The sequence below is a fragment of the Campylobacter sp. TTU_617 genome (genome assembly GCF_016599045.1).
Classification (GTDB): Bacteria; Campylobacterota; Campylobacteria; order Campylobacterales; family Campylobacteraceae; genus Campylobacter_D.
The window spans coordinates 57672-171011 of sequence record NZ_JAENKV010000002.1; the positions used below are offsets into that span (position 1 = coordinate 57672).

Annotated in this window: 123 protein-coding genes, 9 tRNA genes and 1 other RNA gene (1 of these 133 cut by a window edge); 39 read left to right on the top strand and 94 right to left on the bottom strand. The window is 27.0% G+C overall.

Annotated features, from left to right (window positions below; all coding sequences use genetic code 11):
• Both GQV94_RS01360 and GQV94_RS01365 read left to right on the top strand, forming a co-directional pair.
• Positions 1 to 819, top strand: partial view of an HD domain-containing protein gene (locus GQV94_RS01360; protein ID WP_200169188.1) — the 3' portion only. The gene continues 414 nt to the left of window position 1, outside the view; the window shows 819 of its 1233 coding nt (coding positions 415-1233); its start codon lies off the left edge, out of view; the stop codon is at positions 817 to 819.
• Positions 820 to 904: 85 nt separating this feature from the next.
• The gene (locus GQV94_RS01365; protein WP_200169189.1) at positions 905 to 1429 is read left to right on the top strand and encodes a YagU family protein; all 525 of its coding nucleotides are present in this window, start codon (positions 905 to 907) and stop codon (positions 1427 to 1429) included.
• Between the two features lie 4 nt (positions 1430 to 1433).
• Here the strand turns inward: GQV94_RS01365 and ffs are convergent.
• An RNA gene (gene ffs / locus GQV94_RS01370) (signal recognition particle sRNA small type) lies at positions 1434 to 1531 on the bottom strand.
• 134 nt (positions 1532 to 1665) lie between these two features.
• On the opposite strand from ffs, the gene GQV94_RS01375 reads away from it, so the two are divergent.
• On the top strand, positions 1666 to 2400 hold the full coding sequence (locus GQV94_RS01375; protein ID WP_200169190.1) for a hemerythrin family protein: 735 nt from the start codon (positions 1666 to 1668) through the stop codon (positions 2398 to 2400).
• Positions 2401 to 4272 carry a flagellar assembly protein A gene (locus GQV94_RS01380; protein ID WP_200169191.1) on the top strand — a complete coding sequence of 624 codons (1872 nt, stop codon included), beginning with the start codon at positions 2401 to 2403 and terminating at the stop codon, positions 4270 to 4272.
• Here GQV94_RS01380 and GQV94_RS01385 read toward each other — a convergent pair whose 3' ends face one another.
• Genes GQV94_RS01385 through GQV94_RS01400 form a run of 4 tightly spaced genes read right to left on the bottom strand, consistent with a single transcriptional unit; the run spans position 4273 to position 9037 of the window.
• Entirely contained in the window at positions 4273 to 5910 is a 1638-nt protein-coding gene (locus GQV94_RS01385) for a flagellar hook-basal body complex protein (RefSeq protein WP_200169192.1), read from the bottom strand.
• A gap of 3 nt (positions 5911 to 5913) precedes the next feature.
• Entirely contained in the window at positions 5914 to 6798 is an 885-nt protein-coding gene (locus GQV94_RS01390; RefSeq protein ID WP_200169313.1) for a flagellar basal body rod modification protein, read from the bottom strand.
• A gap of 53 nt (positions 6799 to 6851) precedes the next feature.
• Positions 6852 to 8705: a flagellar hook-length control protein FliK gene (locus GQV94_RS01395; protein WP_200169193.1), complete on the bottom strand. Its 1854-nt coding sequence runs from the start codon at positions 8703 to 8705 to the stop codon at positions 6852 to 6854.
• Positions 8706 to 8713: 8 nt separating this feature from the next.
• Positions 8714 to 9037 carry a hypothetical protein gene (locus GQV94_RS01400; RefSeq protein WP_200169194.1) on the bottom strand — a complete coding sequence of 108 codons (324 nt, stop codon included), beginning with the start codon at positions 9035 to 9037 and terminating at the stop codon, positions 8714 to 8716.
• Positions 9038 to 9166: 129 nt separating this feature from the next.
• On the opposite strand from GQV94_RS01400, the gene typA reads away from it, so the two are divergent.
• The 3 genes from typA (at position 9167) to GQV94_RS01415 (ending at position 12841) form a co-directional block, all read left to right on the top strand.
• The gene (gene typA / locus GQV94_RS01405) at positions 9167 to 10975 is read left to right on the top strand and encodes a translational GTPase TypA (RefSeq protein ID WP_200169195.1); all 1809 of its coding nucleotides are present in this window, start codon (positions 9167 to 9169) and stop codon (positions 10973 to 10975) included.
• A 123-nt stretch (positions 10976 to 11098) separates the two neighbouring features.
• Positions 11099 to 11740: a poly(A) polymerase gene (locus GQV94_RS01410; RefSeq protein ID WP_200169196.1), complete on the top strand. Its 642-nt coding sequence runs from the start codon at positions 11099 to 11101 to the stop codon at positions 11738 to 11740.
• A gap of 66 nt (positions 11741 to 11806) precedes the next feature.
• A complete protein-coding gene (locus GQV94_RS01415) occupies positions 11807 to 12841 on the top strand; it encodes a c-type cytochrome (RefSeq protein WP_200169197.1) in 1035 nt (344 codons plus the stop codon).
• Between the two features lie 38 nt (positions 12842 to 12879).
• On the opposite strand, the gene GQV94_RS01420 is transcribed toward GQV94_RS01415, so the two are convergent.
• Positions 12880 to 13296 carry a PepSY-like domain-containing protein gene (locus tag GQV94_RS01420; protein ID WP_200169198.1) on the bottom strand — a complete coding sequence of 139 codons (417 nt, stop codon included), beginning with the start codon at positions 13294 to 13296 and terminating at the stop codon, positions 12880 to 12882.
• Positions 13297 to 13559: 263 nt separating this feature from the next.
• Between GQV94_RS01420 and exbB the strand changes: the two genes are divergently transcribed.
• Genes exbB through GQV94_RS01435 form a run of 3 tightly spaced genes read left to right on the top strand, consistent with a single transcriptional unit; the run spans position 13560 to position 15055 of the window.
• Positions 13560 to 13994, top strand: coding sequence for a TonB-system energizer ExbB (gene exbB / locus GQV94_RS01425; protein WP_200169199.1), 435 nt, complete (start codon positions 13560 to 13562; stop codon positions 13992 to 13994).
• Complete coding sequence (exbD, locus tag GQV94_RS01430; RefSeq protein WP_200169200.1) at positions 13987 to 14379, top strand: TonB system transport protein ExbD; 393 nt, start codon at positions 13987 to 13989, stop codon at positions 14377 to 14379. The genes exbB and exbD overlap by 8 nt, the downstream gene beginning before the upstream one ends.
• Before the next feature lie 52 nt (positions 14380 to 14431).
• The gene (locus GQV94_RS01435) at positions 14432 to 15055 is read left to right on the top strand and encodes an energy transducer TonB (protein ID WP_200169201.1); all 624 of its coding nucleotides are present in this window, start codon (positions 14432 to 14434) and stop codon (positions 15053 to 15055) included.
• Between the two features lie 103 nt (positions 15056 to 15158).
• Here GQV94_RS01435 and mnmA read toward each other — a convergent pair whose 3' ends face one another.
• Genes mnmA through aroQ form a run of 10 tightly spaced genes read right to left on the bottom strand, consistent with a single transcriptional unit; the run spans position 15159 to position 22918 of the window.
• Positions 15159 to 16175, bottom strand: coding sequence for a tRNA 2-thiouridine(34) synthase MnmA (mnmA, locus tag GQV94_RS01440; RefSeq protein WP_200169202.1), 1017 nt, complete (start codon positions 16173 to 16175; stop codon positions 15159 to 15161).
• Positions 16172 to 16777, bottom strand: coding sequence for a TIGR00730 family Rossman fold protein (locus GQV94_RS01445; RefSeq protein WP_200169203.1), 606 nt, complete (start codon positions 16775 to 16777; stop codon positions 16172 to 16174). The genes mnmA and GQV94_RS01445 overlap by 4 nt, the downstream gene beginning before the upstream one ends.
• Positions 16774 to 17610 (bottom strand): flagellar motor switch protein FliY, encoded by an 837-nt coding sequence (fliY, locus tag GQV94_RS01450; protein ID WP_200169204.1) that lies wholly within the window; start codon positions 17608 to 17610, stop codon positions 16774 to 16776. Before fliY ends, GQV94_RS01445 begins: the two co-directional genes overlap by 4 nt.
• Positions 17607 to 18692 (bottom strand): flagellar motor switch protein FliM, encoded by a 1086-nt coding sequence (gene fliM, locus GQV94_RS01455; RefSeq protein WP_200169205.1) that lies wholly within the window; start codon positions 18690 to 18692, stop codon positions 17607 to 17609. The genes fliY and fliM overlap by 4 nt, the downstream gene beginning before the upstream one ends.
• Positions 18692 to 19384 carry an RNA polymerase sigma factor FliA gene (locus GQV94_RS01460; protein ID WP_200169206.1) on the bottom strand — a complete coding sequence of 231 codons (693 nt, stop codon included), beginning with the start codon at positions 19382 to 19384 and terminating at the stop codon, positions 18692 to 18694. Before GQV94_RS01460 ends, fliM begins: the two co-directional genes overlap by 1 nt.
• Complete coding sequence (locus tag GQV94_RS01465) at positions 19365 to 19721, bottom strand: hypothetical protein (RefSeq protein WP_200169207.1); 357 nt, start codon at positions 19719 to 19721, stop codon at positions 19365 to 19367. Before GQV94_RS01465 ends, GQV94_RS01460 begins: the two co-directional genes overlap by 20 nt.
• Before the next feature lie 13 nt (positions 19722 to 19734).
• Positions 19735 to 20601 carry a flagella biosynthesis ATPase FlhG gene (flhG, locus tag GQV94_RS01470; protein ID WP_200169208.1) on the bottom strand — a complete coding sequence of 289 codons (867 nt, stop codon included), beginning with the start codon at positions 20599 to 20601 and terminating at the stop codon, positions 19735 to 19737.
• A complete protein-coding gene (gene flhF, locus GQV94_RS01475; RefSeq protein ID WP_200169209.1) occupies positions 20594 to 21967 on the bottom strand; it encodes a flagellar biosynthesis protein FlhF in 1374 nt (457 codons plus the stop codon). The genes flhG and flhF overlap by 8 nt, the downstream gene beginning before the upstream one ends.
• 11 nt (positions 21968 to 21978) lie before the next feature.
• A complete protein-coding gene (folK, locus tag GQV94_RS01480) occupies positions 21979 to 22452 on the bottom strand; it encodes a 2-amino-4-hydroxy-6-hydroxymethyldihydropteridine diphosphokinase (protein ID WP_200169210.1) in 474 nt (157 codons plus the stop codon).
• The gene (aroQ, locus tag GQV94_RS01485) at positions 22439 to 22918 is read right to left on the bottom strand and encodes a type II 3-dehydroquinate dehydratase (protein ID WP_200169211.1); all 480 of its coding nucleotides are present in this window, start codon (positions 22916 to 22918) and stop codon (positions 22439 to 22441) included. Before aroQ ends, folK begins: the two co-directional genes overlap by 14 nt.
• A gap of 90 nt (positions 22919 to 23008) precedes the next feature.
• On the opposite strand from aroQ, the gene mqnF reads away from it, so the two are divergent.
• Complete coding sequence (gene mqnF / locus GQV94_RS01490; protein WP_200169212.1) at positions 23009 to 24238, top strand: aminofutalosine deaminase family hydrolase; 1230 nt, start codon at positions 23009 to 23011, stop codon at positions 24236 to 24238.
• Positions 24226 to 25113, top strand: coding sequence for a signal peptide peptidase SppA (sppA, locus tag GQV94_RS01495; RefSeq protein ID WP_200169213.1), 888 nt, complete (start codon positions 24226 to 24228; stop codon positions 25111 to 25113). Before mqnF ends, sppA begins: the two co-directional genes overlap by 13 nt.
• On the opposite strand, the gene GQV94_RS01500 is transcribed toward sppA, so the two are convergent.
• The 13 genes from GQV94_RS01500 to mutY all read right to left on the bottom strand — a co-directional run bounded on the left by GQV94_RS01500 (position 25110) and on the right by mutY (position 36284).
• The gene (locus GQV94_RS01500; RefSeq protein ID WP_200169214.1) at positions 25110 to 25958 is read right to left on the bottom strand and encodes a hypothetical protein; all 849 of its coding nucleotides are present in this window, start codon (positions 25956 to 25958) and stop codon (positions 25110 to 25112) included. The genes sppA and GQV94_RS01500 overlap by 4 nt on opposite strands.
• A 15-nt stretch (positions 25959 to 25973) precedes the next feature.
• The gene (locus GQV94_RS01505; protein WP_200169321.1) at positions 25974 to 26159 is read right to left on the bottom strand and encodes a hypothetical protein; all 186 of its coding nucleotides are present in this window, start codon (positions 26157 to 26159) and stop codon (positions 25974 to 25976) included.
• A 45-nt stretch (positions 26160 to 26204) separates the two neighbouring features.
• Positions 26205 to 26714 carry a hypothetical protein gene (locus tag GQV94_RS01510; protein ID WP_200169215.1) on the bottom strand — a complete coding sequence of 170 codons (510 nt, stop codon included), beginning with the start codon at positions 26712 to 26714 and terminating at the stop codon, positions 26205 to 26207.
• The gene (ribD, locus tag GQV94_RS01515; RefSeq protein WP_200169216.1) at positions 26695 to 27675 is read right to left on the bottom strand and encodes a bifunctional diaminohydroxyphosphoribosylaminopyrimidine deaminase/5-amino-6-(5-phosphoribosylamino)uracil reductase RibD; all 981 of its coding nucleotides are present in this window, start codon (positions 27673 to 27675) and stop codon (positions 26695 to 26697) included. Before ribD ends, GQV94_RS01510 begins: the two co-directional genes overlap by 20 nt.
• Positions 27672 to 28409, bottom strand: a complete 738-nt coding sequence (locus tag GQV94_RS01520; RefSeq protein WP_200169217.1) for a hypothetical protein — start codon at positions 28407 to 28409, stop codon at positions 27672 to 27674. The genes ribD and GQV94_RS01520 overlap by 4 nt, the downstream gene beginning before the upstream one ends.
• A gap of 8 nt (positions 28410 to 28417) precedes the next feature.
• A complete protein-coding gene (locus GQV94_RS01525) occupies positions 28418 to 29179 on the bottom strand; it encodes a 3'(2'),5'-bisphosphate nucleotidase CysQ family protein (RefSeq protein ID WP_200169218.1) in 762 nt (253 codons plus the stop codon).
• Positions 29179 to 30360 carry a cation:proton antiporter gene (locus GQV94_RS01530; RefSeq protein ID WP_200169314.1) on the bottom strand — a complete coding sequence of 394 codons (1182 nt, stop codon included), beginning with the start codon at positions 30358 to 30360 and terminating at the stop codon, positions 29179 to 29181. The genes GQV94_RS01525 and GQV94_RS01530 overlap by 1 nt, the downstream gene beginning before the upstream one ends.
• Positions 30341 to 31177: a biotin synthase gene (locus GQV94_RS01535; protein WP_200169219.1), complete on the bottom strand. Its 837-nt coding sequence runs from the start codon at positions 31175 to 31177 to the stop codon at positions 30341 to 30343. Before GQV94_RS01535 ends, GQV94_RS01530 begins: the two co-directional genes overlap by 20 nt.
• 128 nt (positions 31178 to 31305) lie before the next feature.
• Positions 31306 to 31503: a hypothetical protein gene (locus GQV94_RS01540; protein ID WP_200169220.1), complete on the bottom strand. Its 198-nt coding sequence runs from the start codon at positions 31501 to 31503 to the stop codon at positions 31306 to 31308.
• An 86-nt stretch (positions 31504 to 31589) separates the two neighbouring features.
• Positions 31590 to 32099: a DUF1796 family putative cysteine peptidase gene (locus tag GQV94_RS01545; RefSeq protein WP_200169221.1), complete on the bottom strand. Its 510-nt coding sequence runs from the start codon at positions 32097 to 32099 to the stop codon at positions 31590 to 31592.
• A gap of 99 nt (positions 32100 to 32198) precedes the next feature.
• Entirely contained in the window at positions 32199 to 34298 is a 2100-nt protein-coding gene (topA, locus tag GQV94_RS01550) for a type I DNA topoisomerase (RefSeq protein WP_200169222.1), read from the bottom strand.
• A 51-nt stretch (positions 34299 to 34349) separates the two neighbouring features.
• Complete coding sequence (locus tag GQV94_RS01555) at positions 34350 to 35195, bottom strand: radical SAM/SPASM domain-containing protein (RefSeq protein ID WP_200169223.1); 846 nt, start codon at positions 35193 to 35195, stop codon at positions 34350 to 34352.
• 63 nt (positions 35196 to 35258) lie between these two features.
• Positions 35259 to 36284, bottom strand: coding sequence for an A/G-specific adenine glycosylase (mutY, locus tag GQV94_RS01560; RefSeq protein WP_200169224.1), 1026 nt, complete (start codon positions 36282 to 36284; stop codon positions 35259 to 35261).
• A gap of 304 nt (positions 36285 to 36588) precedes the next feature.
• Between mutY and GQV94_RS01565 the strand changes: the two genes are divergently transcribed.
• The 8 genes from GQV94_RS01565 to GQV94_RS01600 all read left to right on the top strand — a co-directional run bounded on the left by GQV94_RS01565 (position 36589) and on the right by GQV94_RS01600 (position 40045).
• Complete coding sequence (locus GQV94_RS01565) at positions 36589 to 37209, top strand: bacteriohemerythrin (RefSeq protein WP_200169225.1); 621 nt, start codon at positions 36589 to 36591, stop codon at positions 37207 to 37209.
• Between the two features lie 3 nt (positions 37210 to 37212).
• A complete protein-coding gene (locus GQV94_RS01570; protein WP_200169226.1) occupies positions 37213 to 37806 on the top strand; it encodes a bacteriohemerythrin in 594 nt (197 codons plus the stop codon).
• A gap of 64 nt (positions 37807 to 37870) precedes the next feature.
• Positions 37871 to 38656: a hypothetical protein gene (locus GQV94_RS01575; protein ID WP_200169227.1), complete on the top strand. Its 786-nt coding sequence runs from the start codon at positions 37871 to 37873 to the stop codon at positions 38654 to 38656.
• Between the two features lie 83 nt (positions 38657 to 38739).
• Positions 38740 to 38814 (top strand) — tRNA-Gly (locus tag GQV94_RS01580).
• A gap of 9 nt (positions 38815 to 38823) precedes the next feature.
• Positions 38824 to 38912: transfer RNA gene (locus tag GQV94_RS01585), tRNA-Leu, on the top strand.
• A gap of 7 nt (positions 38913 to 38919) precedes the next feature.
• Positions 38920 to 38993: transfer RNA gene (locus tag GQV94_RS01590), tRNA-Cys, on the top strand.
• A gap of 25 nt (positions 38994 to 39018) precedes the next feature.
• Positions 39019 to 39106: transfer RNA gene (locus GQV94_RS01595), tRNA-Ser, on the top strand.
• Between the two features lie 237 nt (positions 39107 to 39343).
• Positions 39344 to 40045: an SIMPL domain-containing protein gene (locus GQV94_RS01600; RefSeq protein WP_200169228.1), complete on the top strand. Its 702-nt coding sequence runs from the start codon at positions 39344 to 39346 to the stop codon at positions 40043 to 40045.
• Between the two features lie 29 nt (positions 40046 to 40074).
• On the opposite strand, the gene GQV94_RS01605 is transcribed toward GQV94_RS01600, so the two are convergent.
• The 5 genes from GQV94_RS01605 to GQV94_RS01625 are packed head-to-tail and all read right to left on the bottom strand — an operon-like array spanning position 40075 to position 47391.
• Positions 40075 to 41721, bottom strand: coding sequence for a pentapeptide repeat-containing protein (locus tag GQV94_RS01605; protein ID WP_234126289.1), 1647 nt, complete (start codon positions 41719 to 41721; stop codon positions 40075 to 40077).
• Entirely contained in the window at positions 41721 to 45452 is a 3732-nt protein-coding gene (locus tag GQV94_RS01610) for a class I SAM-dependent DNA methyltransferase (protein ID WP_200169229.1), read from the bottom strand. The genes GQV94_RS01605 and GQV94_RS01610 overlap by 1 nt, the downstream gene beginning before the upstream one ends.
• 23 nt (positions 45453 to 45475) lie before the next feature.
• Entirely contained in the window at positions 45476 to 46252 is a 777-nt protein-coding gene (locus tag GQV94_RS01615) for a UDP-N-acetylmuramate dehydrogenase (RefSeq protein ID WP_200169230.1), read from the bottom strand.
• Complete coding sequence (gene fliQ, locus GQV94_RS01620; RefSeq protein ID WP_131164006.1) at positions 46249 to 46518, bottom strand: flagellar biosynthesis protein FliQ; 270 nt, start codon at positions 46516 to 46518, stop codon at positions 46249 to 46251. The genes GQV94_RS01615 and fliQ overlap by 4 nt, the downstream gene beginning before the upstream one ends.
• 9 nt (positions 46519 to 46527) lie before the next feature.
• On the bottom strand, positions 46528 to 47391 hold the full coding sequence (locus tag GQV94_RS01625) for a menaquinone biosynthesis family protein (RefSeq protein ID WP_200169231.1): 864 nt from the start codon (positions 47389 to 47391) through the stop codon (positions 46528 to 46530).
• A 170-nt stretch (positions 47392 to 47561) separates the two neighbouring features.
• Here GQV94_RS01625 and recA point away from each other — a divergent pair, with 170 nt between their 5' ends.
• The 10 genes from recA to GQV94_RS01675 all read left to right on the top strand — a co-directional run bounded on the left by recA (position 47562) and on the right by GQV94_RS01675 (position 52092).
• Positions 47562 to 48590, top strand: coding sequence for a recombinase RecA (recA, locus tag GQV94_RS01630; RefSeq protein WP_200169232.1), 1029 nt, complete (start codon positions 47562 to 47564; stop codon positions 48588 to 48590).
• The gene (eno, locus tag GQV94_RS01635; protein WP_200169233.1) at positions 48590 to 49834 is read left to right on the top strand and encodes a phosphopyruvate hydratase; all 1245 of its coding nucleotides are present in this window, start codon (positions 48590 to 48592) and stop codon (positions 49832 to 49834) included. The genes recA and eno overlap by 1 nt, the downstream gene beginning before the upstream one ends.
• 65 nt (positions 49835 to 49899) lie before the next feature.
• The gene (locus tag GQV94_RS01640; RefSeq protein WP_200169234.1) at positions 49900 to 50103 is read left to right on the top strand and encodes a hypothetical protein; all 204 of its coding nucleotides are present in this window, start codon (positions 49900 to 49902) and stop codon (positions 50101 to 50103) included.
• Positions 50093 to 50761: an AMIN domain-containing protein gene (locus GQV94_RS01645; RefSeq protein ID WP_200169235.1), complete on the top strand. Its 669-nt coding sequence runs from the start codon at positions 50093 to 50095 to the stop codon at positions 50759 to 50761. Before GQV94_RS01640 ends, GQV94_RS01645 begins: the two co-directional genes overlap by 11 nt.
• Positions 50762 to 51598: a DNA ligase gene (locus GQV94_RS01650; protein ID WP_200169236.1), complete on the top strand. Its 837-nt coding sequence runs from the start codon at positions 50762 to 50764 to the stop codon at positions 51596 to 51598.
• A gap of 51 nt (positions 51599 to 51649) precedes the next feature.
• Positions 51650 to 51727, top strand: a tRNA-Pro gene (locus GQV94_RS01655).
• Between the two features lie 25 nt (positions 51728 to 51752).
• A tRNA-His gene (locus tag GQV94_RS01660) sits at positions 51753 to 51829 on the top strand.
• 4 nt (positions 51830 to 51833) lie between these two features.
• Positions 51834 to 51910, top strand: a tRNA-Arg gene (locus GQV94_RS01665).
• A 15-nt stretch (positions 51911 to 51925) separates the two neighbouring features.
• Positions 51926 to 52002: transfer RNA gene (locus tag GQV94_RS01670), tRNA-Arg, on the top strand.
• Positions 52003 to 52007: 5 nt separating this feature from the next.
• Positions 52008 to 52092, top strand: a tRNA-Leu gene (locus GQV94_RS01675).
• On the opposite strand, the gene GQV94_RS07900 is transcribed toward GQV94_RS01675, so the two are convergent.
• The 29 genes from GQV94_RS07900 to GQV94_RS01820 form a co-directional block, all read right to left on the bottom strand.
• Positions 52071 to 53621, bottom strand: coding sequence for an ATP-dependent DNA helicase (locus GQV94_RS07900; protein ID WP_325099638.1), 1551 nt, complete (start codon positions 53619 to 53621; stop codon positions 52071 to 52073). The two genes, GQV94_RS01675 and GQV94_RS07900, sit on opposite strands and share 22 nt — an antisense overlap.
• A complete protein-coding gene (locus GQV94_RS01685) occupies positions 53611 to 53982 on the bottom strand; it encodes a hypothetical protein (protein WP_200169238.1) in 372 nt (123 codons plus the stop codon). Before GQV94_RS01685 ends, GQV94_RS07900 begins: the two co-directional genes overlap by 11 nt.
• Positions 53970 to 54788, bottom strand: a complete 819-nt coding sequence (locus GQV94_RS01690) for a hypothetical protein (RefSeq protein ID WP_200169239.1) — start codon at positions 54786 to 54788, stop codon at positions 53970 to 53972. The genes GQV94_RS01685 and GQV94_RS01690 overlap by 13 nt, the downstream gene beginning before the upstream one ends.
• 29 nt (positions 54789 to 54817) lie before the next feature.
• Positions 54818 to 55222: an rRNA maturation RNase YbeY gene (gene ybeY / locus GQV94_RS01695; protein ID WP_200169240.1), complete on the bottom strand. Its 405-nt coding sequence runs from the start codon at positions 55220 to 55222 to the stop codon at positions 54818 to 54820.
• Position 55223: 1 nt separating this feature from the next.
• Positions 55224 to 55838 (bottom strand): recombination protein RecO, encoded by a 615-nt coding sequence (recO, locus tag GQV94_RS01700; protein WP_200169241.1) that lies wholly within the window; start codon positions 55836 to 55838, stop codon positions 55224 to 55226.
• Between the two features lie 3 nt (positions 55839 to 55841).
• Positions 55842 to 56459, bottom strand: coding sequence for a DUF2726 domain-containing protein (locus tag GQV94_RS01705; RefSeq protein ID WP_200169242.1), 618 nt, complete (start codon positions 56457 to 56459; stop codon positions 55842 to 55844).
• Positions 56460 to 56468: 9 nt separating this feature from the next.
• Positions 56469 to 56990, bottom strand: coding sequence for an isochorismatase family protein (locus GQV94_RS01710; protein WP_200169243.1), 522 nt, complete (start codon positions 56988 to 56990; stop codon positions 56469 to 56471).
• Positions 56987 to 57742 (bottom strand): tRNA 2-thiocytidine biosynthesis TtcA family protein, encoded by a 756-nt coding sequence (locus tag GQV94_RS01715; protein ID WP_200169244.1) that lies wholly within the window; start codon positions 57740 to 57742, stop codon positions 56987 to 56989. The genes GQV94_RS01710 and GQV94_RS01715 overlap by 4 nt, the downstream gene beginning before the upstream one ends.
• Positions 57739 to 58425 carry a 5'-methylthioadenosine/adenosylhomocysteine nucleosidase gene (locus tag GQV94_RS01720; RefSeq protein WP_200169245.1) on the bottom strand — a complete coding sequence of 229 codons (687 nt, stop codon included), beginning with the start codon at positions 58423 to 58425 and terminating at the stop codon, positions 57739 to 57741. The genes GQV94_RS01715 and GQV94_RS01720 overlap by 4 nt, the downstream gene beginning before the upstream one ends.
• Positions 58422 to 59348, bottom strand: coding sequence for an ACP S-malonyltransferase (fabD, locus tag GQV94_RS01725; RefSeq protein ID WP_200169316.1), 927 nt, complete (start codon positions 59346 to 59348; stop codon positions 58422 to 58424). The genes GQV94_RS01720 and fabD overlap by 4 nt, the downstream gene beginning before the upstream one ends.
• A 1-nt stretch (position 59349) precedes the next feature.
• Positions 59350 to 59922: an FKBP-type peptidyl-prolyl cis-trans isomerase gene (locus GQV94_RS01730; protein ID WP_200169246.1), complete on the bottom strand. Its 573-nt coding sequence runs from the start codon at positions 59920 to 59922 to the stop codon at positions 59350 to 59352.
• Between the two features lie 10 nt (positions 59923 to 59932).
• Complete coding sequence (locus GQV94_RS01735; RefSeq protein WP_200169247.1) at positions 59933 to 60874, bottom strand: tetratricopeptide repeat protein; 942 nt, start codon at positions 60872 to 60874, stop codon at positions 59933 to 59935.
• Positions 60875 to 60879: 5 nt separating this feature from the next.
• Complete coding sequence (gene pal / locus GQV94_RS01740; protein WP_200169248.1) at positions 60880 to 61380, bottom strand: peptidoglycan-associated lipoprotein Pal; 501 nt, start codon at positions 61378 to 61380, stop codon at positions 60880 to 60882.
• 71 nt (positions 61381 to 61451) lie between these two features.
• Complete coding sequence (gene tolB, locus GQV94_RS01745) at positions 61452 to 62657, bottom strand: Tol-Pal system protein TolB (protein ID WP_200169249.1); 1206 nt, start codon at positions 62655 to 62657, stop codon at positions 61452 to 61454.
• Between the two features lie 14 nt (positions 62658 to 62671).
• Positions 62672 to 63427: a TonB C-terminal domain-containing protein gene (locus tag GQV94_RS01750; protein ID WP_200169250.1), complete on the bottom strand. Its 756-nt coding sequence runs from the start codon at positions 63425 to 63427 to the stop codon at positions 62672 to 62674.
• 3 nt (positions 63428 to 63430) lie between these two features.
• Entirely contained in the window at positions 63431 to 63820 is a 390-nt protein-coding gene (locus GQV94_RS01755) for an ExbD/TolR family protein (RefSeq protein ID WP_200169251.1), read from the bottom strand.
• Position 63821: 1 nt separating this feature from the next.
• Entirely contained in the window at positions 63822 to 64379 is a 558-nt protein-coding gene (locus tag GQV94_RS01760) for a MotA/TolQ/ExbB proton channel family protein (RefSeq protein ID WP_200169252.1), read from the bottom strand.
• A 2-nt stretch (positions 64380 to 64381) separates the two neighbouring features.
• Complete coding sequence (gene atpC, locus GQV94_RS01765; protein WP_200169253.1) at positions 64382 to 64768, bottom strand: ATP synthase F1 subunit epsilon; 387 nt, start codon at positions 64766 to 64768, stop codon at positions 64382 to 64384.
• 2 nt (positions 64769 to 64770) lie between these two features.
• A complete protein-coding gene (atpD, locus tag GQV94_RS01770; protein WP_200169254.1) occupies positions 64771 to 66168 on the bottom strand; it encodes a F0F1 ATP synthase subunit beta in 1398 nt (465 codons plus the stop codon).
• Positions 66169 to 66189: 21 nt separating this feature from the next.
• Positions 66190 to 67077 carry an ATP synthase F1 subunit gamma gene (gene atpG, locus GQV94_RS01775; protein WP_200169255.1) on the bottom strand — a complete coding sequence of 296 codons (888 nt, stop codon included), beginning with the start codon at positions 67075 to 67077 and terminating at the stop codon, positions 66190 to 66192.
• An 8-nt stretch (positions 67078 to 67085) separates the two neighbouring features.
• On the bottom strand, positions 67086 to 68591 hold the full coding sequence (gene atpA, locus GQV94_RS01780; RefSeq protein ID WP_200169256.1) for a F0F1 ATP synthase subunit alpha: 1506 nt from the start codon (positions 68589 to 68591) through the stop codon (positions 67086 to 67088).
• A 9-nt stretch (positions 68592 to 68600) separates the two neighbouring features.
• The gene (locus GQV94_RS01785; protein ID WP_200169257.1) at positions 68601 to 69125 is read right to left on the bottom strand and encodes a F0F1 ATP synthase subunit delta; all 525 of its coding nucleotides are present in this window, start codon (positions 69123 to 69125) and stop codon (positions 68601 to 68603) included.
• Positions 69125 to 69634 carry a F0F1 ATP synthase subunit B gene (locus GQV94_RS01790; protein ID WP_200169258.1) on the bottom strand — a complete coding sequence of 170 codons (510 nt, stop codon included), beginning with the start codon at positions 69632 to 69634 and terminating at the stop codon, positions 69125 to 69127. Before GQV94_RS01790 ends, GQV94_RS01785 begins: the two co-directional genes overlap by 1 nt.
• 8 nt (positions 69635 to 69642) lie before the next feature.
• The gene (locus GQV94_RS01795; protein ID WP_200169259.1) at positions 69643 to 70068 is read right to left on the bottom strand and encodes a FoF1 ATP synthase subunit B'; all 426 of its coding nucleotides are present in this window, start codon (positions 70066 to 70068) and stop codon (positions 69643 to 69645) included.
• Between the two features lie 60 nt (positions 70069 to 70128).
• Positions 70129 to 70977 carry a ParB/RepB/Spo0J family partition protein gene (locus tag GQV94_RS01800; RefSeq protein ID WP_200169260.1) on the bottom strand — a complete coding sequence of 283 codons (849 nt, stop codon included), beginning with the start codon at positions 70975 to 70977 and terminating at the stop codon, positions 70129 to 70131.
• Between the two features lie 4 nt (positions 70978 to 70981).
• Positions 70982 to 71767: a ParA family protein gene (locus tag GQV94_RS01805; RefSeq protein ID WP_200169261.1), complete on the bottom strand. Its 786-nt coding sequence runs from the start codon at positions 71765 to 71767 to the stop codon at positions 70982 to 70984.
• Positions 71764 to 72399: a biotin--[acetyl-CoA-carboxylase] ligase gene (locus tag GQV94_RS01810; protein ID WP_200169262.1), complete on the bottom strand. Its 636-nt coding sequence runs from the start codon at positions 72397 to 72399 to the stop codon at positions 71764 to 71766. The genes GQV94_RS01805 and GQV94_RS01810 overlap by 4 nt, the downstream gene beginning before the upstream one ends.
• The gene (gene fmt / locus GQV94_RS01815) at positions 72380 to 73294 is read right to left on the bottom strand and encodes a methionyl-tRNA formyltransferase (RefSeq protein WP_200169263.1); all 915 of its coding nucleotides are present in this window, start codon (positions 73292 to 73294) and stop codon (positions 72380 to 72382) included. The genes GQV94_RS01810 and fmt overlap by 20 nt, the downstream gene beginning before the upstream one ends.
• Before the next feature lie 143 nt (positions 73295 to 73437).
• Positions 73438 to 73707: a hypothetical protein gene (locus GQV94_RS01820; protein ID WP_200169264.1), complete on the bottom strand. Its 270-nt coding sequence runs from the start codon at positions 73705 to 73707 to the stop codon at positions 73438 to 73440.
• A 91-nt stretch (positions 73708 to 73798) separates the two neighbouring features.
• Here GQV94_RS01820 and GQV94_RS01825 point away from each other — a divergent pair, with 91 nt between their 5' ends.
• On the top strand, positions 73799 to 74047 hold the full coding sequence (locus GQV94_RS01825; protein WP_200169265.1) for a helix-turn-helix domain-containing protein: 249 nt from the start codon (positions 73799 to 73801) through the stop codon (positions 74045 to 74047).
• Positions 74048 to 74146: 99 nt separating this feature from the next.
• Here GQV94_RS01825 and proB read toward each other — a convergent pair whose 3' ends face one another.
• From proB to GQV94_RS01885, 12 genes are all read right to left on the bottom strand, one after another.
• Positions 74147 to 74905, bottom strand: a complete 759-nt coding sequence (gene proB, locus GQV94_RS01830; RefSeq protein ID WP_200169266.1) for a glutamate 5-kinase — start codon at positions 74903 to 74905, stop codon at positions 74147 to 74149.
• Entirely contained in the window at positions 74893 to 75213 is a 321-nt protein-coding gene (locus GQV94_RS01835) for a hypothetical protein (protein ID WP_200169267.1), read from the bottom strand. The genes proB and GQV94_RS01835 overlap by 13 nt, the downstream gene beginning before the upstream one ends.
• Before the next feature lie 64 nt (positions 75214 to 75277).
• Positions 75278 to 76327 carry a GTPase ObgE gene (obgE, locus tag GQV94_RS01840; RefSeq protein ID WP_200169268.1) on the bottom strand — a complete coding sequence of 350 codons (1050 nt, stop codon included), beginning with the start codon at positions 76325 to 76327 and terminating at the stop codon, positions 75278 to 75280.
• A 565-nt stretch (positions 76328 to 76892) separates the two neighbouring features.
• Complete coding sequence (gene rpmA / locus GQV94_RS01845; RefSeq protein ID WP_066778460.1) at positions 76893 to 77147, bottom strand: 50S ribosomal protein L27; 255 nt, start codon at positions 77145 to 77147, stop codon at positions 76893 to 76895.
• Between the two features lie 11 nt (positions 77148 to 77158).
• The gene (rplU, locus tag GQV94_RS01850; RefSeq protein WP_200169269.1) at positions 77159 to 77467 is read right to left on the bottom strand and encodes a 50S ribosomal protein L21; all 309 of its coding nucleotides are present in this window, start codon (positions 77465 to 77467) and stop codon (positions 77159 to 77161) included.
• A 116-nt stretch (positions 77468 to 77583) separates the two neighbouring features.
• Positions 77584 to 78786: a CsgG/HfaB family protein gene (locus tag GQV94_RS01855; RefSeq protein WP_200169270.1), complete on the bottom strand. Its 1203-nt coding sequence runs from the start codon at positions 78784 to 78786 to the stop codon at positions 77584 to 77586.
• Between the two features lie 9 nt (positions 78787 to 78795).
• Positions 78796 to 80133, bottom strand: a complete 1338-nt coding sequence (locus GQV94_RS01860; RefSeq protein WP_200169271.1) for a DUF6844 domain-containing protein — start codon at positions 80131 to 80133, stop codon at positions 78796 to 78798.
• Positions 80134 to 80215: 82 nt separating this feature from the next.
• Complete coding sequence (gene lpoB / locus GQV94_RS01865; protein WP_200169272.1) at positions 80216 to 80839, bottom strand: penicillin-binding protein activator LpoB; 624 nt, start codon at positions 80837 to 80839, stop codon at positions 80216 to 80218.
• Positions 80840 to 80849: 10 nt separating this feature from the next.
• Entirely contained in the window at positions 80850 to 81218 is a 369-nt protein-coding gene (locus tag GQV94_RS01870) for a DUF1425 domain-containing protein (protein ID WP_200169273.1), read from the bottom strand.
• Positions 81219 to 81227: 9 nt separating this feature from the next.
• The gene (locus GQV94_RS01875) at positions 81228 to 82595 is read right to left on the bottom strand and encodes a hypothetical protein (protein WP_200169274.1); all 1368 of its coding nucleotides are present in this window, start codon (positions 82593 to 82595) and stop codon (positions 81228 to 81230) included.
• A 136-nt stretch (positions 82596 to 82731) separates the two neighbouring features.
• Complete coding sequence (locus GQV94_RS01880) at positions 82732 to 84069, bottom strand: anaerobic C4-dicarboxylate transporter (protein ID WP_200169275.1); 1338 nt, start codon at positions 84067 to 84069, stop codon at positions 82732 to 82734.
• A gap of 9 nt (positions 84070 to 84078) precedes the next feature.
• Entirely contained in the window at positions 84079 to 85479 is a 1401-nt protein-coding gene (locus tag GQV94_RS01885) for an aspartate ammonia-lyase (RefSeq protein WP_200169276.1), read from the bottom strand.
• A gap of 224 nt (positions 85480 to 85703) precedes the next feature.
• Here GQV94_RS01885 and ung point away from each other — a divergent pair, with 224 nt between their 5' ends.
• A complete protein-coding gene (gene ung / locus GQV94_RS01890) occupies positions 85704 to 86402 on the top strand; it encodes a uracil-DNA glycosylase (RefSeq protein ID WP_200169277.1) in 699 nt (232 codons plus the stop codon).
• Between the two features lie 42 nt (positions 86403 to 86444).
• On the opposite strand, the gene GQV94_RS01895 is transcribed toward ung, so the two are convergent.
• The 13 genes from GQV94_RS01895 to GQV94_RS01955 all read right to left on the bottom strand — a co-directional run bounded on the left by GQV94_RS01895 (position 86445) and on the right by GQV94_RS01955 (position 97954).
• Positions 86445 to 86945: a flagellar FLiS export co-chaperone gene (locus GQV94_RS01895; RefSeq protein WP_200169278.1), complete on the bottom strand. Its 501-nt coding sequence runs from the start codon at positions 86943 to 86945 to the stop codon at positions 86445 to 86447.
• 42 nt (positions 86946 to 86987) lie between these two features.
• Entirely contained in the window at positions 86988 to 87581 is a 594-nt protein-coding gene (locus tag GQV94_RS01900; protein WP_200169279.1) for an ABC-type transport auxiliary lipoprotein family protein, read from the bottom strand.
• Positions 87582 to 88469, bottom strand: a complete 888-nt coding sequence (locus GQV94_RS01905) for an MlaD family protein (protein ID WP_200169280.1) — start codon at positions 88467 to 88469, stop codon at positions 87582 to 87584.
• A gap of 2 nt (positions 88470 to 88471) precedes the next feature.
• A complete protein-coding gene (locus GQV94_RS01910; protein ID WP_200169281.1) occupies positions 88472 to 89194 on the bottom strand; it encodes an ABC transporter ATP-binding protein in 723 nt (240 codons plus the stop codon).
• Positions 89194 to 90306 (bottom strand): ABC transporter permease, encoded by a 1113-nt coding sequence (locus tag GQV94_RS01915; protein ID WP_234126292.1) that lies wholly within the window; start codon positions 90304 to 90306, stop codon positions 89194 to 89196. The genes GQV94_RS01910 and GQV94_RS01915 overlap by 1 nt, the downstream gene beginning before the upstream one ends.
• A gap of 1 nt (position 90307) precedes the next feature.
• Complete coding sequence (gene tkt / locus GQV94_RS01920; RefSeq protein ID WP_200169282.1) at positions 90308 to 92206, bottom strand: transketolase; 1899 nt, start codon at positions 92204 to 92206, stop codon at positions 90308 to 90310.
• Positions 92207 to 92215: 9 nt separating this feature from the next.
• Positions 92216 to 93058: a polyprenyl synthetase family protein gene (locus tag GQV94_RS01925; RefSeq protein WP_200169283.1), complete on the bottom strand. Its 843-nt coding sequence runs from the start codon at positions 93056 to 93058 to the stop codon at positions 92216 to 92218.
• Complete coding sequence (locus tag GQV94_RS01930) at positions 93055 to 94152, bottom strand: PDZ domain-containing protein (RefSeq protein ID WP_210328592.1); 1098 nt, start codon at positions 94150 to 94152, stop codon at positions 93055 to 93057. Before GQV94_RS01930 ends, GQV94_RS01925 begins: the two co-directional genes overlap by 4 nt.
• Complete coding sequence (locus GQV94_RS01935; RefSeq protein ID WP_200169284.1) at positions 94149 to 94451, bottom strand: YbaB/EbfC family nucleoid-associated protein; 303 nt, start codon at positions 94449 to 94451, stop codon at positions 94149 to 94151. The genes GQV94_RS01930 and GQV94_RS01935 overlap by 4 nt, the downstream gene beginning before the upstream one ends.
• A complete protein-coding gene (locus GQV94_RS01940) occupies positions 94452 to 95741 on the bottom strand; it encodes a UDP-N-acetylmuramoyl-L-alanyl-D-glutamate--2,6-diaminopimelate ligase (protein WP_200169285.1) in 1290 nt (429 codons plus the stop codon).
• Positions 95725 to 96273: a histidine kinase gene (locus tag GQV94_RS01945; protein WP_200169286.1), complete on the bottom strand. Its 549-nt coding sequence runs from the start codon at positions 96271 to 96273 to the stop codon at positions 95725 to 95727. The genes GQV94_RS01940 and GQV94_RS01945 overlap by 17 nt, the downstream gene beginning before the upstream one ends.
• Positions 96260 to 96532: a NifU family protein gene (locus tag GQV94_RS01950; protein WP_200169287.1), complete on the bottom strand. Its 273-nt coding sequence runs from the start codon at positions 96530 to 96532 to the stop codon at positions 96260 to 96262. The genes GQV94_RS01945 and GQV94_RS01950 overlap by 14 nt, the downstream gene beginning before the upstream one ends.
• Positions 96533 to 96610: 78 nt before the next feature.
• On the bottom strand, positions 96611 to 97954 hold the full coding sequence (locus tag GQV94_RS01955; RefSeq protein WP_200169288.1) for a DUF2130 domain-containing protein: 1344 nt from the start codon (positions 97952 to 97954) through the stop codon (positions 96611 to 96613).
• Between the two features lie 112 nt (positions 97955 to 98066).
• Here GQV94_RS01955 and GQV94_RS01960 point away from each other — a divergent pair, with 112 nt between their 5' ends.
• From GQV94_RS01960 to GQV94_RS01980, 5 genes are all read left to right on the top strand, one after another.
• Complete coding sequence (locus GQV94_RS01960) at positions 98067 to 99287, top strand: multidrug effflux MFS transporter (protein ID WP_200169289.1); 1221 nt, start codon at positions 98067 to 98069, stop codon at positions 99285 to 99287.
• An 81-nt stretch (positions 99288 to 99368) separates the two neighbouring features.
• Positions 99369 to 101036, top strand: coding sequence for an L-lactate permease (locus GQV94_RS01965; protein ID WP_200169290.1), 1668 nt, complete (start codon positions 99369 to 99371; stop codon positions 101034 to 101036).
• A gap of 12 nt (positions 101037 to 101048) precedes the next feature.
• Complete coding sequence (locus GQV94_RS01970) at positions 101049 to 101786, top strand: (Fe-S)-binding protein (protein ID WP_200169291.1); 738 nt, start codon at positions 101049 to 101051, stop codon at positions 101784 to 101786.
• Positions 101783 to 103216, top strand: coding sequence for a LutB/LldF family L-lactate oxidation iron-sulfur protein (locus tag GQV94_RS01975; protein WP_200169292.1), 1434 nt, complete (start codon positions 101783 to 101785; stop codon positions 103214 to 103216). Before GQV94_RS01970 ends, GQV94_RS01975 begins: the two co-directional genes overlap by 4 nt.
• Positions 103209 to 103868: a LutC/YkgG family protein gene (locus GQV94_RS01980; RefSeq protein WP_200169293.1), complete on the top strand. Its 660-nt coding sequence runs from the start codon at positions 103209 to 103211 to the stop codon at positions 103866 to 103868. The genes GQV94_RS01975 and GQV94_RS01980 overlap by 8 nt, the downstream gene beginning before the upstream one ends.
• Here GQV94_RS01980 and GQV94_RS01985 read toward each other — a convergent pair.
• Genes GQV94_RS01985 through GQV94_RS07750 form a run of 3 tightly spaced genes read right to left on the bottom strand, consistent with a single transcriptional unit; the run spans position 103855 to position 105984 of the window.
• Positions 103855 to 105099 carry a glycosyltransferase family 2 protein gene (locus GQV94_RS01985; protein WP_200169294.1) on the bottom strand — a complete coding sequence of 415 codons (1245 nt, stop codon included), beginning with the start codon at positions 105097 to 105099 and terminating at the stop codon, positions 103855 to 103857. The genes GQV94_RS01980 and GQV94_RS01985 overlap by 14 nt on opposite strands.
• Entirely contained in the window at positions 105087 to 105623 is a 537-nt protein-coding gene (locus tag GQV94_RS07745) for a hypothetical protein (protein WP_234126294.1), read from the bottom strand. Before GQV94_RS07745 ends, GQV94_RS01985 begins: the two co-directional genes overlap by 13 nt.
• Entirely contained in the window at positions 105580 to 105984 is a 405-nt protein-coding gene (locus GQV94_RS07750; protein ID WP_234126296.1) for a glycosyltransferase family 2 protein, read from the bottom strand. Before GQV94_RS07750 ends, GQV94_RS07745 begins: the two co-directional genes overlap by 44 nt.
• A gap of 168 nt (positions 105985 to 106152) precedes the next feature.
• Here GQV94_RS07750 and GQV94_RS01995 point away from each other — a divergent pair, with 168 nt between their 5' ends.
• Complete coding sequence (locus GQV94_RS01995) at positions 106153 to 107700, top strand: glycosyltransferase family 2 protein (protein WP_200169295.1); 1548 nt, start codon at positions 106153 to 106155, stop codon at positions 107698 to 107700.
• Complete coding sequence (locus tag GQV94_RS02000; RefSeq protein ID WP_200169296.1) at positions 107701 to 108741, top strand: glycosyltransferase family 4 protein; 1041 nt, start codon at positions 107701 to 107703, stop codon at positions 108739 to 108741.
• Here GQV94_RS02000 and GQV94_RS02005 read toward each other — a convergent pair.
• From GQV94_RS02005 to bamA, 3 genes are all read right to left on the bottom strand, one after another.
• The gene (locus GQV94_RS02005) at positions 108733 to 109608 is read right to left on the bottom strand and encodes a glycosyltransferase family 2 protein (protein WP_200169297.1); all 876 of its coding nucleotides are present in this window, start codon (positions 109606 to 109608) and stop codon (positions 108733 to 108735) included. The genes GQV94_RS02000 and GQV94_RS02005 overlap by 9 nt on opposite strands.
• A 93-nt stretch (positions 109609 to 109701) precedes the next feature.
• Positions 109702 to 111000, bottom strand: a complete 1299-nt coding sequence (locus tag GQV94_RS02010; RefSeq protein ID WP_200169298.1) for a glycosyltransferase family 8 protein — start codon at positions 110998 to 111000, stop codon at positions 109702 to 109704.
• 8 nt (positions 111001 to 111008) lie between these two features.
• Positions 111009 to 113225: an outer membrane protein assembly factor BamA gene (bamA, locus tag GQV94_RS02015; RefSeq protein ID WP_200169299.1), complete on the bottom strand. Its 2217-nt coding sequence runs from the start codon at positions 113223 to 113225 to the stop codon at positions 111009 to 111011.
• Between the last annotated feature and the right edge of the window lie 115 nt (positions 113226 to 113340).

Consider the following 113340-nt stretch of genomic DNA (forward strand, 5'->3'; position numbering starts at 1 on the left):
TGGGAATTTAATATAGTTTATCAAACATCATCTTTTTTAAATGATATAGAAGAAATTAAAAGTAAAGTTGAAGAAGAATTAGAAGATTATTATGAGCTTATAGGTGTTAGAAAAATTGCCTTAAATCAAAAAATTGCCAAAATCATTGAGTTAAGTGGAAGACTTCGTTTCCAAAAACGCTGGGCTCAAACACCTAGAATTCCAGAAACTGCTGTTTTAGGACATATGCTAGTAGTAGCTATTTTGGGATATTTTTATTCTTTAGAAATAAAAGCTTGTGATAAAAGACTTGAAAATAATTTTTATTGTGCTTTATTTCACGATTTGCCCGAAAGTTTAACTAGAGATATTATAAGTCCTGTTAAATACGGCGTAGATGGGCTTCATACTATTATTAATGATTATGAAATGAAACTTATAAATGAAAGAATTTTACCTTTAATTCCTGAAAATTTAAGAGCTGAATTTGCGTATATTTTAGGCATAAGAGAAGGAAGAGAAAATGAGGGAGTTTTTGTAAAAAATGAATTTGAAAACCGCACCTATAAAAATAAAGTAGTAGAGCTTTGTAGTGGAAGTTTAGCTTCTTTTAATCAAAATGAATTTGGGGCTATTGATGGTAAAGCTTTAAAACATTGTGACAAATTAGCAGCTTTCATTGAAGCTGGGCTTTCTATTAGTTATGGAGTGCGATCAAAAGAATTAGAAGATGGATTTAAAGATATGTTTAATTTTTTTGAACAAAATAAAACTATAGATGGGGTAAATTTTTTAACAATTTGTGAAGAATTTAAAAAATATTTCAGCTTAAATATTTAAACCATTAAAATTTTTTAAATTAAAATTTAATATATTTTAAATAAAAATATATTAAATTATTAGAAATTTATTGAGGAGGTAAAAAATGAAAACCAATGATTGTCAAAAACATATTGTTTTGTCTTTTTTTATAGGAATTTTAGCTGGAGTATTTGGTGCTATTGTTAAGTGGGGTTGGGAAGTTCCTTTTCCTCCTAGAAATCCAAATTTTCCTTGGCCATTGGATTCTTTAGAGAGAACTACTCCTCCTAAAATTTTTTTAGAACAGCTTGGTTTGCCAACAGATTTAACTTATATTTTTTCTGGAATAGAATTGCCTCTTTCAATTTTTATTGTTCATGTGGGATTTTCTATTGTATTTGCTGTAGCTTATTGTATGATAGCAGAGTATTATCCTCGCATTAAAATGTGGCAAGGTGCTGTTTTTGGATTTTTTGTTTATCTTTTTGCTCATGTTATGGTTATGCCTTTAATAGCAGAAGTTCCGCCACTTTCGCAAATTCCTTTAGATGAGCATATTTCTGAATTATTTGGTCATATAGTTTGGCTTTGGGGTATAGAAATAGTTCGTAGGGATATTAGAAATCGTATTACCAAGGAAATAGAATAAAAACCTTTTCCCAGGTGACTGCGGCACATATTAAATTTAAGTGCTCTGCTGTATTCCTACCCTGAAGCGATGTTTAAAAAAAATATTGCACAGGTCTGAAAAAAGGCTCGTACATTATATCATAATATGCTTAAAAAGTCTTGAGCTTAATAAATAAATTATAATATTTTTTGTATAATATATCCTAATTTTTTAAAAATATGATTATAAAGAATAATTATTATATAAGGAAAATAATGGAAGTTAGATGGAGTAAAGATTTTAGCATTAAAAATATGCAATTAGATAAACAACATGAGCTTATTTTTGAAATTGCTAGAGTTTCAAATGATTTGGTCCAAAAAATTAAAGATAATAAAATGCAATATAAAGATGATTTAAAACAAGTTCTTGTAAAATTATTTCAATATATAAAAACTCATTTTAAAGATGAAGAAAAATTTATGGAAAGTATTAATTTTCCATTAATTGAAGAGCATAAAAAATCTCATAAAATTTTAATAGAAAAAACCAAAGATCTTTTAGAGCATTCAGATGATATTATAAAAATGTCTCGTGAGCTTTCTACATTGACTGAAGAATGGATTTTAGATCATATTGCTAATGAAGATTTATGGATTGCTAATTTTACAAGTAAAGCTTTGCATCTTAAAGAAATTCATTATACATTAGATCAGTATATAAAATTAAAATCAATTAGACAAGATTTAACAACTGAAAAAACTCATGATTATATTTGCAATTGTCCTTTATATGTCCATACAGTTCCACAAACAATACACGAAGAGCTTGTTAGTAGAGAGAATGATTTAAAGTGTAGCAAATGTGGTCAAATCTTGGTACATTTAGATAATTTTGACTTAAATCAAAATTCTGAAGAATTAAATTATATTTTTGAAAACATATTAAAAGAACAAGATTTTATAAATGTTAAAAATGATGATATTGGTAACATCATGGGGGGGGGATAGATGAATTTTCAAACAAAAACTTTGGAAACATTCAATCCTTTTGAAAGCTTAAAATATGAACAAGAATCGACAAAGGAAATTCTTGATTTTAAAATTCTTGATTTGAAACTTTTATGTTCAAGTATAAAACCAGCAAGAACAAAAATTTATGAAAAAAAAGATTTTGATTTATTTTATGCCGATGATTTTTTTGTAAAAAATTATAACACTATGGTGCAAAAATTTCTAATAGAAATTTATCCCAAAAAACGAAAAGATACTTTTACAATTAAGCTTAAAACTAATACTGATTTTACCTATTTAAAAGCTTGTGTTAGTTTTGCAGATAATTTTAAATATTATTCACATTTAAAATTTGATATTTTGCAAAGTATTTACAAGGCAATGATTAAACAGAAATTTTTAATCTTAAGGCTTGATAAAAATTTGTTTGAAAAGATTGATAATTTTAATTTATTAATGCAAGAAAATCCATCCATTAAAGAAATGGAATTTGAGATTGCTAAAGGAGTTGATAAAATTGAGCATAAAAGTGATGAGGTTATTTATCATAGAGATGTCAATGAGGCGTGTTTTAGCGAAAATGTTAGTTATGATGAAGGAAGATATTGCAAACCTATTAAAGAAAATGAATTACTTTTTGAGTATGTTTATAGAATTCAAGGAAAAGAAGGGCGCAATTTAAAAGGAGAAATTTTAAATATAAATCCTGTTGTCTTTTTAGATAATCCCTTTGTTATAAAAGATGAAAGTATTTATGTAGAGGAGCTAGAAGATAGGATTAAATATTTTAGCGCAAATTATGGATTTTTAAATAAAGATCGTATAGGATATAGTGTTACAAATAATTTAAAAGTATCACAAATAGGATTAAAAACAACAGGATCTATTAAAACAAATGTTGATGAAAATATAAATTTAGAAATTACTAATTTTGATATAAGTGATGATGCAATTAAGTCAGGCATTGTAAATGTACAAGCTTCTGATATAAAAGTAAATGGTAGTATTGGGGCAACAAAACTTCAAGGAAGAAATATCTACATAAAAGGCTTAACTCATGCAAAAAGTGAAATTTTTGCACAAGATGCTTTTATTCTAACGCATAAGGGAAGATTAGAAGCAAATACTGTATATATAAAAAATTTAGAAAATGGAACTGTTATAGCTAAGAATGTTTTTGTTGAAAATTGCATAGGCGCGAAAATAGAGGCTGAAAATATCTATATTTGTAATTTATTAACAGATAATGTTTTATATCCTAAGAAAAATCTAATTGTTACAAATGTTTTAAAATTTAAAAATAATATCCATATTTCGCCTATATTATCTATAGAGAATAATATGGCCATAGAATATGAAAATATTAAAAAATTAAGTCTTAAAATTAAAAATAAACTTAATGAAACGATAGGTAAAATGCAAAATTATTATGATTATTTAATCAAAAATCAAGCTAAAATTATCAAACTTCAAAAAAAAGAAAATTCCAATACTATAGAAGCGAAATTTTTAGATCTTTATCATGATATTATAGAAAAATATAATCAATTTAGTGTTATATATAAAAAATTAATAAAATTAAAGCATCAGATTGATGTTAAGTTAAATTTTTTTGATGAAATGGTTTATAATGTAAAAATTTATATAAGAACTGAAAATATAGGTGAAGATAATTTTTTAAAATTTTATCCAAAGATTAATACTAATTTTGAATTAAAACATAGTATCAATATAAAAGATTGTGGAAAAGTTTTTTACCTTGAAAAGGGGAAACAAATAGATTATATTAAATCAAGTTATTCTTATAATGAAAGTGAAATTGAAGAGATTAAAGAGCTTTTCGAACAAATAGAAAAAGATAATCTTTAATTATCTTTTCATATTAATAGCCTTTTGAATCATTTGATCACTTGTTGTAATACTTTTTGAACTTGCATCAAAAGCTTTTTGCATTACAATAAGATTTGAAAGTTCTACACTTAAATCTACGTTAGATTGCTCTAGATATCCTCCTTTGAATTTAGCCGTATTAACTATTTCTCCATTTTTCATTATAAAAGTAGGATCTCCGCTATTTGCAGTAGCTGCAAAAATATTGTCTCCTATTGCTGCTAAACCTTGTTCATTTATGAAATTATAAAGAGCAAGTTTTCCAACTATACCATTTTTGCCATTGCTAAATTGTGCAATTATGCTTCCATCATCAGATATACTGTATTGTTCAAAGAATCCTTCTGCTACACCATCTTGTTGTGTAACTATATTTTTTTCAACCCCTTCTTTTATATAAATTCCACTATAACCAGAGCCAGGTTTATTGGCATCGTAAGGAGTTCCTAAATCTATATTGATTATTCCACCATTTGGATTTGTAATGCTTGTGATATTATTTTGAAGTAAAGCCCCATTTTTATCAAAAATCATGTTTCCTTCAGTTGGATTACCTATGGCTTTGCCATTAGAGTCATAAATTTGTGCAATAGCTTTATATTGTATATTATCACCTTCTTGTGGTAAAATTCTTTCAAGTGTAACTCTTAAAGTACTTTTGCTCCCATCTGCGTTGTAAATAGGAGACTCCAAAATATCTTTATTAGCTTTTTGTTGTTCTGTAGAAATTTGAGCTGTATCAAGTTTTATGCTATTTTCATCTAGACCTTTTAGATCAAGCTCATTGCTTGTAAAATTTAAATTTTCATCTAAAGTTGCTTCAAAACTTGTTTTTACTCCATTATTATCGGTAAAATTTAAAATAATTCTATCGCCCGCTTTTGCACTAAATACATCTTCTTTGCTAACACTGCCACTAACTATATACTTTCCATCTTCAGTTTTTGTAATATTAAATTTACTAGGATCAAGATCTACTTTAACTATTTCTGTCGTTGTGTTGGTATTTAAGCTTCCGCTCCATTTTACGTTTTGAGTTACTTGAGGAGGTAAATACATATTTACAGGAACTTTAATAGCTCCTTGCGATGCAGTTGTTCCTATACCAAAAGAATTGTTTGAGTTAATTGTAAAACCACTATTTACAGGAGAGCCTGTATCAAGATAATCTCCCATAAGTCCAGCAACTCTATCACTATAATTAATACTTGTAAAAGCTGGATTCATTGTGCCTAAAACATAATTTCCATAAGAATCTACAAGATAACCATTTGCATCTCTTTTAAAAGATCCATTTCTTGTATAATAAGCTCCTCCATCTGATCCTAAAACGCCAAAAAAACCTTTTCCCTGTAAAGCTACATCAAATTCTCCATCACTTGCAACAGGCGATCCTTGAGAAAAATCTAATTTTGATGAAGCTGAAGTTGATCCATATCCACTTTGACCAGGATTTGTAGATTGAGATACAACGGTTTGATAAAAGACATCTTTAAATTCTGCATTTGAATTTTTAAAACCTATGGTATTAACATTAGCTATATTATTAGCTGAAATGTCTATACCAAAGCTATTTGACTTTACTCCAGAAATTCCATTGTAAAATGCATTCATCATAGTTTATGCCTTTTCTTCTTTATCACTATCTCCTGTATTCCCAGTATCTCCTGTATCAGAAGAATCTCCATTTGAGCTCGAGCTATCTCCCACTGTAGATGAGGATGAGCCAAGTTTATAGTCGCTAATTTCACCAATATCATCAAAGCTTACATATTGACCACCCATTTTTGCATAAGCAACCCCGTCGACAAATTTAATACCCTCTATAGGATAGGTTCCATAGTTTGCAGTAATTTTTTCACCATTTTTATTATTATAAACTACTTTTACACTATACTCTCCATCTCCAGCATAAACGCCATCATTGTCTCTACCAGGCCATTCTAAAGTAAATAAACCTTTTGAAACTTCTTTTCCTTCGTTACTTTTTTCTGAGAATATTAATTTATTATTTTTATCATAAACTTCTAAAGTAATTCCTTTATCATCAGAATCTTCAGGCAAATACATTTTAAGTGCAATAACTTCATCAGCACCAGTTAATTTAATTGTATTTTCATTAACTGTAGCCATTTTTCCTATAGCCCCAACTGCTGCAGTGCTCATACTTGTGCTAAAAGAATTAGAAAGTTTTTCCATAGTTTCAACCATTTTTTGCATAGTGGTATTAGTATTTTGTTGCATTTCAAGTGCACTAAGCTGTGAAGTTTGCGTAAGCATTTTGTCACTATCCATAGGATCTGTTGGATCTTGATGTTGAAGTTCTATTAAAAGAAGTTTTAAAAATGCATCTTTATCTAAAGTAGCATTTGGATTACTTACCACACCAGAACTACTACTGCTCGTGCTAGATGAACTATCTGCTCTAGTTGTTTTATTAATTTCGCTGGTGCTGGCAGTATTTGTCCAGTTAAGGTTGCTATTCCAAGTTGTTGTGGCCATTATCAAATCCTTTTTTTGTTAAGTTTTTTTTAATTAAAAGCAAAAAGTATTCCAACTTAGAAATATTTTGCTAAAACAAGCTCTAAATTAACTTTTTCACTTTCATTTTGCCCATCTAAAGTATCTTTAAAGCCATATCCGCTACGATTTTTTCCTTGATCTTGATTTTGCTCTCTTTTTCCTTGATCACTAAAATTCATTTCAAGTCCAGTAAATCCCATATTTACAAGGGAATTTTTAAATTCAGCTTGATTTTGTATAAAAAGATTCATAGTATTAGTATTGGAATTAAAATTAATATGTAAATTATTTCCTCTTTGAACTAATGTAACTTCAACCTCTCCTAAATTAGATGGATTAAGAGTGATGTTAATTTTTGTAATAGGTGCTTTATATTGTTCTATGGCTTCTTTTAGATCATTTGAAAAATATTGTAAAGTTTCTTTTACGCTTATAGAATTTCTAGTTTGATTATGATTTATTCTGCTTAACTCTTTGATTAAAGAATTTAAATCTTCAGAATTTTTTTCTATAGTCTTTTCTTCTTTATTTTGATTGTTTGAATTTTGATTGAAATCTTTATTTTGATTATTATCAAAAGTAGAGTTATTGTTTTTGTTTGATTCTTTTAAAATTTTATCTATATTTTCTAAATTAATTTTTTGTTCAAAATTAGTTTGTTTCAAGTCTTTATGATTTTCTTGTTTATAATCTTTTTGAATACTATTAAATTCTTTCTGATTTAAATTAACAATTTGAGAGCTTTTTATTGTCTCATTTTTGTTAAAGTTGCTATTTTTTATTGTTTCTTCTTGTTTAATAATTTGTTCTTTTTTTTGCGTATCATTGATTTTGCTATCTAAATTTTTATCAATATTTTTTTCAACTTCATTTTTAATATCTTTGGAAGTAAGTTGAGTTTTTTCTTGTTTGATTTCATTTTTAATATTTTTTAGTTCTTGATCATTTTCTTTTAATTTATTTTCAACTTCATTTTTAATATCTTTGGAAGTAAGTTGAGTTTTTTCTTGTTTGATTTCATTTTTAATATTTTTTAGTTCTTGATTTTGCAAAAGACTATCTTTAAAATCTTTGATTTTTATATTTGTGTTTTCATTTAGATCTAGACTATTGGTTTTTGTGTTTTCTTTTTTATCTTTAGTTAAAAGATCGAGATTTTTTAGAGTTTCAGAAAGTAAAGAATTCGCATTGTTTTCTTTGGTTTTGTTTTGAGTTAAAGATAGTTTTGTGTTGGTATTGATCTCTTTATTTTTAATAAGATGAGTGATTTTATTGTTGATAATTTCTTTAAAAACATTATCAATAGAATTTTTAAAAAAATTTGCTTTATCTAAGTTTGGAAAAGTAGCTTTTAAATCGAGCAAGCGATCTACTTTTATATTTTTAACATTCAAGCCTAGATCTTTTGCTATATTTAAAAGTTCGCTTAAATTATTTGCTTGTTTTAAGGCATTAAAATTAGCTTCTGTTTTAACAATTTGTGTTAATTGAGAGCTTAAATTTCCAAGTTTAATATCAGTTGTATTTGCTTTTAGTTTATCAAGCATAGAAAGAATTTGCATAAAAGAAGCTGATTCAAAAATACTTATTTTATCATTTTCATCAAAAGTTCCTTGCTGAAGCTTATTTAAAGCTTCATTAACAACTTCTTTTTTACTAATTTTCATATGATCTGGTAAAAATTCATTAGTCTCTTCGATAGATTGTAATAAAGAATTTAAAAAATCTTCTCGTTGATCTTCTTTGTCGTTTTCATTTTGATTTTTTGTATCCTTAACCTCAGTATTTTTGCTTTCTTTGCTCTTATCTGTTTTATTAAAATTTGTTTTGGAATTACTTGGAGTTGGATTTAAATTTAATATATCATTTTGTGAGGTTAGGCTTGACATAATAATCCTTAATAATTTAAAAATTTATTTTTTTTAAGTACAGGAAATCTTTCCTCTAAAAAATCATTATTATGAACTTTAATCATTTTATTGCTTATTTCTGCAAGAATTTGTAATAGTTCATTTAAATTATTAGCATTTTGAATTTTTATAAAATTTTCATTATTGGATAATAGTTCTGTTAATTCACCTGAAATTCTTGCCATTTTTTTATTTTTATTTGATTTTAAAATTTCTAAAAGATTTAAAATTTCTAAAAGAGTATTATTTTTTTTATTAACAACTTTAAGATTTAATTCTTCTAAAATTTCTTGTTCTAGTGGTTTTGACATTTTAATTCCTTCAATTTTGATTTTACACTAAGATTAAAAGCAATAAGCGTTCCAAGTTTTAATTTTTAATTTTTAAGTATTTTTTATATATAATTTTCATCTTTTAATTTTGAAGCTTTGGAGAAAATTTTGGAAAATATTAGAAATATTGCGGTAATTGCTCACGTTGATCATGGCAAAACTACAATGGTTGATGAATTGCTTAAACAATCAGGAACTTTTAGTGATAGAGAACAAATTTCAGAACGCGTAATGGATAGCAATGATATTGAAAAAGAAAGAGGTATTACTATACTTTCTAAGAATACTGCTATTAATTATAAAGGCACTAAGATTAATATTATTGATACCCCAGGTCACGCTGATTTTGGCGGCGAGGTAGAGCGTGTTTTAAAGATGATTGATGGAGTTTTACTTTTAGTTGATGCACAAGAAGGAGTAATGCCTCAAACCAAATTTGTAGTTAAAAAAGCCCTATCTTTAGGACTTAAACCTATAGTAGTGATTAATAAAATTGATAAACCAGCTGCAGATCCTGAACGCGTGATTAATGAAATTTTTGATCTTTTTGTAGCTTTAGATGCAAATGATGAGCAGCTTGATTTTGCCATAGTTTATGCAGCAGCAAAAAATGGTTATGCAAAGCTTGATTTAAATGATACAAATGATAACATGGAGCCTCTTTTTAAAACAATTTTAGAACGCGTACCTGCTCCAAGTGGAAATAATGAAAATCCTTTGCAATTGCAAGTTTTTACTTTGGGATATGATAATTTTGTAGGTAAAATAGGTATTGCAAGAATTTTTAATGGAAGCATAAAGAAAAATCAGAATGTAATGCTTGCTAAAGCTGATGGAAGCAAAGTAAATGGTAGAATTTCAAAGCTCATTGGTTTTATGGGCTTAGAAAAAATGGATATTGACGAAGCGAATAGTGGAGATATAGTAGCTATTGCTGGTTTTGAAACTTTAGAAGTAGGGGATAGCATTGTAGATCCAAACAATCCTATGCCTCTTGATCCTTTGCATATAGAAGAGCCAACTTTAAGTATAGTATTTTCGGTAAATGATGGACCGCTAGCTGGAACTGAGGGAAAACATGTAACTTCAAATAAAATTGCAGAGCGCCTAGAAGCTGAAATGAAAACAAATATCGCTATGAAATATGAAAATAGTGGTGAGGGTAAATTTAAAGTAAGTGGTAGAGGAGAGCTTCAAATTACTATTTTAGCTGAAAATATGCGCCGCGAAGGTTTTGAGTTTTGCATGGGAAGGCCCGAAGTTATAGTAAAAGTTGAAAATGGAGTTAAAACAGAGCCTTTTGAACATTTAGTTATAGATGTACCAGATGAATTTAGTGGTGCTGTGATAGAAAAGCTTGGCAAAAGAAAAGCTGAAATGAAAACTATGGTTCCAACAGGAGATGGGCAAACAAGATTAGAGTTTGAAATTCCAGCACGTGGTCTTATAGGTTTTAGAAGCCAATTTTTAACAGATACTAAAGGCGAAGGGATAATGAATCATAGTTTTTTAGAATTTCGTCCTTTTAGTGGTGCAGTTGAAAAACGCAATAATGGAGCATTGATTTCTATGGAGAATGGTGTAGCTTTAGGATATTCTCTTTTTAATTTGCAAGATAGAGGAGTGCTTTTTATAGATCCTCAAACTAAAGTTTATACAGGTATGATTATAGGAGAGCATTCACGTCCAAATGATTTAGATGTAAATCCAATTAAAGGAAAAAATCTTACAAATGTTAGGGCAAGTGGAAGTGATGATGCTATTAAACTTGTACCACCTAGAAAATTAAGCCTTGAAAGAGCTTTAGAATGGATAGAAGAAGATGAGCTTGTTGAGGTTACTCCGCAAAATATTCGTGTGCGCAAGCGTTATCTTGATCCAACTCAAAGAAAAAGAATGGAAAAAGCAAAATCTTAATTGTATTTTGCTTTTAACAAGATTCTAGCTTAGATTTATATTTTTTATTTTAAAATCTTAAAGTCACAATAAAGAATTTATTATAGATTTTTATAGTTATAAATTTTAAATTTCAAGGTAATAATGCAAAATTTAGAAAAGCAAAGAGTATTTCTTGTAAAGCGGTTAGGTATTTTAAAATTTTTAAGCATTTTAGAAGCTTTTCTTATAGGCTTTTTGGCTTTTATTTTTATTAAGGATCTGCTTATAGCTTTGATTTTAGCTATTTTTACAGGAATTTTTTTCTTTCGTTTTATAAGTAAAAAGTTAAAAAAGAACCAAAAAGATTTAGAATTAAATATTTTAAAGCTATTTTTATATCATTTTGGAGCAAAACTAAAACAAATCGGAATAAATCAAAAAGAGTTTGAAGCTTTAGCTTTAAGTGAAAAATTAGAAGAAATCAAGAGTTTTAATACTTTTGAATTTAATGATTTTGCTATTTATGATTTACAATTTATAGATGAAAGAAAGCGTTATTTTTGTGGGATTTTAATTAAATTTTCAAAAATAAATGAAGAAATTTGTTTTGATAATGAAGAAATAATTTATAATAGATTAAAAGATAAATTTTTTAGTATTAATTTTTGTTTTGGTAAGGAAAAAAACTATTTAATTTCTACTTTAACGCATCCATTTTTTATTGATTTTAATCATAGTGTAGAAGATAATTTAAAAAATTTAGAAAAAAATCTACAAATGATTAAAAATAAATTTTTAAATTAATTTTTTATTTTTAAATAAGTCTTTATTTTGCTAAAATGATTTTAATACAAAAAAGGAGTTTTAGCAATGAAGAAATTATTTTTAATTTTTATGCTAATTTGTTTAGCTAATGCCAAAAATTTTAAAGATTACAAAATCGGTGAAGAGCTTAATGATAAGCAAGGTGTTGAGTATTTTGAAGAATTTTCTAAAAGACCTATACAACAATGGCCAAGTAAAAATTTAAGTATTGATGATGTGCCAAAAGGAGAGGAGGGAAAATTAATTCGTTATGGCATACAACTTTTAAGTAAAACAGAGAGTATATTAGGACCCAAGGGTAAGCTTAAAATGACTAATAATGAAGTTAATTGTATAGCTTGCCATATGGATGATAATAATGGTTTGCCCGGTACTAAAAAATATGTTATCCCTTTTTTAAATGTTATAAATAATTATCCAAAACTTGATATAGAAACAATGAAAATTATTTCTTTAGAAGATAGAATTCGTGGCATGGGAGGAACAGATTCTCATAAATTTCCTGATAATTCTAAAGAAATGAAAGCAATTTTAGCTTATTTTAAATGGCTTAAAAAAGCTTATGATATAAAAGATGGAGTAAGACTTGAGGGAGATTTTTTTGCTAAAATGGATTTTCCTAATCGTCCAGCCGATCCTGTGCGTGGAAAAAAACTTTTTGAAGAAAATTGTGTAGCTTGTCATGGTGAGAAAGGATTAGGGGTTAAAAATGAAAATTATATGCAAGGTGGGGGTCATCTTTATCCATCGTTACTTATTTATCCTGATGGAGGACATATGTCAATGATACCTTTTTTAGCAAGATTTTTAAAATCAGCTATGCCTTATGGTGCAAGTTATGATAATCCTATTTTAAGTAATGAAGATGCACTTGATATTGCAGCTTATGTTAATACAGGTTTTGTAAGAATGCCAATTACGACAACAGAAAATCGTGCAGGACTTGACACTGCCTATAGTAAGTCTCCTTCTTTAAAACCAGAATATTTTGCATCCCCACAGCAAAATTTAGATCCAAAAGAATATATAAAAGTTAAATATGGACCTTGGAAAAATCCAAATTATTTTCCAGGAGAATGATTAAGATTTAAAAGCTTGTTTTTTAAACAAGCTTTATTTTAATCATCAAATTTTTGTCCTAAAATATTTCCATTTATATCTGTATAAACTTTCATATTATTATTAAATTTAAATTTATAACCATTAATTTCTTTGCTTACTTCTATGATTTGTGCATTTGCTTGAGAAGCTTGAACTTTAGAAATTAAATTAGTAGGTAAAAAACCAGTTGGAATAGCTTTATAATTTCCATCAATTTCTTTCCATTCTCCATTTATAATAAAATCAATTTCTGTGCCATCATTTAAAGTAACATCAAAAGAATCAATATCTTTTTTTACAAGAGCTATTTGAGTTCCTTTAAAATAAGTTTGGATAAATTTTTGAGCATTTTGTGGTAAAGAATCAACTGAAACAACCATATCAGCATAAAGTATTGCCGCTGTAGCTAAAATTGCAAAAAATATTTTTTTCATAAAAAACTCCTTAAAAATTTTTGATTGGATGAATTATAATGATAATTTGTGAAGTGAATATAAAAAGAATGAGCAACAGTTAAAGTAAAAAAATATCAATAAATTTTTGTTATTCTTATTAAAAATATAAATGAAATGTTTTTTATTATTTTTAATTTTAAAAATTTTTAAATAAAAATTATAATAAATTTTGATAATAGATATTAATTTTAAATTTAGAGTTATTTTAATATAATCATAAACTACAAAATTTGGAGTTTTTTATGGAATTTTTAAAAAATTATATAGATTTAATTATTTTTGTAGTTTTGGGCTTTATGGCTTTTATAGCACTTTGGTGTGTTATAGAAAGAATATTATTTTTCAAAAAGCTTGAATTTGGTGATTATAAAAATCAAGAAAAATTTGATGATGCAATAAGTGAAAATTTAACAACACTTTATATTATTTATTCTAATGCACCTTATATAGGGCTTTTAGGAACTGTTATAGGTATAATGATAACTTTTTATGAAATGGGTTTAGCTGGCAGTATAGATGTAAAATCTATAGTTATAGGACTTTCTTTGGCGCTTAAAGCAACAGCTTTAGGGCTTTTGGTAGCCATTCCTGTTTTGATTGCTTATAATGCTTTATTGCGTAAAGTATCACTTCTTAGCAATTCTTTTAGAATTTATAATGAGAATAAAAATGATTAAACTTCCAAAAAATGAAGGGTTAAACATAGTTCCTTTTATCGATATTATGCTTGTTTTGCTTGCTATAATTTTAAGTATTTCTACTTTTATAGCACAAGGAACTATAAAAATTAATCTTCCATCAAGTCAAAATAGCATAAATATAAACGATAAAGAAGAAAAAATTTCTATTGCAATTAATGCGCAAAATATTTTTTATATTGATGATAGAAAAATAAGTTTAGACGAGCTTAAAAATACTATTGATAATTTAAATCCTAAAGTTATAGTAGAATTAAAAAGTGATAAAGATGCTAAATTTGAAAGTTTTGTAAAAATTATTGATTTATTAAAAGCTAAAAATCACGAAAATTTTCAAATTTTAACTGAGAAAAAGAATGATTAATATATTGAAAAATCATAAGTTTCAAGCTTTCTATCTTTCTTTTTTGTTTTTTTTGCCTTTATTATTTTTATTATTTTCTAGTATTACTTTATTTAAAATAGAATTTAAGAATCAAGAAGTATTTTCTCTTTCAATGAGACAATTTACTATAAATTCTTCTCAAGATAATATTATCCAACAAGAAAAAGAGAATATCCCAATTCCACCTATCCCACCTATAAAAGAAAAAATTATTGAAAATCACAAACCAAAAAAACGTAAAGAATTTAAAAAAAAGCCTCTAATTAAAGAAAATCTAAATAAATTTAATGAAGCCATTGTTTCAAAAGAAATTCAAAATTTAAATTCTAATTCAATTTCAAAACAAAATATAGAAACAGAAAGTGTAAATTTTAATGACAACCATCCTTTTTTACAAGAGATTAAAAAAGCTATACAAGATTCTTTAATTTATCCAAGACAAGCTATTAAAATGCGCATGATGGGTGTAGTTTTAATTGAATTTTTATGGAAACAAGAAGGAAAATTAGAGTATTTAAAAATTATAAAAAGTTCAGGACATAAATTATTAGATGAAAGCGCTCTAAAAACAATACAATTAGCATCCAAACACTTTCCAAAATATGATAAAAATATTAAAATTTTAATTCCTATTAATTATAAGCTTAAAAATTAATTTTTATTTTAAAAATAGTTTTTTAAAAAGTCTAATAAATATAAATTTATTATTAGATTTTTGATAAAGTTATTGTAATTATCTTTTTAAGATAATTACAAAATTATTCTATAAAGCCACTAGCTATGACTTTATCATTGTCATAAAATACAGCCATTTGTCCACTTGCTAAACCATAAACTGGTTCGTGTAAAATTATATTAGCACTTTTATCATCATTGATAATTACTTTACAAGGTGTTGATTTAGAACGATAACGAATTTTTACTGCACAATCAAGCTCTTTAGCTTCTATAAAAAGATTAATATTTTTTAGATTAAAATTACTAACTTTAAGCTCTTCTTTTGTGCCTACTATTATCTGATTTTCTTTTGGTTTTATTTTTAAAACAAAATGAGGTTCATGTGCTCCGCGTACTTCAAATCCTCTTCTTTTTCCTATGGTATAGTGCATATAGCCTTCGTGTTTTCCTATAACTTTCCCGCTACTATTTAAAACTTCTCCTGGTATTTTTGTATCCATAAATTGATCTAAAACTTTAATATAAGTATCTTCAACAAAACAAATTTCAGAACTTTCTTTTTGGGTTGCAAATGATTTTAATTCTTCTATGGTAGAAGCAAAAGCTTTAACATCTTCTTTTTTCATTTCTCCAAGAGGAAATATAAGATATTTTAGAGCCTCTTTATCAGCATTAGCTAAAAAATAACTTTGATCTTTACTTTCATCAAAAGCTACTTTAATATACCCATTTTCAATTCTTGCATAATGTCCCGTAGCAAGTTTTTCACAACCTAAGCTTTTGGCAAATTCTAAAAGTTTTCCAAGTTTAATAAAACGATTACATAAAGCACAAGGATTAGGTGTTTTTCCTTCTTTATAAGTATTAACAAATGGCATATAGACTTTATTTTTAAAATCCTCTTGTAAATCTAAAATATGATAAGGAATATTTAAAAAATTTGCTACTTTTTGAACTTTTTTGATATTGTCTTCGTGATAATTTGGTTTTCCATGAAGCTTCATATAGCATCCTATTACTTCATGACCTAAATTTTTAAGTTTATAAGCAGTTACTGAGCTATCTACTCCTCCACTCATTGCGACTAGAATTTTCATAATTGTTCCTTTAAAGTTTGAATGATAAAATCTAAGTCGTCAGTGATTTTATACTTTAACTCATCTCCTTTTGTAATAAGATTACATTCAAGCAAAGAATTTCTGACGAATTCATCAAAGCTTTGCCAAAAATCTTTCCCAAATAAAATAATAGGAACATCTTTTTTAAAACCGAGTTGTTTTAATGTAATTATTTCACATAATTCATCTAAGGTTCCAAAGCCGCCTGGGAAGATCACAAAAGCTAGACTCTTTTGAATAAGAGCCATTTTGCGTATGGCTAAGCTCTTAAAAGTGATATTATACTCTATAAAATCATTAAGTTTTTGTTCAAAAGGTAAGAAAATATTAAAACCTACAGATTGTATAGGAATTTTATTATTTTTATTTTTAAAAGCGCCCTCGTTGGCTGCTTTCATAATTCCTCCACCTCCACCACTAATAACACAAAAATCATTTTCAACACACTTTTGTGCTAATTCTTTGGCTTTTTTATAATAAATATTATCCTCTTTCAATCTTGCTGAACCAAAAAAAGTTACAGCTTTTTGAAAATTAGGGATATTTTCAAATTTTTCAATATCAAGTTTTACATTTTTCATTTAAGTTGTTCTAATCTTTCTTTTTTGCTTCCTATTTCAGTTACTTGAACTCCAAAATTTCCATCAACTATAACAACTTCTCCATAGGCAATTCTTTTTTCTCCAATTAAAATTTCTAAAGGATCATTAGCCAATTGATTAAGCTCTACAACAGAACCTATATCCATAGTTAAAACATCTTTTAAAAGCATTTTTTTATTACCTATACGCACACGTACTGGAAGTCTTACATCCATAATAAGATTAATATTTCTAAGTTCTTCGCTTAGTGCGATTTTTTTATCGTTGTCTTTAGAATTTTCTACACTATCGGTACTATCATCTTCTTTTTTCGTGAGTAAATTATAAAAGCTTTTATCCATTACTAAAGAGATTTGTTCGTTTAAATCTTCTATTTTTACATCATAAAGATAAACTTTAATAAAATCTTTAAGTTCTGGCTGATCAGAATTAAATTTACAAGAATTAAAATTAAATTCTAATTTCGGAATTTCTTTTTGTGCTCCTAAGCTTGTAGAGAAAGCCGAAATAATATTTTGTATAGCTTCTTTAGCTGCATCCATTTCATCATCACCGAGTTGATCATTTTTGGTGATTTCTTCTTCCCCCATCATCCATTCACCAATTGCACTCATTAAAACAGCACTAGCTAGAATTCCTATTTTACCTGTTGGGTTCATATTAAAATCTACATATACTAAAGGAGGTTTTAGAGTATCTTGAGTTGAAATATCAAATTCTTTATATTCGCTAAATTCTGCGCTTTTTCCTGTTAAACCTTCTATTGTGCTTATACATTCATTTGTAAATAGTTTTAAAAATTCATCAATCATATTTCTTCTTCCTCTTCCTGAGTTTCTTCTTGATCATAAACATTAGCTTTTGCTTTTCTTTCTTCTTCATATTTTTCGAGAATCTCTTTAATTTCATCTTTGTCGGTTCTGATAAGTTCTAAAATTTTAATTGATTTTCTAAAACGATGCAAACCAATTTGTGCTAAAAAAACTTCTTTTTTATCAATGCAAACTATTGCTTTATCATCTGCCTCTCTATCAAGGCGTAAAATATCTCCTTGATTAAGCTCTAAAAATTCATGCACACTAATTAATGTTTTTCCTAAAATAGCTTCATAAACAACTTCAGCACGACCAATAAGAGTTTTTAATTCTTTATTGCGAGATTTTTTAGCTGAGGTTTCTCCCATCATAATATCACGATTTGCCAAACGAGAAAGAATAGATTCTAAATGCACAACTGGATAGCAAATATTTACCATACCACTTGAGTTTCCTATAATAATCTCCATTACAACCATAATAACAATTTCATTTTGAGAAACTATTTGAACTACATTCGGGCTAGATTCTTTTGCTTCGATACTAGGATAAATTTCAGTAACACTTGCCCAACTTTCTTTGAGTCTTTGCATAATAATACGCAAAATAGAATCCAATAAATTAAGCTCTATATCTGTAAGCTCACGTGAAGCTTCGTAGCTATCTCCTTGACCCCCCAAGAGTCTATCGATCATTGGAAAAGCAATACTTGGATTAATTTCTAAAACGCAATTACCATCTAAAGGTTTAATAGAAAAAACATTAAAGCTTGTTGGACTCGGTAAAGACATTAAAAATTCACCATAAGTCATTTGATCAACGGAGTGAAGTTTAGTTTCTACTATACTTCTCATCATAGATGAAATTTGAGAAGCAAGATTTCTTGCTAATTTATCATGAATACCTTTAATTGTTCTTAATTGTTCCTTAGAAACTCTATTAGGCCTTTTAAAGTCATAAACGACTATATTTCTTTCTTCTTTATCTTCTTTATTATTAGAAGATACTGGAGTATCCGTATTATCATCTACAACTTCAAGTAGAGCATCAATTTCTTCTTGAGAAAGTATTTCAGCCATTAGGCAAGCCTTTCTCTTATTTTTTTAAGAAGTTTTTTGTGAATTTGAGAAATTCTACTTTCGCTAATTTGTAAAATTTCACTTATTTCTTTAAGATTGAGCTCTTCATAATAGTAAAGTTGAATTATTAACTGATCGCGTTCTTTTAAACCTTCTAAAATTTCATTAATTTTTTCTAAAAGTTCATCTTTTTCAATTTTTTCTAAAGTATTATCTTCATTATAAAGTTCAATTTGTTCATCTAAAGGAAGGGTATAGCTTATTGCATGAGCAGTTCTTACTTCTCTAACTTTTTCTATATCAAGATCTAATTTTTTAGCCAAGTATTCATCATCAGGCTCACTTTCGTATTCTTGATAGTATTCATCTATGAGATTATCAATACTCTTAATAATCTTTCTATTATTACGACTCATTACATCTAAGCTTCTTAAATAATCAAGCATAGATCCATTTACTCTTTTTCTTGCAAAACCCCAAAAATTATCATTTTGTTCTTTATTATATCTGCGTGAAAGTTTAATCATTTCTTCAACACCGGTGCTAATTAAATCATTAACATCTATGCTTGAAGGGAGTTTTTCTTTGAGTTTAAAAGCCATAGCACGTAAAGCAGGCATATAAGCTACAACAAGATCATCTTGTTCTTTTTTAATTATTTGCTCATAAGCTTTAGGCGGCTTTTTTAGCATTTTTACGTCTTTCCTTTGGATCATTCTTTTTAAGACTTTCTCTTTCCTGATTAAGTTTTTCTAAAATTATATCCATTTTTTTCTCGCGAATAATTAAATCATTGATAATATTATTGCTGGTTTTTTCATAATCATTTTTATTAAAAATACGACCGCTAATTTTTTTAATATCAATAAAATTCATTATAGCAATATGTGCAAAAATATAAAAAGCAAAAGTAATAAAGCATGTAAATAAAATAATATCAAAAGCTTCATCTACACTAATAACGCTAAATGAAAGTCCTATAAAAAAACCACAAACAGTAAAAAATGCTACGTAATTTTCAGTTCTCATATTTTCTCTTTTGTTAAAATCTTTCTATAATTTTTCTAAAGAAATTTGAAAAACTTCTATTTGAGACATTGTTAAGCACTTTTTGTTCCAATCTATATAAAAGCTTTGAAGCAAGAGCTTTAAGCTCATCACTTGAGTTTGTATTATCATCAGTAAATAAAGTTCTTTTTTTGATACTTGAACTTACATCCTTACTATTTGATAAAAATCCTAAAAATTCTAATTTTAAAGGATTTTTTATATTTGCATCAGCAACTTTTTTAATATTTTCAAAGACTTTTAATCCCTCATTTTCATTTTTAACCATATTAAAAATCATTAATAAGTTTTCTTTAGTTTTAGAGGTGGTTTTAATAGTTGCATAAGCATCAGTAATTGCTGCTGGATCGGGAACAGTTACAATTATAACTTCATCTGACATTTCTAAAAAATTTAAAATATTACCTCCAATTCCTGCTCCTGTATCAATAATCAAAAAATCAAGCTCATCTAAAATACTTGTTTGATTTAAAAATCTTTCATAAATATTTTTATCATTATATTTTAATATTTCATCCCCGCTTTCTCCAGGTATAAGCCATAAATTTGGTTTTACTTCTATTAAAATATCTTCTAAGGAACATTCGCCTTTTAAAACATGCAAAAGATTTTTTTGAATACGTATATTTAAAATTACATCTAAATTTGCTAAGCCTATATCTGCATCAAAAAGACCTACTTTATAGTTATTAGAAGCTAAAACATTTGCTAAATTAGCACTTATTGTACTTTTACCTACTCCGCCTTTTCCGCTTGTAATTGAAATAAAATGTGTATTTTTGGATTTTCTTTTTCCATTTTCATTCATTAAATTTTTTAATTTATTAGCTTGATTATTCACTTGCTTTTCCTTTAAATCCTTCTAAAATACAACGCACTAAAAAGTCGCTATTTGCAACTTCTAAATCATCAGGAACTTCTTGACCTATAGAAAAAAAACTAAGAGGAATATTTGTTTCATAAATTAAAGAAAAAATATTACCAAAAACCTTTGTTTCATCAAATTTTGTAATAATAAGTGTATCGATATTTAAAAAAGAAAAATTTTTATAAATTTCGATCAAATCTTCATGTTTTGTATTAGCTGAAATTACTAAATTCACATCAATTTGTGCATTAGAATGAGATAAAAATTCTTTGGTTTTTGCTAACTTATTTTGATCATATTGAGAATTTCCTATAGTATCAACTAAAATCACTTCGCAATTATTTAGGCTTTTAATAGCTTCATCCAAATCTTTTGGTTCTATGCTATCAATAATAGGCAATTTCATCATTTTTGCATATTGAAATAATTGTTCCACGGCTCCAATTCTATAAGTATCTAAAGTAATAATTCCGGTTTTATAGCGTTTATCTCCATAAGCATAGCGAAAAGCAAGCTTCGCTAAAGTTGTGGTTTTTCCAACTCCTGTTGGGCCTACTAACATCATAATTTTTTGTTTTTTAATTTCACTTTCTACACGACAAGGCAAAATACTGCGTAAAAGTGAATAAAAATATTTTTGCACAGCTTCTTTATTGGTTTTCATAGCTGTTGGCATATTTTCAATAGTTGCTTTCATAATAGCTTCTAAATGTTCTTCTTTCATACCGCTTTCTTTAGCTTGTTTATAAATACTGGCAAATTCTGGCGGTATAACAAGATTTTTTCTTGCTTCAGCTTTATCATCCCACATCATATCAACAAGCAAATTCATTTTATCATTAAGTTTATTGATTTGCTTTTCAAATGATTCTATTTTTTTATTGTAATTTGGAGTCACCTCATAGTTTGGTAAAGGTGTATTAGTTACTTTTGAAATTTCACTGCTAACTTCTGATAATTTTTCTTTAATATTTTCAAGATTATTTTTTGGAAATTTTTCTTTTATAGGTTGAGTTTTTAGATTGGATGAAAAATCCAAAACTACATCTTCATCTTCTAACTTCTTTGAAATTTTTGATTGTTCTATTTTTTGATTTTGATAAGAATTAGCTTGTTTAGTTTGTTTATTTGGTAAAGTTTTACCCATTTTTTTAAGATGTTCTTCATAGTCTGATTCTTCTATGGCTACCATTACCTCATAAATCCCTTTGCGATTAATGGTTTTTGGCCTTATTTGTTTATTGGTTATAATTAAAGCTTTATCTCCATAGTCTTGCTTGACTTTAGGTATAATTTCTTCAGTATCTTCAACGGTAAAGGTATGGATAAGTTGTCCCATTAATTTTTCCTTTATAATAAGCCCATAGGCAAAATCACACTTATTCTATCTTTTACTCCAATATGAGGAACCTCACACCAAGAATCTTTTCTTACTTTTTGTGAAAAATATAAAAGATCAAGGTCTAAAGTTCTTGGAGCATTTTTAAAAGTTCTTTTTCGTTTAAATTTTAACTCATAATAAAGTAAAATTTTTAAAAGAGCTCTCGCGTGCAAATTAGTTGCAATAATCATTATAGCATTTGTAAAATCTTTTTGCTCTGTAAATCCAAATGCTTTATTAATTAAAAAAGGAGAGGTAGCTAAAATCTTAATTCTTTTATCATCTAGAAGTTTTCTAAAAAAAATATCAAAACGTTTTTTTTCAGGTTCTATATTACTTCCAAGACCTATAAAAGCATAATATTTTTGTTTAATTACCCCTTTATTACAATAAGGAAAAAAGCGACTTTTTTCAAAGCGCATTGCTCCATTAATTTTTAACATTTTGTTGGTTTTGTTGCTCTTTAATTTTTTGAATTTGATCACAAATTTGTAAAACACCCATTAAGGCAAGATGATATCCAAAAGGTCCAAAACCTACTATACTTCCTGAACAAACAGGACTTAAAAGGCTTTTTTGTCTAAATTCTTCTCTGCGATAAATATTAGAAATATGAACTTCTATAGTTGGTAAGCCAACTCCAGCAATTGCATCTCGAATCGCAATAGAAGTATGAGAGTATGCTGCAGCATTTATAATAATGCCATCAAATACACCTAAACACTCTTGAATTTTATCTACAATTTCACCTTCAAAATTGCTTTGAAAAAAATCAAGCTCAACATTATTTTGAGAAGCAGCAATTTTCATTTGCTCATGAATTTCATCCATTTTCATTAAGCCATAAACTCCAACTTCTCTAAGACCTAACATATTGATATTTGGTCCTTGAATTACCATTATTTTCATAGTTTAAACCTTAAAAGTTAAATTCTTTAATTTAATATTATAACATTTTAAAATAAATTTTTGTTACAATTATAATTTTGAAAGGAAGGTATGAAAATAATTTATAGTGATAAAATATTTTTATGCAATGAAAAATTCAGTATTTTAGAAAAAAAAGCTTTGGCTTTTAATGAACAAATTATTGCTATAGATTCTTTAGAAACCTTGCAAAAAAAATATCCTAAAGCAGAACTCATAAAGTCTCACAAACATACTCTTTTGCTTCCTTCTTTTATCAATCCTCATACTCATTTAGAATTTAGTGCAAATTCTTATACTTTACATTTTGGAGAATTTTTAATTTGGTTAAAAAGTGTTATTAATTCAAGAGACGAACTTAGCAAAGAAGCTAAAAATAATTTGATTCTAGAAAAGCTAAACTGGATGCGTAAAACAGGGACAGCGACTATAGGCGAAATTTCAAGTTTTGGAAGCGATTTAAAACCTTGCGTTAAAGCAAGTGAAGAAGGAATGCGTATAATATTTTTTAATGAGATTTTAGGTGTTAGCGAAAGTCAAATTCCTAATAAAAAAGAAGATTTTTTAAAAAGATTTCAAGATGCATTAAAATATAAAAGCGAGTTATTTATTCCAGCAATTTCAATCCATTCTGCTTATTCTACCCACCCAAAGCTTGCTAAATTTGCTCTTGATTTGGCAAAGAAGCAAAATTTACTTGTTAGCACTCATTTATTAGAAAGCAAGGTTGAAAATTTTTGGTTAAGATTTGCAAAAGGGAAATTTAAAAACTATTTAAAAAATTTTACTTCCAATCCAGCACCATTTTATAATGTGGATAATTTTTTAAAACTTTTTAAAGATGTAAGAACGCTTTTTACTCATTGTGTTTATTTAAAAGAATGGAAAAATTTGGATATAAATTTGCATTCTATAACACATTGTGCTTTTTCAAATCGTCTTTTAAGCACAAGGAGTTTAAATTTAAAACAAGCTTTAAAAAGTGGTTTAAATATTCATCTTGGTACAGATGGATTAAGTTCAAATATCTCTTTATCTATGCTAGATGAAATGCGTGCTAATTTACTTATACATAAAGATTTTAATCTTTTAGAATTGGCAAAAAAACTTATTTTAATGGCAACGCTTTATCCAGCCAAAGCTTTAAATTTAGATCTAGGCGAAATTAAGGTCGGAAAAAGTGCCGATTTTAGTCTTTTTGAAATTAGAGAATGTGAAAATTCACAATTACCTTTGCAATTTATTCTTAATGCAAAATATGTTGAAAAATTATTTATCAAAGGAAGAGAATGCAAATTTTAAAATGTTTTTTTAATTTTTTTGGAAATGTTATTAAATTTATCAATACCTATTTTAAAACTTTTGTTTTTTTGTTTATTATTCTTTTAATTCTTATGCCAAATTCTACTTCAAAATCAAGTTTTGCAAATTTAGAACGTATTGATTTAAAAGGAGAAATTTTTGATAGTTCAAAGGTTTTAGAAAGGATTATCAATGCAAAAAATAATGACAATATAAAAGGAGTACTTTTTGTTATAGATTCTCCAGGTGGATCTTTTGCGCCAAGTATGGAGCTTGCTTTAGCTATTAAAAATTTAAAAGAGAAAAAACCTGTAATTGTTTATACAAGCGGAACTATGGCAAGTGGAAGTTATTTAGCAGGAGCAAGTGCAAATAAAATTTTAGCTAATCCTGCAAGTTTTATAGGTTCAATTGGTGTTATCATGCAAGGAATAGATATAAGTGAGTTAGCAAATACGCTTGGCATTAAAGAGCAAAGTTTGCAAGCTGGAGAATTTAAAAGTGCTGGAACTTTTACTAGGGCTTGGACTGTTGAAGAAAAAAAATATTTACAAAATTTAATCAATCAAAGTTATGATCTTTTTACAGGTTTTGTGGCAAAAGAGCGTGATTTAAATCTTGATAAAAAAGATGCTTGGGCTAATGCAAGGGTATTTTTAGCTAAAGAAGCAAAAGATTTAAAGCTTATTGATGAACTTAGTGATTATGAGAGTGCTAAAAAAGAGCTAGAACATTTAGCAGGGATTAAAAATCCTATTTGGAAAGAAGAGGATAAATTAGATAAATTTTTAGAAAAATTAAGTGTTGAAAGTTCAAGTTTTATAAGTAAGACTTTAAATAATACTCTAAAAGGTATAAATTTAAATACCTTTTAGACCAGTTTATCTATAAGTTTTATTTGATTAAAATCTTTGTTTAAATTTAAGCTTAAATTTTGCAAAGATTTTTCTTGTAATTTTTTAAATTCTTTAGGGTTTTGCATTTTTAATTTTTCTTGCTCAGCTGCATTTAATGCATTTAAACCTTTTTCTTGTGCTTTTTTGAGTAAATCTTCTTTATTGTCATTTGTTTTGATTTTATCCTTTTGTTCTTCTTTATTTATTTTTTGAGGGTCTATTCTATCGGTAACTTTTTGAGTTCCATTTAAACTTTCTCTAAGTTCGCTTAATAATTCTCTATTGCTTTTAGATTTTTCCTCTCCAAGTTCTATTTTTCCATCTTTATCAACATCTTTATCAATTAAAAAATTAAGCTTTTGTGTGATTGAAGCATTATCATTTATAACATCTCCTTTATTTTTACCAAGACTTTGTAAGCTTTGGTTTATGGTAGGAGTATCTTTTTTAAAAAACATTGTAGTATTATTTTGATAAAAGCTAGAATTTATTTTTTCATTACTAAGATTAAGAGCAGAGTCAAACCAAGAAGCAACGAAATTTTGAGCTTCGGCATTTAATCTTATACTACCATCTTCTTTTGTTATATAATTTGTATAAGATCTGAAATTTTCTTGCAAACTTTTAAAATTTTCTTGACTTAAATTAATAGCTATTAAATTTTTATTTTTGTCTTCAAAAATCACTTTTATCCCATCCATTTTTTCGCTTGAAATTTGCAAAGGAGTGGTATTTTCATTTTTTAATTTAACAAGCTCTTTTTTTTCTATATGCAGGTCTTGATAACTTAATAAAGTGTTTTGAGAATCAATCCTAGTAAACATAAATCTTCCTAAAATTTATTTGCATTTAGCAAATAAATTAAGACGACACATTCGCCTTTGATGATTGTTTAATAAAGAATTACATTTTTCAAGTTTTGTTTCAAAATCGGAGCATTTTTTAGATATATTTGTTTTGATATTTTTAAATTCTGCATTTAAAAAAACTACGCTTAAAACGGCTAAAACTAATAATTTTTTCATTTTTGCTCCTTTTAAGTTTATAGCTTTATTCTATATCGATTAAACTTAACTATTTTTTAACTTTTCTTCTAAAAAATATTTTATTTTTTCTTGAGAATAATTTTGCAAAATATAAATTTGTTTATTAAGAAGTAAAAGATTAATAAGATTCATAGTTAAGAGTAAAAAACCTAAAAGTATTAAAAAACAATTAAGCATATTAAAATGATTTAAAATTGCAAGTGTGATAAAAAATACATTTAAAAAACATAAAAAGGCAAAATTTAATAAATGATTTTTTTTTGCTTTTTTAAAATTGTTATGATTATTTGAGTAATTATTAAAAAGTATGATTTTTTTCCCAAGATTTGAGATTATAATTTCATCATTTTCTTTAAAAATATCAGGGTTTTTATCACTATAAATAAAACTTTCATCATAAGAATTTAATTTATCTTTTCTAGCTTTAATTTTATAAAAAAAGTTTTCTTTTTTTTCTAAAATAATTTCTTTTATTGTTAAAACCCTTAAATCTGTTTTTGCATATAAAAAAGTATCAAAGCTCATAAATGCCATAGCTATCTTCTCCTAAATTAGCTTTAAAAAGTGGGTTTAAATTTAAAGATATTTTGATGTTTTCTTTATCATTTAGTGTTGAGCTTTGGAAGATTAAAAACATATCTATTTCATCTTTAAAGGTCTTTAAAAAACTTTCTCCGCCCTCATACATTATAAATTTTGTTTCTTTTGGAATATGTGTATAAATTTTGCGATTTAAAACTTTAAATAAAGGGATATTTTTATCAAATTCTTCTAAATTTTTATGAGTTTTTATGCAAATATTAGGAGCTTTACCTTTGCAAAGTCTTGCATCAAGTATGGGCTTATCCACTCTTATGGTATTGCCACCAACTACAAGAAGATCAATTACGGATCTTATTTTATGAGCATAAGTGCGACTTAATTCATTGCTTACTATTTTACCATAGGGCGAGCCATTCATAGAAAGAGCAAGTTTAAAAAGTTTAAATTGTTCTTTTTGCCATTTTAAAAAAGGTTTTAAAAGTTTTTTACCTTCTTCTTCTAAAATTCCAAACTCAACCTCAACACCTTGTTTTTTTAAATACAAAGCCCCATTACTTGCTATTTTATTTTCATCTTTAACACTTATAAAAACTTTTTTAAATTTAAGTTCGCTAAAAAGTTTAGCACAAGGAGGTGTTTTTCCTTGATGAGAACAAGGTTCAAGTGTTACAAAAGCTATACTATCTTTAAAAATTCCTTGATGATTTTTACAAATAAATTCGTGTAAAGCATTAGGCTCTTTTGGTAAAGAAATTTCAGGTTTTAATCTTTTAAATGCTTCGCTGATAGCATTTAACTCTGCGTGATTACATCCTGCTTTTTCGTGAGCTTTAATGCTTAAAATTTTTTCATTTTTATCTAAAATAACACAACCTACAGCTGGATTTGGGTAAGTTAAAAATTGATATTTCCAAGCTTCATTTAGAGCCAATTGCATATAAAAATTTTTCATTTTTTTAAAGCTTCTTTATCAATAACTTCAGCAAGCATTTTTGGCATTTGTTCTAATATAAAATTATAACTTTGTTCTTCATTATAAGAATCTAGTGAAAGCTTTAGTTTGATTTTTTTGCTACTTACTATTTTTCCTGTAATGGCATTAATAATTTTAAAATTAATAAGGGCATTAGCACTTCTTGTTTTTGTTATAAAAAAATTTGTTGTATTGATATAAAATTCATTCAAATTAATTACGATTAAAAAATCTGTAATTTGTGAGTAGATTTTGTTTTTATCTTTTTCATATTTTAAAAAATCAGAAATATTTAAAATATGGAATTTATTATCTATACTAAACAAATCAAGATATTTTTTATTTTGATATATTCCATTGGCTTTAGAATTTATAAAGCAAAGTTTTGAATTTAAGAAAAAATTTTTCATAAATAAAGAAGAAAATTTATCAGCTTTAATATAAATTTGATTTAAGGCTAGGCCAAAATGAGGTTTAAAACCTACAAGTATAGCAAAATCAGTTTTTAAATCTTTAAGATTATTTTCTTCTTTGTTTATTTTTGAACTATTAAAAAGAGCTTCTTGTTTATCAATATCTATTAAATTGTTTTGTTTTAAATCAATGATTTCAAATGAATCTTCATTTGATTTCATATTTAAAATTTTTTTCTGTGAAAAATCATTGGATAGTAAAATATTAAATAAAAAGAGAATTAAAAATAAAATTTTCATTTTTATCCTTATAAAAAATCTTTTAAGAATTTTTTATCTGAAAGTGCTATAAAAGGCAAAGCTTTATAACTTTCTTGATTGTAATTTAATAATTTTAAATTCAAATCCCCCATAAAGCCACCCATTTGATTGATTAAAAAATCTCCTGCTGCTATATCCCATATACTTAAACTTTCATTTCTTTTATATACACCAGCTCTTCCTTCTAAAATAGCACAAAATTTAAGTCCAGAGCCTATGTTTAAAGCTTTTAAATTATATTTTTTTGCAAAATCCTCATCTTCTTTACTGAGATGATTTACGCTTAAAAGAGCGGTATTTTTGTTTTGGTTTATTAAATCTTCATCTTTTTTTAAAATTGTATTATTCTTATAAACAGGAGTGTGTAAATGAGCATAAAAAACAGTATTAGTACTAGGACTTTGAATAAGAGCTAAAATAGGTCTTTGTTCTTTTATAAGAGAGATCATAACGCAAAATTCATCTGAATTTTTTAAAAATCCACTTGTGCCATCTAAGGGATCAATAAGCCAAAAATATTCTAAATTTTTTCTTTCTTCATATTTTAAAATTTTTTCTTCTGAAAAAATTTTAAAATTGGTTTGCGAGAGTTTTTGTGTAATGATATCATTAGAAACCATATCTGCTGTTGAAACTAGGCTTTTATCTTCTTTTTTCCAAATTTCTACAGAATCTCTAGTTTGCATTATAGCTTTAGATGCTAAAGTGGCAGCTTCAAGTGCTAAATTTAAATATTGATCTAAATTCATTAACCCTCCTTTTTTATGTTTGATACAATTTTTATTAAACTTAAAACTATAATAACCTCAAATAAAGCTGTTAAAATTAAAGCCACATATAAATTCGAAGAAATAATTTTAGCATTAAAAGATAAAGTTGCTGCAGCAATGAGCAAGGTTAAGGGCATAGAGTGACTTAGGCCAAATAAAATTGAGTTTTTAAAGCCAATATCTTTTAAAAAAATCATAGAACAAAGTATTCTTAAACACATCATTAGAAGCATTAGTGAGAAAGAATAGAGTATAATTTTATATTCTAAAAGTATTTTGATATCAAAAGTTGATCCTATATAGATAAAAAATACAGGAATTAAAAATCCATAGCCAAAACTTGAAAGTTTGTGTTCTAAATCTTTTTTATGATTAAAGAAAGTTGCCATAAAAGAACCAGCTATAAAAGCTCCAAGTGCAACTTCTAATTTTGTAATAATCATTGCTATAATGATTAAAATGAAAATAGCAATACAAAATCTTATATCTTTTTCGTTTTTATCTTCTTCGGGCATTAAAATAGTTTTTAATCCTGGATACCACCAAAATAAAATACCAAGAATTTTAAAACTTAATAAACAAAGACCTAAAAAGATATTAAGGTATAAAATGCTTTGTCCTACACTAATAATGCTTGTATCTTCTCTTAAAAAAGCTCCTGCAATAGTAATTAAAACTATACTAATTACTTCAGCTAAAGTGGCTACGATCATAGCTGTATTAAGCCAATAGCAATTTTTGCCAAAATCTTTAAAAAGTATAGATAAAAGACCAACACTCATTATAGGTATGATTAAAATAAATACAAAATGAAGCTTAAAAATCCATACAATTAAAGAAGCTAGAGAATAAAGTAAAAATATATAATAAAGACTTTGTTTAACAAGTTTTTTTTCCATATTGAAAAAATCTCTTAAATTTACCTCCATGCCTGCAATAAACATTAAATAAAAAAAACCAATATTAGCCAAAAGTTTAAAATTTTCACTTTCTTCTATAAAATTAAAATAAGCTACAATAGAGCCTAAAATAATTTCAGTTGCAGAAATAGGCAAACGTAAAGATTTAGCAATATAAGGAGAAAGGAACAAACAACAAGCTATTGTTGTAAGAATTTTTAAATCAATTAAATCTTGATGCTCAATGACATTCTGAAGCAAAACTAAATCCCATTTGTTTAAGTTTTTCAATATCTTTAGAGGCTACTTCTCCTTTTGTAGTAAGATAATCCCCTATAACAATAGAGGAAGCTCCTGCTTCAAAAATTTCATATTGTCTTTCTTTTAAGATAAACTCGCGTCCTCCTGCTACCATAATAACAGAATCTTTTAAAGCAGTTTTTGTATCGCGTATTATTTTTAAAGCTTCATCTGCACTTAGCTTAGGAACTTTTAAATTTAAATTTTCATTAGAAATAAAAAAATTAATAGGAGTTGAAAAAGGTTTTAATTCTTGTAAAGATTTTCTAAAACTTATTCTATCTTCTTCACTCTCGCCCATTCCATAAATTCCTCCGCAACAAAGCATTAATCCTGCTTCTTTGGCATTAAGATTTGTTTTAAATCTACTCTCCCAAGTATGAGTGGTGCAAATTTTTGGAAAAAATTCTTTAGAAGTTTCAAGATTATGATTATAGGAGAAAATTCCTGCTTTTTTAAGTTCTTTAAGTTGTTCTATATCTGCCATTCCATTGCAAGCTATAAGAAGTAGATTAGGAACTTCTTTTTTAATTGTATGTGCAGCTTTGCAAATATATTCTAGTTTTTCATCATCAAGTCCAAGTCCAGCAGTTACTAAGCAAAAACCTAAAGCTTGATTTTTTTTAGCTATTTTAGCTTCTAAAACAATTTGTTCTATATCTTTTCTTTTATATTTTAAAATATTTGTTTTAACAAAAGAGCTTTGAGTGCAGTATTTACAATCTTCACTACACCCTCCACTTGCTATATTGCATATAGCACAAAGCATAATTTGCATTGCTTCTCCTATTGGGTAATTAAAATCACATTCTAACAAAAAAGCCTTAATTTTAATAAATTTATCTTTTTTGATATTTTAGATTTAAGATATTTTTAACATTATATTAATTATTAAAATAACAAATTTTAATGAAATTCATTGATATCATTTTTATATTTTTTTGTAAAAAAAGCTATTCTTCTTTTACAACTTCTTTTTAAGCGGATAAAAAAATCATTAATAGCATTTTTTATTTTAATTTTTAATGGCATTTTTACACTTTTTAAAATTTTTTTCCAAGCAGATGCATTTCCTATAAAACCGTTATAAGAATCATTGATCATATAATTTATAATACACAAATTTTCATCAATTTTAAACTCATTTATATAAATTTCATTTTCGTTTAAATTTTCATTTGAATCAATATTTATAAAATAATACTTTTTATTATTCCCCCCCCCCTGTTTATTTTTAAAAGAAGAGAGATTTTTATTAAAAATTTTTTCATTTTCTCAAGTTCAAACTGACCACAGTGTATAAAAGTAATATTTTTGGCTAAAAATAATTTTTGTTTAATTTTATTCCAACGATAAATACTTTGTTCATTAACTCTTTTGCTTTGAATTTTTAAATCTTCATTGGTAAAGAAGTGATGAATAGATAAAATGTTATATTTAGTATCTTTAACATGAATTGGCTCATCTACTTTATTGCTTTTTTGGGAATGTTTGACTACTTCATAATTTAAGAAAAAATCTTTAAAATCATTGCAAAATAAATCATAAATTATATCTAAATCCCCGCTTACCATCCAATCAAGCGGAGAAGAAAGCGATCTTAAATGATTTTTTCTTAAATGATGTGCAGTGCGACAAGCAGAACCTAAGCTTAAAATGATATCAGTTTTAATAATGCGTATTTTTGAAATTTTTTGCATTTTAATCCTTTTAAACTTTAATTTTGCATTGTTTTTATATTTTAATTTATAAAATTCTATAAAAATGGATAATTTATTATTTCCATTTTTATAGCAAGATTAATCTTTAATTTCTTGTTTTGTTTTGCATTTAGGGCATTCTAAAAAAGTGCCTTTTTTAAGTTCTTTAATCACTAAAATTTCATTACATTCTTTGCATTTTTCTTCACTTGGTTTATATTTACTTATAAAGTTGCATTTTGGATAGGTGCTACAACCATAAAATTTTCCACGTTTTGAAAAACGTTCTACAAGTTCTCCTTTTTTACAACTTGGGCAAATTATACCTGTTGAGTTTGTTTTGGTTTTTGTAGGGTTTTGTTCTTCATTTTTATTTTCATTTTTTAAATTTCTTGAGTATTTGCATTTTGGAAAATTTAAGCACGCTATAAATTCGCCAAAACGCCCTTTTCTTATAACAAGTTCACCACCACAATCAGGACATATTTCACCTAATTTTGTTATAGTTTTTTGACTAACAATTTTTGTTTTTCCTTCTTCTATTTTTCTTATAAAAGGATAATAAAATTCTTTTAAAGTTTCTTGCCAATTAGCTTTATTTTCAGCAATTTCATCAAGTGTGTTTTCAAGATTTGAAGTAAATTTGCTATCTACTATATCACTAAAGTTTTTTTCAAGCATTTCAGTAACTACAAAGGCTGTTTCGCTAGGAATTAATTGTTTTTTATCAATCTTTACATAATCACGACTTGTAAGTATAGAAATAGTAGGAGCATAAGTAGAAGGGCGTCCTATACCTAAACTTTCAAGTTTTTTTACAAGTCCTGCTTCAGAATACCTTGAAGGAGGTTCTGTAAAATGGGAATTCATTTCTAAATTTTGTATTTTTAAATTTTCACCAATTTTAAGATCAGGTAAAATTTTATCTTTATCCATATCTCCATATACTTTATAATATCCATCAAATAGTATTTTCCTACCACTTATTTTAAATACAGCTCTATCATTTTTTATAAAAACATTTTGAATTCCAGAGATAGCAGGATTCATCTGAGAGGCTAAAAAACGATTATAAATTAAAGCATAAAGTTTTAATTCATCTTTATCTAAAAATTTAGTTGCTATTTCTGGAGTAAAGTCTAAATTTGTAGGTCTTATTGCTTCGTGTGCTTCTTGTGCTCCTTTAGATTTTGTAGTATAAATATTGGCTTTGTTTGGTAAGTATTTTTCTCCAAAATTATTTTTAATAAATTCTCTTGCATTTTGCACCGCTTCTTTAGCTAAATTTAAACTATCTGTTCTCATATAAGTGATTACACCCATTGTGCCTTGGTGTGTATTTACACCTTCATAAAGTTTTTGAGCTATCATCATGGTTTTTTTAGGATTAAATCCTAAACGATTACTGGCACTTTGTTGTAAAGTTGAGGTCATAAAAGGTGGTGGCGGAGATATTTTTCTTTCTTTGCTTTCTATTTCATTTATAAAATAATTATCATTTTTACAAGCTTCAAAAATAAGTTTAGCACGATCTTTATTGGTAATAGTAAGTTTTTCTATTTTTCCTTTATCAAATTCAATAAGTTCTGCTTCTAAGTCTTTTTTAAAAATCATATCGATACTAAAATATTCTAAAGGAATAAAAGCACGAATTTCTTTTTCTCTATCTACTATGATCTTTAAAGCTGCACTTTGAACACGTCCAGCGCTCAAGCCTTTTTGAATTTTTTGTCCTAAAAGAGGACTTAATTTATAACCTACAATGCGATCAAGTAAGCGTCTGGTTTGTTGTGCATTGACTGAGTTCATATTGAGTTTTCTTGGATGTTTTAAAGCATGATCAATAGCACTTTTTGTAATTTCGTGAAATACAATACGAGGAAGTTTTTCTTCATCTTTTCCTATAGCTTTTGCTATATGATAAGCTATAGCTTCACCTTCTCTATCTTCATCCGTTGCAAGAAAGATTTCTTTAGCGTTTTTAGCTTTTTCTTTTAATTCTTTTACTAAAGAACTATGATCACTTGTAATTTTATATTCAGGAATGAAATTATCATTTTCTATTTTGATTCCAAAGCTTGTTTTTGGTAAATCTCTAATATGACCTTTAGAGGCTATAACTTCATAATCTTTTCCTAAGAAATTTCCTATGGTTTTTGCTTTAGCGGGAGATTCGACTATGATTAGGTTTTTTTTCATTCTTTGCCTTTTGTAAAATAAAATGTTTAATTTAGCTAAAAAAAATTAAATTTAACTTACATTAAAAGCGCATCTTTGACATAAAGCTTCTAAATATTTTCCTTCTTTAAAGCCTTGTTTAATTTTTTTTGATTTTTGAGAATTAATAATGCTTGTAAAAGATTTTTCAAAGATATTTCCAAGGTTAATACAAGCTTTAGCATCTAAACAGCAAGGCACAACTACTCCATTGCTTAAAATTCCAATTTGCTTAATGAGCCCATAACAAGTTCCTTTAGTATTTATAATTTCATCTTCTAAACTAGGCCATTTAAATGATTTTTTTTGATGCAATATTATATGTCTTGCAAGACGATTTTTCGCTAGTTTAGGATCTATTTTAGTATTAAAATATGAGTTTAAAAATTGATAAAATTCTAAATTTTCTTTAGGAAAATTAAAATTTTCATCTAAATTCCAAAGCCTAAGATTGATAAAACTTTTAGCATTTTGCTTAAGATGTTCTTTAAAAAAAGTTAAAATTGGTTCAAAATAATCTTTTAGGCTTAATTTATTTTGACTTAAAAAGGCTGTGATTGAAATATTGATTTGGTAAATATTAGAATATTTTAAAAGTAAATTTTGATTTTTAGTATTAAAGTAAAAACCACTTGTTGTAAGCTCTAATTTCATATTTTTTTCATAAGCTATTTGAATATATTTTTCAAGATTAGATAAAAGTAAAGGATCGCCTAGCAAATGAAAAGTAAAAAGTTCTGCTTTATTTGAAATTTCTTCAACTAAAGCTTTAAAATTTGATAATTTCATAATTCCTCTTATGTTTTTCATCGAAGGACAAAATTCACATTTTAAACCACAAATATCGCTAAGTTCTATATAAATTTTTTTAAATTTCATTATTGTCCAATTTAAATTTTTAAAATAATTTTATATTATAATAAATTAAAACCAAACACTAAGTTATAATAGATTTTTAACTTTTTTCAAGGCTTTTAAGGAAAGAATTGAAATGGGTATGTTGTCTAATTCTTTAAAACTTTTAAATTCATAGCTTTTATCTTCTTTATCTAAAATTTGATGATAAACTTTAACATTAATTTTAAATTTGGTATAGCCGTGTTTAAACTCAGCTATTGGTTTCATATTTTCATTTAAATTAAATTCATCATCCTTAAAAAAGGGAAAATTATATAAACCTTTATAAAGTTTTTTAGAGCTTTTTTGGATGCTAAATTTCTTTTGAAATTCAAATAAAACAAGATTTAAATTTAAATTTTCATATAGTATTTTTTTGGTTTTTGGGTAAAGCTTCGTATTGAATTTTCCTAGACAAAACTCATAAATTGGACAAATTCCGCATTTTGGATTTTTAGGTAAACAAATCAAAGCTCCTATATCAAGTAAAGCTTGATTGTGATCAAAAGCATTGTTTAAATTTAAAATTTTTTCAGCTTTGAGTTCTAATTCTTTCATATTAGGATTTTCTAAAGCAAATAGTCTGCATAAAACACGTTTTATATTGCCATCAACAAAGCTTACTTTTTCATCATATCCAAAGCAAGCAATAGCTCCAGCTGTATAAGATCCTATACCGCTTAAACTTTTTAAATCTTTAATATTTTTTGGCAAAGAACCATTAAATTTTTGTATACAAGCTATAGCTGCTTTTTTTAAATTTCTAGCCCTAGAATAATATCCAAGTCCTTGCCATACCTTTAAAAGTTTTTCTTCATTTGCATTTGCAAGGCTTGTTAAATTTGGAAATTTTTCTAAAAAAGGAAAATAGAATTTTTCTAATACTGATTTTACTTGAGTTTGCTGAAGCATAATTTCGCTTATATAAACCCCATAAGCACGCTCAATGTGACAAAGTCTTTTATCACATAAAGAACTTTGTAAATTTCTCCAAGGTAGTTCTTTTCTACCGTTTTTTTCATACCAAATCAGTAGATTTTCTTGTAATTTTTTAATGGTTTGTTTTTGCATAAAAGAGTATAACAAAAAAATAAAATTTATAGCAATATATTTTAATTTTTACCCTAAGACAAATTTATAAATATTAAAAAAGTAATTAAATTTTAATTAATTTAACAAAAATTTAATAAAAATATACTAAAAGCTTGTTTTTTCATTTTTAAAATAAAATATTATTAAAACGTATTATTAAAATATATTATTAAAAAATATCTAAAAAATAAATTTTTATTTTGAAAATAGAAATCTTTGTGATATAATATTTACAGAATATTTACAGAATATTTACAGAATATTCTGTAAAGGAATGGATAAAATGGAAGATTATAGATTAATCCCAGCTTGGGATGAGTGCTATAGTATTAATAATAAAAAAATTGATGCTCAGCATAAAAGACTCTTTGAACTTGCTGCAAAAGTTGAAAATGCAGTTTATAAATTTGTTAAACGTGATGAATTAAAAGAAATTTTAACAGAACTCTTCAACTACATGAAAGAGCATTTCCATGATGAAGAAAAATTTATGGAAGAGATCCAATATCCTTATCTTCAAGAGCATAGACAAATGCATAAAAATATCATATATGAAATGTCTAGATTGATTCAAAATATAAAAACCACAAATGATCTTAAAGAAAGATTGTATTATATGATGTCAAATTGGCTTTATAAACATATCTTAAAATATGATCTTAAAATAGCAATTTGGGCCAATGAAAATAAAACGAAAACTTTAAATGATGAAAAATCAGTCCAAAATCAACCCATAATACATGAAAATTTAGAATTTATTTATTCTTGTCCTTGCAAAATAAATCATAGATTAAATTTTAAAGAACATATGAGTATGACTAATGATGATACAACTATAAAATGCAAAAAATGTCATCAGCTTTTAGTTTTTATTAAGAGTGAAGAAAAAACTTATAAAGGATAAAGATTGCTACCAAAATGGGATAAGAGTTATAGTGTTCATAATAGTAAAATTGATGCTCAGCATAAAAAACTATTTGAACTTGCAGCAAAAGTAGAATATATGCTTGATAAACCTGTATATAAAGATAAAATTAAAACCTTGCTTATGGAATTTTTTAATTATATGAAATATCATTTTAATGATGAAGAAAAATATATGTCGGCTATTAAATATCCTTATTTTGAAGAGCACTGCAGGATTCATAAAGAAATCACCCAATCTATGATAGAGCTTATACAAAATATAAAAACCACAAATGATTTAAAAGAAAAGCTTTATGCTATGGTAAAAAAATGGCTTTTAGAACATATACTTTATGAAGATATGAAAGTAGAGCAATGGAGAATAGGATCTTTAAGTTCTGATAGTGGGGCTGATATTAGTTTTGAAGAAATCAAAGATGAAGATGATGAGTTAGCAATTTATTTTTACACTTGTCAATGTTTAGGACAAATTCACGATGTGCCTTTTGGAATTCATAAAAAGATTCAAGATAAAAATGCCAAATTTAGATGTAAAAAATGTAATCATATTATAGGATTTTTAAAAAAAGGATAAAGGAATATTGATTTTTATATTTCTTTGCTAAAATTAGCTTAAATTTTTAACAAAGGAAAGAAATATGCTAACTTTTTTTAAGGGTTTGGGTGTAGGTTTTTTATGTCTATTACTTTTTATTTTAGGGGTTATTTTTAATGTTGAGTTTTTAAACAAGAAAAAAGATTTAAATAGTAGTTTGAACTCCAATAGATATCTGAGTTTTTCAAGAAATATTGAAGAAAGTTCAAAAATAAGTCCTGATGTATTTAATGCGCATATTAATTTTTGGGCAAATGAGCTTTTAAGTACAAAAATTTCTTTAACTCAAGAAGAAAAAAATCAAATCTCTAATACTTTTAATGAAATTTTACAAAGAGCTAAACAAGATAAATTTTGCACCGGTGGTTCTTATAGTTTGGAGCCAAATTTCTCTTATAAAGATGGAATTCAAATTCCAAAAGGACAAAGATTAAACGCTTATTTAAATTGTGATATAAAACCAGAAGAATTAAGCGCATTTAATGCTTTTATCAATGATTTAAATGCCATTGTAGCAAAAAGTGATTTTGTAAGCGTTTCAATGCCTTCTTTAAATGCTAAATTTTCTGATGAGCTTTTAAAAGAAAGCAAAGAAAAACTTTATGATAAACTTTTAACAAAATCATTAGAATATGAAAAAAAATATTCTAGCGATTTAAATAGAACTTGTACTTTAAGATCTTTAAATATCACCCAAAGACAGCCAAATGCAATGATGCCAAGAGTTTTAAATTCAAGTGCTAAAATGGATGGAGTAGAACTTTCTTTGCCTATCGTAACAGAAGGGGATCAGAAATTAGAAGCTATTGTAAGTTATATTTGTAAGTAAATAAAAATAAATCTTAACAATATTTTAAGTTTAATTTGTTAAGATTTCATCTTTACTTACTTATTTTATATAAAGTTTTTTTCGCGGGAATAGCTCAGGGGTAGAGCACAACCTTGCCAAGGTTGGTGTCGCGAGTTCGATTCTCGTTTCCCGCTCCATTATCACCCGCCCGGGTGGTGGAATTGGTAGACACAAGGGACTTAAAATCCCTCGGAATTTTTCTTCCGTGCCGGTTCAAGTCCGGCCTCGGGCACCATATTCAAGGCGACATAGCCAAGCGGTAAGGCATGGGCCTGCAAAGCCTTGATCTCCGGTTCGAATCCGGATGTCGCCTCCAGCGATAGATTTCTTTACAATTTTTTCGGGAGATGGCTGAGTGGTCGAAAGCGGCGGTCTTGAAAACCGTTGAGGGTTACACCTCCAGGGGTTCGAATCCCTTTCTCCCGGCCACGTTTTGTTTTCTAGTTTCTAAATTTTGTTTTAAGATTTAAATTTTATCTTTGATTGTTTTTTAAAAATTTAAAATTTAAAGATTTTAAATTTTTAAAAATATTTTACTTTTTATAATCCTTACTATCTAAAAATAAAAGTTTTAATAATATAAATTTTATCCATAGATTAATACTATTTCAAATTTATAAAAGATAAAATAAGAATTTTATTTTCATTAATTTTTAAAGGATAAAAATGAAACTAAATACTTTTTTTATATCTTTAGCTATCATTTTGGCTAGTTTGATTTTTATAATAGGTTTAAATAAAGCTTTAAATGATTTTAAAACATTTGATAGAAGTGTGATAGTAAAAGGCTTAAGTCAAAAAGATATCGAAGCAGATACGCTTATATTTCCTATAAAATTTACAAGATCAAATAACAATCTTGCTAATTTATATGAAGATTTGGAAAAAGATAAGCAAAATATACTTAAATTTTTGCAAGATCAAGGCGTAAGAGCTGATGAGATAAGCTATAATGCCCCAAATATCACAGATAAACTAAGTGATCCTTATAGAAATGACAATCAAGTAGCCTTTAGATATATAGGCACGGGAAATTTACTCATCTATACTAAAAATGTAAAACTTGGAAAAAGCATACTAGAAAAAATTTCAACACTTGGAAAACTTGGTATAGTGATAAAAATCGATGATTATGAGATAGAGTATCTTTATACCAAACTAAATGATATAAAACCAAAGATGATAGAAGAAGCCACGCTCAATGCTAGAAACGCGGCCTTAAAATTCGCACAAGATTCAAATAGCACACTGGGTAAAATTAAAAAAGCTTCTCAAGGGCAATTTAGCATTAGCAATAGAGATAAAAATACCCCTTATATCAAAACTATAAGAGTGGTTTCTACTATAGAATATTACTTAAAAGACTGATTGTAAAATTTCAAACTAAGCTTTAAAGCTTAGTTTGGCACTATGGAATTTTTGCGTGCGGTTTTTTGGAGTGAGAAAAGGATTAAAATAATCAAAACAAAATACACCACATTTAAGCTATTTATTATCATTAAATTTTCATTATTTTCTTTGAAAATATTATATATAAAATAAAATTCTTTTGGATTTAAAAACAAAACAAAAGCGAAAATAAAATATGAGCAAGATAAAAAAATATATCTTAAAACACGAGAATTTATAAAAAATAAAAATAATCCAACAAAACTTAAACATGCAAAAGATATATACGCAACATCTTTAAATATTTTTAAATCAAAAAATTTTGCCAAAAGAACTCCAACCATACTAAAGATAGAAACACTTGTATAGCAAATTATCAAAATAAATAAAAGGTTATATATTTCTTTTATTATAATCTTGCTCCATTTAATTTTTTTCACTTTAACTTTTTCATTTATCATATGCGTTCTTTCTTTATTTTTACAAAAATATATAGAACAAACACATATAAATAATAAAATACCTAATATATACCAAAAAATATTATTATAATTAAAAATATCACTTAAATAGGTTTTAGTGTCATTTATAATCTTTTTATCATTGATATGCAAAATAACAATACTATATAAAATATATAAAGCTATCAATAATACAAAGCTATTAAAAACCTTTAAAAGATCGGTATGATGATCGCAAAGCTTTCTATAAAATCCTAAAAGTAAAAAATCTATCAATTTAGAATAATTTTTATTATTTTGATCTATATCTTCATCCATATCTACTTTTTTAAGTTTATTCCAACTTTCTTTTAATTCTATCTCTTTGCAATAAAGCTCGTATTTATGAAAATTTGAAGCATCTAGGAGATTGTTATCTTTTATTAAAGCACTTTTAAAAGTTCTAAAAGAATCTCTAAAATCGTTTGCAAATTTATCTAAAGGTTTTTTATCTTGCTCTTCTTTAGTTTTGTTAAAATCTTCATATTCTTGTTTTATTCTTTTTTGTAGATCATCAAAAGTAAAATTTAAATTTGTATTTACAGCGTTTAAATTTCCTTTTATAATATTTTGAAAAAATATAAAAGATTTTTCAAAATTAGCTCCATAAAAAGATAAATTTTCAAATGAGTTTTTAAAAAATATACATTCATAATTAAAGCTATTAGCATTAAAATAAGCTTCTTTTGTAAATAAATTATTATATATACTAATATTTTGTATTGAATTTTCTTCAAAATTAAAATTTAAAATTTTATTTTCAAAAATACTTACATCTTTAAAAGTATTTTTACAAACATTTATTTTATATATTTCTTTTTTTACCCAAAAAATACCAAAATCTTTTTCAAAAATACTATCTTGAATTGAGATATATCCATCAAAATTATTTCTTATCATAAAACTGCTTTCAAAGCAACACATTTTAAATTCTAAAGATTTTATTGTAATTTCTAAAATTAAATTTGGTATTGTACATCTATAAAAATACAAATTATATTCTTGGAAAACTTTAATATTATCATCAATAATAGATATAACACAATCATTTATTTGAAATAAATTAGAATACTCTATATATAGTATTTTATTTTTTTCTACATTTAATTTTTTAGCTATATCTTCTATAGCTTTTTCCTTATCAAATTCTTCCATCACTTGCCTTCTATGATTTTTATCTCATCTTCGGTGAGATTGTAGAGTTTATAAACCAAAGAATTGATTTTGTTTTCTAGTTTTTGAGTGTTTGCGTTTTTGTCTTGTTCTTTGGCTTTTAAAATTTCATCGACTAAATTTATAAGCTCATTTGCTAATTTTTGATTTTTGGAATTTATTTTTGGTATAGGAAGTTTTTCTAAATTATTTGTTTTTAACTCACCTTTTATACCACCGCCCATATAAAATTTTCTAAGCATTAAATATATAAAATCAGTATTTAAAAAAGCAATTAAATATTTTAAAATATTTGGTTCTAATGTTATAATATTGGCTGGGGCCATAGCCATAGAATTATTTGTTTCATAAGAAAAACAAGGTTCTTTTGACATTATACACGGATACACTATCTTTTCTTTTTCAAATTCTTCCAAATAGGCACAATTTCTAAGATTATAAGGCGTAATTCCTTTGTCAGATCTTTTTTCTAATTGCGGATAAAATTCATCAAAATGCTTTTTTAGGCTTGGATAATGCTCTATATTTATCGCTTCTACTTTTTCTCCACTTTTGCTTTTATAGCCGTTATGAGTATTTATCACCCAAAGCCCAGCCCATTCATAGCTATATCTTTTTATATCGCGTCCGCGTAGCATTTTGCGTATGAGTTTAGCGGTGCGTTCTTTTTCAGCTTCATCTTTACAATTTGCTAAAATTTCATTTCTTTTTTCAGTGGCGATGATAAAGGCTTCATTATAGCCTGTTAAAATTCCACGATATATATTAAGCCCATACCATTCTTTAAGCGGAGTTCCTATGCGTTCTATCTTAGCCTTTAAGACGCTAGTATTTTCATCGCTAAAAGTGAAGCTTTCTTTACTTAAAGAATTTTGCGAAAATTCTGTGAAGTTCTTAGATAAGCTAATATTATAGGCACAAGCTTTTAAAATTTCATTATTTAGAGCAAGGTATTTGAATTTATTATCTTTGCTTTTTGATTTTTCAAAACAAAGTATAGAAGTATCCACACTAGCACTATAAAAAACTTTTACGCCGTTTAGATCAGTGTATTCTAAAACCTTAACATTTTTAAGTAAAAATTCACGCAAAGCTTCTCCGTATCCTGCACGCGTGTATTTGTTAGAAGTGATATAACTCAATACCCCCCCCCTATCTTTTAAAACATTAAATCCTAGTTCATAAAAATAAGTATAAATATCACTTGTTCCTTTATAAACTTTATAGTTTTTAGCTAGATGAGGTTTTAGTTCTTTAAGTTCTTCTTGTCTTATATAAGGCGGATTACCAATGATTAGATCAAAGCCTTCGAAATTTCCATCATCGTCTAAAATTTCAGGAAATTCAAAACGCCATTCAAAAGGATGATTACTTTCTAGGTTAAAAATGGCATTATAATCTTCTTTGAGTTTTTTAAATTCTTTTGTGGCTTCTTTTTCATCAAAGTCAAAAAGAGTCAAATTCGCACTAACAAAGAATTTTAAATTCTCATCATCTATGGCTAAGAAATTTCCGTATTTTTTAGAGTATTTTTCACATTTATCATTAAAGCTTTTCATTTCTTTTTTAAATTTATCCGCAAAGCAGAAATTTTTAAAAGACATTTTGAGATTTTTTATCTCTTGGTTAATTTGACTTTTATCCGTGTAAAATCCCTCTTTATAGTCTTTTACTATGCGTTTGTATTTGCTCATACGTTCTTTGATGTTTGGATAATGACTTAGGCTTTTATCAATTTCAAAGTAAGATACCAAAGAATTCCCGCACTTTATGTTTATATCGATATTTGGTAGGGTTTTAAGATCGTGATAAGTTTCATCATCAAAGTTTTGGTAAAAGCTGTGTTTTAAAAGCTCTATCCAAAGCCTTAGCTTCGTGATCTCGCAAGAGTTGGGATTGATATCAACCCCAAAAAGATTATTTTCTATGATGTCTTTTTTAGTATGAAAAAGCTCTTGTTGGATAAGATGGGCTTTATCTTTAGGTGTGCTTGGACGTTTATACTCTATAAACTCGCCTTTATGATTGGTGATTAGAATTTCATCATTTTGCACTTCTAGGTAAAATTCTTCATCAAAAAGATTTAACTCATCATAAATGCTAAGCAAACAATTTAAAGCAGAAACTAAAAAATGCCCACTTCCTACTGCAGGATCACAAATTTTTATGGAGTTTAAAAGCTCTTTTTGTATCTTTTTATCTTCTTTTCTTAAAGATTTTCTTAGTTCGTTTATATCTTTAGCATCAAGATCAAATTTGGTATTAAATTTATCAAGCACGATTTTTGTGATACTTTCTTTACACATATAAGAAGTGATAAAGCTTGGCGTGTAAAAACTTCCTTCTTTATAGCCGTTTAGTTTTTCAAAAACATTTCCTAAAACACTTGAGCTTATGAGTTCTTTTTGGCTTAAAATTTCACTTTGTTCATCATCGCTACCAAAATCAAAACTATCTAAAAATTCAAACAAGTATTCCAAAAGCCCCACTTGTCCTTTTTTGATCTTACATTTATCATCTTTTAGTATGGTGTTTTTGTAGTAAAAAAGCTTTAAATCATTGCTCAGGCTTGAAATTTCAAGCGTATTTTCTATGCTTTGTTTTTCAAATAAAGAAGAATTTAGATAAGGCAGATAAGCAAATACACTTTTCTTTCTTTTGCTTTTTTCTTTAGCCAAAATTTCAAAGAAAAGTTCGCTAAGTTTGTCAAAATCAGGGATTTTTTTAAAATTTAAAAATTTCAAATTTTTATCATCATTAAAACGCACCAAATTTGACTCTATAAGTTTTAAAAACAAAATGCGATTTAGCCATAAGATTAAAAGTTTTAAAATGGTTTCAAAATCTTCTTTTTGAAGTTTAGAATTTATAGCGGTATAAAAAGTGCCTTGCTCTTCTTTACTCTCTTGGCTTTTTGTGATAATGAGTTTTGAGTTTTGTTTGCTCTCATAAAGCCCTAAGATGTATAAAAGCTCTTTGTAAAAGGCGTTATTTAAGGAATTTGCATCGTTGGGATTAAATTCATTGTGTAAAAAATCTTTATTAAAAATTTTAAAAATAGTTTTTAAATTTTTAAAATTTTGCTTTTCTTTGTCATTAAAGATCTTTAAATCTATAAAAAAGCCTTCTAAATTTTGCTTTTTATTTTCTATAAGCTTAGAGCATTCTTTGTAAAATTCTTCTGTGTTATTGATAAGAGAGTTGCTATCATTAAAAGTATTAAGAAGTTTTTTGAAATTTGTATCATTAAAAAATAATTCTTCAAAAACTTTTGCTTTAAAAATATAAAATTCATAAAAATTAGTAATGATGATAAATTTTAGATTAAAATTATGTTCTCTTTCTCTAAGATAGTAAAGTATGCTTTCGCAAAGTGCTTTTGAATTTAAAGAAGTTGGCGTGATAAATTCTTTAGAGCCTTGTTTTTTAGCTTCGATGACGACTTCTAACTCTTCTTTATTGATAAGACTTAGATCAATCTCACTTTTGCCTTTTTGTTTATGTTTTATAGTGGTATTAAAATTTAAAGCTTTTAAAAAGGGTGCAAGAGCGTTGGCCACTAGATAATCTTCATTTTGATTTTTAGAGTTTTCAAGATCAGCTAAATAGGTGTTTAAAAGTTTTTTGAAACTATCAAATTCATTTTGTGTGATTTGTTTTTTAAGATAATAAGGATTAAAAAAATCTTTTTGATTTAAATTGATAAATTTCATAAAAATCCTTTAAAATGAGTAAGTTAAAGTATGATTACTTCTTCTTCTAATAAAATTCCAAATTTTTCAAAAACTCTTTTCTTAGCAAGTTCTATAAGAAAAAGTGCATCATCAAAGCTAGCATTTTTTTTGTTGATTAAAAAATTGGCGTGTTTATCACTTAGCATAGCGTCATTTTTGCTAAAGCCTTTAAGTCCTACAGCTTCGATTAAAGCCCCTGCGAAATTGTCTTTTGGATTTTTAAAGATAGAGCCAAAGCTTGCTCCGCTTGGTTGGTTATTTCTGGCATTTTTTAAAAACTCGTCTTTTGTTTTATCAAAACCAAAGAAAAGTTTAAATTCAGCCCAAAAAAAAGGTGTTTGCAAAGGACAAAAGCGGTAAGCAAAATTTATATTTTCACGCATAATTTCGCCTTTAGCGGTGGCAATTTTGATTAAATTTTGACTGATACATTCTTCTTTAAGTCCTGCATTCATTTTTAAAAGCCCGCCAAGTGTGCCTGGGATTTTTTGTAAAAACTCAAAGCCTAAAAGATTGTTTTCTTTGGCAAAGCGATAAATTTTACTTGCTTTTGTTTTGCAACCTATGCGTAAGATAATAAAGTCTTTATTTTTATCAAGTATTTCTATAAAATCAAAAATATCTCCTAAAATCCCCATTTTTTTAGGTTTTGGACTAATTAGTAAATTATTTGCTCCACCTATTAAAAAGCCATCAAATTCTTCTATTTTGTTTAAAACTTGAACTTCAAATTTATCACCTATACGCACGGATGAGTATTTTTTGAAGTCTATTATCATTTGATAAAGGTTGGAATTTGATTTAAAATATTTTCGGTAAATTCTATCATTGTTGTTGTCATCCAAGGCATCAAAAAGATGATTACAATTACAACTAAAATGATTTTTGGAACAAAAGAAAGTGTCATTTCATTTATCTGTGTTGTAGCTTGAAAAATACTTATAATAAGCCCTGCAATAAGCCCTGCAAGAAGCATAGGCAAGGAGATTAAAAGTGTAACTTTAAAAGTAGCAACCCCAAGGGCTACAAGAGTGCTCTCATCCATAATTTTCCTTTAAGAATATCTAGCATTTTCGTATTCGCTAGGAATAAGATAATCATTTGTGTGGATTATTTTATCATAAAACTTATGTTCATATCCTAGTTTAAAAAGTGTATCAAGGGCTTTAGTTTGAATTTCATTTAAATAAATAGAATTTTGATTGGCATATAAGGATAAATAAGTTTTTAGTTTTAATTCATCTACGCGTATTAGCTTTCTTTCCATTAGCATAGGAATTAAAATTTTAGAATTTAAATATGCTATTTTAACGGCATTGATAAGATCTTTTTCTATTTGGATCGCATCTGTAATGGGTAAAGAGCGACGCAGAGCCATCCCGCCTAAAGGTAAGGGGAGATTTTCTTTTGCGAGCTCTAGCCAAATATCCCAAAGTTCTACTTCTACACAAAGTTTTGTATCAAAGTCTAAAATGCTTTCGTGGATTAAAACTCCAGCATCCACTTCACCTTCTAATACCGCTTTTTCAATTTCTAAGAAATTTTTATAAATAATTTTAGCTTCTGGATATTTTATGCGAAAAATTAAAGCATTTGTGGTATTTGCTCCACTTAGTGCCACTTTAAAATTTCTTTTTAATTGTGTTTCTTTTTTTTTAATAAGTTTTGGTCCATAGCCTTCACCAAAACTCATAGCTGTGCGTAAAAGTGCGTATTCTTTAGCGATTAAAGGGTAAAGTGCAAAAGAAATAGCACTAACATCATAATAATTTTGAAGAGCTAATTCATTTAAACTTTGTATATCTAAGGCTTTGTTTTTATAATCAAATTCATTTCCAATCCAGCCAAATTTAATTGCCATATACATAAAAATATCATCAGCATCAGGAGAATGAGCTATAGTGATCGTTTTTTTCATTGATGAGTTGATCCTTGATTTTTCTTAATAAAATATTTTATAGAATTTCATTTAAAAATTTATAAAAACTTTAATTTTATGATTTTATTTTAAAAATATTTTTTTTGAAGTAATGCATTATTTAGCTTTATTTTGTTAGAATTTAGATTAAATTATTTTAAGGGAAAATAATGGATGACAATAAAAGAAAATCCTTAGATGCTGCTTTAAAAAGTCTTGATAAAGCTTTTGGAAAAGGAACGATTTTAAGACTTGGTGATAAAGAAGTTGAGCAAATTGATAGTATTAGTACAGGTTCGGTTGGGCTTGATTTAGCTTTAGGAATAGGGGGAATTCCAAAAGGAAGAATCATTGAAATTTATGGACCTGAAAGTTCGGGTAAAACAACGCTTACTTTGCATATCATTGCAGAATGTCAAAAAGCAGGTGGGGTTTGTGCATTTATTGATGCAGAACACGCTTTAGATGTTAAATATGCTAAAAATTTAGGAGTAAATACAGATGATCTTTATATTTCTCAGCCTGATTTTGGGGAACAGGCTTTAGAGATCGTAGAGACGATAGCTAGAAGCGGAGCTATTGATTTGATTGTAGTTGATAGCGTAGCAGCTCTTACTCCAAAGGCTGAAATAGAAGGAGATATGGGCGATCAGCACGTAGGACTTCAAGCAAGATTAATGTCTCAGGCTTTAAGAAAGCTTACAGGTATAGTGCATAAGATGAATACCACAGTTATTTTTATCAACCAAATTCGTATGAAAATAGGTGCTATGGGTTATGGAACGCCTGAAACAACTACTGGCGGAAATGCTTTAAAATTTTATGCATCTGTGCGTTTAGATGTAAGAAAAGTTGCAAGTTTAAAACAAAGCGAAGAAGTAATTGGAAATCGTGTTAAAGTTAAAGTAGTTAAAAACAAAGTTGCTCCGCCTTTTAGACAAGCTGAATTTGATGTAATGTTTGGAGAAGGATTAAGCCGTGAAGGTGAGCTTATAGATTATGGTGTTAAATTAGATATAGTAGATAAAAGTGGAGCGTGGTTTTCTTATAAAGATAAAAAGCTAGGGCAGGGTAGAGAGAATTCAAAAGCTTTCTTAAAAGAAAATCCACAAATTGCAGAAGAAATTACTAAAGAAATACAAAATTCGATAGGTATTGAAGGAATGATAAGTTCTTCACAAGATGAGGAGGAAGATTGATGTTAATAATAGAAGATGTAAGAGCATTTGAAGTTTTAGATAGTAGGGCAAATCCTACAATAAAAACAGAAATAGTATTAAATGATGGTAGCGTGGGTTCAGCTATAGTTCCAAGTGGTGCAAGTACTGGTTCAAAAGAAGCTTTAGAGCTTAGAGATAATGATGAAAGATTTAACGGAAAAGGGGTATTAAAAGCTATTTCCAATGTCAATGAGCTTATAGCTGAAAATATCATAGGGCTTGATGCTTATGATCAAATTCAACTTGATGAAACCTTAAAAGAGCTTGATGGCACAAATAATTATTCTAATTTAGGGGCTAATGCAACCTTAGGTGTTTCTATGGCTTTAGCACGTGCAGCAGCTAACTCTTTAAATATACCTTTATATAGATATTTAGGTGGTATAAATGCAAGTATTTTGCCTGTTCCAATGTGTAATATTATCAATGGAGGAGCTCACGCAAATAATAATATCGATTTTCAAGAATTTATGATTATGCCTTTTGGATTTACAAGTTTTAAAGAAGCCTTGCGTTCTGTTTGCGAAGTTTATGCTTCTCTTAAGAAAGAATTAGCATCTTTAGGGCATTCTACGGCATTAGGAGATGAAGGAGGATTTGCTCCTAATTTAGCAGACAATGAAGAAGCTTTAAATCTTTTGATGACTTGTATTAAAAAAACAGGCTATGAAAAAAATATAAAATTAGCCCTTGATGTTGCTAGTAGTGAGTTTTATAAAAATGGAAGCTATCATTTAGAAGGAAAAACTTTTTCAAGTGATGATTTGATTGAAAAATATATAGAGCTTTGTTCAAAATATCCAATTTGTAGTATAGAAGATGGCTTAGCTGAAAATGATTTTGAAGGTTGGATAAAACTTACTCAGAAATTAGGGGATAAAATTCAGCTTGTGGGCGATGATTTATTTGTAACTAATGAAAATATTTTAAGAGAAGGTATTCTTAAAAAAATAGCAAATGCTGTTCTTATTAAGCCTAATCAAATAGGAACTATTACAGAGACTATGAGAACGGTGCGTTTAGCACATAGAAATAGTTATAAGTGTATTATGTCTCATAGATCAGGGGAAAGTGAAGATACTTTTATAGCTGATTTTGCCGTAGGTTTAAATACAGGTCAAATTAAAACAGGAGCTTTAGCAAGAGGGGAAAGAACTGCTAAATATAATCGTCTATTAGAAATAGAGCTTCAAAATGATGAATATTTAGGAGAGAAACTCTGAGTGATTTATTAAAAGAATATGACGAAAGCACTAAGAAAAAGAGCCTTTATTTTCATATTTTTAAAATGGCCTTATGGGCGATTTTTGTAATTATTGGAGCAATTTATTTTGGTAATATGCTTTTTGGTCAATATTCTTTAGATACTATGTTGTCTTTAGAGACAACAAAAGAAAATTTAAATAAAAAAATTCTTTTATTAAAAGAGCAAAATGCTAAAGCCCAAAAAGAATATTTTGAGTTGAAAGGTTTGTATCCAAATGAAAATTAAATTATTGTGTGTTTTATTATTTTTATGTGCTTTTGCAAATGCTAAAACAAATCCTTTTGATATAGAACAAAATTTAAGTAATAATATTATAATCCCAGAATCTTTTCAAAAAGAAGAAGTTAAATTTAATTCAAGTGCAAGAATTCTTAAAGCTATTACTTTTCATTATATTAATCTTGATGGAAGTGAGAGTGATTTAAATCTTGATATCAATAAAAGCATAGATTGGCACGATCGTTATGTATTAACAAGAGTAAAAGCTCCTGATCCTTCTAAAAATTTAGATGTTTCTGTAACTATACCTGAGAAAAATAATTCTAAATCAGATCTAAATACTTCTGTTAGCATAGAACTTCCCATACAAACAGATAAAATATATGATTTTATAGCTTATACAACTTATAAAAATAAGATTAAATTTAATACAAGTGATGAAATATTATCTGATTTTTCAATAGGAAATCCTAGTAAAATTGTTTTAGACTTTAAATCAGATGATATTCAGCCAACTAAAAATATCAGACTTAAAGATTCTTTGTTTAAAAGAATAGATTTTGGATCCCATAAAGGGTATTATCGCTTAGTGATTTATTTGGATGGAAAGTATAGTTATCAAATTCAAAAAGATTCTACTGGTTATATTATCAATTTATTATAAATGAGAAAAATTGTATTTTTAATATTTTTTATTTCTTATTCTAATGCAATTTTATTATTTGATACTTATGATGAAAATTTTTTTGATAAAGAAGATATAAAAACTTATGTAATGAGTGAAAAACTTGATGGTGTAAGAGGGATTTGGGATGGTAAGACATTTAAAACACGCAAAAATAATCCTATCTTTGCTCCTTTATTTTTTACTCAAAATTTTCCAAATTTTGCTCTTGATGGGGAATTATGGATACAAAGAAAAAGTTTTGATGAAATTTCAGCTCTTATACGAACAAATGAAGCCAATAATACACTTTGGAAACAAGTAACTTATAATGTTTTTGATGTTCCAAATGCTTGTGAAGAATTTAAGCTTAAAGAATGCACTTTATTAAATCGTTTAGAAATTTTGCAAGAGTATTTAAAAAAATATCCTAATGCTTACATAAGAATCATTCCTCAAGTTTTTATTAAAGATAAAAAGCATTTAAATGATTATTATAAAAATGTTTTAAAAAACGATGGAGAAGGACTTATCATAAGAAAAAACTCTATGCCTTATGAAAATAAAAGATCAAATTTTTCTTTAAAACTAAAGCCTTTTTTTGATGATGAATGTAAAGTTGTAGGCTATATAAAAGGAAAAGGTAAATATGAAAATAAGATCGGAGCTTTATTGTGTGAGCTATCTAGCACAAAAGTTATTAAAATTGGATCAGGGTTAAAAGATAGCGATAGAGAAAATCCTCCAAAAATAGGTTCTATTATCACTTATAAATTTAACGGATTAACAAAAAATTCTTTACCACGTTTTCCTGTATTTTTACGCGTTAGAGAATAATGAATTCTTGACTTGTATTATTTTTTATGCTAGAATGTTAGCTTTTAAATTCGGGGTGTAGCGCAGTCTGGTTAGCGCACTTGGTTTGGGACCAAGGGGCCGAAGGTTCGAATCCTTTCACCCCGACCATTTTTATAAATATTTATAAAAAATGGTGAGTGTAGCTCAGTCGGTTAGAGCATCAGATTGTGGTCCTGAGGGTCGTGGGTTCAATTCCCATCACTCACCCCACTAAGCGCTCGTAGCTCAACTGGATAGAGCGACAGACTTCGGATCTGTAGGTTATGGGTTCGATTCCTATCGGGCGCACCACCACTTCTTATATATGCGTTCATAGCTCAGCTGGATAGAGCAACGGCCTTCTAAGCCGTAGGTCAGAGGTTCGAATCCTCTTGAGCGTACCACTTTTGCGGATGTGGTGAAATTGGCAGACACGCCAGACTTAGGATCTGGTGCAGCAATGCGTGAAGGTTCAAGTCCTTTCATCCGCACCACAACTAGATTTAATACGTTGCTTTAAAATTTCTAATTCCTTTTCTATATTTTTAGGTTGCAAAGTATTTAATATTTTATTTTCAGTTTCAGGCGACCAATATATTTTTAGTTTTTTCTTTGCTCTTGTGATTGCAGTATAAAATATATTGTGAGTGATTTGTTCTTCTATTTCATTTGCAATAATAATAGAAACATTATTATATTCTAAACCTTGTGCTTTATGTATAGAAATAGCGTAAGCAACTTGAAAAGGAACAATATTATATTCATCATCTTCTTCATCAGAATTTAAGCTATATATCTCAAAAGCAATTTCTGTATAATTATCATTAAAAGTATTTATAATTTTAAAATTGTTTTCTTCTGTTATTTTTTTATTTACTTTTATAGTGAATATAGTGCAATCTTCTTTTTTATTTATTCTAGTAATAATACCTTTTAGATTATTATGAATTATATCTCCAAATCTTGTTGTAGCTTCATTAAATAAAATTGGATCTCCTACCTTGTAACCTAATCCATTAAAATATATTATTTCGTTTCTATTATTTTCTTGTAATAATCTATTAATATTATTTACACCATACAAACCACCATAATTAAGACATAAAATTATTTCATCTTCTTCACTTTTTTCAAAACTAAAATCTTCTATTTTTTTTGATATATTGTTTTTAGAAAAAAATTCTAATATAGCATTATCAAATTTTCTTACTTTGTTCCATATATTTTGCAATTCTTTATCTTCTGTTCTATAAATATTTTGCAATTCTATTTGATGTTTTGTAAAAATTTTTTGAGCTAATAAAAACCAATTTCCAAACCTAATAGCTTCTATTTGATAAATGTCTCCAACGCAAATTAATATATTGCATTTTATTATCTCTAAAATTTTAAGCATATCTTGATTATTAATAGTGCTACACTCATCCATAATTACAACATCAAAATATGAGTGTGGACGTTTTTTGTTGTTTATATAAGAAGCTAGAGTATAAAAATATGATTTATCAGTATCTATTCTTTGTTTTAAATTATTTATAGCTGTATTAGTGTTAGTCAAAAATAATTGGGTTTTATTTTTAAAAAAATGAGAGATATGTTTTATTAATGTAGTTTTACCTGTTCCTGCTGCACCATAAATTAATGCTAATTTTGAATTATGAAATAGATTTATTAAATGCTTTTCTTTTTCTTTGCAATCTAATTGATTAAAACTTAACCATTTTTCAACATCTTGTTGGTAATTGTCTATACCATTTTTTGTAAATTTTTTAAGTTGTTTAATGATGTGTTTAACTATATCTTCGTATTCATTTATATATAAAAATTTTTCATAAAGTATTTCTATCTGTCTTTTTGGCTTATGAGCTTCATATGTTATATTTTCATTATATTGTTTAACTAAATCATAAATATCTTTTTTAGAAGTATTTTTAAAATCACTTATGTTTTTGTATAAAAATCCATTAATTTCTGAGTTATTTTTAATACTTCTGGCTAGTAGTTCGTATTTTTTATTTTTTATTTTTTATTTCAATGCATTCGCATAAGTCGATAAATTTTGGATTATGTTTTATTAAAGAAGTGCAAAATGGCATTTCTTCAAAAGGGATACATTTATTATCTAAATATAAATTTGATAATCTTTTATTTGCTTGATTAGCTTTTTGTTTTTTTATAATAGCATTATTCATATTATACAAAATATAACTGAGGATATTTTTTCCTTTTTTATTGTTTAAAATAATATTTCTAGCTTTATCTAAACAAGTAAATAAAATTTTTAGATTATTTTGAGTAAAGTAAGACTTTATCTCTAAGTATTCTTTATTATTTAATTTTACAAGTTCAAATAATGTAATTCTATATTTTTTTAAAACTGACATAAAATTTTCATATTCTTTATTTCTATTAAATTTTTTTCTAATCCAAAAATAGAGCAAAAATTTTCTAATTCACAAGGACGAATACTTATATTCCATTCAGTTATTATTATAATTGGTATTGATTTATGTAATCTTATATTTGTATCGTATAGTTTTAATTCAACAGAATAATTAGCTGGAATATTATATTTTGAAAAGGCTATGATTTTATCAAATTTACTTATATTATTTTTTGCTATTGTAAAGGCTATTTCATAATATATTTTATCATTTATTATAAATGGTTTTATTGTTTGTATATAAAATTTATCACTTCTTGACTTCTCATAATTTATAGGTTGTTCAATTTTATTTGCAATATTTTCATAGTATTTTGCATTTAATTTATCTAAATTAATAGGGAATTTGTTTATGTTGTGGAGTATATCAAGTTTTAAATCTTTTTTACAAAGTTCTTTTAGACTATATAAGTATGGCATATATTTTAATATTAGTCTTTCTGATTTTTCTTCTTCTGGTGTATAGTGTGATGTAGAAATTTGGAGAAAACTATGCAATTTTATTATACTTGTATATTTTGCTTTATTCTTTATATTTTTGATACCTATTTGTAAATTTTTAAAATCATTATTTAAATTTGATTTTGTATCGATGTTGTGTATGTGCAAAGCAATATGTTCTACTAAATTTCTTAGTCCATTTAAAATATTTTGAGATAAAAGTCCTCTATCATCTCTATCATTTTCTATATTTTTATCAAAATTTTGACTAATAGTTACGATTTGATCAATTACATTATTATTCATAAATAGCCTTTATTAAAAATTCTATTTCTCTAACTCTCATTCCTTACTATCAAAGATTTTGGGAGTTTGAAAAAATTTATTAATTCTTTTTCTTTTTCTCTCATCTCTCCTTTATCTGTTTCGTGATCAAGACCTATTAAGTGAAGCATAGCGTGGATAAAAAGTAAGCTTATTTCTTCTTTATAGCTATGATTTAATTCTTTTGCCTTTTCTTTGGCTAATTCAAAATTTATTACTATAGATCCTAGGGGTAAATTTTTAGCTATATCTACAAGTGGAAAAGAAAGCACATCGGTACTTTTATCAATCCCTCTTTGTTCTAAATTTAAATTACGCATTTGTTCATTGTCTAAAAAAATAAGTTCAACATCTTTAGAACTTATTTTTTGAGCAATTTTTTCTAAGAAATCAACATTTTCATCACAAATTATCATTTTAAAATCCTTCTTTGATAATAGAATAAATTTTTTCTATTTCATCATCATTAAAAATGCTAGAATTTTTATATTTGTAAAATTCTTTGAGTTTTGTTTGGTTAAATGTATAACCTAAAGCACAATGATGATGAGAGGGTAAAAAAGCTCTTAGAAGCGTAACTTCATCTTTTATGGCTTCTTCACAGGAAAAACAAATAAAATTTTGATGAAGTCTGCCCTCAAATTCTAAGATTTTTACATAAGCATCTATAATAACACGTTTTGGATTTTGCTTTAAAAATTTTATAGCACTTTCATTTAAAAGTTCGAAATAAAAAGGATCAAGCTCTTCTATGCCTTTTAAATGCTGGTAAAAAAGACGTATAAATTCTTGCCATAGAAACATTTTTTCTCTTTGCAAGATCCAAGTAAAACTAAGATGCATAACATCTTTAAGACGTGGCAAAAAATTAGGATTTTCATCTAGAGCAAAATCAATTTTGTATCCATTCAAAATACTTGAATGTCTAAGCCCATAAAAGCGATAAGTTTTAATTAAAGCTTTGGAGCTTAGGATATAAACGATTAAATCTTCATCTTTGATTTTTTGAGTATGTAAAATAAAACCTTGCATAAGTTAAATTAAATCTTTGTATTTTAAATAAAGTGAATTTGCAATTTTTTTGATTTCTTTTTTTAATTTTAAATCATCAATAAAGCAAGAATTATTTTGATAAACTTGAGCAATATTTGATTTATCTCCATAATGCCCTCCACCTTGAAATTCTAAAATGGCAAATGGTTTTGTAGATTTATTTTTAAAATCTTTAATAACAAATAAAAAATCAACTACTAAATCAGAATATGCTTTCCAAACTTCATTTTCTTCATCATTTTCTAAAAAACTTTTTAAAGAAATTTGCGGAAAAACTTTAAAATTATTTTTAATATCTTCACAAAAAATTAATTCTTTATAAATTAGAAATTCCCCAATACCCATAAGTCTATCTTTGCTTAAGATATTAGATTTTTTAACTAAATCAAGCTTATATTCTTTGCTTTTTTTGTATTCTGATATTTTTTCTTCTTGTTTTTTTTTCTCTAAAAAAATTTGATTTTTAATTTTTTTATCTTCTTCTTTTTGGATCTGTTTTAAAATGCTTTGATTTAATTTTTTATTAACTTTGCTTTGATTATATATTTTAAAAACCAAAACAAAAATAATCACAATTAAAGCTATTATAAATATAATCATTAATTAAGCCTATATTATTTTAATCCCGTATGCTTTTAAAAGATTATAAGAAGACTCTTCTAAATTTACATCAAAACTAGCACTAGCTTCTTGATATAAAAAAAGTTTCGCATCAGGCTTTGCGCTAAAAGCTAAAATAATATTACAAAAAACACAAATATGCGAAACAAGTCCGCAAAAATAAAGTTCTTTATAAGTACTTTTGTTAATAAAATTTGCAAGCTCTAAACTTCCAAAAGTATTTTTGTAAAATATTTTTTTAGCCTTTGGTATATATTTTTGTAAATTTTTAGGCATTTGCCATCCCAGTGTATTTTGAATGCAATGTTTTATAGGTAGTAATTTTCCTTCATTGGAATTTAAGTAATCATTATCGTGTGTATCAAAAGTAATGAGTAAATCTGTATCATTAAAATTAATATTATTTAATAAATTTAAAATTTTATTTTCTATTTTTAAAGCTTTTTCAAATCCTAAACTTCCTGTAATAAAGTCATTTTGGTAATCTATAAGCACAAAAGCTTTTTTCATATATTTTTAAGCCAAAAACTCTCTGTATGTAGATTTTCAAATGCAGTTTTTAAGCTCGTAAAAAGTTTGGGATAATCTTTTTCTAGATTGGCTAAAATTTGTTTTGCTTCCTCTCTAGCATGTGGAAATTTAACATTTTTTTCACTTAGCTTCATACCTGGACAAAATTCATTACCAATAACTTCAAGCTCATTTTGTAAAGCATTATCTCTAAGTTGTCTTTCTCTTACAAAAATCAAAGGACGTATTACTATAACACCGCGTTTGCTTTTATAAATTGGAGCTAAAGTTCTTAAAGCTCCATTGTGGATAAAATTCATAAAAAAACTTTCAGCCGCGTCATCTAAATGGTGAGCTATGGCAAGTTTATTGAAATTATTTTCTAAAGCATAAGTATATAAAGCTCCTCGACGCATTCTTGAAAAATAACTACAAAAACTAGAATTTTTTCTTATAGTATCTTCAGAAACTTCATAAATATTAGAATCAAGTACGCTATGATCAATGCCGTGTTCTTTGCAATGATGATTTAAGCTAGAGTAATCTTCGCCCATACCATAGCTTAGAGTGACAGCCTTAAGTTCAAATTTAAAAGGAGCGTGAGCTTGCATACGTTTTAAAAGATGAGCTAAGGCTAAAGAGTCTTTCCCGCCACTTAATCCCAAAAGAACTCTATCTCCTTCTTTTATAAGATTAAATTGAGCATTAGCTTTAGCTACTTGACGGATAAGTTTTTTACTAAGATTTATCATAGTTTATCGCACATTTTAAGCACAAAATTAGCTGAAATTTTAGCAGAATTAACAACAAATTCGTCAAAATCAAATTCAGCTTTTTCTCCAGCTTTATCACTCATTGCTCTTAAAATAAAACAAGGTATATTTAAAGCATCACAAACCAAAGCTACGCTTGCTCCTTCCATTTCACAAGCATCAGCATTGAAAATTTCTTTAATTTTTGCTTTTTTTATTTCATCGCAAATAAATTCATCTCCAGTTGCAATAATACCTGCTTTAAGCTTTATGTTTAATTCTTTGGCTACTTCTAGAGCAATATTGTTTAATTTTTCATTGGTTTGAATAAAAATTTCATTTCCTGGAACAAAACCTAAAGGATGACCAAAAGCAGTAATATCTAAATCATATTGGACAAGTTTTGTAGCATAAAGCAAATCGCCTATTTCAAGTTCAGGATTAAAAGCACCAGCAACTCCTGTAAAAAGTAAAGCTTGAGCTTTAAATTTCTCTATCATTATACTTGCGCTTAGGGTTGAATTTACTTTACCTATTTTAGAATAAGCTAAAATCAATTCGTGATTTTTATAATTTGCTGTATAGTAAGTATTATTAGCATATTTTATGCTTTTATAATCTTTTAAAATTTCAAGCAAAGGAGTTATTTCCTCTTCCATTGCACCTAAAATCGCTATTTTCATAGTTTAATTTCCTTTAAAAAAGATTCTATATCATTGAAATTAGTTAAAGAATAAGTTGTTTTGGTAGTAATTTTTTTATTAAGTCCTTGTAAAATTTTAGAGCCAAATTCTACAAAATAGGAAGTTTCATTTTCTATTGCTTTTATGCTTTGTTTATAAAGCACAGGAGATACAAGCTGAGCTTTTAATAAATTTAAAGCTTCTTCTTTACTTGAATAAGCTTTAGCATTTACATTTGAAATAACTATTCCAAAATTTGGTTTTAAAACATTTTGAAGCTCTTTATAAAGTTTTAAAGAGGCATTTTCTAAAAGAGGGCAATGACTTGCTACACTCATATTTAAAAGCATAACTCTTTTAGCTCCTGCATTTTTAAATTCATTTTCATAAGCTAATAAATCAGCTTTTAAACCAGCAATAACAATTTGTCCTTCACAATTATAATTTGCTGCAAAAATTTGTTTATTTTCTTCTCTTGCTTGTTTGCATAATTTTTCTATTTTATCATCATCAAGTCCCAGAATAACCATCATTCCAGCTTCAACTTTAGAGCAATCTTCTTGCATAAAAAGTCCTCTTTGATGTACAAGTTTAAGTGCTTCTAAAAAATCAAGACCTCCGCTTATTGCTATAGCGGAAAACTCACCCAAAGAATGTCCTAAAGAAATTTTAGCCTTTAAATTTGGTTCCAGTTCATTTAAAGCATTATAAGCCATTAAAGAAGTTAAAAGTATTGCAGGTTGAGTAAATTGACTTTTATTTAAATTATCGTTTTCTTCAAATAAAAGATGCTTAAAATCAATTTTTAAAAAATCACTTGCATGTTCTAAGAGTTCTTTGGCACTTTTAGAATTTTCATAGAAATCTTTACCCATGCCAAGGTTTTGAGAGCCCTGGCCTGGAAAAATAAATGTATAGTTCATATTAATGGCAGCCACATCCACCGCTATGGCCCCCACAACATCCACCGCTTTTGTGGTGCTCATGATGATGTTTATGTTCGTGGTTGTGACCACAGCCACAACTATGACTTCCTGCAATAATGCCTGTAAGAATTTCATCTTCACTTGCTGGTCTTACATCAACAAGGTTAAGAGAAAAAAGCAAATCACGTCCAGCGTATGGATGATTATAATCGATAGTTACACTATCTTCTTTTATATCTTTAACGCTAACGCGAACACTTTCTCCATTTTCACCTTCCCCAAATAGCTCCATTCCTATTTTAAGATCAATTCCTGCAAATTGTTCTTTTGGTAAAGTTTGAATAGCATTCGTATCATATTCTCCTAAGGCTTTATCTTTTTTGATAAGAATTTCAGTGTTTGAAGGGCAGTCTAATTTTGCAATTTCTTCTTCTAAAGAGTCTAAAATCTGTCCTTTTCCTAGTATAAAAGAAATAGGTTGAGCATAAAGATTTGACTCTAAAATTTCATTTGTATTAGCATCTTTTAGTTCATAAAACATGGAAACAACATTATTTTTTTCAATAGCCATTATTTTCTCCTTATTTGCGATTTGGTGAAGCTTTTGCCTCAGGTGAATTAGGGTAATTAGTCTTTAAAGCTTTATAAAAACCATTTGCTGTTTTAGGATCTCCTATCTTATCTAAAGATATTGCAGTGTGATAAAGCAATTTTGGAAAATAATCCCCTTTGGTGCTTATGGCTGAACTTTTTTTATAAAAAACAATTGCATTATTATAATTTTTTTGTTTATATTCTATTTCTCCAAAATAAAAATTAACTCTAGCTGGTTTATAATGCTTTTGAAGAAGATAATTTAATTTAAGTTTCATTTCTTCAAATTTATTTTGATTTAAATCTAAAATAGCAAGATCTAAAATTTTATTATTATTTTCTTTTTTCCAGCTTTCATCATATACTATTTCTTTTTGTTCTTCTGGAGTTATTTTAGAACTTTGATTATTCTCTATGGTGCTAGTAGTATTTATATCTTTTTGTGGTATAACATTTATATTGTTATAGTTTTTTTCCATTTCTTTTTTTGAAACGTAATCTGTATTTATAGAATCAACTAAAGTGCTTAATTCTGCTAAAACTTTTTTAAATTGTTTATTGTTGTTTTCTTGGATTTTTCTACTTTCTTCTACATAAGATTTTAAATTATTTATTTCTTGTGTAAGATTATTTTCTAAATTTTCATAATTTTCTTCTGATTGATTAAGGCGTGAATTTATTTTTGTATATTGTGAATTAATGCCCTCAATAGCACTTTGTAAACCTTCTATCCTTTCATTTGCTTCATTTATTCTTGCGTTAATTTCAGAATAGTTATTGTTTAAGGTATCAAGTTTTTGCTTGATTGTCTTTTCATTTTGTGTTAGACCATAAGAATTATTTGTTAAATCACCTGCACCAAAAGCAGAATTTTCTGCATAAACAAAAGTAGCTCCTATTAAAAGAGCTACTGATAATATTTTTTTCATTGATTTTATTTTGCTAATTTAAATTCTGCACGTCTATTTTGTGCATCGCAAGCTTTTGTTTTTTCTGTACATACAGGATTAGTTTCTCCATAGCTTTTAATAGAAATTCTATCTGCATTTACACCTTGAGAAACTAAAGCTTCTTTCACAGCTTTTGCTCTTTTTAAGCCTAAAGCTTGATTATATTCATCTGTTCCCCATTCATCACAGTTTCCTTCAACTGTTATACTAACTCCGCTTACTTCAGTATTAAAAATATTTGCATTATCTTGAACTACTGATTGCATATCAGGTCTGATATTAAATTTATCAAAATCAAAATAAACTTTATTTAAAGTATCATTTAATCTATTGATTTTACTATCAATACTTTCAAAAGTATCGTTACTTCCACTACCTGGTCTAGAATCAACAGAACTATCACTCTCTACAGTGGTACTTTTTGTACTACAACCAGTAATGATTACTGCAAAAGCGGCAATCGAAGTTAAAAGAATTTTTTTCATTTTGCAACCTTTCAAAAATTAATGAATTCTTTAGATTATATCTAAAATTTTAAATTATTTCAACACTATATTTACCAGTCTATCGACTGAATTTTACCTAGTTTTAATGGAAAATAAAAAGCTTTATTAGCATTTACTCTTATAACCCCTAAAGCACTTTGAGAGCCTAAATATTTAATAAAAACGATACTTCCTCCATCATTTGAAAATCTTGGAAATAAATTTTTACCATTAGCGGTTAATTGTCTAATATAATCACTTTTAATTGACATAAGATAAATGTTAAAAACACCAAATTGATTTGCTTCTCTGCTTGAATAAACTAAAAAATCTTTATAAGTTGAAACTGATGAATTATTTTTTCCATGAAAAACTACTTGTTCTGCAACATTGCTACCTAGTGTTTGCATAAAGATATTTGGATATCCTAAGCGATCTGAAACATAAACAATTTTAGAATCATCGTCCCCGATGAAATTTCCATTAACATCAATTCCTGAATAGTTTGTTAATTTTTCTAATTTTTTAGTATTTAGTTCATATAGATAAACATCAGGCTGATCTTTAGGAGCCATAGTGATAAGAAGTTTGTTTCCATCTTCGCTTACATCACTTGCTACAACCATTCCTCCACTTGATAGTATTTTTGTTGCACGATTGTTTTTTAAATTATAAGAATAAAGGGTTGGCATTTCTGAATCATATGCTGTATAGTAAAATAATGTTTGCTCTTTATCTCCCCATTTTGGAAATAAATTTAACCCCCCGTCTATAATAACTTTTTGATAAGTTAGCGTATAATCTGCCATAATGATTTGGCTTTTTTTAGAGCTATTTGTTCTTGAGATTAAAATTTTATGATCCATCCAATCAACAGGTGCAAGGCCTAAAGCATTAACAGAATCTTTAACGCTTTTATGCGCTAAAAATGGATATTGCTCTATAGATGATGAATAATTTTTATTTGACTTTTCAATATTGCCAGCCTTAATTTTAATATTAAGTTCTAAACTATTCGTATTTTTTGATAAAGAATATTCAAAAGTATAATTTGTTGATTCATTTCCGTTATTTGCAATTTCAAAATTTGAACTTACTTTTAAGTCATTAACAAGAATATTATAAAAATTTCTTTTTAAATTTTCATCACTTAAATTTGATGTATCTTTTACGATGATTTTTGGTAAAGCAATATCTTTATTGATTACATCAATAATTGGATCTTCTGCCCAAAGCGAGGTAAAAAAAATTAAAAAAATTAAAAAAAGTTTATTCATTTTATTTTCTCCATCTATTGTTTAATTTCAATTAGCTCATCACTTAAATTCATTGTAATATTGATACTTTGATTTTTAGGAGGATAAGCTATAAATTTACCTTGTAAATTTTCTAAAAAATCCATTACTTTTTTATCAAATGCTATATCATTACTTTTTTCTACAGAAGTATAACCAAATTTTCCATTACTATCTATAAAAATTTTTACCCTAACACTAAGATTTCCTTGTGATTTGTTTAATTTCCAACGTTCTTCTATAATACGTGTAATTTTGCCTAAAAACTCATCATAAATTCCTGTGCGTTGAGTTTGTTGTATATTGTTAGTATTGCTATTTTGGGTAAGAAGAGTATTGTCTAAATTTTGCACCAATTGTGAAGCATTTTGATCATTTGGCAATCTACTTTGTTCATTTGATTTAGTCGATGATTGAATTTTTGTTGTTTTTTCAGTTTGAATATCTTTAACATTTCCAAATAAATCATTAAAATTAGTTTCTTTTTGATCAATATTTTCAGTTTTAACAAATTGATTTGTTGTTTTTTCGAAGAGTTTAGCAATATCTATTTCTTCTTTAGTATCTGGATTTGCTATTTTATCTGAGTTTTGAGCTAATTCTATATCGATAAAACTATCTTCTAAATCAGTATATTTGATAGCAGGATCTTTAAAAACTACTATTCTAAAAAAAATAATTAAAACAATTAGAAAATAAACTACTAAAGCTAATAAAAAAGAATTAAGATTGCTAAAACCGCTATTTTTCATAGTTTATTCAGTTTGTAGAGCAACTTTATTAAAACCAAGATTTTTTATATTTTTTAATACAAAAATCACATCATCATATTTTAAGCTTTTGTCTGCTCTTATAAAAACTGGGTCTTGAATATTAAATTCATTTCTCATTTGAGCTAGATTGTCTGCAAAACTTATAAAATCAAATTTTTTTTGATTAATGATAATTTCTCTTTTTGCATTAATACTTACAATTAAACTTTTAATAGTTGGAGAACTAGTTGTTTTTTGAGAGCCTTGTGGTAAATTTATCTTTTCTTCATAACTTATAGAAGGAGCAGTTACCATTAAAATGGCCAGCAAAACAAGCATAATATCAACCAAGGGAGTAATATTAAGTTCTGGTTTATCATCATCAAAATTCATTTTAATCTCTATTTGAATTTAAAATTTTAATTTCACTATCAATAGTATTTATAACTTCATAAGCTCTTCTTTTAATGATTAAGTGAAAAGTATAAGCAGGGATAGCTACTAAGATCCCGCATCCTGTTGCAATTAAAGCTTCACTAATTTTAGGGGCAATGATGCTAAGTGAATTTTGAGTACCAAGACCACCAAAAGTTTCAAGTATAGAAATTACAGTTCCAAAAAGTCCTATAAAAGGTGAAGTAGAAGCTATAATACTAAGCCAAGTCAATCCTATAGAAGACTTTTTTTGGGCTAAATTTTTATAAATTTCTAAATGATTTTGGCTATATTCAGTGCATTTTCTTAATATAGAATCTGTTTTACTAAGATCTTTTTCTCCAGATAAAAGTATTTCTAAGCTTTTTTGTTCTTTAGTTTTCCAAATATTTAAATTAGTAATTCTTGAAAAAAGTATAGAAAAAGATAAAATAAAATATAAAGAAAGCCATATTAAAACAATATAAGTAATCATACTAGAGTTATTAAAAAAATGAAAAATAGATTCAAGATTCATAGTTAGTAGCCTTTATTATCTAATTTTGATAATGTTGCGGCTAAAGCAGCATTATCTGAGCTTACTGATTTTATAAGTTCTTTAGCCTTTGTAAGATTTTTTTCAATTTCACTTTGATTGTCTCCACTTATCCAGATGGCTTCTTTGGCTAAAACGCAAACTTTATTTTCATTTACTTCACTATATCCTTCATTAATAGCTATTAGTTCGTGATTTAAGTCTTTTTTTTCAATATCAATTATTCCAGATTTTAATGACGAAATTAAACAAGCATGCCCTTTTAAAACACCAAATTCACCCTCACTTCCAGGGAGAGTGACTGATTTAATTTGATCTTTATAAATTAGACCAAGCGGAGTTACAATTTCAAAATTGATTAAATCATCCATAATTAACCTTTGAGTTTATCTGCTTTTGCAATTGCTTCTTCTATATTTCCAACCATATAAAAAGCATTTTCTGGTAAATGATCATATTTGCCTTCTAGAATTCCTTTAAATCCTAGGATGGTTTCTTCGAGAGAAACATATTTTCCAGGACTTCCTGTAAAAACTTCGGCGACAAAGAATGGCTGAGATAAGAATTTTTCAATTTTTCTTGCTCTTTCAACGATAAGTTTATCTTCTTCACTAAGCTCATCCATACCCAAAATAGCAATAATATCTTGTAGATCTTTATATTTTTGAAGAACAGATTGAATGCCACGCGCAACTTCATAATGCTCTTTTCCTATAATTTGAGGATCTAGCATTCTAGAAGTAGAGTCAAGAGGATCAACAGCAGGATAAATTCCTTTTTCAGCTATAGCTCTATTTAGAACAGTTGTAGCATCTAAATGTGCGAAAACAGTTGCAGGAGCAGGATCTGTTAAGTCATCAGCTGGTACATAAACAGCTTGAACTGAAGTAATAGATCCTTTTTTAGTTGAGGTAATTCTTTCTTGGAATTTTCCCATCTCGCTTGCTAAAGTTGGCTGATAACCCACAGCAGAAGGAATTCTTCCTAAAAGAGCTGACATTTCAGAGCCTGATTGAGAAAATCTAAAAATATTATCAATAAACATTAAAACATCAAGACCCATTTCATCTCTAAAATATTCTGCCATAGTAAGACCTGTTAAAGCAATACGATTTCTTGCTCCTGGTGGTTCATTCATTTGTCCATAACATAAAGCAACTTTATCTAATACGTTGCTTTCTTTCATTTCGTTGTATAAGTCATTTCCTTCACGCGTTCTTTCTCCAACTCCTGCAAATACAGAATAACCACTATGTTTAAAAGCAACATTATGAATAAGTTCCATAATAATAACGGTTTTCCCTACTCCTGCTCCTCCAAAAAGTCCTACTTTTCCACCCTTAGCATAAGGAGCTAATAAATCAACAACTTTAATTCCTGTTTCAAAAATTTCGCTTTTTGTGCTTTGTTCTTCAAAAGCTGGTGGATCTCTATGTATAGACCATTTTTTATCAAAATTGATTTCTTCTCCTTCATCAATTAGATCACCAGTTACGTTAAAAATTCTTCCTAAAACTTTTTCTCCAACAGGAACACTAATAGGACTTCCTAAAGCTTTAACTTCAAGTCCTCTTGTGAGTCCATCTGTCATATCCATAGCAATAGTTCTTACTCTATTATCTCCTAAATGTGCAGCAACTTCTAAAATAAGTTTTTGTTTTTTACCTTCATTTTCAAAATCAACTAATATTGCTTCATTAATTTTAGGTAAGTATTCATTAAAATCAATATCAACAACAGGTCCTAAAACTTGTGAAATAAATCCTTGCATTATATTAATTCTCCTTCAATTCTATTTCATTGACTCAACACCACTGATAATTTCAATCAGTTCTGTAGTAATTGATTCTTGTCTTGCTTTATTGTAAGCTAAATTAAGCTGTTTTACTTTGATTTTTGCATTATTTGTTGCATTATCCATTGCTTGCATTCTAGCGCTATGTTCTGCTGCTAAAGAATCAATTAGTGCATAATACATATTGTATTCAAAATAAGTTTTTAATAAATCTTCTAAAAGATCTGTATTTTCTGGTTCTAAATCTATGAGCGAATTAGAACCTATATCAAGATCTTTTGAAGGCTCAACAGGTATAAGATGATTGATGAATAATTCTTGAGTAATCATATTTTTATATCCATTATGAATCAATATAACTTCATCAGTCAATCCATTTAAATAATCTTCTACAATATCTTTAATTACAAGCGATGCTTTTTCATAATTAGGGCTTGAACTTAATCCAAGGCATTCTTTAAAAAGTTTTTTTCCTTGAAAATTAAAATATTCAATCCCAGTTTTACCAATAGCTCTTAATCTAACATTAATATTTTTATTTTTATAATCATTTAAAATCTGATTTACAGCTTTAATGGTTTTAATATTAAAACCACCGCAAAGTCCTTTATCTGCTGTTATAAAAACTATATCAGAAGTTTTTATTTGATCTTTTTTATGAAAAAATTTAAATCTTGAATCATTTTCATCATATGCAATTTTATTAATTTCAAATGATATTTCACTTAACATTTGTTCAATTTTTTGAGCATAAATTTTTGCTCTACTTGCAACTTCTTCAGCTTTTTTAAGTTTAGCAGTAGAAACAAGCTTCATTGCATTTGTAGTTTTTTGAGTGTTATTAACACTCTTAATTTTTCTTTTTATTTCTTTTAAGCTAGACATTAAGAACCTTATAAGTTATTTGATTTAAATTCATTAATAGCTTTGATTATTTTTTCTTCTAATTCTTTATCTAAAGCTTTTTTTGAACGAATTTCTTCAAAAATTTCTGGATATTTTGATTCAATGAATGTATAAATTCCTTCTTCGAAATTTTTAATCTCAGAAACAGCAATATCATCTAAAAATCCTTTAGTTCCAGCAAAAATAATAATAATTTGTTTTTCGATAGCTAAAGGAGAATAAGGGGGTTGTTTTAAAACTTCTACCATTCTTTGACCACGTTCAAGCTGTTTTCTACTTGATTCATCTAGATCACTTGCAAATTGTGCAAAAGCTTGTAGTTCTCTATATTGAGCAAGATCAAGTCTTAAAGTTCCTGAAACTTGCTTAGTTGCTTTAATTTGTGCAGCACCACCAACCCTAGAAACTGATAATCCAACGTTAATAGCTGGACGAATTCCTGAGTTAAAAAGATCTGTTTCAAGGAAAATTTGTCCATCAGTAATTGAAATAACATTAGTAGGAATATAAGCTGAAACATCTCCTGCTTGAGTTTCTATAATTGGCAAAGCTGTTAATGAACCTGCACCTAATTCATCATTTAATTTACTTGCTCTTTCAAGTAGTCTTGAGTGGAGATAGAAAACATCACCTGGATAAGCTTCACGTCCTGGAGGTCTTCGTAAAATCAAAGACATTTCACGATAAGCTACGGCATGTTTGCTAAGATCATCATAAATAATTAAAGCATGTTTAGAATTATCTCTAAAATATTCTCCCATTGTTACACCTGAATAAGGAGCAAGATATTGTAATGCTGCTGGATCAGAGGCGCCAGCATTTACAACAATAGTATATTCCATTGCGCCATGTTCTTCTAGTTTTTTAACTACTTGAGCTACATTACTTTGCTTTTGACCTATAGCTACATAGATACAAATAACATTTTGTCCTTTTTGGTTTATAATAGCATCTACTGCAACCGTTGTTTTTCCCGTTTGTCTATCTCCTATGATAAGCTCTCTTTGACCACGGCCAATTGGAACAAGGGCATCAATAGCTTTAATACCTGTTTGTAAAGGTTCATGCACGCTTTTTCTAGCCATAATTCCTTTTGCTTTTTCTTCTACAAAACGTGATTCATTGCTAGAAATAGAACCTTTACCATCAATTGGTTCTCCTAAAGCATTGACTACACGACCTATTAGAGCTTCTCCTACAGGAACTTTTAAAAGTTTTTTTAGTCTCTTAACACTACTTCCTTCTTTTAAGGTTTCACCTTTACCAAGAATAACAATACCAACACTACTTTCTTCAAGGTTTAAAGCCATTCCTTTTTCGCCATTTTCAAACTCAACCATTTCTCCGGCCATAATATTTTTAAGCCCATAAACTTTAGCAACCCCATCTGCAATAGAAATAATTTTTCCAGTTTCTTCAATTTCAAGGTTTAAATCAAAGTTTTCAATTTTTTCTTTAATTATTGAGCTGATTTCATCGGCTTTAAATTTCATTCATTCTCCTTAAATAGTTTTCAATATAAATTCACTTATTTTATTTTGGAAAGTTTTTATAGAAAAAGATATTTCATAATTTAAATCTTCTATATCAATTTTAATTTCATTGTTATTTGTAATTTTATTTTCTAGTTTAATTTGAGCTTCTAGTTTAGATTTAAGTTTTTCTTCAATTTCTTTTAAAATTTCTGTATCAAGTTTTTTTTCAGAATAAATAATTCCTTTGTAGGTATTATTTTGAAAAGATTTTTGTTTTTGAAGCTCTTCGATAATCTCAGGAATAAATAAAAGTCTAGAATTATCTGCTAAAAGTTTTATAAAATTTTCAAAATAAGTATTTTTTTGATCAAGAAAAGAAAGTATAAAATTAACTTTTTTTTCTTTATGTATTTGTGTATTTTCCAATATATTTATAAAACGAGGAATGCAAAAAGCTTGGTAAATTATACATAAATTTTTATAAAATTCATCGAAATCTTTTCTTGATACAATAGCTTTTGCATATTTTTTAGCTATAAGTTTATCAGCCATTAAGATACCTTTTTCATAACAATATCAATCATATCATTTTGTTTTAAAATAGTATTTGACTCTTTAAAGAGTTCAGATAATATTTGAGATATAATTTCTTTTTCTATTTTTTTAGTTTCATAATTTTTTTGTTCTTCAAAATATTTATTAAGCAAATCAATTTCATTTTGAGTTTCATTTTTGATTTTTTGAACTAAAAGTTCTGCTTCTTTTTTTGCATGATTTAATGCATTAACTGCTTCAGCTTTTGTTTCTTCAAGTTTTTTAGTCATTTCAAATTTTTTAGTTTTACTTTCTAATAGTTTTCTTTGAATTTCATCTAATTTTGAAGAAATTTGAAAAATACGATTTTTATAGAAATTTTTAAGTGGAGTAGCAATAAAATAATACAATATGGCAATAAATATTAAGAAATTAATCACTCTTGGTATTATGTCATAATCCCCATTATTAGAGCTTGCTAATGCATAGACTGGGAGTAAAAAAAATAAAAATTTTAACTTTTGCATTATTATCCTTAGATTCTTTTGATACTATTTTGTAGACTTTGTTTTAACTCTGGTAAATGTTCTAGTAAGCTTTCTTTTAATTGCTGTTTTTGATTTTCTAAATCTTTATAAAATTCTTGCATTTTATTTTCTATTTTTTCTTTCTCAAGTTTTATAAGCTCATTAGCTTCTTCTTTGGCTTTGTTTAGAGCTTCTTGTTTAATTTTATAAATTTCTTCCCTTGTATTTTTATGAATTTCTTCTACTTCTTTATTAACATCTAAAATTTCTTGTGAGTTTTCTTTTACTTTATTTTCATCATTTTTTATAGAACTGTTTCTTTCATCTATAAATTTTAAAAGGGGTTTATAAAGCATAGAATTCAAAATAACTATCATAGCTAAAAATATAAAAATAGTTGCTAATATTATGGAAAGATGGACATCATCAAACATAAAGCTCCTTGATTATTTTAATTTTTAAGCTTTTTATTATATCTTAGAAAAAATAATTTTTCAACTAATTTTTTCAATCATTTGTCTTAGTTTTTTTATTATATCGATATTTTTTAAATGTATGATAAGGTTTTTTTTATTTTTTTCACATCTAAAACCTTTGTTATTTAATGATTTTATAAGTTCTTTAAGCTCATTTTCAAATTCAGTATTATTTTCTAAATTAGCATTTTCTTGATTTTTGATTTTTTTAACAATTTTTTCAGTATCATGAACGCTTAGTTGTTGTCCAATAATGCTACTTGCAATCATTTTTTCATCTTTTTTGTTTAATCCTACAAGAATTTTAGCATGCCCTTGTGAAATTTTTCCTTCGATAATAAGATTTTGCGTACTTGGATCTAAATTTAGAAGTCTTAAAGTATTAGTGATTTGCGTGCGACTTTTATTAACAAGTGATGCAAGATTTTCTTGGGTAATTTTGTGAATTTCTATTAGATCTTTATATGAATTTGCAAGTTCAATAGGATTTAAATTTTCTCTTTGAATATTTTCTATAAGTGCCAATTCTCTTAACTTTTCTTCTTTGGCATCAGAAACTAAAGCAAGTATATTTTCATATCCTAATATTTTATAAGCTCTAAGTCTTCTTTCTCCTGCAACAAGAATATAATGATTTTCTTGTTTTAAAACTATAATAGGTTGGATAAGTCCATATTGTTTAATAGAATTTGCTAATTCATTTAAAGCTTCTTTGTCAAAATATTTTCTTGGCTGAAAAGGATTGACTTTAATTTTTTCAACCGGAATTTGAATGGTTTTGTTTTTATCAAGCCCTAATTCTTTACTATAAACTTCATCTATATCGCCGATAAGTGTTGCTAAACCTTTATTTTTATTTAATCCCATTTATTTATCCTAAAATTGAATAAGCTAAATTCTGATATGCTAAAGAACCAGGAGATTTAATATCATAAAGTATGATAGGTTTACCAAAACTAGGACTTTCAGCAAGTTTTACATTTCTTGGTATAACTATGAAATCATCTTCGTTTCCATTGATTGTAAAAAGTTGTTTTTTAAAATTTTGTTTTAAATCTTCAACTACATCTTTAGAGAGATTATTTTGAGAACTATACATTGTTGGTAAAAATCCTCTCACTTTTAATTTAGGGTTGATTGTTTTTTTGATTACTTTAATAGTGTTTAAAACCATTGCAACACCCTCTAGAGCATAAAATTCACATTGTATAGGGATGATTACACTATCACTTGCAGCAAATGCATTGATAGTAATACTTCCTAAAGCAGGAGGAGAATCTATAATAATAAAATCATATTCATTTTCTACTTCTTTAAGTTGGTTTTTAAGAACAATTTTTTTTTCATTACTTTCACCTTTAGCAAGTTCTTGTTCTATGCCAACTAATCCTATATTAGAAGGGGCAAGATGAAGTTGATTGAGTTCGGTTTTTAAAATAATATCAGAAAGCTTTTTTTTGCCTATAAAAACATGATAGATATTATATTCATAATTATTTCTATTAAATCCCAGTCCAGTGGTTGCATTTGCTTGAGGATCAACATCTATTAATAAAACTTTTTTTTCAGCAACAGCCAAAGAAGCAGCTAAATTAACGGCGGTTGTTGTTTTTCCTACTCCACCTTTTTGGTTTGCAATTGTTATAACTTCGCTCATCTTAAACTATATACCCTTTTATTATTTAATAATATCGATCCATCTTCATATAAGAAAGCATCTTTTAAAGAAAAGATTTTTCCTTCATAATGGACATTAAATTGTTTTGATTTTTCAAATTCTATCATATACTTGCTAAAAATATTCTTCCATAATTTTTTTTGCATTAAAGTTTCTATAAATTTTAAAACTAATTCATCTAATTTTATATCAATATCCAATAAGGAGCTATTTTCAGGGCAATATTTTAAATTTAGTCCTATCCCGCCTATAATAAAATTTTTAATTTTTGTGCTTATTATTCCTCCAATTTTTTTATTTTCTATGTATAAATCATTAGGCCATTTAAGCCAAGTTTTTGATCCTTTTTGAGCTAAGATTTCTTTTAATAAATAAGCAAAATAAATACTTATAGAAGCTAAAGGTAAGTCTTTAGGAAGATCTTGCTTATCAATACAAAAGGAAAGATGTAAATTTCCTTTAGAGCTTTGCCAAGAATTTTCTCTACTCCCAATACCATTCGTTTGTTCAAGCGCATAAATAGCTAGATTTTTTTCTATTTTATTTTTACGAATTTCATCACATAAAAAAAGATGAGTTGAGGCTATTTTGTCAATACAAATAATTTCCACATTTTAACCTTTTTCCATTAAGGTAAGTGCGTCCATCTAAGATCTTTTTACCATTTTCTTGGATTTTTTTAATACGCAAAATTCCTTGCTTGCAAGTAAGTAAAAAACTTTCTTTTTCTAATTCTAAAATTTGCCCCTCTTTAGTGTGCTGTGTTGATTCATCTATAAGTTCAAGTTCTAGAAATTTTAAACCTTTATCTAAAAAAATTCCAGGCCAAGATACAAAAGCTAAATACTTTTGATAAATTTTTTTTGCATTATCTAGAGTGATTAAACCATCTTCTTTTTTAATTTTTTTACAATATGTTGCTAAATTTTCATCTTGCGCTATAGGAACAATAGAGTTATAATTTTTTAAAGTGCTAACACAAAGTTTTGCCGCTAAATGGGCCAAAAGTTCAAAAACTTCTACAGCATTTTTATCTTTTATATCACACTCTATGCTTTCAAGTATAGCTCCAGTATCAAGTCCAGCATCCATTAACATTGTGCAAACTCCGCTTTTTTCATCTCCATTTAAAATGGCACTTTGTATAGGAGAAGCACCACGGTATTTTGGTAAAAGCGAAGCGTGTAGATTAATACAAGGTGCAATATCTAGGATATTTTTAGGTAAGATTTTTCCATAAGCAGCAACGACTATAAAATCAGGTTTTAAATCTTTTATCTCATCAATAATTTTTTCATCTTTTAAGCTTTTTGGTGTAAAAATAGGAATATGCGGTGCATTTTGACTTAAAAATATTTTTGTATCACTAGGTGTTAAAATTTGTTTTCTTCCTACTGCTTTATCAGGTTGAGTAAAAAGAGCTAAGATATTAAATTTTTTATCTATTAATTCTTTTAAAATACAAGTTGCATAAGAAGGTGTTCCCATAAAAATAATGTTTTTCATATTTAATTTACCTATATTAAAATACTTTGAATTATAATAAATATAGGTAAATTATATATTTAGTTAAAATTAAAATTCCATGTTCCTTGATTTGTTTCGATTTCAACTTCTAAAACTTTATTACAGCCTGAAAGTGGAACTTGTCAACTTTGACCATAAGATAGAGTTTTTTCTATTTTTATATCTTTTTTATCCAATAATCCACCCGCTCTACAATCTCCTTTTCCTCTATTAGGTGTTATCTTTGTAATTTCTATAGTATCCACCAAAGAAGTAATCTCTAAATACTGGGTATTGTATTTAAAAATAGGGTTGTATCTTTCGCCTAGTGAAATTTCAATTGGAGCTTCTTTATCGCTACAAGCAATAAATAAGAAAGCACAAAATAGGGCTAAAAACATTTTTTTTAACATATTTTCTCCTTTTTTAATCTATTATAATAGAGTGAAATAAAATTATAAAACAAATATACTTAATCTATCATAATAGATTAAGGTATAAAATTTGGCTTATCAGTTTAATCAAAATGAAATAGATAATTTTTATAAAAAAATTGCAAAAAATGTTTCCAGATTAAGGAGAGAAAAAGGTTTGTCTCAACTTGAATTAAGTCTTGAAATAGGTTATAAGTCTTGCTCTTTAGTAGGTGGAGCTGAAGCAGGATATAAAAATATACATTTTAATCTTGAACATCTTTATAAAATTTCAAAAGTCTTAGATATAGAAATGGCAGAATTTTTTAAAGAGTTTTAAATCAACTTTTACTAATCATTGATAAAATCCTATTTAATAAAAAGTTATTTTACATTATAAGTTTTTATGATTTGAAGAGAAAACAAAATGTTGTTTTTGTTAATTTTCAAATAAAGTTCCGCCTATTTGTTTATTTTCAAGTAAAAATGCCTTAATAACACTTAAGTCAAAGCCACTTGCTAAAAACATTTTTTTATTATTTTCAAGTAAAAATTTAGCAGCTTTTAATTTGGTGATAATGCCTCCAGTTCCATGCTCGCTTCCAGTTTTTACTGACATATCAAGCCAAGAATCAAGAATTTTATCGACTTTATCTAATCTTTTAGCATCTTTAAATTCGCTAGGATTTTTATCATAAAAACCATCAATATCACTTAAGATTACAAGTAAGTTGGCTCCAAAATAATATGTTGCATAAGCACTTAAGCTATCATTATCTCCAAAAACTATTTCTTCTATGGCTGTGGCATCATTTTCGTTAATAATAGGCAAAATCCCTAAATTTATCATAGTATCAATAGCATTTTTAGCGTGTTTTGTGGCTTTTCTTGAATCAAAATCTTTAGCAGTTAGTAAAATTTGTCCGCCTATTTTATTGAATTTAGATAAAAATTCATTATAAACACTCATTAAATAAGGTTGTCCAATAGCAGCTAAAACTTGTTTATTGATTAAATTTTTCCTATCAATGTTAAGTTTTGTATATCCAGCTGATATAGCAGCTGAAGTTACTAAAATCACTTCATATTTTTTCATCAAAGTTGTTAAAAACTCAACTAAATTGCCTAAACGTTTAAGGCTTAAAGCATTATCTTCGCTAATAACGTGAGAACCTACTTTGATGATTATTCTTTGCATTTTTTTTCCTTATAAAAATCAGATAAAATCCATATAATTTTGTTTAAAAGTTCTAAATTTTCCACATCTAAAATATACCATTGTTTAGCTTTGGAAAAAGGAAATCCAAGCTCATTTTCTCTTAATAATTCTTCAAGACACGGAAGTTTTTTTGTATATAAAGTATTATTGCAAATTAAAAATGCTGAGTTAGAATTTATATATATACAGTATTCTCCAAACATTTTTTTTGCGTTAAAATTAAAAGGCGTATCGCAAGCTTTTAAACATTCTAAAACAAAATCTTTAAAATCATTACTACTTGACACATTTTAATCCTAAAATTTTATAAAATTTACCATTTTATTTTTAAGTTTTAAAAATTTATTTTATTTAATCATTTAAATTTTTATCTTTTCTTAAATTTTTGATTTCTTCTAAAAGAATAAATTTAAGCTCTTTAAGCCCTGTTTTTTCAAGACTTGAAACGTTAATCAAAAAGCTTTGGATATTGTTTATTTCTTTTAAATAATTTTTTAAATCTTCTAAATTTAGGGTTATTTGCTTAGCAAATTCTTCTCCTAAATTTACACTATCACTTTTTGAAATCATTATGCCAAATTTTCTTTCATAAAGTTTAGATGAAAATTGTTTAAGTTCATTTCTTAAGATGATAAATTGTTCCTTTAAACTCATTTCTCTCATAGGATCAAGCACAAAAAGTAAAAAACTTGTTCTTTCAATATGTTTTAAAAATTCAAGTCCTAAACCTTTTCCATTGCTTGCCCCTTCAATAATACCTGGAATATCCGCCATTACAAAAGAATTGTATTCATCTACATCTACAAGCCCTAATTTTGGAGTAAGTGTTGTAAATTCATAATTTGCAATCTCAGGTTTGGCATTAGATACTACGCTTATAAGGGTCGATTTTCCTACATTTGGAAAGCCAACAAGTCCTACATCTGCAATAAGTTTTAATTCAAGTCTTACAAAACGACTTTCCCCTTTTATGCCTGGTTGTGCATAATCAGGTCTTTGGTTAGTTGCGTGTTTAAAATGTGTATTCCCAAGCCCGCCTTTTCCACCTTTTAAAAATAATTCTTTTTGTCCTTCTTTGGTTAAATCAAGCAAAACTTCATTTGTGTTTGCATCAATAATTTGAGTTCCTTCGGGTACTATAAGATTTAAATCTTCACCTTTTTTACCATTTTTATTGCGTCCCATTCCTGCAGATCCATTTTGAGCACGTAATTCTTTTTTTCCTTTAAAATTAGCTAAAGTATGTGTATTGTTATCACATATAAAATAAATATTTCCACCATTTCCACCATCGCCACCATCAGGACCACCTAAAGGCACGTGTTTTTCACGTCGAAAGCTTACAGCTCCTTTGCCTCCATTACCAGAGGTTAGGGTAATTTTAACACTATCAATAAACATTTATAACCTTAAAAATTTTTGAAAAAGTATATCAAAATAAAATAAAATTCAAAAATTTAACTTTTATAATGTTAATTATTTAAATTTTAAACTTTTATTTGTATTTATATTTAAGATATTATTTTTTATTATTAAATATTATTAAAATGTAATATTAATAATAAAGAATTTAAATAAAAAATTATAAAATATTTTATGGTTTAATATCAATTCTTATAAGTTTTTGTTTAATGATAAATTTGAAGTGAAATTTTAAAAAATACAAAAATTGAATTTTTGCTACATTTATATTAATATCTAAAAGATTTTTTTGATATTTTAATTATATTTTGTTTCTCTTATTTTGAAAAATAAATAAAAGAGTATTTTTTATTTATATGATTAAAAATAATTTCTATTAAATTTTTAAAATACCAAATAAACTATTTATAATTAAAATTATAAATTATTATTAGTTTTTTTAATTTCGTTTTTATTGTTTTGCTTGGCAAGTTGTTATTTTAGGTCTTATTTAGAATTTTAAAATTTGATTTATACAAGTAATTTCTAGACTTTAGTCTAGAAATTAAGCAGGATAAACAGAAACTTTTTTTCTGTCTTTATCTTTTCTTTCAAATTTTACAAAGCCATCAATTAAGGCAAAAAGAGTATGATCTTTTCCCATACCTACATTATTTCCAGCGTGAGTTGCAGTTCCTCTTTGACGAATAATGATATTTCCAGCTCTAACAAATTCGCCACCAAATTTTTTAACACCTAAACGACGTCCTATAGAATCGCGATTATTTTGAGTTGAACCTTGACCTTTCTTGTGTGCCATTCTTTTACTCCTTAAGCTTTAATATCTATAACTTTAACACGGGTAAATTGTCTTCTAAAACCGCGTTTGAGTTTAGAGTCTTTTCTACGTCTTTTTTTATAAATAATAACTTTTTTATCTTTTCCGTGGCATATAACTTCTAAGACAACTTTTGCACCTGCTATAAAAGGCGCACCTACCTTTAAATCCTTATCGTTGATAGCTAAAACTTCATTAATTTCTACGCTTGATTTAATTTCTGCTTCAAAATGATCAAGCTTTAACTCATCTCCAATACTAACTTTATATTGTTTTCCACTATGTTTAATAATAGCATACATATTACTTTTCCTTTTTAAGGTAAGTTACCATAAAGCACCAAATTTTTGGTTTAAAAGCTTTATTGGCCGATTAAAAGTTTTAATTCTAGCTAATTTTTCTTTAATTTTTAATGAATTTAAAAACCTAAATTTACTCCACCACCTTGTTCTATTTTATAATTTGCATCACGTCCTATTGTATAACCATTTCCATTATTTCCACTATTTAAAGGTCTGCAAATATCGCCTACTTTTACACTTCCTTCTATAATTTTTGCATAAGAAAGCTTTGGGTTGGTGCGTGTGATTTCAATATTTCCTGTTTTAGTTTCTACTCTTGCTGTATTTTCTTTGGTATAGGCATCTTTTATAACTTTTCCAAGTGAAAAACACTCATAAGTATCACCTTGATTTAAACTTTGAGAAAATACAACTTCATTGTTTTCAACACTAGCAACTTTTAAAGGATAAATAGCATTTAAAATATCTCCTGAAATACGATTTGCTATTTGTTTAAGAACAGATTCATTGGCACTTAGACTATTATCTTTAAGATTTACTTTCATGCTTAAAGTATTGGAAAATTTAATTTGTCTTGTAGCAAATAAAAGCACACGATAATCTATTACTACTTCAACTTCTGTTTTAGTTTTTCCTGTAAGATTACTTGTTTTTTGTTTGCCATCAAGCCCTGAAATAGAAAATAATAAAATATAATCTGTGGCTAATATATTTTTAAGTTTATAAATTTCATCACTTGCTGTATCGCTACTTTTGATAATAGCTTTTTCCATTTCATAATATCCATTTGAGTCACGATCTAAAACGTTAAATTTACGACTTTGCAATAAATCAGAAATAATTTTTTGTTGTAAGCTTGCACCTATGCCACGTTTTATAGGATCTGGCGTTGAGTCAAATACTACTATGCTTCTTCTACTATCCGCACTGAGTCCAGGGGTTTGGTATTTTTTGGTTGTTGTGGTTTTAAAAATAGTTACATTTGCTACATATTTGCCATTTGCATCTTGTTCAACGCTGTTAATTTCATAAGTATCAGCTTTACCTTTAGTAGCTTTTGAAATTTGTTCGCTGTAATTATCTTGTATATTTGTTCCTTTATTGTCGGTTGAAACATTAGTGTTGGATTTTTTGAGCGAATTTATGCTTACTCCACTCATTTTACCTATAGCTTCGATGATAGCGTTATTTATAGCATCTTCACGTGTTAATCCCGTGCCTTCGCCTGTGCTTGATTTTGTAGAAGTTGTAGTAACAACTTTAGCATTAAGATTTAGGCTTAAAAATAAGCCCAAAAAAAGAATTTGAATTATTTTCATCTTTTATCCTTAAAAATCATCTAAGCTATTTATGATATTGGAGCTTCTTTGGATATTTGAGGATTTTTTAGATTCATTTTTAGTTGCATTGGGTTTTGTATTTAAAACCTCATTTGTATTAGCTAAATTAGTATAAGAATAAAATCTCACAGCGCCCACATGTTCAATACCATTTTCGCTAGTGTAACTCCATTTTTTAAGAGTACGAATACCACGAATTTTGCCACTTGCACTCGCTTTTACTTTGCTATTTACCTTATCAATAATATTTGTAATATTTTGAGTTTGCTCTTGGGTGGAATTATCATTAATATTGATACTTTGCTTGATGATATCTTCATAAGTATCACCTGTTGTTCTTTCATCTTTAAGACTTAAATTTGTATTGATAAATTCTATAATAGCAGCATCTGCCATAGTAATTGCTGTTTCTTTAGCTTTATCTTCTAAAATATTTGTTTTTTTAGCATTGCTAGGATCAGCTACATAACCCCAATTTCCATAGCTTAAAATTACAGGTGCACCATTTTCATCATAAACTAAGCGAATTCCGTATTCATTAAGAAAACCTTTTTGATCTTTTGGTAAATACTCACTTATTTTTTTACCTTTACCTTTTATAGTGCTTTGTCTTGCTAATGCCATATCTCTTGCTAATTGACGTGTTTTATTAGAGATAATAGCTATAACTCCTACATCATATTCACCCCTTCTTTGAGTTACTATGGTTTGCACAGGAATAAGTCCGCTCATAGAACCTACTGCATTTGTCATAGTTTTATTAAGAAATTCTTGTTTTAATAAAGTCTTTTTTCTTTCTTCACTTAAAGAATTTGCATCTATACCCAAATCTTTTAATGCTTTATCAAGCTTAGCGCCAGCTAATTGTGTAAGTTTATTTAAAATTTGATCAATTTTATCACCTTTTGGTAATTCATCAAATTCTTTAGCATTAGTAGAATTATCTGCTTCATAGTTTTGAACTTTATTTGTAGCAATTCTTCCAAAAACATCTCTTATAAATTCAGTTTGTAAATTTAACATTGCTTTTTGATATGCATTTTGTAAAGCTTGTGCAAATTGTGGATCAGTATCATTTATAGCAACAGTGCTCTTTCCTGTATAAAAAGTTTTTCCATCCTTAGTTATGCCATATTCTATTCCAAAATTATCTGCAAATTCTTCAAAGAAATCTTCAATTGATTTTGGAGTGATATCTTTAGTGCTTGCATCGGACATTTCATTTTGAGTATTTATATCTTGTTGTGTAATTTCGACAGGTTGCGAACCTTGTCCATAAAGCAAACTTGCCACAACTAAAGAGCTAATTAATAATAATTTTTTCATTTTTTTCCTTTATAAATGTTATAAAAAAAGCCCAAGTTTGTTTTTGCAAACTCAGGCTAAAATTTTTTAAATAAATTTATTTTTACCAAGTAACTGATTTGCTTGAACCTGTTTTGTCAATAGTTTTTTCATCTTCCCAATATACAAGACCTGAATTTAAGTCAGTAACTCTTAATAAAAAGAAATATTCTACTTGAGTTTTACCATTGCTAAGTTTAACATTGTCTTGTCTTATTTTGCCTGCTAATGAAAAATCAGGTGAAACAAGTGTTCCTTTTTTGGCTATGGTGCTTTGATTAAATTCATCATTATCTCTTAATTCTCTAACATCTTCGCTCATACTATCAAGCGCTCCACCTGCTGCAACAGCTGAAGTTAATACAAATTTGCCTGAACGTCTTAATGCTGAGGTGATTTTTGCAGTAAGTTTTTCTGTATCAATTCTTTGAGGAGTATCATTTACTACTCTACCAATAGCAATAACTTTTCTTTGACCTGCTTTAATATTTGCAAAAGCTGGATCGCTAAGCATACTATTTATCATAGTTTCAGCTGCATTTTCAAAATCTTCTCTATCAAGACCTAAAGTAAGCGCGTCACCTTTTTTTACTTGACTTGCTTTTCCATCTGTATAAGTTGTTTGCACACAACCACTAAAAAATAATGCTCCTGCAAGAGCTGTAACTAAAATTTTTGTTTTTTTCATTTTTTATCCTTTAATTTTTTGTTTTAATATTAATTCTAAAATCTTTTGCTCTAAGATCAGCTGAAATTTTATGAATAATTACTTCTTGTTTGGCTGGAATTCTTAAATATTGGTATTCTTCATTTAAGACATCACGCAACACAAAGCCATTGCTATCTAACCAATCTACCTTATACATAATATCTTTAGAAAAAGTACTATATAAAATTACTTCAAATTCTAAATAACCATTATTGTTGATACGTTTATTAAATTGTTTTACCAAGCTTTTTGGTAAATTTGAATTTATTATTGCATTGTTAGAAGTGCTTGTATCAGCTTTGTAAGAAGCACAAGCACTAAAAAGCATTACTATAATAAGTAAAAGCCATTTTTTCATTTTTTAACCTTATTTTTGGATCAAATCTACACTAGTTGGCAAATAAGGCGCAAAAGAACGCACTATAATTAGAGCATTTTTATTTTTATCAATATTATTTTGATAAATTTCTTGCCCTTGTGGATCTTTTATGCTAATACTGCCTGAATTTTCAATCATAGCCACAGAAATACTTTTAGGCAAACCTCTCCAAGAACGCACATCAGCTTTATTTGTCGCTGCAGTTGCAACTGAGCTTGCTAAAGAAAACCAACCGCCGCTTGAGTCATTATTTGCCACAGCTGCATTTAAAGTAGTTTTAATAATAGTTTGGGCTAAGGCTTTGCTAATCATTGCTGGCATATTGATTTTAAATTCAGTTGCTACAATATCATCTAAATCTACAACTTCAGTAGTATTAATACCATTGATATTTAAATTTTCAAAAGAAGCTTCTCTTTTTTTCAAAGTTTGCAAAGCAAGACTTGTACTAATGATATTTTTATTTACTATAAAAGGTAAAGTTATGCTAAATTCATCTTTTACTACACCCATACCATTTTCATAAACAACAAAAATATATTTTTTATTATTTTTAGAATTGATTTTTTTTGCATAATTGTTAAAAATTTTAGCTTCTTTTTGAATTTCTTTATTTTTAGGATTGATGATTGCTACTTCTCTAAATAAATCAGCTGCTTTTCTATAATCTTGATCCATAAAGAAAAATACAGAAGCAATATAAGTTGCATAAGGATTTACAAATTTTTTGGTTGTATCAAATTCTTTAAATAAACTATTATATTGTTCTTCGATAACTTTTGAGTTTTCATTCATATTTTTAGCATAATTTGGATCTTCTTTTTTAGCTTTTTCTAAATCTTCTCTATTTTGTGCAATTTGAGCTGCAAAATATTCTTTAGCCTTGTCTTGACGCATTAAAGCACGATTAAATTCAACTCTAGCATTGGCATAATCATTTAAATTCATAAAATTAAGCCCTTTATAGACATTTACCATAATTCTTTCATATAAAGAACCATCATAATCAACAATGCTATCATTTATTAAAGTAGTAGCTGCGAGTTTTGCACCTTTTTTTCCAACACTTTCTAAATCTACATCATATTTGTAAGCATCTTCTGCTGCATCGAAAAATTCATTGCTTTTGTTAAATTCTTTACAATTTCTTGCGATTAAACCTGTATTGATGCCTGTATAAATAACATCATCATTTTTTTGGATTTTTTCTAAATTTTCATTAAAAAAATCAGCACCGCAATATTTTTGAACTAAAGCATTTTCGAAATTTGAATTTATTTTAGCTTGATTAGCACAAGCTCCTAAAAATAAACAACTTAAACCTATTAAGGTAGTTTTTAAAGGTATTTTTGTCATAAGATTCCTTGAAAAGTAAATTAAATTAAACGAAACATTATAAAAAAATAAAAATACATTGAAAACAATCTTTAAATTTTTAACAAATTTTATTTACAAGGTCAATACAATAAAAAAAGGGGAAAATCCCCTTAAATTAAATAAGTAAAGGCGCGATAAAAAATCCTAAAGTAACAGCAATTACGATAGCTAAAACGCCTGGAATGAAAAAAGAGTGATTGAAAATAAATTTTCCAATTTTTGTTGATCCTGTATCATCCATTTGCACTGCACCCAAAAGAGTTGGATAGGTTGGAAGAACAAAAAGAGCAGAAACAGCCGCAAAACAAGCTACTAACATATAAGAGTCATGCGGATTAGTAGCTGAAATTCCTAAAGCAGCCATAATAACTGGCACAATAGCTTTTGCAGTAGCTGCTTGAGAATATAAAAGCATACTAGCAAAGAAAAATGCAACTGCAAGCATAGCTGGAGTTTGTTTAACCCAATCACCTGCTATTTCTTTAATCCCTGCTTCGTGAGCACTTACGAAAGTATTGCCAAGCCAAGCTACGCCAAATACACAAACACAAGCTGTCATACCTGATTTAAAAACGCTTGTTTCAATTATTTTAGATGGTTCAACTTTGCAAAGCCAAGTGATTAAAGTTGCTGCAGTAAGTAAGAAACTCATAATAGCTGCATCTCTTGGTATAATCACTGGATCGATCCATTTGATATTATTTGATATTGCTGTGGCATAAAGAACTACAGCTAATACAGCGATTAAAAAGATTGCCACAGAAAGTTTAGCACCCGGTTTATTTTCAGCATGTAAAACCTCATTTGGATCTTTAACAAGACCTGCTTTTAATCTTTCTTGATAGATTGAACATTTGCTTAAATCTAGAGGTGTTATAAGACTTATTATTAAAGCTGTAACCATACAAGCAATAAAAGTTGTTGCAATCCAAATTCCTAATAAAGTAGGGTAATTCCAACCTAGTGGTTCTAATACCCCACTCATATAAACAACAGCAGCACTTACAGGACTTGCGGTAATTCCAATTTGAGATGAAACAACCATTAATGATAAAGGAACACTTGGTTTTATGTTTTGAGATTTTGCTACGTCTATAACCACAGGCATTAAAGAAAATACAGCATTTCCAGTTCCTGCAAGAATGGTTAATAACCAACCGCAAGCTGGAGAAAGATAGTTTATAAATTTAGGGTTAGCTCTTAAAAGCCTTTCTGTCATTTTTACCATGTAATCAAGACCGCCTGCTTGTTGCATAGCAGAGATTGCTGCAATAGCAGCAGCAATAATTAAAATAACATCCCAAGGAATACTTCCTGGTTTAAGCCCTAGGAAAAGACCTAAAATCACAACTCCTAATCCACCAGCATAGCCTATAGCGATTCCACCTAAGCGAATACCAATAAATATTGCACCAAGAAGAACAACTATTTGCAAGATTATATCTAAGCCCATGGAAATCCTTTATTTCTCTATACTTGGATTTAACATATGTTCAGGAGTTAGATATTCATCTAACTTTTCTTTGGTTAAAAGTTTTCTTTCTAAAACAATATCAGCTACTTTTTTTCCAGTTTGCAAAGCTTCTTTAGCAACTGATGCTGAGTTTTCATAACCTATATAAGGATTTAAAGCTGTTACTAAACATACAGAATTTAGCATAGTTTCTTTGCAATTTTCTGGATTAGCTGTTAAATGTTTTATAGCTTTATTTGCTAAAGTTAGCATTGCATTTTCTAATAAAACCAAAGAATTAAATAAAGCATAAGCAATTCCTGGTTCAAAGGCGTTAAGTTCGAATTCTCCTCTTTCTGAACAAAGCGAAATTGTAACATCATTTCCTATTACTTCATAGCAAGCCTCTCCAACAACTTCAGGAATAACTGGATTTACTTTTCCTGGCATAATGGAACTTCCTGGTTGTAATTGAGGTAAGTTAATTTCACTTAAACCACATCTTGGACCAGAATTCATAAGTCTTAAGTCATTCACAAGTTTAGAAAGTCTAACTGCAGCAGTTTTTAAAGCACCACTAACATGAACAAAATCACCTGTATCTTGAGTGGCTGCTATAAAATCTTCAGCGGGTTTAAAAGTAGTTCCTGTAATTTCGCTAAGATATTTTTCAACTAAATTTTTATAGTCTGGATGACAGCAAATTCCAGTTCCTATAGCAGTTGCGCCTAGATTAAGATAAGTCATTGACTCTCTTGCTTTTGTTATTTTTTCTATATCACTTTTTATATAAGTTGCAAAAGCGTTAAAAGTATTTCCTAAAGTAGTTGGAACCGCATCTTCAAGCTCTGTTCTTCCTATTTTTAAAATATTTTTATATTCTTTAGCTTTGATTTCTAATTCATTTTTTAAAATTTCCATAGCTTTTAATAAATCACCCATTTTAGCATGAACTGCAACTTTAATAGAGCTTGGATAAGTATCATTTGTCGATTGTCCGAAATTTGTATTATCATTTGGATGAAGATATTGATATTCTCCTTTTTTATGTCCCATCATTTCAAGAGCAACATTTGTTATAACTTCATTTACATTCATATTGGTGCTTGTTCCAGCTCCACCTTGTATCATATCAACAACAAATTGATCTAAAAATTCTCCATTGATAATTCTATCACAAGCCTTTGCTATAAAATCAGCTCTATTGGCTTCAATCATTCCTAAATCTTTATTAGCTAAAGCAGCTGCTTTTTTAACTTGTGCAAAAGCTTTAATAAAATAAGGATATTCTTTTAGTTTTCTTCCGCTCATTTGGAAATTTTCCAAAGCTCTATAAGTTTGAATTCCATAATAAACATCATTAGGAATTTCTAGTTCTCCGATAAAATCATGTTCTTTTCTTAAACTCATTGTCAAGCCTTTCTTTTGGAATAATTTATTATAAAAAATAGATTTATAATAAATATTATAATAGAATCATAGTTAATAATTAATTAATAAAAAATTAATTATTAATTTTTTATTGTATTAATAAAAAAATAATTTAATAATAAATATTTTTTTACAGATATAAAAACTATTTTTATTTTGCTACAATTTTATTAAATTTTTCAAAGTATTTTTTAAGGATAATAATGGAAAATTTAAATATTAAACTCCACCAAATTAAAATGAATGATGATTGGAAAGAATTTTTAAAAGATGAATTTTATAAACCATATTTTTTAGAGCTTAAAAGAAAATATGTAGAAGCTATAAAAGAAAATAAAATTATATATCCACCATCTAATTTAACTTTTAATGCTTTTAATCTTACTCCTTTGTATTCTTTAAAAGTTATTTTAATCGGACAAGATCCTTATCATCAACCAAATCAAGCTATGGGTCTTAGTTTTTCTGTTCCAAATGGGGTTAGAATTCCTCCAAGTTTAATAAATATTTATAAAGAATTAAATAATGATTTAGGTATAAGTATCCCAAAAAGTGGCGATTTAAGTTCTTGGGCTAAACAAGGAGTTTTGTTATTAAATTCTATTCTTAGTGTAGAAGCAGGAAAAGCAGCAAGTCATAGTCAGTGGGGATGGCAAGAATTTAGTGATGCTGTAATTTCTAATTTAAATGATAGAAGAGAAAATCTTATATTTTTACTTTGGGGTAATTTTGCTAAAAGCAAGAAAAGATTAATTGATTCACAAAAACATTTTATACTAGAAGCTGCTCATCCTAGTCCTTTGGCTGGAAATAAATTTTTAGGATGTAAGCATTTTTCTAAAGTTAATGAAATTTTAAAAAAACTAGGAAAAACACCTATAAATTGGGATTTAAATTTCTAAAAATTATTTTAAAAAATTCTTAATAGAATTTCTATTAAGAATTTATCTAAATAAATTTTTAAAATCTGTAGTTTGTGTATTGTAGATTGTATTATTACCTATAGATCCAGTAGCTATAATACTTGCTAGTTGTGCGAGAATGGTTTTAATCTCATCTCTTTTATCTTCTATATAAGATAAAATTCCTTCATATCCGTTATTTTCGAGCATTAATAAAGGATTTGTGATTTCAAATTCAAACAATTGTTCTCCAGCATAGACATTAAAAATATTTCCAAATAAAGTCACACTCATAAAAGAGCAATTTTGAATTAAAGATGCAACATTAGCATCTAAGGTTCTTTTTTGTATGTCATCAAGATGATTAAGCTCTAATCTTTGATTTATATTTTGAGAAACTTTTTTTAAGGTTAGATCTAAAACTTGCAAAGCCCCGATAAAATCATTAGCATCATTAATTTGAGAGCAAATTCGTTTTGCTTCAAAACGACTCATTTCTTTTACTTCACCTAGATGTTTTTTAAGTGTATTTAATCCATCCATTTTTGTCCTTCAATTAATATTTCTAAAAATAGAAAGCAAATACTATTCCTTTATTTGTATAGAATCATTAATCCATATAATTACTTCATTGCTTAATTTATTACAACCTATTTCAAAGGCTTTAAGAATTTCTCTTGGAGTATTATTTGTAATTTTTTCTTTGATGGTAAAATACTTATGAGATATTAAAGCATTATTTTTTACATCAATTAAATTAAGACTTATATTTATTTTTGCGTAATTATCATTTTCTTTTAGAATTTGTTCAAAAGAGTCTATACGTCCTTCTAGTACAATATCAGCATTTATTTTGCTATGTTTTCCAATTAAAGTTTTAAAAAGATGACTTCTTTCTAATTTATCTAATAACATAAAACGTAATAAATTATTAGGAGTATCCGCCCAAAAATGATAAGCATAAATGTCACTTATATCATCTTTTATATAAGTTATATTTTTTGAATTTAAATATAAAGGAAGATCAAGATCTAAAATTTTTAGGGTTTTATCTGTGGTTTTAAAACTTTGATTAAAATCTTGTTCATTGCTTTTTAGTATAAATTCTTGAGATATATCTGTAGTTTTAATTGAGCAAGCACTTAAAAATACCAATATAAATAATAATATAGCTTTCATTTATTCTCCTGGTCCCAATTTTGGCTTATTGTTTTTAAATATCAAATCTGATGGACTTCTTCTTAAATCTTTTAAGAGTTGATTACTTTCTAAAAGTAAGATTTTAAAAAGTTCTAAATTAGAGAGCAAAGAAAAACGTAGATCATCGAAGTTTTCAAGTTTATCATCGGTTTTTTTAATAAGATTATTAAACAAAGTAGAACTATTATTGATATTTTCAAGACTTAATCTAGCATTTTTAGATAAAATACTCACTTCATCTGCCATTATCCCTAGTTTTTTGCTTGTGGTTATGAGATTTTCATTTAAAAGATCAAAATTTTGATTGATATTTGAGCTTAGTGTAGCTAAATTTTGCAAAATAAGTTCTACGTTTTTTAAATTTTTATCACTCAGTAAAATTTTTGATTTATTATCGGCTGTTTTTACAAGAGAAAAAATATGCTCACTTTGTTTATCGATCGCTGTAAAAAAGCTTTCTTTAAATTTTATAATAGGAATGTATGTTTTTGTACTTATTAATTTTTTAGAATTTTTACTTCCGCCTTGAAGTTGGATAAATTTAAGCCCTGTTATGCCTTGAAGTTGTAAAGTAGCGAAAGTGTCTTCTTTTATAGGGGTATTTTTTTTCACTTTAATAAGTATATTAACACTTAAATTATCTTTTTCATCAATACTAATTTTTTCAACATTTCCTATCTCAACCCCTAAAAGTCTTACAGGTGCTTTTACGCTTAATCCTGCCACAGATTCTTGAGTGTGAATTTCATAAAAGCTAAATTCTTCATCTTTTGAATATCCTTCAAACCATATTATAAAAATAAAACTAAAAAAGAATACACCAAAGACAAAAAATCCTATCCAAAAATAACTTGCCTTATTTTCCATAATTACTCCATAAATCTTTGATAAAGCTTTTTATTTTGGGTTTTAAGTTCTTCACAAGTTCCCATAAAAGCGACTTTTTTATCTTCTAAAATGATAAAGCGATCAAGTAGGGTTTTCATACTATCTTTATCGTGGGTTACTAAAATAATATTTAAATTAAAACTTTTTTTCAAATTTAAGATGAGTTCATCAAAAGCACGGCTACTATAAGGATCTAATCCTGAAGTTGGTTCATCTAAAAATAAAAGTTTAGAATCAAGTGCTAAAGCTCTGGCAATAGCTACTCTTTTTTGCATACCTCCACTTAATTCGCTAGGGTAAAGATTTAAAACATTTTCATCAAGACCTACCATTTTAATTTTCATATGAACAATTTCTTCAATTGCATTATAATCAAGCTTTGTGTATTCTCTTAAAGGAGTAGCTATATTTTCAAAAACAGAAAAAAAACTAAAAAGTGCGGCAAATTGAAAAACAACTCCCCATTTTTTTTGTAAAATTAGAGCATTTTTTTCACTAATACCTTTTAATTTGAAGCCTAAAATTTCGTATTCTCCCCCATCAAAATGCTCTAAAAGAAGCATTTGTTTTAAAAGAACTGACTTTCCGCTTCCACTTCCGCCCAAAATTCCAAAAATTTCATTTTCTTTAATTTCAAAATTAACTTTATCGTGGATAAGTTTTGTTCCAAAATAGGTTGTGATATTATGAGCTTTTATTATCATTAAAATCCAATTTTAGTTAAAAATACAGAAAATAGAGCATTAAATGCTATAATCCAAAAAATAGTATCAACAACACTTTTTGTTGTAAAAATTCCAATACTTTGAGTTGTTTTTGCTACATTAAATCCCCTAAAATTAGAAATAATCCCTATTAAAAATCCAAATATAGGAGCTTTAATAATCCCTATAAGTATATTTTTAAAATCAATAGCTTCTCTAAAGCGTCTTAAAAATTCTCCTGCATTTATATCAAGACTAAGTTTTGCAACAATTATACCCCCTAAAACACTTACAATATCGCTTATAATAACTATTAAGGGCATAGCGCAGACTAAAGCCATAACTCTTGGAATAACAATAAATTCAAAAGAATTAAATCCCATGGTATTCATAGCAGCAATTTCATCTGTAATCTTCATAACACCAATTTGTGCTGTATAAGAGCTTGCACTGCGTCCTGCTATAATAATTGCTGCTATAAGGGGTGCTAATTCTCTTGTAGCTGAAATTCCTATTAAATCAACAATGAAAATATTAGCTCCAAATTGAGCAAGTTGGTAAGCAGCTTGATAAGCTAAAACAACTCCTACTAAAAAAGCGGTTAAAATTACAATAGGGAGAGCTTTTAATATAGAATCTTCTATGTGATATAAAAAGGCAATAAATCTAAATTTCTTAGGCTTAGCAATACAAAAGGCTAAAGAGCTAAAAAATGCACCTAGGAAATAAAAGAATTGTTTAAACGTCTTAAATAAATTTACACTTAATCTGCCAATATTTATAAAATAGTCTTTATAAGAGAATTTGTTTTGTTCTTTGGGGTAAATTCTTTTATAATTTTTTTCGCACAAATTAAAAAAATGAGAAAAATTAGAACTTAAGTTGAGTCTTTGAACTTTTATATTTTTTTGTGCTAAATCATATTCTAAAGCAAGAAAAAATCTTACTCCAGCAGTATCTATAAATTCTAAATGCGTAAAATCAATGATAATATTTTTTTGACCTAATTGTTTATGAAGTTTAATTTTTGGAAGATTTGTTTTATCCCAAATTCCAAAAATTAAAAGTCTATCTAAATTTTCTTCTTCTTTAAGTTTAAAATAACAAGACATTTTATAATTTAAGTAAAAAGTCACAAAGCTTTGAAACGCTAAAACCAAAATGTTCAAATACTTCTTTTTCTTTACCGCTTTCTCCAAAATCTTTTATGGTGTAAAGTTCATCACAAAATTCGTAAAGCTCATTAGAATTAGCTGCTTCTACGCCTATAACTTTACCTTTTAAAAGTCTTTCTTGATAATCTTTGTTTTGTTTTTTAAAAAGTTCATAGCAAGGCATAGAAATAACATTGCACGCGATCCCATTTTTTTCAAGCTCATTTGCACTTTCTAAACAAAGACTAACTTCACTACCACTTGCTAAAAGGGTAAATTTAGCATTTTCATTTTCTTTAATTAAATAAGCTCCATTTTCTACATCTCCAAAAACAGGTTCTTTTAATGCTTTTAATTTTTGACGCGATAATACAAAAGCACTTGGAGTATCAGCTTTTAAAGCAATTTTCCAAGCTTTTACATTTTCAACTCCATCTGCAGGACGAAAAGTTAAAAAATTTGGCATAGCTCTAAAGGTGCTAAGTTGTTCTATAGGCTGGTGAGTTGGGCCATCTTCTCCAACTCCTATACTATCGTGAGTAAAGATAAAAAAATGTTTTATTTTCATTAAAGCTGCTATTCTTGCAGCAGGTTTTAGATATTCGCTAAAGATAAAAAATGTAGCAGAAAAAGGTAAAAATAATCCATATCTTGCAAAAGCGTTATTAATTGCTGCCATTGCGTGTTCTCTTATACCAAAATGGATATTTTTACCTTCTATAAAATCTCCCATATTGTGAAGTTCTGTTTTATTTGAAGGACCTAAATCTGCACTTCCGCCTAAAAATCCTTTTAAATTTTTAGCTAAGATATTTAAAATTTCTCCATTACTATCTCTTGTAGCTAAGTCTTTGCCTTTGAAATCAGGAAAAGTAATTTTTGAAAAATCTGGATTTAAAAGTTCTTCTAATAATTCTTTTTTATCGCTATTTTTTAATTTTGCTTTCCATCTAGCTTCTTCTAAATCTCCAAGTTCTATAGCCCCTTCAAAACGAATTTTTACTTCTTGTGGAATTTCAAAACTAAGTTCAGGATTAAAACCTGAATTTATTTTAGCTCTTTTAATAATATCTATTCCTAAAGGAGCTCCGTGACTTTTATGCGATCCTTCAAGTTCTAAGGCTTTTTTTGCTATTTTTGTATTGGCTATGATAAGACTTGGTTTTTTACAATTTTTAGCCCAAATTAAAGCTTCATTAATAGCATTAAAATCGTGTCCGTCTATTTCTTGGACTTCAAAATTTTGTGCTTTAAAACGCATTTTTACATTTTCGTTAAAAGCTAAAGCAGTATCGCCTTCTATGGATATATTATTGCTATCATAAATTAAAATAAGATTGTCTAGTTTATGCACTCCTGCCAAAGAACAAGCTTCATAAGAAATTCCTTCTTGTAAATCCCCATCTCCTAAAAAGCAATAAATTTTATGATCAATAAGATCTTCTCCTAGCAAAAAAGCTGCTTTTTTTGCTGCCATTGCAAAACCTACAGCATTAGCCACTCCTTGTCCTAATGGACCTGTGGCAATTTCTATACCTGGAGTTGAGATTTCTGGATGTCCTGGTGTTTTAGAATGAATTTGTCTAAAATTTTTAAGATCTTCTAAGCTTAAATCATAGCCACAAAGATGGAGGAAGCTATAAATTAAAGCACTTGCGTGTCCACCTGAAAAAATAAGTCTATCGCGATTAAGCCAATTAGGATTTTTAGGATTATGTTTTAGATGAAGACTAAGAGTTGTTAAAATATCAGCTAAACCTAAGGCAACTCCTGGATGTCCTGAGTTGGCTTTTTCTATCATATCAGCGCTTAAAAATCTTAAAGTATCTGCTTGTTTTTGAAGAATTTGTATATCCATATTTTACCTTTATTGCAAATATTGCGTAATTAAATTAAATAGTAATTTTGCTAAATTTTTATCTAGAGTTTGAAGATTGTTTTTACATTCTTTGATTAGTTTTTCTTTATGTGAAATAGCTTGTTCAAGCCCTAATAAATTAACAAAAGAATTTTTATTAATATCAGATTTTGAAGATTTTCCACTTTCTTTTTCATTCATTATAACATCAATAATATCATCATTAATTTGAAAGATAAGACCAAGTTTTAAACCTATATTATAAATTTGTTCTGTTTCTTGTGGATCTAATTCACAAATTTCACAACCCATTTTTAAACTAGCGGCTATTAATCTAGCAGTTTTGTGTATATGTAAAAATTCAAGTTCTTCTAAATTTAGTTTTTGATTTTCAAAAAAACAATCAATAGCCTGTCCTATAATCATACCATTAATTCCTGCATTAAAGGCTAGGGTTTGTATTAGATTAATTTTAATGCTATCTTTTAATTTTAAACGCGAGAGCAATAAAAAGGCTTCTGTGTTTAAAGCATCGCCTACTAAAATAGCTGTAGCTTCATCATAGGCTTTATGCAAAGTTTTAAGATTGCGACGTAAATCAGCATTATCCATAGCAGGTAGATCATCGTGGATTAAAGAATAAGTATGCATAAATTCTAAAGCCAAAGCAGCATCTAGTGCATCAGATAAAAGTTTTGGATTTTTAGCTTCTACTACTCCTAAAAGGAGTTGGGCACGAAAATGTTTTCCTCCCGCTTTAAGCATTGAAGCTAGGGCTTCATTGAAAAAAGGATGGAAACTTTTTACATTTGGAAGATGGCTATTTAAGTGTTTTGTAAAAAGTTCTTTCACTTCCTAAGCCTTATGAAAAATTGAAATTCACCATCTGCTCTAGAGTTAATATCGGTTGCTAAATTATCATAAAAGCGACTTAAAGGCAGTTTATCACTTTTTCTTTGGATTAAAACATTAAAATCATTTCCTTTTATAAGAATATCTTGTAAATTTTTAAAGTCTTTAATAATTTGATTATTAACACGTAAAATTTGATCGCCAACCATAAATCCTGCTGTTGCTGCTTTAGAATTTGGTTCAACTTTTGTTATGATAAGAGCTTTATTAACACTTAGGCCTAAATTACTTTTAAAACTTGTTGGAGCTGGTTTTGGTTTATTGCTTGGAAGATTAAAATGACTTATATCTTTTTCAAAGACAACGCTTGAGATATTAAGTTCTTGATTATCTCTTAAAACATTAAAATAAAGCGTGCTTCCCCTGTCGGCAAAAAGAATTTTTTCATTAAGTTTTCTTAAATCTTTTATGTTTTCTCCATCAACGCTAAGGATCTGATCATTGATTAAAAATTGACCATTTTTTCTTACATTTTGAACATATATTTTATTTTCTCTAAGATCAAAATCTACCCCAATATCTCCCCAATAAACATCATTATATTTCATAAAATGTTTTAAATAACGATTTCCAATAAAAGCATTGTTATTGAGTGCAATACCTAGCATATTACAACAAGGAGTGCTTAAAATTCCAATTTTTGAGTTAAAATCAAGTTGATCTCTTTCATTTAGATTTTGTGCTAAATATTTAATATGCCCTATGTAAGCTTTATCTGGATCTAAAATTCCTACCCAATCATTACGTGTTAAATTTTGTTCATCTACCATTTTTGTAGGGATAAGACTAAAATCTGTTCTTACAAGATATAAATTTAAAAATGGATCATATTTTACATATTTGTTAAGCTTTGTATCAGGTTTTTTTATAACAGCAAGTAAATTTTCACCTAAAACAAAAGCATCCATACCTTCATAATTTAATTTACTTGCTTTATTTCTTTCGTAACAAGCTACAAAATCTTCAAATCTTGGTCTTTCTATCGCAAAAGATAAAGAAAGCAAAATAAAAAAACTTAATAAAATTTTAATCATAATTTTAACCCTCCTAAAACATCTGTGGCTAAAGAATTACGATTTCTTGCAACCATAGATAAAACATCGTTAGTGGCAGAAATAAGTAAAATTTGCAAAGATTCTTTATCTTCAAGTAAAGAATCATCTATATTAATGTCAATAATTTCACCTTTTCCATTTGCACTGACCTTAACAAGTCCTGCACCACTTTTTGCACAAAATTCTTTTTTATCAAGTTCTGATTCCATGGCTTTTGCTTTTTCTTGAACCTTGTTTAAAAGTTCTCCCATTTTTGAAAGATCTAAATTATCAAACATTTATTTTCCTTGATTTTTATAAAATTCTTGAATAATAATTTTATCACTAAAAGGATATTTTATACCTTTAATCTCTTGGTAGCTCTCATCTCCTTTGCCTAAAATTAAAACCAAATCATCTTGTTCTTTTAGTTTTAAAGCTTTATAAATAGCTTCTTTGCGATCTGTTATTGTTAAAACTTTTGATTTATTTTCAAATCCTTGCAAAATATCTTCTATAATTTTATTGGGCTCTTCATCTCTTGGATTATCACTTGTAATAATAGCTAATTTAGCATAGTGTTCAACAATTTTTCCCATTAAAGGACGTTTGCTTTTGTCTCTATTTCCTCCCGCACCAAAAACAACAATCATTTTTTTATCTTTAAAGGTATCAAGGATTTTTTCAATTCCATCTGGAGTATGGGCAAAATCGACAATTACATTTTTTGCTATCTCTTCAACTCTTCCGCAAACTCCTCCAAAATTTGAAATAGCAGCTTCTAGTTTTTTTATATCAGGTTTTAAAAGTTCATTAATAAGAGCACTTGCAGCTAAAAGATTATAAAGATTAAAAAGACCAAGCAAAGAAGAGTTGATATGGAAACTCTTTTGATTTCCGGCCATTACAATAGCTGAAACACCTTCATTTAAAGAATAGGCTTTAATATGATAATAAGAAGGATTTTCTATGCTATAAGTAAAAGAATTTTTTACATTAAAACGAATAGTTTTTGCATCTTTATTGATAAATTTTATACTTTCATCTGTAAAAAAACTTTCTTTGGCTAAAAGATAATTGTTAAAATTTTGATGAAAATCTAGATGATCTATTGTGATATTGGTAAAAATTTTTGCTTTAAATTTTAAACCTTCAATGCGATTTTGAACTAAAGCATGTGAGCTTACTTCCATCACAAAAAAATCACATCTTTCTTTACTTGCCTTGCTTAAATATTCTAAAGTTTTTAATATAGGCTCTGTGGTAAGAGATTTTTCATTAATTTGTTTATCATTTATAAAAGCACCTCTTGTTCCACAAAGAGCACATTTATATCCTAAATCTAGTAAAATAGAATAAATAGCAGCTGCAGTTGTTGTTTTGCCATTTGTTCCTGTTATACCTATAATTTGAATATTTTCATCAATATCTAAAAGTTTTTTACATTCTTCTACATTGATGATTTTTGCACCTTGTTTTTTAGCTTGATCAATAAATTGTTTGTTTTGACTATTGCATAAGAAAAAACAATCTTTTTGACATTCTAAAGAATTATCGGTTATAAAAGTGTCTTTAAATTTTAGAATCATTTTTCATCTTTAATAATTTTTTTTGAATTTTAATAAATTTTTTATTTGCCCAAAAATGTAAGAAAACATCTTCTATATAATTTAAAGTAAAATCTTTATAACCATTATCAAGAAGCTTTTCTAAAAATTCTAAAAAATCTTCTTTATCATTGATGACTAATTTTCCAGAATAAATAATATTTTCAAAAGATTTTTTAAAGCCAATTTTTTCTTCGCTTATTAAAAAATCTTTATAATTAAGGGCATAACCATCTTCAAATTCACTTTCTTTTGGTAATGCATTTTTAAATTCAATAGAGTTCAAAATTTGATCAAAATCTTTATCGATGAATTTTAAGCGATAATTGTCTATATAGAATTCAAAAAGCAAAAGAGCTTCTTGAGGATGATTTAAGGCTAAATCACAAAGATTTATGAAATTTAATAAACGTTTATTTTTTCTTTTTTCATAAGCTAAAGAAAAATAAGTTTTTGCAGTTTTAAAATCTTTCCTATAAAAATGATCAATGCCAAGCTGTTTATAATTTTGCAAATTCTTGTGCTCCACCATCTAAATTAATAAGAGTTATATCAGGATGAATGTCAATTTTTAATTGTCTTTCAAGCCCATATTTTAAAGTTGTTCCACTTGCTGAACAACCTTTACAAGCACCAATTAGATGAACATAAACTACGCCTTTTTTTATTCCTAAAAATTCTAACCCCCCGCCATCTCTTTCTAAAATGTGTATATTTTTTTCCAAACAAGCTTTAACAGGATTTACAAGCTCTTCATCACTAAAAGGCATCATGCTTTTACCCTTTTATTTGAAATTTTTAAAAATACTTTAGCACGATTGTATTTAAAAAAAGGTAAATTAAACCTTAGTTTATTCTTCTTCCCTAGCAAGATTTTCAAGACTTTTTAATCCTTCTTCTCCTATAAGATTTTTTCCTTTTAAAGTTCCAAATATAGCATTTAAAGAGCCTACGATAGAATGAGAATTAAAACTCAAACTTTCTATAGCTCTTGCTCTTTTTTTCCATATGTTTTGCATAGCTCTCATTTCACTTTCTAAATCTTCTTTCATATTTTGATAAGTTTTTAAAATCAAAGTCATTTGAGTGCTAAATTCTTTAGAATTTAAATATTCGTATAAAAGATGATTTTTTTCTTCTTTATTTTCTAAAGAATTTTTAAGTCTATGAAAATTTATAATGCTTTCTCTAATAACGCAAATTGCACTTTTAAATTCATTGAAAGTGCAAATTAAAATTCCTTCTTTAAAATGAATTTTTTGTTGATCTTTTGGCATAGTTTTTGTGAGTAAAATAGCAATATCTACTTTTGTTTTAATGCTATCTTGTTTAAGTTTATCAAGCCATTCTTTATTAAATTCTTTAGTTCTTTTACTCTCATATAAAATACTTCCACAAATATTTCCAAAATGATCTTTAACAATATGCAAGCAATCTGCTCCATTGATGCCTTTTGGAACCTCTTTAATCTCATCTGTTAAAAATTCATTTTTTAAAAATTCTTCTATAAGAAGTTCTTGTGCTTCTCCTTGAAGTTGTTGTGATCCTTGTTCTGCTTTTCTTTTTGCGGCATCAAGTTCTTTTTTGATGCTTTCTAGTTGTAGCTTTAGTTCTTGTTGCTTTAATTCTTCTTCGTTTTTTTTATGTTCAAATTCAATACGCAAACGTTCTTTTTCAAATTCTAAATTTTTCTTTTCTTGTTCTTTAAATTCTTTAAAAGCTTCTTGTTTGGCTAAAAATTTGATTTTTTCTTCATTTTCTTTTTGTTCTCTTTTTAATTGTTCATTTTCAGCCTTTAGAAAAATTAATTCACTTAATTCTTTACTTTTTTTCTCTAATTCATCTTGCATTAATTGTTTTTCTTTCTCGTGTTCTTTAATAAAATTTTGAATGAATTGCTTTTTAAAGTTGTCTTGTTCTTTTTGCATTGATTTTTCTATTTGATCTATTTGATTTTTCAAACCCTCTTGAATTTTTTGCTTAATAATTTCTTCTTGTTTTACCTTTTCTTCTTCAAGTTTGGCTAAATGTTTTTTATACTCCAATCTTTTTTCTTCTACTTCTTTATTAAATTCTTGTTTTTGTTTTTGAATTTCTAAATTTGCTTGATTTAAAACTTGAGTATAAAGTGCTTGATTGATATTTATAAATTCATTACATTTTGGACATTGAATTTGTTTTTCATAAATTTGCATAATATTTCCTTTATGGTATTTTAAATATTTTAACATATAATAAAAGCTTTGTTTTAGGAATATAGTTTGTATTGATAGAATTTATGTTAAATTTTTGTTTTAAGGAAAATTAATGCAAAAACCTACTTCAATTCAAGGATTTAAAAAATTTAAACTCATTATAATTTTAGCTTTAATGTCTAGTATAGCCCCACTTTCTACAGATATGTATTTACCAGCTTTAACTCACGTAGAACAAAGTTTTAAAACAAGTACTTTTTTAACACAACTTTCTTTAGCAAGTTTTTTTATAGCCTTTTCTTTAGGACAGCTTATATATGGTCCTTTAAGTGATATTTTTGGGCGTAAAAAACCTGTTATTTTTGGAATTTTACTTTTTATGATTTCTAGTTTTGCTTGTGTTATGGTGGATAATATTTTTCTTTTTATTTTATTAAGATTTTTACAAGCTCTTGGTGGGTGTGCAGGTATTGTGATAGCAAGAGCTATTGTTAATGATTTATTTGAAATCAAAGAAGCAACGGGGATTTTTGCATTAATGATGGTTTTTTCATCTTTAGCTCCTATGATTTCTCCTACTTTTGGAGGAATACTTCTTGATTATTTTTCTTGGCATAGTATTTTTATCACCTTATTTATTCTTGGGATCATTTTATTTTTTATGATAATTTTTGGACTTCAAGAAAGTGCAAATTTAACCCAAAGTCAAAAATTTTCATTTAGGCAAACTTTAAGTGCTTATAGTATTGTTTTGAAAGATAAGATTTTTTTAACTTATGTATTGTCTGCTTCATTAGCTCTTAGTGCTATGTTTGCATATATTACAGGATCTAGTTTTATTTTTACAAAATTTTTTGATTTAAGTGAGCAAAAATTCGCAATACTTTTTGGTTTAAATGCCTTTGGTTTTGTTCTTTGTGCAAATATTAATGCAAGATTAGTTTTAAAATTTAATTCTGAGAAAATTTTATCTTATGCATTATTTTTAATGCTTGTTGCAACTTTAATTTTATTTTTAAGTGCTTTTTTAAATCCTAATTTTTATCTTTTTGAGATATTGATTTTTATAAGCATAGCTTGTTTAGGTTTTATAGCGCCAAATACTACAACTTTAGCTATGGCGAGATTTAAGCAATGTTCTGGCACAGCTTCTGCTATACTTGGAACTATGCAGTTTGCTTTGGCTGGATTTATTTCATTTTTTGTTGGAATTATAAATGCAAATACTCCTATAGTTTTGGCATTTTTAATGTGTATATGTGTTTTTTTGGCAAATATGGTTTATTTTATTACAAAATTAAAAAATTATTCTGTTACGAAAATACTCAATTAAATTTAAATATATATTAAAACTCCTACTTTAATTTATCGTTTTGCTAAAATCTAAAAAGATAAAATCAAAAAGGATGAAAATATGTGGGAACAAGTTTATGATCCGCTAGGAAATATTTGGCTTAGTGCTTTATTTGCCTTTTTGCCTATATTTTGTTTTTTAATATGTTTAGTCTTTTTTAAACTTAAAGGCTATCAGGCAGGATTTTTAACAGTTGTGTTGGCTTCTTTAGTAGCTTTAATAATTTATAAAATGCCTTGGAATTTAGTTGGAGCTAGTTTTATACAAGGTTTTATAAATGGAATGTGGCCTATTGCTTGGATTATTATTGCAGCAATTTTTCTTTATAAGCTTTCAATTAAATCAGGTTCTTTTGAAATCATTAAACAAAGTATGATGAGTATTACTCCTGATCATAGAATTCAAGTTATTTTAATAGGTTTTTGTTTTGGTTCTTTTCTAGAAGGAGCCATTGGTTTTGGTGGTCCCATTGCTATTACGGCTGCACTTTTGGTAGGACTTGGTTTTAAACCTTTACAAGCTGCTGGGCTTTGTTTGATAGCAAATACTGCTCCTGTTGCTTTTGGAGCAGTAGGAATTCCAGTAACTGCTATGTGTGATCTTTTAGGAATTCAAGGGGGAGCTATTTCTGCTATGATAGGGCGTATGCTTGTGCCACTTTCTTTTATAGTTCCTTTTTTTGTAGTTTTTTTAATGGATGGATTTAAAGGTATTAAAGAAACTTTTGCACCTGTTTTGGTAGCATCAATTAGTTTTACTTTAACTCAATTTTTGAGTTCAAATTATTTGGGTGCTGAGCTTCCGAGTATTATTTCGGCAGTTGTTTCTCTTGCTCTTACTATAATTTTTCTAAAATTTTATAAAATTAAAAATATATATCGCGTAGATGGAAAAACAGATTTTAAAAATGATTTAAATTTGAATATGGGTTTAATAATTAAAGCTTGGACCCCTTTTATTTTACTTATCGTATGTATAATTTTTTGGACTCAACCATTTTTTAAAGAACTTTTTTCAAAAGATGGAATTTTAGCTTTTACAAGCATTAGTTTAACTTTTAATAATATAAGTGGAGGTATCTTAAGTCCTTCTATAGTAGATAATACAATATTAAAACCTATAAATTTAGGACTTGGAATAGACTTAATTAATGGAAAAAATGTTGCTCAAGCTGGAACAGCTATACTTTTTGCAGCTTTTTTAACTATTGTTATATTAAAAATTAAAGCAAATGATGCTGTTGAATGTTTTAATGCAACTTTAAAAGAAATGGCTATACCTTGTCTTACCATAGGTCTTGTTGTGGCTTTTGCTTTTGTGTCTAAAAATAGTGGTATGAGTTCAACTTTAGGACTTGCTTTTGCACATACAGGAGGAGCCTTTTCTTTCTTTTCTCCTATTATTGGTTGGATAGGAGTTTTCTTAACAGGATCGGATACTAGTGCAAATTTACTTTTTGGAGCCCTTCAGCAAATTAGTGCACAAAAACTTGGAGTAAGCGAAGCTTTATTTTTAGCAGCTAACTCAGTTGGTGGAGTAGTTGGAAAAATGATTAGTCCTCAAAGTATAGCTGTTGCTTGTGCTGCAGTAGGCCTTGTAGGAAGAGAATCAGAGCTTTTTAAATTCACTCTTAAGTATTCTATAGCTTTTGTTATTTTGGTAGGAATTTGGACTTGTATAATAGCTTTCTTTTTGCAAGGTATCATTCCTCCTGTAGTTTTAAAATAGAAAGGTTAAAATATGAAAAAAGTATATTTTTATGCGACTTGTTTAGGAACAGCTGCTATGCAAGATACAATTTTAAATGCTTTAAAGCTTTTGCGTAGGGAAGGTGTTGAGATAATATTTAAGAAAAAACAAACTTGTTGTTCTCAGCCTTCATTTAATTCAGGATATTTTAAAGAAAGTAAAGAAATAGCCCTTTATAATGTAAATTTATTTGATGAGCCTTATCCTATAGTGGTTCCAAGTGGATCTTGTGCAGGAATGATGAGCCATGATTATTTAGAACTTTTTAAAGATGATGTGCATTTTGAAAAAGTAAAAGATTTTTCTCAAAGAGTTATAGAGCTTTCGCAATATTTAGATGAAGTTTTAAATGTTGATTATGAAGATAAAGGAGAGCCTATAAAAATTACTTGGCATTCTAATTGTCACGCTTTAAGAGTTCAAAAAAGTATTGATGCTAATAAAAATTTAATTAAAAGACTTAAAAATGTAGAACTTGTTCCTTTAGAATATGAAGAAGAATGTTGTGGTTTTGGAGGAACTTTTTGCGTAAAAGAACCAGAAATTTCAAATGCTATGGCTAGAAGTAAGATTAAAGATATACAAAACTCAGGAGTTAAATATTTAGTTAGTGCAGATGGGGGTTGTCTTTTAAATATTAGTGGAACGATGCAAAAAATGGGACTTGATATAAAGGCTATTCATTTGTACGATTTTCTAAATAAACGCTTACAAGGAGAGAGTCTATGAATAAAATTCCTCATGAAGAAATGGTTAAAATTAAACTTAATGATAAACAAATGCAAGAAAATCTCATAAATGCTATGCATACTTTGCAAAGAAATCGTCTTAAGGTAATTGATGATAAATTTAAAGATTGGCAAGGCTTGAGATCTAAAGCCAAACAAGCTAAAAACAATGCTTTAATGAGTTTGGAAGATAGACTTTTAGAATTTGAAAAAAATGCTAGTGCAAATGGTATGATAGTGCATTGGGCTGATACCAAAGAAGAAGCTTGTGAATTAATTTATGAACTAATGGTACAAAAAAATATCACAAAGATTCTTAAGGGAAAGTCTATGGCAAGTGAGGAAATAGGCTTAAATCATTACTTAGAAAATAAAGGTTTTAAAGCAATTGAAACAGATTTAGGAGAACTTATTTTACAATTAAATGGTGAAAATCCTGTTCATATAGTTGTTCCTGCAATCCACAGAAATCGTTATGAGATTGGAAAAATTTTTGAAGAAAAATTAGGTGCTACTTTAGAGAGTGAGCCTGAAAAACTTAATGCTATAGCAAGAAAACATTTAAGAAATGAATTTGAGGGATTAAAACTGGGTTTAAGTGGAGTAAATTTTGCTATGTCTAAAGAAGGAGCTTTTTGGCTTATAGAAAATGAAGGAAATGGTAGAATGTGTACCACAGCTCCTGATATCCATATAGCACTTTGCGGAATTGAAAAAGTAATGGAAAGTTTTGAAGATGCTGCTACTATGGTATCTTTACTCACTCCTTCTGCAACGGGACAATTTATTCCAACTTATAATAATATCATTACAGGTCCTAGAAAAAATGGGGAATTAGATGGACCTAAAGAAGTGCATATAATACTTTTTAATAACAACCGCACTAATATGCTTTCAAATGAAGATTATTATGAAGCGCTAAGATGTATAAGATGTGGAGCTTGTATGAATTTTTGTCCTGTTTATGATCAAATAGGAGGACATACTTATCAAACAACTTATCCAGGACCCATAGGAGAAGTAATTAGTCCTAATATTTTTGGTATTGATTATACAGGAGATATTTTAACATTCTGTTCGCTTTGTGGACGTTGCTCTGAAGTTTGTCCTGTTAAAATTCCTTTAGCAGATTTGATTAGAAAATTAAGAAGAGATAAGGTGGGACAAGGAGATAATCCGCCAATAGGTGCAAATTTAGTTAAACACAATAAAGCAGAAGCTTTTGCTTTTGCAAGATTTAAGGATCTAGCTACAAATGGAAATTTATGGAGATTTTCTTTATCAAAGGCCCATTATTTTAATTCTTTATTGCATAGTTTTAAAGATTCTTTACCTGTGATTAAAAATTGGAGTACTTTTAAAGAGTTGCCACAAATTAAGAAAGATTTATATAAAGAGATAGAAAAGCTTGAAGGAGTGATTTATGAGTAATAGAATTTTAGAACTTTCTTCAAAAAGCAAAGAGAGTATTTTAAATAAAATTAAAAATGCTTATAGCAAAAAAGATTTTACTTTTATTCCAAGTATTGATCCAATAGATCATATAAATACTAAAGATGATATGCTTAGTGAATTAAAACAAAAAATGAGTGATAATAAATACATAGTAGAAGAATGCTCCAAAGATAAGCTTGAAGAAAAGATCAATGAAATTGTAGCAAAGTATGATTATCAAAAAATGATTTATGGAAAAAGCTTAAATTTAGATTTATCAAAAATAAAAGCTAATGAAAAAATTTGTTTTGATAAAAATATAGAAGAGTTAAGAACTGAAGTTTTTCAAAGTGATTTTTCTGTAATACACGCAAGAGTAGGGGTTAGTTCCCATGGGGTAGCCTTAGTGCTTTCAAGCAAAGATCAACCTAGAATGCTTTCTTTAGCTCCAAAACTTTGCATAGTTTTACTTCAAAAGCAAAATATAGTAAAAAGTCTTAGTGAAGCTTTAAATTTAGCAAAAGAAGAAAATAAAACTTTACCAAGTAATATTTTATTTATTGCAGGACCATCAAGAACAGCTGATATAGAACTTATAACTGTTTTTGGAGTGCATGGGCCTCAGCAAGCTCATATTATCTTGTATTGATTTTTTTAAAATCAATACAAGATTTAAATCGCAATAGCTTTAATTTAAAATCTTTTTTAAATAAACGAAACATTATTTTAAATCTTAGTCTAAGATTTAACTTTTGAAGTAGTTCTTTTGTATGCAAATAAGAAAGAGGATAAAATTCAAGCATGTAAAAATCTGTGTAATAAGAACAAGCTTTAATCAAAAAACGATCTTTTTTATATTTTTGGTTTTGGCAAATGAAGTTAAAAATATTAACGGCAATAACACATAAACAATGTGCCTTAAAATAAGATCTTAAATCATTGTAATTATTAAAATATTCTCTTAAAAATTCTTGATTTTTGGGTAATTTCTTTGGAAATTTAGTATCTTGTTGGCTTTGAGTGATGGAATTTTCTCTAATTCTATAAACCATTAATTTTATATTTTCATAATAAATATTTTTGGCATTTAAAAACAAAATCGTTCCAAAGTCATGATCTTCATGATAAATACCATAAGTAAAACGAAGTTTATAAGAATTTAACATTTCGCTTTTAAAACTTCCTTGCCAAGCAAAATAAAAAAGATATAATGAATTATCTTTTAACAAATCAAGGCCATTTTTGTAAAAATTCTTCTTAGTATTTTTTAAAATATCAGTATCTGGATGAGTGATAAAAGTTTTTTTGTGTTCTAAGAATTCTTTAAAGGAATGTATAAAAATATCTAGTTTTAATTCAAGCATTTTTTTAACACAAGTTTCAATGCAATCTTTTTCTAAATAATCATCAGAGTCTAAAAAATGTATAATTCTTTTAGGTAGTCTTTGTATGATTAATTCATTAATATTTTTTAAAGAAGTTTTAATATAGCGCGATTGAGCTGTGTTTGTAAAAAGAAAATTAATTTTTTCATTTTTTATGATTGTTTGATCATAATTAAAAGAATTTGTGTTTAAATAGCTTTTAATTTTAATTTTCTTATTGCTTTGAAAATATGTTCTTAAAGGGCTTTGCTTAATAAATTCTAATCCCATATTTCTTGCAGAACTCAAACCACCATTCTTTTTGGAAATAAGAAAAAACCTTTTATCTTTTTTTACATAATTTTGTGCTATTTCTAAGCTTCCATCATCACTTCCATCATCAACTAAAATAATATCTAAATGAGTATAAGTTTGATTTATCACACTTTTTAGACATTGTTCTAAATAGTTTTTTGTATTATAAATAGGAATTATAATTGAAACTAAAGGTTGCATAAAACACCTTTTTTAATTTTTCTTTTAATTTTCAAATAAAATATATAAAAGTTTATTTTATTTTTAAGAAATTTATATTTAAAGTATGAAATTTTATTTAAATTATAATAATATTTAAAAATTTCTTTTTTAAGATGAAAAGAAAAGTATCTAATGATAAATTGATTTAAATTAGAATTTTGAAGTAGGATTAAAATTTTTTCACAATCTTTCAAATTACTTTGCAGTTGTTTTTTGATTCTTCTTTTCATAATGGAATTTTCATTAGTATTATAAAAATATCCTATGAAATTAGCAGTTTTTATACTAGGATCTATAAGAAATGCAAAAACTAAAAGATCCTCTGCCATAGTTAGTTTTAAAGAAAGATCAAGTTTTTGAAGATTTTTAAAATAAAAGTCTTTTTGTATGAGACAAAAACAAACATTCCAAGAAATCCCCTTATGATACATCATTTTATTTTTTAATTCTTCATAATTTTTATAATTTGGTAAATTTTTTTCTATACCCCCCCCCCATTTCATCAATTTTAGCAAAGCCAAATCTTAATAAATTGGCTTCTTTAATCTCTTTTAAAGCTAGCTCACAAGCATTTAAAGCTAAAGTATCATCAGGATCTAAAAACATTATATAAGGCGAGTTTGAGTTTAATGCTCCTACATTTCTACTTGCAAAGGTTCCTAAATTCTTCTCATTATGAATAATTTTAATTCTTTTATCTTTTAAAGCTTCTTCTTTAGCTATTTTAATACTACTATCACTTCCTAAATCATCTACTACAATAATCTCTATATCTTTAAGACTTTGATTTATACAACTATCTAAAGCTTTTTTTATATATTTTTCTACATTAAAAGTTGGAAGTATGATAGAGATTTGAGGCATTTTTAACCTTTATGTAAGTTATTTATTTGTTTAAAAATCCCTATAAATTTTTAAATTATGATTATTCTATCAAAAAAACATTTTTTTAAATTAAAAATTAAATGATTATATATAGTAAAAATTTAATTTTAAAATATTAAAATTCGTTTTTAATATTAAAGGAATAAAATGGATTTTTCTAAAATAAGTGTTATTATGATAGTAAAAAATGCTGAACTTACTTTAAAAGAGTGTTTAAATTCTTTACTTTGCTTTGATGAGATTATTTTGGTTGATAATCAAAGCTCGGATAATACTTTAAAAATTGCTTATGAATTTAAGGAAAAATTTCCTGCTTTGCATATTAAACAAAGCGAATTTATCGGTTTTGGACCTTTAAAAAATTTAGCACTTTCTTATGCTAAAAATGATTGGATTTTAAGTATTGATGCAGATGAAGTTTTAGAAAAAGAGTGCATTGAAGAGTTAAAAAAACTTGATTTAAAAGAGCAAGATATTTTAGCTTTAGTGCGTAAAAATCTTTATAAAGGAGAATGGATTAAGGCTTGTGGATGGTGGCCTGATTATGTTTTGCGTATTTTTAATAAAAATTTTACTAAATTTAATGATAATTTAGTTCATGAAAGCCTAATATTGCCATCAAAAACTCAAAAAATTTATCTTCAAAATGGGTTAAAACACTATGCTTTTAATGATATTTCACATTTAATTGATAAAATGCAAAGATATTCTTCACTTTGGGCAAAACAAAATTTATATAAACAAAGTAGTGTATTTTTAGCAAGCTTAAAAGGATTTTGGACTTTTTTTAGAAATTATTTTTTAAAAAAAGGTTTTTTATATGGATATAAAGGTTTTATAATTAGTATTTGCAATGCTTTAGGAGCCTTTTTTAAGTATATGAAACTTTATGAGTTAAAACTTTTTAAACCAAAAACTTGTACTTTAATTATCACAACTTATAATGAGCCAAAGCGTCTTTCTCTTGTACTTGATAGTGTTAAAAATTTAAGTTTAATGCCCAATGAGGTGATTATTGCAGATGATGGATCTAAAGAGGATACAAAAAATTTAATTGAGAAATACCAAAAAAATTTTCCTTGCCCTTTAAAACACTCTTGGCAAGAGGATAAAGGCTTTAGAGCGGCTACTAGTCGTAATAAAGCTATTGATCTTTCTAATTATGATTATATTATTTTAATTGATGGAGATATGATTTTAGAAAAAGATTTTATCAAAGATCACTTAAAATTTGCACAAAGAAACTTACTTTTGCAAGGTTCTAGAACTATTTTAAATGAAGATGAAACTAAAGATATCCTAGAGAACAATGATTTTAAAATAGTCTTTAATAAAAAAGGCTTTAAAAATAAAAAAAATAATTTTTTAGCCAATTTAATTTATAAATTTTCAAAAATTGATAAAAAATTCTTTAAAAAATATGAAATTATAAAAGGAAGCAAAACTTGCAATATGAGTTTTTATAAAAGTGATTGGCAAGCTATCGGTGGTTTTAATGAGAATTTTGTTGGTTGGGGTAGAGAGGATAGTGAATTTGTAGCAAGGTTTTTATTTAATAATGGCAATTTTAGAAGGCTTAAATTTAATGCTTTGGCTTATCATATTTATCATAAAGAAAATACTAAAAATATGCTTGAAATCAATCATCAGATTTATTTAGATACTATAAAAAATAAAAAAATAGATTGGAGATGAATGAAAATTTTGCTTATTATTGGAGATATCACCTTAAAGGGAGGAGCTGAAAGAGTTGTAGTAAATTTAGCAAATCTTTTTTATGATAAGGGTTTGGATATTGAAATTTTAAGTTTTTATAAGGAGAATGAAAAGCCTTATTTTTTTATCAATCCAAATATAAAAATTAGTTTTTTTCATCAAAAATCACATAATGAAGTAAAAAAAGGTCTTTATAAACTTGTTTATAAGTATTATGAAAGTTTTGTTATTAAAAATAAGTATAAAGATAAAGATTATATTATTTATAATAATTGCACACAATTTCCTTTTTTTAAAAATAAAAATACACATTATTTAAAAATCCATCATTCTAAATTTAAAGCATTTAAAAGAGATAAATTTTTTGATACCTTAATAATTCTTTCTTCTAAAGAGCTTAGTACTTGGCAAAAATATCATAAAAACGTAAGAGTTATACCCAACTTTTTATCATCTTTGCCAAAAGAAAATGCAGATTTAAAACAGAAAATTATACTTTCTATAGGTAGAATAACAAATGAAGATCAAAAAGGTTTTTTTAGACTTTTAAATATATGGAAGATTATTCAAAAAGAAAATAATGGGGGGGGGTATAAGCTTCATATAGTAGGAGAGGGAGAAGCTAGAGAAAGACTTTTGGATAAAATAAAAAAAGAAAATATTAAAAATGTGATTATAAAACCTTTTACAGAAAAAATTGAAAAAGAATACTTAAGTGCAAGTATTTATGTAATGACAAGTTATTTTGAAGGCTTACCTATGAGTTTGCTTGAAGCTAGTTCTTTTGCCTTACCTTGTATTGCTTTTGATATAAATTCTGGTCCTAGTGATATTATAGAAGATGAAAAAAGTGGATTTTTGGTTAAAGATGGAGATTTAGGAAAATTTGCTTTAAAGTTAAAACTTTTAATGAATGATTCAAATTTGCGTAAAAATATGGGAGAAAAAGCAAAAGAACTTATAAAACTTAAATTCTCTAAAGAGGCTGTTTTTAAAAAATGGCAAGAAAACTTATCTTAACTCGTGCTTTAGTTTTTTAAAAAAATTATAAAATTTAATTTTCTTTTTAAGTAATTTATATTTTAAATATGAAATTTCGTTTAAATCATAAGATAATTTAATAATTTCTTTATAAAGATAAAAGCTAAATTCTTTAATGATAAATTGTTCTAAATTTGAATTTTTAATTATGTTTGTAATTTCTTTATAATCTTTTAAATTTTTTTGTAGTTGTTCTTTAGTTTTTTTTAAAGTTAAAGAATTTTCGTTAATCCTATAAAAATATCCTATAAAATTAGCAGTTTTTATACTAGGGTTGATAAGAAATGCGAAAGCTAAAAGATCTTCTGCCATATTTATTTTATAAGAAGATAGATGTTTTATAGTATGAAGATAAAAATCTTTTTTAAATAAAATTCCCCAAATATTCCATAAGTATTTATAAGAGGATTGTTCTATAATATTTTTTAATTCTTCATAATTTTGATAATTTGGTAAATTTTCTTCTATACCCCCCCCCATTTCATCAATTTTAGCAAAGCCAAATCTTAATAAATTAGCTTCTTTAATCTCTTTTAAAGCTAACTCACAAGCATTTAAAGCCAAAGTATCATCAGGGTCTAAGAAAGTAATATAACGAGAACTCGCATAAAGTACTCCTTGATATCTAGCAGCTAGTAAGCCTAAATTCTCTTTATTGTGAATAATTTTAATTCTTTTATCTTTTAAAGCTTCTTCTTTAGCTATTTTAATACTACTATCACTTCCTAAATCATCTACTACAATAATCTCTATATCTTTAAGACTTTGATTTATACAACTATCTAAAGCTTTTTTTATATATTTTTCTACATTAAAAGTTGGAAGTATGATAGAGATTTGAGGCATTTTTAACCTTTATAGTATTTTAAATTCTAAAGACTTAAGAATTTAATTTTTTAATTTTATCAAAATTATTTAATAAAAATTTAATAATATAAATTAAATAATTCTTGATTTATGACTATATTTTTTATAATGAAAAATAATTTTTAAAAGCTTTAATATTACACTAAAGCTTCCTTTATTGGATTTTCTAGCATAAAAAATACTTTCTCCTAAAATACAGCAAAGTCCAAATTCTTCATCTTTTATTTCTTTAATATATTCTAAATATTTTTTATCATTTTTATTTTTTATAAGTGAAGCAATTTTAAAAAATTTAAAATCATTATAGAATTTTAAAGCCATAAAACCTAAGGCAGCAATATATAAATATTCTTTAATATTATTTTTTTCTTCTAATAATTCTTTATTAAAGATAGGAGTTTTATTTACCATTTCCCACCAATGGTCATTGATATTTTTTCCATTAGCATCTATATAAGATTTTAAATATTTCCAAGGTTTTTCACCATAGTGTAAAATTTTAGGATTTTTAAAACTTTGATTAAATTCTTCTCTAGTAAAATTGAGTCTATTGGAATTTTCATCTCTACAAATAGCATAAGCATAGGTGATAATGCTAAAATTATAAGCAAAATCTAGTTTTAGAATTTGATTTCTTAAAACAAAATTTAATAAATCTTGATCAGCTGCTTTAATATAAAAGCATTTTTTGGCAAGCTCATGAGTTTTTTCTTCAATTTTTTCTTTTTTATATTTTTCAAAGTTAATTAGCAAAAATCCTGCATTAAAATAATTTTGATCAAAATAAAAAGTTATTTTTTTATTTTTTTCTTTAAATTTAATTTTTCTTTTTTTAGAGCCAGGATCATTTACACAAGCTATAATTTTATCTTTTAAATCTAAGGCAAAAAGCTCTCTAATATCAAAAAAACATAGCATATCAGAATCAAGATAAATACAATTTTTAACATTATTATCTAAAATAGAATTAATTTTTAATCTATAATAAGATAAATAATTACTATGTGCCGCTCCTGATTTTGGAAAATCTTTAAAAAATTCATCTTCAAAAATATGAATTAAAATTTTACAAGGATAAATACTATTTAATTCTTTTTCGAAAAATTGGAGTTTTTCTTCTGTTTGAGGGCTTATAAAGTTGCTTAAAATATGAAAAATATAACCTTCTTTTTGTTGCTCTTTGTTTAATGTATCAAATTTTAAATAAGAATATGAGTCAAGAGTATTGTTATTTTTTAAAGGTATAAAATCTTCTTTATCACAGAAATCTTTAAATTTCTTTGATAAATCAGTATTTTTAATGATGCTTGTTATTAAAACAGCGCTATACTTAATATAGTTTTCATCAGCACTCATAATAATATGGAACATTTTTACTCTTAGAATCTTGTCCCAAGTGTGAATTCAAAAGTATTTGTATCATCACCTTTCTTTTTATTAAGTGGTTTAGCAAAGATGAGTTGTAAAGGTCCAATAGGAGTTATCCATTCTATACCAACCCCTGTACTCATTCTTTTGATTTCATCAAGATTTACTTTCCCTATCATACCATAATCGAAGAATACACTACCACGCAATTTAATTCTATCTATAAGAGGAAAGCTAAGTTCTACAGAATTTGCAAAAGCTATGGTTCCGCCTATTTCATCTCCCCAACGATTTTTAGGGCTTAAAGTTCTATTTTCAAAACCGCGTACAGATTGAATTCCGCCTAAATAAATTCTTTGATTAATAGGAAGATAACCTGTATCCCATACTTTATAAAAACTTGCTTTATAGCGATATATAAGATCATATCCTATAAAATCTTGTAATCCTTGATAGAAATTAAACCTTGAACTTGAAGAAATAAATTTTTGCTCTCCTCCAAGTCCAGCAAATTCTAATCCAGTTGAGATAATGAAACCTGAACGTGGGAGATAATAATCATCCGTATTATTAAAACCGATAGTTGGAGTTATAGAACTTTTTGTAGTTTCTCCAAGGCGATATCCAGTTCTTTGAAGAGTAGGACTTAGTTTATAGATATTACTTTTTTCAAGATTATAAGTTAAACTTGCGCTAAAATATCTTGCAAATTGTCTTCCTACTGTAATATCAAAACCATAATTTCTTTCAGAATAATTATCCCATTCATAATTACTTGAATAAATTGATCCTCCAAGGCTATATCTTGAGTCTAAAACTCTTGGATTTACAAGAGAAATTCTTCCAGAAAGAGTTTCATTATCTTTATCAACATTAACAGAGCTTTTAATACCAGAACCAAAGATATTAGTATCAGATAAAGAAGCATTTAGGAGTATTCCATTACTAGAGCCATATCCTATACCACCTGAAATAGTTCCTGTGGAAGTTTCTTTAACTTCCACAATTAAATCAACATGAGTATCATCTACTTTTTCTTCTTTTATGTTAACATCTTCAAAATAAGATGTTCTTTTTAAAGCATTTCTAGAATCATCTAAATCAGTGCGGTTATATAAATTTCCTTCTGTAAGATAAAGTTCTCTTCTAATAACTCTATCTACAGTTCTTGAATTGCCTGAAATGATAACATTTCTAATATAAACTTTTTCATGGGGTGTTACTTTAAAAACAATAGAAGCTTCTTGAGTTTGATCATTTTTTTGTATATCTGGGAAGACTTCGACAAAAGCATAACCAAGATTTGCGCTTTGGGTTTCTAAAGTTTTGATATCTTTTCTAATATTTTCTATATTGATAGTTTTATTAACTTGCGATTTTAAGTCTTTGATAGTTTTTTGATTGCTTTTTTCATCAAATAAAGGATTTTCTATGGTAATTTCTTTAATTTTATAAGGCTTTCCTTCTTGGATAAAATAAGTAAGATTTGCTTGATAAGTATCTGTATAAGTTCTTAAAAAAGGCTCTGAAACTTTAACATCTAAATAACCTTTTTTCATATATTCATCACTTATGCGTGCGCTATCATTACTTAATTCAAAAATTTTTAATTTTCCATCATTTCTTCCCCACATCCAACCCATAAATTCTTCTTCTTTATTAACAATGACAGGCTCTATATCAGAATAAGAAAACTTCTTTGCACCACTTAAATAAACATTGTTAATAATGATATTTTCGCCTCTATTAACAATAAATTCTACTTCTAAACCATCTGTATTTTCTAAACTTTTTTTCTTAAATTCTACAGTAGTATCAAAAAAACTTCTTGATTCATAATAAGACTTAATTCTTTGACTTGCTTCTTTAATGCTCGCTTCATCAAATAAACTCCCTTTTTTGATGCCTAAAATACTTTCAATTTGCTTTCTATCATTTGAAACTACTCCAGTAATGGTTATTTTAGCAATTGTAGGTTTTTCTGTAAGTATAATATCTATAATTCCATTTTTTTCTTCAACGGCAATATTGTTAAAATAATTTTGTTTGTATAAATTTAAAATTGCTTGATTGATATCTTCTTCTTTGAGCGTATTTCCTACTTTTAAGCCACTAATACTTAAAGCGGTTTCATTAGAAAGATGATAAAGTCCGCTAAATTTGACTTCTTTAATAACAATAGCATTGGAAAAAGTACAAAAAACACAAATACCGATTAATTTTTTCATTTATTTTTGCCTAGATTCATGAAATTTCTTTTTTAAAGAGTTTTATCTTAAATGATAGCAAAAAAAATTTAATAGTTTTTAAAAGTATTAAAATTACATTATTAATTTTTACAAT

What these genes read in the sequence shown, in the direction of transcription:
- GQV94_RS01365 (WP_200169189.1), top strand. Translation starts at nt 905, where the DNA reads ATGAAAACCAATGATTGTCAAAAACATATTGTTTTGTCTTTTTTTATA.
- GQV94_RS01375 (WP_200169190.1), top strand. Translation starts at nt 1,666, where the DNA reads ATGGAAGTTAGATGGAGTAAAGATTTTAGCATTAAAAATATGCAATTA.
- GQV94_RS01380 (WP_200169191.1), top strand. Translation starts at nt 2,401, where the DNA reads ATGAATTTTCAAACAAAAACTTTGGAAACATTCAATCCTTTTGAAAGC.
- GQV94_RS01385 (WP_200169192.1), bottom strand. Translation starts at nt 5,910, where the DNA reads ATGATGAATGCATTTTACAATGGAATTTCTGGAGTAAAGTCAAATAGC.
- GQV94_RS01395 (WP_200169193.1), bottom strand. Translation starts at nt 8,705, where the DNA reads ATGTCAAGCCTAACCTCACAAAATGATATATTAAATTTAAATCCAACT.
- GQV94_RS01400 (WP_200169194.1), bottom strand. Translation starts at nt 9,037, where the DNA reads ATGTCAAAACCACTAGAACAAGAAATTTTAGAAGAATTAAATCTTAAA.
- GQV94_RS01410 (WP_200169196.1), top strand. Translation starts at nt 11,099, where the DNA reads ATGCAAAATTTAGAAAAGCAAAGAGTATTTCTTGTAAAGCGGTTAGGT.
- GQV94_RS01415 (WP_200169197.1), top strand. Translation starts at nt 11,807, where the DNA reads ATGAAGAAATTATTTTTAATTTTTATGCTAATTTGTTTAGCTAATGCC.
- GQV94_RS01420 (WP_200169198.1), bottom strand. Translation starts at nt 13,296, where the DNA reads ATGAAAAAAATATTTTTTGCAATTTTAGCTACAGCGGCAATACTTTAT.
- exbB (WP_200169199.1), top strand. Translation starts at nt 13,560, where the DNA reads ATGGAATTTTTAAAAAATTATATAGATTTAATTATTTTTGTAGTTTTG.
- exbD (WP_200169200.1), top strand. Translation starts at nt 13,987, where the DNA reads ATGATTAAACTTCCAAAAAATGAAGGGTTAAACATAGTTCCTTTTATC.
- mnmA (WP_200169202.1), bottom strand. Translation starts at nt 16,175, where the DNA reads ATGAAAATTCTAGTCGCAATGAGTGGAGGAGTAGATAGCTCAGTAACT.
- GQV94_RS01445 (WP_200169203.1), bottom strand. Translation starts at nt 16,777, where the DNA reads ATGAAAAATGTAAAACTTGATATTGAAAAATTTGAAAATATCCCTAAT.
- fliY (WP_200169204.1), bottom strand. Translation starts at nt 17,610, where the DNA reads ATGATTGATGAATTTTTAAAACTATTTACAAATGAATGTATAAGCACA.
- fliM (WP_200169205.1), bottom strand. Translation starts at nt 18,692, where the DNA reads ATGGCTGAAATACTTTCTCAAGAAGAAATTGATGCTCTACTTGAAGTT.
- GQV94_RS01460 (WP_200169206.1), bottom strand. Translation starts at nt 19,384, where the DNA reads ATGCTAAAAAAGCCGCCTAAAGCTTATGAGCAAATAATTAAAAAAGAA.
- GQV94_RS01465 (WP_200169207.1), bottom strand. Translation starts at nt 19,721, where the DNA reads ATGAGAACTGAAAATTACGTAGCATTTTTTACTGTTTGTGGTTTTTTT.
- flhF (WP_200169209.1), bottom strand. Translation starts at nt 21,967, where the DNA reads ATGGGACAACTTATCCATACCTTTACCGTTGAAGATACTGAAGAAATT.
- folK (WP_200169210.1), bottom strand. Translation starts at nt 22,452, where the DNA reads ATGTTAAAAATTAATGGAGCAATGCGCTTTGAAAAAAGTCGCTTTTTT.
- aroQ (WP_200169211.1), bottom strand. Translation starts at nt 22,918, where the DNA reads ATGAAAATAATGGTAATTCAAGGACCAAATATCAATATGTTAGGTCTT.
- mqnF (WP_200169212.1), top strand. Translation starts at nt 23,009, where the DNA reads ATGAAAATAATTTATAGTGATAAAATATTTTTATGCAATGAAAAATTC.
- sppA (WP_200169213.1), top strand. Translation starts at nt 24,226, where the DNA reads ATGCAAATTTTAAAATGTTTTTTTAATTTTTTTGGAAATGTTATTAAA.
- GQV94_RS01500 (WP_200169214.1), bottom strand. Translation starts at nt 25,958, where the DNA reads ATGTTTACTAGGATTGATTCTCAAAACACTTTATTAAGTTATCAAGAC.
- GQV94_RS01505 (WP_200169321.1), bottom strand. Translation starts at nt 26,159, where the DNA reads ATGAAAAAATTATTAGTTTTAGCCGTTTTAAGCGTAGTTTTTTTAAAT.
- GQV94_RS01510 (WP_200169215.1), bottom strand. Translation starts at nt 26,714, where the DNA reads ATGGCATTTATGAGCTTTGATACTTTTTTATATGCAAAAACAGATTTA.
- ribD (WP_200169216.1), bottom strand. Translation starts at nt 27,675, where the DNA reads ATGAAAAATTTTTATATGCAATTGGCTCTAAATGAAGCTTGGAAATAT.
- GQV94_RS01520 (WP_200169217.1), bottom strand. Translation starts at nt 28,409, where the DNA reads ATGAAAATTTTATTTTTAATTCTCTTTTTATTTAATATTTTACTATCC.
- GQV94_RS01525 (WP_200169218.1), bottom strand. Translation starts at nt 29,179, where the DNA reads ATGAATTTAGATCAATATTTAAATTTAGCACTTGAAGCTGCCACTTTA.
- GQV94_RS01535 (WP_200169219.1), bottom strand. Translation starts at nt 31,177, where the DNA reads ATGCAAATTATGCTTTGTGCTATATGCAATATAGCAAGTGGAGGGTGT.
- GQV94_RS01540 (WP_200169220.1), bottom strand. Translation starts at nt 31,503, where the DNA reads ATGATCAATGATTCTTATAACGGTTTTATAGGAAATGCATCTGCTTGG.
- GQV94_RS01545 (WP_200169221.1), bottom strand. Translation starts at nt 32,099, where the DNA reads ATGCAAAAAATTTCAAAAATACGCATTATTAAAACTGATATCATTTTA.
- topA (WP_200169222.1), bottom strand. Translation starts at nt 34,298, where the DNA reads ATGAAAAAAAACCTAATCATAGTCGAATCTCCCGCTAAAGCAAAAACC.
- GQV94_RS01555 (WP_200169223.1), bottom strand. Translation starts at nt 35,195, where the DNA reads ATGAAATTTAAAAAAATTTATATAGAACTTAGCGATATTTGTGGTTTA.
- mutY (WP_200169224.1), bottom strand. Translation starts at nt 36,284, where the DNA reads ATGCAAAAACAAACCATTAAAAAATTACAAGAAAATCTACTGATTTGG.
- GQV94_RS01565 (WP_200169225.1), top strand. Translation starts at nt 36,589, where the DNA reads ATGGAAGATTATAGATTAATCCCAGCTTGGGATGAGTGCTATAGTATT.
- GQV94_RS01575 (WP_200169227.1), top strand. Translation starts at nt 37,871, where the DNA reads ATGCTAACTTTTTTTAAGGGTTTGGGTGTAGGTTTTTTATGTCTATTA.
- GQV94_RS01600 (WP_200169228.1), top strand. Translation starts at nt 39,344, where the DNA reads ATGAAACTAAATACTTTTTTTATATCTTTAGCTATCATTTTGGCTAGT.
- GQV94_RS01605 (WP_234126289.1), bottom strand. Translation starts at nt 41,721, where the DNA reads ATGGAAGAATTTGATAAGGAAAAAGCTATAGAAGATATAGCTAAAAAA.
- GQV94_RS01610 (WP_200169229.1), bottom strand. Translation starts at nt 45,452, where the DNA reads ATGAAATTTATCAATTTAAATCAAAAAGATTTTTTTAATCCTTATTAT.
- GQV94_RS01615 (WP_200169230.1), bottom strand. Translation starts at nt 46,252, where the DNA reads ATGATAATAGACTTCAAAAAATACTCATCCGTGCGTATAGGTGATAAA.
- fliQ (WP_131164006.1), bottom strand. Translation starts at nt 46,518, where the DNA reads ATGGATGAGAGCACTCTTGTAGCCCTTGGGGTTGCTACTTTTAAAGTT.
- GQV94_RS01625 (WP_200169231.1), bottom strand. Translation starts at nt 47,391, where the DNA reads ATGAAAAAAACGATCACTATAGCTCATTCTCCTGATGCTGATGATATT.
- recA (WP_200169232.1), top strand. Translation starts at nt 47,562, where the DNA reads ATGGATGACAATAAAAGAAAATCCTTAGATGCTGCTTTAAAAAGTCTT.
- eno (WP_200169233.1), top strand. Translation starts at nt 48,590, where the DNA reads ATGTTAATAATAGAAGATGTAAGAGCATTTGAAGTTTTAGATAGTAGG.
- GQV94_RS01640 (WP_200169234.1), top strand. Translation starts at nt 49,900, where the DNA reads ATGGCCTTATGGGCGATTTTTGTAATTATTGGAGCAATTTATTTTGGT.
- GQV94_RS01645 (WP_200169235.1), top strand. Translation starts at nt 50,093, where the DNA reads ATGAAAATTAAATTATTGTGTGTTTTATTATTTTTATGTGCTTTTGCA.
- GQV94_RS01650 (WP_200169236.1), top strand. Translation starts at nt 50,762, where the DNA reads ATGAGAAAAATTGTATTTTTAATATTTTTTATTTCTTATTCTAATGCA.
- GQV94_RS01685 (WP_200169238.1), bottom strand. Translation starts at nt 53,982, where the DNA reads ATGTCAGTTTTAAAAAAATATAGAATTACATTATTTGAACTTGTAAAA.
- GQV94_RS01690 (WP_200169239.1), bottom strand. Translation starts at nt 54,788, where the DNA reads ATGAATAATAATGTAATTGATCAAATCGTAACTATTAGTCAAAATTTT.
- ybeY (WP_200169240.1), bottom strand. Translation starts at nt 55,222, where the DNA reads ATGATAATTTGTGATGAAAATGTTGATTTCTTAGAAAAAATTGCTCAA.
- recO (WP_200169241.1), bottom strand. Translation starts at nt 55,838, where the DNA reads ATGCAAGGTTTTATTTTACATACTCAAAAAATCAAAGATGAAGATTTA.
- GQV94_RS01705 (WP_200169242.1), bottom strand. Translation starts at nt 56,459, where the DNA reads ATGATTATATTTATAATAGCTTTAATTGTGATTATTTTTGTTTTGGTT.
- GQV94_RS01710 (WP_200169243.1), bottom strand. Translation starts at nt 56,990, where the DNA reads ATGAAAAAAGCTTTTGTGCTTATAGATTACCAAAATGACTTTATTACA.
- GQV94_RS01715 (WP_200169244.1), bottom strand. Translation starts at nt 57,742, where the DNA reads ATGATAAATCTTAGTAAAAAACTTATCCGTCAAGTAGCTAAAGCTAAT.
- GQV94_RS01720 (WP_200169245.1), bottom strand. Translation starts at nt 58,425, where the DNA reads ATGAAAATAGCGATTTTAGGTGCAATGGAAGAGGAAATAACTCCTTTG.
- fabD (WP_200169316.1), bottom strand. Translation starts at nt 59,348, where the DNA reads ATGAACTATACATTTATTTTTCCAGGCCAGGGCTCTCAAAACCTTGGC.
- GQV94_RS01730 (WP_200169246.1), bottom strand. Translation starts at nt 59,922, where the DNA reads ATGGCTATTGAAAAAAATAATGTTGTTTCCATGTTTTATGAACTAAAA.
- GQV94_RS01735 (WP_200169247.1), bottom strand. Translation starts at nt 60,874, where the DNA reads ATGAAAAAAATATTATCAGTAGCTCTTTTAATAGGAGCTACTTTTGTT.
- pal (WP_200169248.1), bottom strand. Translation starts at nt 61,380, where the DNA reads ATGAAAAAAATTCTTTTAACTTCGATTGCCGCTTTTGCAGTAATCATT.
- tolB (WP_200169249.1), bottom strand. Translation starts at nt 62,657, where the DNA reads ATGAATAAACTTTTTTTAATTTTTTTAATTTTTTTTACCTCGCTTTGG.
- GQV94_RS01750 (WP_200169250.1), bottom strand. Translation starts at nt 63,427, where the DNA reads ATGAAAAATAGCGGTTTTAGCAATCTTAATTCTTTTTTATTAGCTTTA.
- GQV94_RS01755 (WP_200169251.1), bottom strand. Translation starts at nt 63,820, where the DNA reads ATGAATTTTGATGATGATAAACCAGAACTTAATATTACTCCCTTGGTT.
- GQV94_RS01760 (WP_200169252.1), bottom strand. Translation starts at nt 64,379, where the DNA reads ATGAATCTTGAATCTATTTTTCATTTTTTTAATAACTCTAGTATGATT.
- atpC (WP_200169253.1), bottom strand. Translation starts at nt 64,768, where the DNA reads ATGGATGATTTAATCAATTTTGAAATTGTAACTCCGCTTGGTCTAATT.
- atpD (WP_200169254.1), bottom strand. Translation starts at nt 66,168, where the DNA reads ATGCAAGGATTTATTTCACAAGTTTTAGGACCTGTTGTTGATATTGAT.
- atpG (WP_200169255.1), bottom strand. Translation starts at nt 67,077, where the DNA reads ATGTCTAGCTTAAAAGAAATAAAAAGAAAAATTAAGAGTGTTAATAAC.
- atpA (WP_200169256.1), bottom strand. Translation starts at nt 68,591, where the DNA reads ATGAAATTTAAAGCCGATGAAATCAGCTCAATAATTAAAGAAAAAATT.
- GQV94_RS01785 (WP_200169257.1), bottom strand. Translation starts at nt 69,125, where the DNA reads ATGGCTGATAAACTTATAGCTAAAAAATATGCAAAAGCTATTGTATCA.
- GQV94_RS01790 (WP_200169258.1), bottom strand. Translation starts at nt 69,634, where the DNA reads ATGCAAAAGTTAAAATTTTTATTTTTTTTACTCCCAGTCTATGCATTA.
- GQV94_RS01795 (WP_200169259.1), bottom strand. Translation starts at nt 70,068, where the DNA reads ATGTTTGATGATGTCCATCTTTCCATAATATTAGCAACTATTTTTATA.
- GQV94_RS01800 (WP_200169260.1), bottom strand. Translation starts at nt 70,977, where the DNA reads ATGGGATTAAATAAAAATAAAGGTTTAGCAACACTTATCGGCGATATA.
- GQV94_RS01805 (WP_200169261.1), bottom strand. Translation starts at nt 71,767, where the DNA reads ATGAGCGAAGTTATAACAATTGCAAACCAAAAAGGTGGAGTAGGAAAA.
- fmt (WP_200169263.1), bottom strand. Translation starts at nt 73,294, where the DNA reads ATGAAAAACATTATTTTTATGGGAACACCTTCTTATGCAACTTGTATT.
- GQV94_RS01820 (WP_200169264.1), bottom strand. Translation starts at nt 73,707, where the DNA reads ATGTTAAAAAAAATGTTTTTAGCCCTATTTTGTGCTTTCTTATTTATT.
- proB (WP_200169266.1), bottom strand. Translation starts at nt 74,905, where the DNA reads ATGCAAAGAATAATCATCAAAGTAGGTTCTCACGTTATTAGCGAAGAT.
- obgE (WP_200169268.1), bottom strand. Translation starts at nt 76,327, where the DNA reads ATGTTTATTGATAGTGTTAAAATTACCCTAACCTCTGGTAATGGAGGC.
- rpmA (WP_066778460.1), bottom strand. Translation starts at nt 77,147, where the DNA reads ATGGCACACAAGAAAGGTCAAGGTTCAACTCAAAATAATCGCGATTCT.
- rplU (WP_200169269.1), bottom strand. Translation starts at nt 77,467, where the DNA reads ATGTATGCTATTATTAAACATAGTGGAAAACAATATAAAGTTAGTATT.
- GQV94_RS01855 (WP_200169270.1), bottom strand. Translation starts at nt 78,786, where the DNA reads ATGAAAATAATTCAAATTCTTTTTTTGGGCTTATTTTTAAGCCTAAAT.
- GQV94_RS01860 (WP_200169271.1), bottom strand. Translation starts at nt 80,133, where the DNA reads ATGAAAAAATTATTATTAATTAGCTCTTTAGTTGTGGCAAGTTTGCTT.
- lpoB (WP_200169272.1), bottom strand. Translation starts at nt 80,839, where the DNA reads ATGAAAAAAACAAAAATTTTAGTTACAGCTCTTGCAGGAGCATTATTT.
- GQV94_RS01870 (WP_200169273.1), bottom strand. Translation starts at nt 81,218, where the DNA reads ATGAAAAAATGGCTTTTACTTATTATAGTAATGCTTTTTAGTGCTTGT.
- GQV94_RS01875 (WP_200169274.1), bottom strand. Translation starts at nt 82,595, where the DNA reads ATGACAAAAATACCTTTAAAAACTACCTTAATAGGTTTAAGTTGTTTA.
- GQV94_RS01880 (WP_200169275.1), bottom strand. Translation starts at nt 84,069, where the DNA reads ATGGGCTTAGATATAATCTTGCAAATAGTTGTTCTTCTTGGTGCAATA.
- GQV94_RS01885 (WP_200169276.1), bottom strand. Translation starts at nt 85,479, where the DNA reads ATGAGTTTAAGAAAAGAACATGATTTTATCGGAGAACTAGAAATTCCT.
- ung (WP_200169277.1), top strand. Translation starts at nt 85,704, where the DNA reads ATGGAAAATTTAAATATTAAACTCCACCAAATTAAAATGAATGATGAT.
- GQV94_RS01895 (WP_200169278.1), bottom strand. Translation starts at nt 86,945, where the DNA reads ATGGATGGATTAAATACACTTAAAAAACATCTAGGTGAAGTAAAAGAA.
- GQV94_RS01900 (WP_200169279.1), bottom strand. Translation starts at nt 87,581, where the DNA reads ATGAAAGCTATATTATTATTTATATTGGTATTTTTAAGTGCTTGCTCA.
- GQV94_RS01905 (WP_200169280.1), bottom strand. Translation starts at nt 88,469, where the DNA reads ATGGAAAATAAGGCAAGTTATTTTTGGATAGGATTTTTTGTCTTTGGT.
- GQV94_RS01910 (WP_200169281.1), bottom strand. Translation starts at nt 89,194, where the DNA reads ATGATAATAAAAGCTCATAATATCACAACCTATTTTGGAACAAAACTT.
- GQV94_RS01915 (WP_234126292.1), bottom strand. Translation starts at nt 90,306, where the DNA reads ATGTCTTGTTATTTTAAACTTAAAGAAGAAGAAAATTTAGATAGACTT.
- tkt (WP_200169282.1), bottom strand. Translation starts at nt 92,206, where the DNA reads ATGGATATACAAATTCTTCAAAAACAAGCAGATACTTTAAGATTTTTA.
- GQV94_RS01930 (WP_210328592.1), bottom strand. Translation starts at nt 94,152, where the DNA reads ATGATTAAAATTTTATTAAGTTTTTTTATTTTGCTTTCTTTATCTTTT.
- GQV94_RS01935 (WP_200169284.1), bottom strand. Translation starts at nt 94,451, where the DNA reads ATGTTTGATAATTTAGATCTTTCAAAAATGGGAGAACTTTTAAACAAG.
- GQV94_RS01940 (WP_200169285.1), bottom strand. Translation starts at nt 95,741, where the DNA reads ATGATTCTAAAATTTAAAGACACTTTTATAACCGATAATTCTTTAGAA.
- GQV94_RS01950 (WP_200169287.1), bottom strand. Translation starts at nt 96,532, where the DNA reads ATGATGCCTTTTAGTGATGAAGAGCTTGTAAATCCTGTTAAAGCTTGT.
- GQV94_RS01955 (WP_200169288.1), bottom strand. Translation starts at nt 97,954, where the DNA reads ATGCAAATTTATGAAAAACAAATTCAATGTCCAAAATGTAATGAATTT.
- GQV94_RS01960 (WP_200169289.1), top strand. Translation starts at nt 98,067, where the DNA reads ATGCAAAAACCTACTTCAATTCAAGGATTTAAAAAATTTAAACTCATT.
- GQV94_RS01965 (WP_200169290.1), top strand. Translation starts at nt 99,369, where the DNA reads ATGTGGGAACAAGTTTATGATCCGCTAGGAAATATTTGGCTTAGTGCT.
- GQV94_RS01970 (WP_200169291.1), top strand. Translation starts at nt 101,049, where the DNA reads ATGAAAAAAGTATATTTTTATGCGACTTGTTTAGGAACAGCTGCTATG.
- GQV94_RS01975 (WP_200169292.1), top strand. Translation starts at nt 101,783, where the DNA reads ATGAATAAAATTCCTCATGAAGAAATGGTTAAAATTAAACTTAATGAT.
- GQV94_RS01980 (WP_200169293.1), top strand. Translation starts at nt 103,209, where the DNA reads ATGAGTAATAGAATTTTAGAACTTTCTTCAAAAAGCAAAGAGAGTATT.
- GQV94_RS01985 (WP_200169294.1), bottom strand. Translation starts at nt 105,099, where the DNA reads ATGCAACCTTTAGTTTCAATTATAATTCCTATTTATAATACAAAAAAC.
- GQV94_RS07745 (WP_234126294.1), bottom strand. Translation starts at nt 105,623, where the DNA reads ATGAAATGGGGGGGGGGTATAGAAAAAAATTTACCAAATTATAAAAAT.
- GQV94_RS07750 (WP_234126296.1), bottom strand. Translation starts at nt 105,984, where the DNA reads ATGCCTCAAATCTCTATCATACTTCCAACTTTTAATGTAGAAAAATAT.
- GQV94_RS01995 (WP_200169295.1), top strand. Translation starts at nt 106,153, where the DNA reads ATGGATTTTTCTAAAATAAGTGTTATTATGATAGTAAAAAATGCTGAA.
- GQV94_RS02000 (WP_200169296.1), top strand. Translation starts at nt 107,701, where the DNA reads ATGAAAATTTTGCTTATTATTGGAGATATCACCTTAAAGGGAGGAGCT.
- GQV94_RS02005 (WP_200169297.1), bottom strand. Translation starts at nt 109,608, where the DNA reads ATGCCTCAAATCTCTATCATACTTCCAACTTTTAATGTAGAAAAATAT.
- GQV94_RS02010 (WP_200169298.1), bottom strand. Translation starts at nt 111,000, where the DNA reads ATGTTCCATATTATTATGAGTGCTGATGAAAACTATATTAAGTATAGC.
- bamA (WP_200169299.1), bottom strand. Translation starts at nt 113,225, where the DNA reads ATGAAAAAATTAATCGGTATTTGTGTTTTTTGTACTTTTTCCAATGCT.